The organism is Bradyrhizobium sp. NP1 (assembly GCF_030378205.1).
Lineage (GTDB): Bacteria > Pseudomonadota > Alphaproteobacteria > Rhizobiales > Xanthobacteraceae > Bradyrhizobium.
In genome coordinates, this window is record NZ_CP127385.1 from 5,163,801 (window position 1) to 5,275,211 (window position 111,411).

The window sequence follows — 111,411 nt, forward strand, 5'->3', positions numbered from 1 at the left end:
TTACGACTACGCCGCCTTGGCGAGCGCGCTGACGCGCTCCCAGGTCGTGGTCTGCAGGCTCGGGCGCGCCTGCATGCGCTTCAGCCATGTCACCAGATTGGCGTGCGGCGCGCCGAGCTCGGTCCATTCCGGCACCATCGAGAAGAACTCGACATGCGGGGCCAGCAGCAGATCCGCGAGCGACAGCGTATCTCCCGCAAAATAGTCCTGGCCGCCCAGCAAATGCGCGAGCTCGTTGAATACGGTGCGCGCCTTCGGCATCGCGGCCGCGATCGCGGCCTCGTCCGGCGCCAGCCCCATGACGCGCGGGCTGATCACGCGGTGGAAGATGATGACGTTGCCGACGCCGTGAAACAGGTACCAGTCGTTGACGTTCATCGCCTGGTCCATGCGCGCGGCGCGCTTCGGATCGGCCGGCGTCAGCGCAGGCGTCGGCAGCACGCGATCGAGATAGCGCAGGATCGCCTGGGTCTCGTAGAGGCGGAAATCGCCGTGATCGAGCACCGGCACGCGGCCGAACGGGTGCCGCGCCAGGTGCTCCGGCGAGCGCAGCATGCCCGGGGCGACCGGCGCCAAGGAATACGGCGCCCCCTTCTCCTCCAGCATCGCGAGCACGGCGCGGCCGAACGGGCTGCCGGGAATCGAATGGACTGTGAACGACATCGTGCTTCTCCTCGCTGCTTGATCGTCTGCGTCAGCGCCCGCCCTGCCCCGCTTCCTGGGCAAAGCGCTCCAGCAGGCCCGGCCAGCCGCCGTCGACGTCCTTGCGCATGGATTCGCCGCCCTCGCGGCCCATGGTCTCGAACTTGTGGTGCAGAAGGTCGACGCGCGTCGCCTCGGCGCCCTCGGCGGTGAAGCGCACCTCGACCTCGGATTTCATGGTGACGTCAGGCTGCCATTGCGCGTTGATCTGCCACAGCAGCACCAGCCGGTGCGGCGGCTCCCATACCGTGATGGTCCCGGCGCGGGTCTCGGTGCCGTCCTCGGCGATTTCCAGCCAGCGGCCGCCGACCCGCGGCTCGATCTTCACGGTCTTGGCCGGCTTCTTGCCGATGGTGTGATCGAGCGGCCACCAGCGCGCGAGCCCTGCGGTGAACACCTCGAAGGCGTGATCGATCGGCGCCTTCACATTGACTGACTTGCGCACCGGCGCAATGACGAAATGATCGCTCATCTGCTCCTCTTTGCCTTGTGGGATCGTTCGGCTTCCAGCCTGAAGGCGTCGAGCGCATCGGCCCAGAAGCTGTCGAGCCAGGCCCGCAGTTCCAGCAGCGCCTCACGCCTCACCGAATAGATCCGGCGCACGCCCTCGCTGCGCTCCTCGACGAGGCCCGCCTCTTTCAGCACCTTCAGATGTTGCGACACTGCGGGCCGCGAGACCGGCAGGCCCTCGGCGATCGCCTTCACCGGACGTGGACCGCCGCGAAGGCGTTCCAGCACCGCACGCCGCGTCGGATCAGCCAGCACTGCCAGGGCGCTTCCGTAAGTCATGACTTACGGTAAGCCAACGCTAACGGAGATGTCAAGCGGCCCGGCTATCCCGCCTCCGAGGCGTGCCTCGGGTGCCACCAGAGGCCGCCGATCACCACGCCCTCGGACGCGATCTTGCGGTCCCCCGTCATGTGCTCGCCGACCACGTCGACATAGTCGAACCGGCCTTCTTTGACGCTGATGAGCGTGGCGTCGCCGACGCTGCCCGGCTTCAGGCTGCCGAGCTCGGGACGGCGCAGCGCCATCGCCGCATTGACGGTCGATGCCGCCACCACGTCGCCAAGCGCCATGCCCATGCAGAGGAATTTCGACATCGTGGTCACCTGGTCGAACACCGGGCCGTCGATGCACAGCTTGTGAATGTCGGAGGAGATGGTGTCCGGAAGAAAGCCGTTGGCGAGCATCGCGCGCGCCGTCCTGAACGCGAACGAGCCCTTGCCGTGGCCGATGTCGAACAGCACGCCGCGCTCGCGCGCATCGAGCACGACCCGCTTCACCGTGCCCTGCGCGGTGACCGGCGTATTGGGGAACGGCCGGAAGGCGTGCGTCAGCACGTCGCCGGGCCGCAGGCGCGCCACCACCTCCTCGTAGCTCGGCGGCGGATGATCGATATGGCACATCAGGGGCATGCCGACCTGTTCGGCGACTTCAAGCGCGATCTCGAGCGGCACGATCCCCGACGTGCCCGAGGCGTGGAGGCCGACCCGCACCTTGATGCCGACGATGAGGTCGCGGTTGGCGTCCGCCACTTCGGCCGCCGTGATCGGGTCCATCAGCCGCAGCTGCTCGCTCTCGCCGACCATGACGCGATTGGAGAAGCCGAAGATGCCGGCATGCGAGACGTGGAGATAGGCGAGAATGCGCACCTCGCTCGGCTCGATCACATGCTTGCGGAAACCGGCGAAATTGCCCGGACCGGCGCTGCCGGTGTCGACCGCGGTGGTGACGCCGGAGGCGCGGCAGAATTCTTCCGCGTCGATGCCGAGCGAGGTGCCGCCCCAATAGACATGGGTGTGCAGGTCGATCAGCCCGGGCGTGACGATCAGGCCCGAGACGTCGCGCACCTCCGTTTCCGGACCGGCCTTCAGCTCGCGACCGACCGCGGCGACCTTGCCGCCAGCGAAGGCGACGTCGGTCGTGGCATCAAGCTTCTGCGACGGATCGATCACCCGCCCGCCGCGCAGGATCAGATCGAACGGCATTGTGATCTCCGAGAGAGAGGGCCGCAGCCGAGGGCCGGGGCCGTGGTGCCGGCCGTCCGCCTACTCGCTCTTGTCGATGTTCCAGAAGATCGGCGTCGCCGGACCGTCGAGCACGCCCGACAGCGACTTCCGCCACGCGCTCGGCGCCAGATACTGGCCGAGCGGGACATAGATCACCTGGTCGTAGGCTTCCTGCTGAAGCTCGGTCGCGATCTTCTTCTTGTCGTCGAGCGAGGCAGCGCGCGCGAACTGGTCGCGCAGCTTCTCGATCTTGGCATCCTCGGCCCAGCCGAACCAGCCGCCGTTCTTGCCCTGCCCGCCGATCGACAGGTTCGACACGGGATTGTCGACGTCGGCGCTGACCCAGTTGGTGAAGAACATGTTCCAGCCGCCCTCTTTCGGCGGCTTCTGGCTGGCGCGGCGGCTCACCACGGTCTGCCAGTCGGTGGCCTGCAGATCGACCTTGAAGCCGGCCTCACGCAATTGCTGCGCGACGACGATCGGCTGCGCCTTCAGCACCACGACGTCGCCGGGCGCCATGATCACGACCGGCGTGCCGTCATAGCCGGACTCGGCGAGCGCCTTCTTGGCCTGCGCCATGCCGTTGCCCTTGATCAGGGTTTCGGCTCCGACTTCGGTCTCGAGCGGCGTGCCGCAGACGAAGAAGGCGCCGCAGACCATGTAGTATTTCGGATTGCCGACCAGTGCGTCGAGCACGTCCTTCTGGCCGATCGCCAGCAACGCCGCCCGCCGCACCTTCACATTGTCGAAGGGCGGATACAGGAAGTTCATCCGCCCGAGCGTCTGGAAGCCGAACTTGTTCAGCGTCTGCACTTTCAGCTCGGGGTTGGCCTCCAGCACCGGCAGCAGATCGAAAGGCGGGTTCTCGATGAAATCGATGTCGCCGGACTGCAGCGCGTTCACGGCAGTCTGCGCATCCGCCATGGTAACCCACTCGACGCGATCGACCTTCACCACCTTGCCGCCGGAGGTCCAGCTCGCGGGCTCCTTGCGCGGCACATAGTCAGGGTTCTTCTCATAGACCGCCTTCACGCCCGGCTGGAACTCGCTCGCGACAAACTTGAACGGGCCGGAGCCGATCTGCTCGGGGATCTGCTTGTCCGGCGGCGTCTCGGCAAGCCGCTTCGGCATCATGAACGCCACGCGCGAGGACGGCTTGCCGATCGATTCCAGCACCAGGCCATATGGCTCCTTCAATTTCAGCGTGATGGTCCTGGCGTCGGTGGCCTCGAGGCTCGCGGTGAAATCCATCAGCTTCTGGCCCATGCCGTCGACCTTGGCCCATCGCTTCAGCGAGGCGACGCAATCCTCCGCCGTGACCGGCGTTCCGTCATGCCATTTCAGCCCGTCGCGCAGCGTGAAGGTATAGGTGAGCTTGTCGTCGGAAACCTTCCAGTCCGCCATCTGCGGCTGGATCTTGAAATTGGAATCGGTCGCGACCAGCGTGTCGTAGACCATGTAGCCGTGGTCGCGCGAGATATAGGCGGTGGTGAAGATCGGATCGATGATGCGCAGGTCGGAATGCATCACCGCGGTGATCGTCTTGCCGGCGGCAAGCACCGGCGAGGCAAGCGCAAGCGCCGCGGCCGACAGCGCCGATGCGACCGCAAGATGCTTCCAGCGCGCAATGGGGGACATTCGATCTCTCCTGACTGCAAACGGGGTTATCGCTTGGAACGGGGGTGGATCCGCTGACGGATTGTGCATTGAGCCTTTGCGTTGGGCGATTAGGCTTTAGGCGGTTGGCTGCTGCGATTGCGCGAACTAACGCGCTGTAAACTTTGGGTATTTGAGACTTGCATCAAGCGCCTTGCGCGTCAATCGCGATTTGGACGCCGGCTCAGGCCCACGCATCTTTCACTTTACAAATTACGCGCGGCTCTTTCACGTAAGGCGGGATGCGAACGCCGTCAAAAAAACATCGAGAAGCAAGATGAATCCAGCCAATCTTCCCTTCGATTCCGAAACCATGCTGCAGGGCCTGCGAACCTGGGTCGAATGTGAAAGCCCGACCTGGGATGCGAGCGCGGTCGAACGCATGCTCGACATCGCCGCGCGCGACATGGCGATCATGGGCGCGACCATCGAGCGTATCGCCGGCCGCCAGGGCTTCGCCGGCTGCGTCCGCGCCCGCTTCCCGCATCCGAAACAGGGCGAGCCGGGAATCCTGATCGCCGGCCATTTCGACACGGTGCATCCCCTCGGCACGCTGGAAAAACTCAAATGGCGGCGCGAAGGCGACAAATGCTACGGCCCCGGCATCTTCGACATGAAGGGCGGCAGCTATCTGGCGCTGGAAGCGATCCGGCAACTGGCGCGCGCCGCCTTCACCACGCCGCTGCCGATCACCGTGATGTTCACGCCCGACGAGGAGGTCGGCACCCCCTCGACACGAGACCTCATCGAGGCGGAAGCCGCGCGCAACAAATACGTGCTGGTGCCGGAGCCCGGCCGGCCCAACAACGGCGTCGTCACCGGCCGCTATGCCATCGCGCGCTTCAACCTCGAGGCAACGGGACGACCGAGCCATGCCGGCGCCACACTGTCCGCCGGGCGATCGGCGATCCGCGAGATGGCGCGGCAGATCATCGCCATCGACGCGATGACCACCGACGACTGCACCTTCTCGGTCGGCGTCGTGCGTGGCGGGCAATGGGTGAACTGCGTCGCCACCACCTGTACCGGCGAGGCGCTCAGCATGGCCAAGCGCCAGGCCGACCTCGATCGCGGCGTCGAGAGGATGCTCGCTCTGTCAGGCTCCTCCGACGACGTGACGTTCAAGGTGACCCGCGGCGTCACCCGCCCGGTGTGGGAGCCGAATGAGGGCACCATGGCGCTTTACGAGAAGGCGCGCGGCATCGCCCGGGATCTCGGCATGGAGCTGCCCCATGGCAGCGCGGGCGGCGGCTCCGACGGCAATTTCACCGGTGCGATGGGGGTCGCGACGCTCGACGGGCTCGGCGTCCGCGGCGCCGACGCGCATACCCTCAACGAGCACATCATCGTGGAAAGCCTCGCCGAGCGCGGCCGGCTGATGGCGGGGCTGCTCGCCACGCTGGAATAACAAGCGCCCAAGGCTGTTCGGCATAGCCGGAACTCCTCGGCCATTTCCCGCGCCGCGGAAAGTGCCGGCCGGGGCGCTGCCATTGGCGGCCCTCAGCCTTAACGACAATGGCACAGGTCTTGCTGCGTGTTATTCTGGCAGCGGGGAACAAAGAGCGGCGGCAACCGTCCTGGCGGGTTGCACTGGAGTGAGGGACGAGCGTGCTCCTATATCTGCTGCGCCGCATGCTGGCTGCCATTCCCGTGATGGGCGTGGTGGCGCTGGTCGTGTTCCTGCTGCTGCGGCTTACCCCCGGCGATCCCGCCGCGATCCTCGCCGGCGAGAACGCCACGCCCGAACAGCTCGAACGCATCCGCAGCTCGCTCGGCCTCAACGAGCCGCTCTATGCCCAGTTCTTCACCTGGATCGGCAAACTGCTGCATGGCGATCTCGGCGTCTCCCTGATCTCCAACGTGCCGGTCTTGAAGATGATCGGCCAGCGCGTCGAGCCCTCGCTCTCGATCGCGCTCTCCACCATCATCCTGTCGATCCTCATTGCGGTGCCACTCGGCGTGATCGCGGCCTGGCGGCACGGCACCTGGATCGATCGCTTCGTGATGGGGCTCTCCGTGCTCGGCTTCTCGGTGCCGGTGTTCGTGGTCGGCTATGTCCTGATCCAGATCTTCGCGATCGATCTGCGCTGGCTGCCGGTGCAGGGTTTTCGCAGCCTCGCCTCCGGCTTCGGCCCGTTCTTCGAGCGCATCGTCCTGCCCACCTTCACCCTGTCCTTCATCTATGTCGCGCTGATCGCCCGCATGACGCGGGCCTCGATGCTCGACGTGCTGGGCGAGGATTATGTGCGGACCGCGCGCGCCAAGGGCATCGGTGAGGCCGCCGTGCTGCTGCGGCACGGCCTGCGCAATGCCGCCGTGCCCGTCATCACCGTGATCGGCAACGGTTTTGCGCTGCTCATCTCCGGCGTCGTCGTCACCGAAAGCGTGTTCAACCTGCCGGGCATCGGCCGCCTCACCGTCGATGCGGTGCTGGCGCGCGACTATCCGGTGATCCAGGCGATGATCCTTCTGACCTCGCTGATCTATGTGGCCGTCAACCTGATAATCGACGTCGCCTATACGCTGCTCGATCCCAGGATCAGGTACTGAGGGCGCGAGCGATGGCGATCGAAACCCTCCCCGAACCGTCGATCCCGGTCACGACGCCGCTGCAGCCCCGGCTCGGCTTCCTGACGTCGTCGCCGATCATCGCGGTCGCCACCCTTTGCCTCGTGCTTATCATAGCCATGTCGATCGCCGCGCCCTGGCTCGCGCCGCACGATCCGGTGCTGCTCGCGCCCTCCCAGCGGCTGAAACCAGCCAGCGCTCAGTTCCTGCTCGGCACCGACGGTTATGGCCGCGACCTGTTGTCGCGCATCATTTATGGCGGCCGCGTCTCGCTGCTGATCGGGCTGGGCGCCGCGATCTTCTCCACGGCCATCGGGCTCGTGATCGGGCTCGTCTCCGGCTTCTTCCGCTGGGTCGACGCGGTCTTGATGCGGGTCATGGACGGCTTGATGGCGATCCCGAGCATCCTGCTGGCGATCGCGGTGGTGTCGCTGTCGGGCGCCAGCCCGTGGACCGTGATGGTCGCAATCACCATCCCCGAAATCCCGCGCGTGGCGCGGCTGGTGCGCGCAGTCGTGCTGTCGGCGCGCGAGGAGCCCTATGTGGAGGCTGCGATCTCGGTCGGCTCCGGCCTGCCGAAGATCATGGTGCGGCATCTGATGCCGAACACGATCGCGCCGCTGATCGTGCAAGGCACCTATGTCTGCGCTTCCGCGATCCTGACCGAGGCGATCCTGTCCTTCCTCGGCGCCGGCATCAGCCCGGAGACGCCGACCTGGGGCAACATCATGGCGGAGGGCCGCGCCTTCTTCCAGATCAAGCCGTCGCTGATCTTCTGGCCGGGACTGTTGCTGTCGATCGCGATCCTGAGCGTCAACCTGATCGGGGACGCCGCGCGCGACGCGCTCGATCCCCGCATGAAGCAGCGCGGGTCCGGCAAATGAGCGTCCTCTCAGTCGACAACCTCGTCGTCAACCTCGGCCGCGATCCGGAGGCGACGCGCATCATCGACGGCGTGTCGCTTCAAGTCGGTGCCGGCGAGACGCTGTGCGTCGTCGGCGAGAGCGGCTCAGGCAAATCGGTGACGTCTCTGACGATCATGGGCCTGCTGCAGAAGAACGCGCTGGTGCCGACCTCGGGCAGCATCACACTGGTCGGCGAGGAGCTGCTCAAGGCAAGCGACCGCCGCCTGCGGCAATTGCGCGCCACCACCATGGCGATGATCTTCCAGGAGCCGATGACGGCGCTCAATCCCGTCGTGCCGGTCGGCCGCCAGATCGACGAGGTGCTGCGCGCCCACACCACGCTCGACGCCCGCGCGCGGCGCCAGCGCATCCTCGCCATGATGGAGCAGGTGCGGCTGCCGGAAGTGGCGCGCATCTTCGCCGCCTACCCGCACCAGGTCTCGGGCGGCCAGCGCCAGCGCATCATGATCGCGATGGCGCTGGTGCTCGAACCGAAACTCCTGATCGCGGACGAGCCCACCACCGCGCTCGACGTCACCACGCAAAAGCAGATCCTCACCCTGATCCGTGACCTGCAGCGCGATCACGGCACCGCGGTGCTGTTCATCACCCACGACATGGGCGTGGTCGCCGAGATTGCCGACCGCGTCGCCGTGATGCGCGGCGGACGGCTGGTCGAGACCGGATCGCTCGATACGATCCTGCGCAATCCCGCGATGGAATATACCCGCAATCTGCTCTCGGCGGTGCCGAGCCTGGTGCCGCGCCCGCCGCGCGGCGAAACCAGCGAACCGATCGTGCTGGAGACGACCGAGCTCGGCAAGATCTATCGGGAACGCTCGATGTTCGGCCGGCAACGGGAGGTCGCCGCGGCGAAAGACGTCACCCTCACCTTGCGCAAGGGCCGCACGCTCGGCATCGTCGGCGAAAGCGGCTCGGGCAAGTCGACGGTGGCACGCTGCATCGTTCGCCTGATCGATCCGACCTCGGGCGGCATCCGGCTCGCGGGCCGCGAGATCTCCGACCTGTCGCGGCGGCTGTTGCAGCCGCACAGGAAGCGCATCCAGATCGTGTTCCAGGACCCCTATCGCTCGCTCAACCCGCGCGTCACGGTCGGCGAAAGCATCGCGGAAGGCCCGGTCAACTACGGCATGCCGCGCGCGCAGGCGCTCGATCGGGCGCGCGAGCTGCTCGAGCTGGTCGACCTGCCGCCGGATGCGGTGTCGCGCTATCCGCACCAGTTCTCCGGCGGCCAGCGCCAGCGCATCGCGATCGCGCGGGCGCTCGCGCTCGATCCCGACGTACTGGTTGCCGACGAAGCGGTCTCGGCGCTCGACGTGTCGGTGCAGGCGCAGGTCCTGGAACTGTTCGACGAAATCCAGACGCGGCTTGGCATCGCGCTCCTGTTCATCACCCATGACTTGAGGGTCGCAGCACAGATCTGCGATGACGTCGCGGTGATGCAGCATGGGCGTGTCGTCGAACAGGGGCCGGCCGCGGAAATCCTCACCCGACCGCGCGAGGCCTACACCCGCGCGCTGCTCGACGCCGCACCGGGGCGGGGCTGGGACTTCGCCAACTTTCGGCCGGTTTCCTCAGCGCAGATCGAGGCGTGATTGTCATTGCGGCGCGGAATAATCCCTACGCCCAAAGGCGTACGCCCATGTCTCATGCAAAACGGAATTGCTCCGATGCTTGCCTATCCCGCGCAAGCGCGCTTAACGTCGCGACAACATCGCGCGAGACCTGATTGATGACCCGCATCGCCGTCGGCGGATTTTTGCACGAGACCAACACCTTCGCACCGACGAAGGCGACCTATGACGACTTCGTGCATGGCGGCGGCTGGCCGTCGATGACGACCGGCGCCGACGTGCTCAAGGTGATGCGCGACATCAATGTGGGGCTGGCCGGCTTCGTCGGCGCGGCGGAAGACAACGGCTGGGAGCTGGTCCCGACCATCGCCTGCGGCGCCAGCCCCTGCGCCCATGTCACCCGCGACGCCTATGAACGCATCGTCAAGGTGATGATCGACGGCATCGCCGCGGCCGGTCCCCTCGACGCCGTCTACCTCGACCTGCACGGCGCCATGGTGACCGAGCATCTCGACGACGGCGAGGGCGAATTGCTCGCACGCGTGCGGAAAGCGATCGGCCGCGACCTGCCGCTGGTCGCAAGCCTCGACCTGCACGCCAATGTGACGCCCGAGATGGTCGCACATGCCGATGCGCTGATCGCCTACCGCACCTATCCCCATGTCGATATGGCCGACACCGGCCGCGCCGCCGCGCGGCACCTCGCGCTGCTCCTGAAGACCAAGCAGCGCTTCGCCCGGGCGTTCCGGCAACTGCCGTTCCTGATTCCGATCAGCTGGCAGTGCACCAACGACGAGCCGACCCGAGCCATCTACCGGAAGCTTGCCGCGCTGGAGAGCGCGGCGGTGCCGACGCTGTCCTTTGCGCCGGGTTTTCCGGCCGCCGATTTCGAGCATTGCGCGCCGAGCGTGTTCGCCTATGGCAGGACGCAGGCCGACGCCGACGCGGCAGCCGACGCGATCGCAGCCCTGGTCGAAAGCCACGAGGACGATTTCGACGGCCCGATCTATTCGCCGGACGACGGCGTGCGCCACGCGATGGAGCTTTCGAAGACCGCGACCAAGCCGATCGTGATCGCCGACACCCAGGACAATCCGGGCGCCGGCGGCGATTCCGACACCACCGGCATGCTGCGCGCGCTGGTGCGCAACAAAGCGAGTCGCGCCGCGCATGGCGTGATCTTCGATCCGGCGTCAGCCCGCGCCGCCCATGAAGCCGGCGAAGGCGCAGCCGTCACGCTTTCGCTCGGCGGCAAGTCGGGTATCCCGGGCGACGCGCCATATACGGAGAGCTTCGTCGTCGAAAAGCTGTCGGACGGAAAATTCGCCGCGCCCGGTCCCTACTATGGCGGCCGCGACATGGACATGGGGCCGTCGGCGTGCCTGCGGATCGACGACGTCAGGGTCGTCGTCTCCTCGCACAAGGCGCAGCTTGCGGACCAGGCGATGTATCGTTATGTCGGCATCGAACCGACCGAACAGGCCATCCTGGTCAACAAGAGCTCGGTGCATTTCCGCGCCGATTTCGAGCCGATCGCCGCAAAACTTTTGATCTGCGCCGCGCCCGGCGCGATGCCGGCCGACACCGCGGCGCTGCCGTGGACGCGGCTGCGCCCGGGCATCCGCATCAAGCCGAACGGACCCGCCTTCGCCCCGCCTGCCCGATCCCGCCCCTCCTCTTCTGCAACCGGATAACAACCATGCCAACGATCGAAAGCATCGAACGCTTCGCCGACGAGCTCACCGCGATTCGGCGCGACCTGCACGCCCATCCCGAGATCGGCTTCGAGGAGGTGCGCACCTCGGGGATCGTCGCCGAGAAGCTCACGCAATGGGGCATCGAGGTCCATCGCGGCCTGGGCGGCACCGGCGTGGTTGGCGTGCTCAAGGGCCAGGGCAATGGCGACAAGCGCATCGGGCTTCGCGCCGACATGGACGCGCTGCCGATCGAGGAGAACACCAACCTGAAATGGCGCTCCACCATTCCCGGCCGCTTCCACGGCTGCGGCCATGACGGCCACACCACGATGCTGCTGGGCACCGCGCGCTATCTGGCGGAGACGCGCAACTTCGACGGCACCGTGCATTTCATCTTCCAACCGGCGGAAGAAGGCCTTGGCGGCGCGCGCGCCATGATCAAGGACGGGCTGTTCGAGAAATTCCCCTGCGACGAGATCTACGGCCTGCACAACGCGCCCGACCTCAACCATGGCGAGATCGCGATCCTGCCGGGCCCGGCAATGGCGGGGGCCGATTTCTTCGATATCACCATCAACGGCTACGGCGCCCATGGCGCGATGCCCGAGCGCTCCAAGGACGCGGTGGTGATCGCGACCACGCTGGCGCAGGCGTTGCAGACCATCGTCAGCCGCAACGTCGATCCGCTGCAGGCCGCGGTGGTGTCGATCACCCAGATCCACGCCGGCTCGGCCTATAACGTGATTCCGGGCGAGGCGAAGCTGTGCGGCACGGTGCGCGCCTTCTCCGACGAGGTGCGCGCGCTGATCCGCCAGCGCATGCGCGCGATCTGCGCCGGCGTCGCCGCCGCGCACGAGGTCGAGATCATAGCCGACATCCGCGACACCTTCAGCGTGCTGGTCAACGAGGAGGAGCAGTCCCGCGTCGTCGCCGACGTCGCGCGCACCGTGGTCGATCCCGCCAAGGTGATGGTGCGGCCGCAGCCGAAGATGGGCAGCGAGGATTTCGCCGACATGACCCAGAAGGTGCCCGGCGCCTATTTCTGGATCGGCCATGACGGCTCGGTGCCACTGCATAACCCAGGTTACGTGCTCGACGACAAGATCCTGCCGATCGGCGCCAGCATGTTCGCCCGCATCATCGAAACCCGTATGCCGGCAAACTCCCATGCATAAGCCCACCGCTCACGACGCCGTCACCTCGCTTCACGATCTTTCCGCAGGCGACCTGATCGCGGGCTATCGCGCCAGGCAGTTTTCGCCGTCGGAAGTGCTGGAAGAAGTGCTCGCGCTGGTCGCGGCATGGGAGCCGCACATCAAGGCGCTCTATCTGTTCGATCCCGATGCCGCCCGCGCGGTGGCGAAGGCCTCGACCGAGCGCTGGCAGAAGGGCGAGCCGAGCGGCATGCTCGACGGCGTCCCCGCCACCATCAAGGACAATATCGCCACCAAGGGCCAGCCGGTGCCGCTCGGCACCGCGAGCCTGCCGCTGGTTCCCGCGGCGGTCGATGCGCCGCCGGCGGCGCGTCTGCGCGAAGCCGGCGCCGTGATCTTCAGCAAGACCACGATGCCCGATTACGGCATGCTGTCGTCGGGGCTTTCCAGCTTCCATCCGCTGACGCGCAATCCGTGGGATCTGGCCAAGAACCCCGGCGGGTCCAGCGCCGGCGCGGGTGCCGCCGGCGCGGCGGGCTACGGTCCGCTGCATCTCGGCACCGACATCGGCGGCTCGGTGCGGCTGCCGGCTACCTGGTGCGGCCTGGTTGCGCTGAAGCCGAGCCTCGGGCGCGTTCCGATCGATCCGCCCTATGTCGGCCGCGTCGCCGGACCGATGACCCGCACCGTCGACGACGCCGCGCTGATGATGAGCGTGCTGTCGAAGCCCGACCGGCGCGACGGCATGAGCCTGCCGCCCAACGACATCAACTGGAAGGTGGTGGAGAAATCGCCGCGCAAGCTCAGGCTGGGCCTCATGCTGAATGCCGGCGTCGGCCAGGCGCTGGAGAAGCCGGTGCGCGATACCGTGGTCAAGGCCGCCAAGGCCTTCGAGCAGGCCGGCGCCGTCATCACCGAGGTCGACGGCATCATGACCCGGGAAATCCTCGACGGGCTCGACAATTTCTGGCGCGCGCGGATGTGGGACGAGCTGTCGAAGCTCTCGCCCGAACAGCGCGCCAAGACACTGCCCTATATCTACAAATGGGGCGAGCGCGGCGCGAAGCTGTCGGGCGTCGACGTGATCAGGGGCTTCAACGCCACCATGGCGATCCGCGCAGCAGCCGCAAAGCTGTTCTCCGACCTCGACTACGTGATCTCGCCGGTGTCGCCGGTGGTGAATTTCCCGGCCGAGTTCGCCGCCCCGATCAACGATCCGGACAAGCCGTTCGAGCACATCTGCTACACCGTGCCGTGGAACATGGCGGAGAACCCGGCGCTGTCGATCAATGGCGGCTATGACGACAAGGGCTTTCCGATCGGCGTACAGATCATCGGCCGCCGCTTCGACGATCTCGGCGTGCTCGGCATGGCCAAGGCGTTCGAGGGCCTGCGCGGCGCGCAACGGCCTTGGCCGAAGCCGCCGAAGAAGTGACCTAGGTCATTCCGGGGCGGCACGAAGTGTCGAACCCCGGAATCTGGTGCCACGATCTGTTGATCGAGATTCCCCGGTGCGCAATTGCGCACCTGTGGTCTGCGCCTTGCGGCGCATCCCGCAATGACGGTCCAACTCAAACAGGAAACCACAGGGAGGGACCCATGGCCTATGAAACCATCACCTGCGAGCTCTCCGAGCAGATCCTCACCATCACGCTGAACCGCCCCGACAAGCTCAACGCCTTCAACGCCGCCATGCAGCGCGAGCTGATCGAGGCGTTCGATGCGGCCGACAAGGACGACAACGTCCGCGCCATCATCGTCACCGGCGCGGGCCGCGCCTTCTGCGCCGGCGCCGACCTCTCCTCCGGCGCCGACACCTTCGACCGCGACGCAAGGCGCGGGCCGGTCAAGCGGCTCGCGAGCGGCAAGGTCGACTACAGCGACCCCAACGTGCGCGACGGCGGCGGCCAAGTCACGCTGCGCATCTTCAAATGCCTAAAGCCGGTGATCGCGGCGGTGAACGGGCCTGCGGTCGGCATCGGCGTCACCATGCAGCTTGCCATGGATATCCGCATCGCCAGCGAAGCCGCGCGCTTCGGCTTCGTGTTCTCCCAGCGCGGCATCGTGCCGGAAGCGGCCTCGAGCTGGTTCCTGCCGCGCATCGTCGGCATCTCCCAGGCCCTGGAGTGGTGCTACACAGGGCGCGTGTTCCCGGCGCAGGAAGCGCTCGCGGGACGCCTCGTCAGCCGCGTGGTGCCGCCGGACCAATTGCTGCCGACCGCCCGCGCACTGGCAAAGGAGATCGCCGAGAAGACCGCACCGGTGTCGGTCGCGCTGATCCGGCAGATGATGTGGCGCATGCTCGGGGCCGACGACCCGATGGAAGCGCACAAGGTCGACAGCCGCGGCATCTACACCCGCGGCCGATCGGAAGACGTCAAGGAAGGCGTGATGGCATTCCTCGAGAAACGCCCCGCGGCGTTCAGGAACAAGGTCTCGTCGGACATGCCGGATTATTTCCCGTGGTGGGATGAACGCGGGTATCGGTGACCGCGAAGCGGTCATTCCGGGGCGATGCAAAGCATCGAACCCGGAATCTCGAGGTTCCGGGTCTGGTGCTTGCGCACCATCCCGGAACGACGACAGCTATCCCATCATCAGCGCCACGCGGCCGATCGCCTTGCGCTCGATCAGGAGCCGCATCGCGGCCGCGTAGTCTGCAAGCGGCAGGCGGTGCGAGATGTTGGGGCGCACCTTCCCTTCTTCCGCCCATGCGAGCAGCGCATTCAATCGCGCCTCTCCCAGCGCCGGGTCCCTGCGCGCGGCTTCGCCGGCGCGGACACCGAGGACGGCCGCGCCCTTGATCAGCAGCAGGTTGGTGCGCGCCACGCCGATGCCGCCGGTGAAGCCGATCACCAGCAGCCGCGCGCCCCAGGCGATGCAGCGCAGGCTGTTCTCGAAAATCTCCCCGCCCACGGGATCGAACACCACGTCGGCGCCGCGGCCCTCGGTGATGCGCTTGACCGCGTCGCGGAACGGCTCGCGCGCATAGAGCACGAGGTGGTCGGCGCCCTTGGCCTTGGCCACGCTAAGCTTTTCCTCGGACGAAGCGGCGGCGATCACGGTCGCGCCGAGGAGCTTGCCGATCTCGACCGCGGCCAAGCCCACGCCGCCGCCGGCGCCATGCACCAGCAGCACTTCGCTCGATTTGAGCTGGCCGCGATCGACAAGGGCATGATGGGCCGTGCCGTGCGCGGCGAGGAAGGTGGCCCCTTCCGCATAGTCGAAGGTCGACGGCAGCGGCGTGAGTTGCGCGGGCGCCACCACAACCTCGCTGGCGTAAGCGCCGTGGCGCATCTTGACCATGACGCGATCGCCAACAGCAACGCTCTGTACGCCTTCGCCGATCTCGATCACGTCGCCGGCAGCTTCCATCCCCGGCGTGAACGGCAGCTCGGGCTTGAGCTGGTATTCGCCCGCCGCCATCAGGATGTCAGGGAAATTGATGCCGGCGGCGCGCACCGCAATACGCACCTGCCCCGGCGCCGGCGGCGACGACGAAAACTCCTCCAGCCGCAGTGCTTCCGGCGGCCCAAGCGCGCGGCAGACGACCGCTCTCGGCATTAAGCGGCACGCTCCTTGCTGCGTGCCAACGCCCCGCGGATCAGCGGCAGGCGGTCATTGCCGAAGTACATGTCGGTCTTGTTCACGAAGATGGTCGGCGAGCCGAAGCCGCCGCGCGCCATCACTTCGTCGGTGTTGGCCTTGAGCTGGTCCTTGATCGCCTGCTGACCGATGCCGTCGAAGAATTTCTTGGGATCGACGCCGACCTTCTCGCAAATGCCGGCCAATACCGCGTCCTGCGAGATGTCCTTGTCGTCGCCCCAATAGGCCTCGAATACGGCGCGCGCGAATGGCACCATCTCCTTGCCCAAGAGGATGCAGCCACGCATCGCCTTGACGCTGTTCACGGGAAACACTGATGGCGGCATCTTGATGGCAAGCCCGGCCGAGCGCGCCCAGTCGCCGAGGTCCTTGAGCATATAGCGCTGCTTCAGCGGCACCGGCGTTTCGCGCGAAGCATAAACGCTGGGGTTGACGGTGTTGAAGATGCCGCCGACCAGGATCGGCCGCCACGAAATCTCTTCCCCGAATTCCTTCGCGAGCGGCTGGATGTTGTGGAACGCGAGATAGGTCCATGGGCTGGAGCAATCGAAGAAGAACTCGATCATGGGGGCTTTCCTTTGGTTGCCTCGTTGCACGCGTGTCTCGGCGCGCCGCTGTCTTGCTCCCTCTCCCCGCCTGCGGGGGAGAGGTTAGAAAAAGTCACTTCTTCTCCACGAGCTCCTTCGCCCGCTCGCCGAACATGTTGCGCCGTTCTTCCTCGGTGAACGGCTCCTTGACGAACTTGCCGATCGCGAGCCCCGCCTGCACCTGCGGCCGGGCGCGCACCGCGGCGTACCACCGCTTGACGTTGGGGTAGTCATCGAGCGTAAAGCCCTGCGCCTTGTGGGTCATGGTCCAGGGGAAACAGGCGATGTCGGCGATCGAATAGTCGGAGCCTGCGACGTAAGCGCCGGTCTTGCCGAGCTGGCGGTCGAGCACGCTATAGAGCCGCGCCGCTTCGCTGCGGTAGCGCTCGATCGCGTAAGGAATCTGCTCCGGCGCATAGAGCGCGAAATGGCCGTGCTGGCCGAGCATTGGCCCCAGGCCCCCCATCTGCCACATCACCCATTGGATGGCTTTCGAGCGGCCGCGCAGATCGGAAGCCAGGAAGCGACCGGTCTTTTCGGCGAGGTAGATCAGGATCGCCCCGGTCTCGAACACCGAAAACGGCGCGCCGCCATCCGACGGCGCGTGATCGACGATCGCAGGGATCCGGTTATTGGGGCTCACCGCCAGGAATTCGGGACGAAATTGCTCGCCGGCGCGGATATTGACGGGAATGACCTGATAGGGAATCCCGAGTTCCTCGAGCATGATCGAGATTTTCCAGCCGTTCGGCGTCGGCGCATAATGGAGGTCGATCATCATTTTTTCCTGCCAAAGGCCGCCCCGTGGCGGAATAGCGAGGGGCGACTTTTGTTGTTCTGTACGCTGACCATAAGACATGGCAGACAAGCGCTCAACGAGAACATCCCGGGAGGCCCGCATGCTGTTTCCGACCACGATCGCAGGCTCGCTGCCGAAGCCCGAATGGCTGGCCGAGCCGAACATGCTGTGGGCGCCCTGGAAGTCAAAGGGAGAGGAGCTCGCCCGCGCCAAGCGCGACGCCACGCTGCTGGCGCTGAAAACGCAGGAGGATGCCGGCATCGACATCGTGACGGAGGGCGAGCAGGCGCGCCAGCATTTCGTCCACGGCTTTCTCGAGAAGATCGACGGCATCGACTTCGCCCACAAGGTCGAGATGGGCATCCGGAAAGACCGCTACAAGGCGATGGTGCCGCAGGTGGTGGCGCCGCTCGCGCTCAAGGGCCGCGTCCATGCCGACGAGGCGCGCGCGGCGCGAGCCCACACCGCGCGCAGGCTGAAGTTCACCCTGCCCGGCCCGATGACCATCGTCGACACCATCGCGGATCGTTACTACGGCGACCGCATCAAGATGGCGTTCGCCTTCGCCGAGCTGCTGAACCAGGAGGCCAAGGCGCTCGAGGCCGACGGCGTCGACCTGATCCAGTTCGACGAACCCGCCTTCAACGTCTACATGGCCGAGGTCCGCGACTGGGGCGTCGCGGCGCTGGAGCGTGCCGCGCAAGGCCTCACCTGCGCCACGGCCGTGCATATCTGCTACGGCTACGGCATCAAGGCCAACACCGACTGGAAAGAGACGCTCGGCTCGGAATGGCGGCAATATGAAGAGACCTTCCCCGTCATCGACAGGAGCGCGATTGGGCAGGTTGCGATCGAGTGCCGCAATTCCAAGGTGCCGCTGGAATTGCTCGGGCTGCTGCCGGGCAAGGTCGTGCAGGCCGGCGTGATCGACGTCGCGAGCGACGTCGTCGAGACGCCCGAGGATGTGGCCGCGACCATCGAGGCGGTGCTAAAGTTCGTACCGAAGGAAAACGTCATCGCGACCACCAATTGCGGCATGGCGCCGATGCGGCGCGAGATCGCGGATGCCAAGCTGATGGCGCTCGGCGCGGGTGCAAAACTGGCGCGGCAGCGGTTCGGCTGATCTGTAGCGCCGCGACAATCTAGATCGTCGCACTCGGATGCAGCACGACCTCGTAGCCCGCAGCGATGGCGCGCAGGGTCGAGGGCGGCGTCAGCAGCAGGGCGTTATCGCCCACGGCTCGCGGATCGCCATAGCCCGCCGGCGACCAGCGCAGCGCCCGGCCCTTGCGCACGAGAAAACTGTCATCGCCCTGCCGCACCATGGCGCCGTCGGGCAGCGCGGCGATCGCGACCGGCAAGGGATGCAGCCGCTTCTTGCCGCCCTCGAGCCGCTCGCGATGCAGCACCGCGTCGATCTCGGGCGCAAGCATGGGGCCGGACCGGTTGCCCTTTTCCCAGGCCGCGCGAAAACGGTTGGCGTCGTCGCGCCGGCAGTAGAAGCAGGGCCGATGCCCGGCCGACAGCGCCGTCGCCTCGTCGAGAAAGAACAGCTCGGTCCAGCTTCGCCCGCCCATGACCTTGCGCCGTCGCCCGCGGAACTCGCAGACGCAAGTCAGCCAGGCCGGGCTCGACCAGCGCTTCCGCAGCAGCGTTTTGGTCGCGGGATCGTGGATGATGCCGCGGTTGCCGGTGAACAGGCCGCGATGCGCTGTCGCGATGATGTCGCCGGTTGGCGTGACGCGGTTTTGCAGGGGCATGGCTTTAGTTCTCCCTCTCCCCGCCTGCGGGGAGAGGGCCGGGGTGAGGGGCATTTCCAGCGCATTCGATGTTGCGGTTCGTCCCCCTCACCCGCATCGCTGACGCGATGCGACCTCTCCCCGCAAGCGGGGCGAGGTGAACGGAAGCCTCCCTCACGCCGCGCCGTCGCGGATCGGCGGCTGGAAGGTCAGCGCGGTATCCCACGGGAAGAATATCCAGGTGTCCTGCGACACTTCGGTGATGAAGGTGTCGACCAGCGGCCGGCCCTTCGGCTTGGCGTAGACGGTGGCGAAATGCGCATCCGGAATCATCTGCCGCACCAGCGCTGCGGTGCGGCCGGTATCGACGAGGTCGTCGACGATCAGCAGACCCTTGCCGGTGCCGCCGCCGAGTTTCGCCACGTCGGCGGCAATGCCTTTCAGCACCTTCAGATCGCCCTGCTTGGTGTGGTCGTAGCTTGCGATGCAGACGGTATCGATGACGCGCACGCCAAGCTCGCGCGCGACGATTGCCGCCGGCACGAGGCCGCCGCGGGTGATCGCGATCACCGCGTGGAACGGCCCGACCTCGTTGAGCCGCCAGGTCAGCGCGCGGCAGTCGCGATGGAACTGGTCCCACGAGACCGGAAAAGCCTTTCCGGCCCGCTCCGCCGCACTCAATTCAGGCATCACGTCCGCCATGTCGTCTCACCTTCTCGCTAGCGGGCGACGTTCAGCCCGGCCAGCATCTCCTTCACGGCGCCCATCGCCGCATTGAGCTTTTCCGGGTCGCGCGAACGCACCACGAGATTGGTGTTCGGCTTCTTGTCCTCGTCGAGGAAGGGATAGCTGCCGATGATGGTGTCGGGATGAGCTTTGGCGATCTCGCGCAAGGGGCCGCCGATGTCGCCTTCCCGGCAATTGGCGCGCACCGATTCCGACAGCATCTTGACGCCTGATTTCAGCTTCGGCGCCACGATGTCCATCATCGCCTGCATGATCGAGGGTACGCCGGCCATCACGATGACATTGCCGAGCTTGAAGCCGGGCGCCAGGATCGTCGCGCTCTGGATCAGCTCCGCGCCATCGGGAATGCGCGCCATGCGCAGCCGCGCCTCGTTGAGCTCGCCCGGATTCTGGAAGCGCTCCTTGAAGCGGGCGACCACTTCGGGATGATGGTCGATGCCGACGCCGAACGCTTTCGCCACGCTGTCGGCGGTGATGTCGTCGTGCGTCGGCCCGATGCCGCCGGTGGTGAACACATAGGTGTAGCGATGCCGCAACGCATCAAGGGCGGCGACGATGTCGGCCTCCTCGTCGGCGACCACGCGGACCTCTTTCAGGTCGATCCCGAGATTGGTCAAGTATTCTGCGATAAAGCCGATGTTCTTGTCCTTGGTCCGGCCGGACAGGATCTCGTCGCCGATCACCAGAAGTCCCGCCGTGACGATCTCGCTCATGACCTGTCCTTTTCTCACCCCGTTTCGCCCGCGGACAATGCGCAAGCAAAAGCTTGATGTCACGGGGATTTTGCTACCGAAATAAGCAGGCTCACGCCATTTTTTGAGGCAGCGCCGGCGCCCGGCCGCGCGAAATGCCGCGGAGCCCTGCATATCGCGCTGGCCCACCCCTTGCTACCACCCCTTCAAGTCATGCACTCTTAAGGTCGCATCCAAATTGGGGCTCCATGGCAGCTGCCTTCGATGAAATGAACGGCCCGGGCGGCGACACCCGTCCGGCCTATCGCGAACTCTCCCGCTGGCTCAAGGAGACGCCGCCGGACGCGCTGGAATATCGTCGCCAGGAAGCCGAGCTCCTGTTCCGCCGAATCGGCATCACCTTCGCGGTCTATGGCGATGCCGAGGCCCAGGAGCGGCTGATTCCGTTCGACGTGATTCCCCGCATCATGTCTTCAAGGGAATGGACCATCCTCGAGAAGGGCCTCAAGCAGCGGGTGCGCGCGCTCAACATGTTCCTGCGTGACATCTATCACGGCCGCGAGATCCTGCGCGCCAACATCGTGCCCGAGGACCTGATCTTCCAGAACCCGGTGTTCCGCCCCGAGATGAACGGGCAGCACGTGCCGCACGACGTCTATGTCCACATCGCCGGCATCGACATCGTCCGCGTCAACGCAGAGGAATTCATCGTGCTGGAGGACAATGCGCGCACGCCCTCCGGCGTCTCCTACATGCTGGAAAACCGCGAGATCATGATGCGGCTGTTTCCGGACCTGTTCGCGCGCCATCGTATCGCGCCGGTCGAGCGCTATCCGGACGAGTTGCTCTCCGCGCTGCGCTCGGTCGCGCCCTCAAGCGCCTCCGCCGAGCCGACCATCGCCCTGATGACGCCGGGCATCTACAATTCCGCCTATTACGAGCACTCCTTCCTCGCCGACAAGCTCGGCATCGAGCTGGTCGAGGGGCGCGACCTCATCGTCAAGAACGACGAGGTGTTCATGCGCACCACCGAAGGATTGAAGCGCGTCGACGTGATCTACCGCCGGGTCGACGACGATTTCCTCGATCCCCTCACCTTCCGCCCGGATTCGGCGCTCGGCGTGCCCGGCCTGATGTCGGCCTACGCGGCCGGCAACATCACGCTGGCGAACGCGGTGGGCACCGGGATCGCCGACGACAAGGCGATCTATTCCTACATGCCCGAGATCGTGCGCTTCTACCTGAGCGAGGAGCCGATCCTGAAGAACGTACAGACCTGGCGCTGCCGGGAGCCTGCCGACCTCGCCTATGTGCTCGACAACATCGCCGACCTCGTGGTGAAAGAGGTGCACGGCTCCGGCGGCTACGGCATGCTGATCGGGCCGGCCTCGACGAAAGCGACCATCGAGGCGTTCCGCGACAAGCTCAAGCGCGAGCCGGAGGGGTTCATCGCCCAGCCGACGCTGGCGCTCTCGACCTGCCCGACCTGCACCGAGAGTGGGCTTGCGCCGCGCCATGTCGACCTGCGGCCATTCGTGCTGACCGGGCGCAACCGCACCACCATCGTGCCGGGTGGGCTCACCCGCGTCGCGCTGAAGGAAGGCTCGCTGGTGGTGAATTCGAGCCAGGGCGGCGGCACCAAGGATACATGGATATTGGATGAGTGAGATGGATTTCGGACGCACACCGCCGCTGCGCCCCCTCCCCCTGAAAGGGGGAGGGTTGGGGTGGGGGTCTATTGCAAAGGCCGAAAGTGACCCCCTCCCGGCGCACCGCGCCGACCTTCCCCTTTCCGGGGGAGGTTTGCACCGTCAACGGGGATAAAGATCGCCGCATGCTGTCGCGCACCGCCGAAAACCTGTTCTGGCTCGCCCGCTATGTCGAGCGCGCCGAATATATCGCGCGCACCATCGACGCGACCTTGCGCGTCACCGCACTGCCCGCCGCCTACGTCGGCAAAACCAATGAATGGGAATCGGCGCTGTTCACCGCGGGGGTCAGCGAGAGCTTTTACGACAGCTACGACGAAGCCGACGAACGCAACGTCATCGACTACCTGTCGTTCTCGGCCGAAAACCCATCCTCGATCAGGAACTGCATCGAGGCGGCGCGGCTGAACTCGCGCTCGGTGCGCACAGCCCTGACCAGCGAGATGTGGGACACCATCAACGGCGCCTGGATCGAGCTGCAGGAAGTCTGGAGCAAGGGCACCTCGAGCCGCGAGGATCTCGCGAAATTCCTGCGCTTCGTGCAGGAAACCTCGCTGCGCTTCGACGGCTCGGCCTACCGGACCATGCTGCGCAACGACGCCTACTGGTTCTCCAGGCTCGGCTTGCATCTGGAACGCGCCGACAACACCGCGCGCATCCTCGACGTCAAGTACCACGTGCTGCTGCCCGAGGAGGAGCATGTCGGCGGTCCGCTCGATTTCTACCAGTGGAGCTCGATCCTGCGCTCGGTCTCGGCGTTGACGGCCTATCACTGGGTCTACCGCGAGACGCTGAAACCCTGGCTGATCGCCGACCTCCTGATCCTCAACGACACTCTGCCGCGGTCGCTCGCGAGCTGTTACGGCAATCTGGTCCGCAACCTCGACCAGATTGGCGTCGCCTACGGCCGGCAGGGTCCGGCGCAGCGCCATGCCCGCGGCATCCGCAACCGCCTCGAACACAGCCACATGGACGACATCTTCCAGCATGGCGTGCACGAATTCATCCAGGAATTCATCGCCGACAATGCCCGGCTCGGCGAAATCATCAGCAAGCAGTACCTGATGTAACAAGAGTTCCGCCTCCCCCTGCAAGGGGGAGCGTTGGGGGTCAATCACGATGTCGCAAGATGGACCCTCTGCCGACACTTCGTGTCGACCTCCCCCTTTCAGGGAGGGGTGAAAAGAGGCTACGCATCGACCAACACACCGACCATCGAATACCGCCATGCGCCTGCAAATTTCACACAGCACCACCTACCGCTACGAGCCGGCCGCGACCGGCGTGATCCAGATCCTGCGCATGACGCCGGGCAGCCATGACGGCCAGTATGTCGCGGAATGGCAGATCGACGTCTCCGCCGACACGCGGCTCGATCCCCACGAGGACGCGTTCGGCAACCTCACCCATGTCCTGACCCATGGCCCGATCGGGGAGCTGACCATCAATGTCAGCGGCCTGATCGAGACCCACGACACCTCTGGCGTGCTGCGCGGCACCGATGAACGGTTTCCACCGACTCTGTTCCTGCGCTCGACGCCGCTCACATCAGTCAATCCGGCGATGGCGAGTTTCGCGCAGGAGCTGCGCGCGGAAGCTGAGAGCGACGCGATCGGCTTCCTGCACACGCTGATGACGCAGATCAACGAGCACATGACCTTCGACGCCGACCCGACCAACAGCGGCACCTCGGCGGCCGAGGCCTTCGCGCTGAAGCGCGGGGTGTGCCAGGACTATGCGCACATCTTCATTGCCTGCGCGCGCACCGCCGGAGTGCCGGCGCGCTTCATCTCCGGCCATTTCCTGCGCGGCGACGGCGTCGTCGGCCAACAGGCCGGCCACGCCTGGGCGGAGGCGTTCGTGCCTAATCTGGGCTGGGTCGGCTTCGACCCCGCCAACAGCATCTCCACGACGGATGCGCATGCCCGCGTCGCGATCGGCCTCGACTATCTTGGCGCTGCTCCCGTGCGCGGCACCCGGTATGGCGGCGGCACCGAGACGCTCACCGTCGCCGTGCGGGTGGAGCAGGCCGGCCGCCCCGGTCAGTGGCAGTCGCAGTCCTAGAACTTGACAAACGGCGCAGGCCGAAGGCCTGCGACCGGGCCCAACTCGACATTCGCAAGTCCTGCCGGCATGGCGGCCAAGCTTAGCGTTGGACCGTTTGCCGGAAATTGGCTAGAAATTCGGCGCGGCCAGAACCGGGACAACTGGCGCATTCTGAGGGCCGGAATGACCTATTGCTGCGGAATATTGGTGCGAGACGGGCTGGTGATGATCGCGGACACGCGCACCAATGCCGGTCTCGACAATGTCTCGACCTTTCGCAAGCTGCACATCTTTGCAAAGCCCGGCGAGCGGATCATGGCGATCGCGAGCGCCGGCAACCTGGCGATCAGCCAGTCGGTGCTTTCGACCCTGACCGAGGGAATCGAGGACCCCGAGACCGGCGAGGTCGAGACGCTGATGAACGCACCGACCATGTTCCAGGCGGCGCAGCGCATCGGCCGGGCGATCCGGCTGATCCATACGACGGAGGGCCCGGCGCTGAAATCGGAGGACGTCAGTTTCGACGTCTCGTTCCTGTTCGGCGGCCAGATCAAGGGCTCGCGGATGCGGCTCTTCATGGTCTACACCGCCGGCAACTTCATCGAATGCACCACCGACACTCCCTATTTGCAGATCGGCGAGCACAAATACGGCAAGCCGGTGCTCGACCGCGCCATGCATTTCGACGTGGAACTGTATGACGCCTTGAAGACCGGGCTGATCTCGATGGATTCCACGATGCGGTCCAACCTCGGCGTGGGTCTGCCGATCGACGTGCTGGTCGTGCGCACCGACGCCTGCGAGGCCGACCTGAACCACCGGATCGAGGCCGGCGAGCCCTATTTCCACGATTTGCGCTCGCGCTGGTCGGCAGCGCTGCGCGCGGCGCATCAGAACATCCCGCGCCCACCCTACAAGACCGAAGCCGAAGCAAAGAAGCAACAAGAGCGAGGAAACAATGGCTGAAACCAAGAAGATTGCGCTGGTGACCGGCGCCGGCACGGGCGTCGGACGCGCGGCGTCGCTGGCGCTGATGAAGGCCGGGTTCACCGTGGTGCTCGCCGGGCGCCGCCTCGACAAGCTGGAGGAGACCGCGGGTCTCGGCGAGAAGGGCAAGAGCCTGCCCGTCACCGCCGACATGACCGATCCCGCCTCGATCGCCGCGCTGTTCGCCAAGGTGATGCAGGCTTACGGCCGGCTCGACGTGCTGTTCAACAATGCCGGCATGGGCGCGCCCGCGATTCCCTTCGAGGATCTGAGCCTCGCGCAATGGCAGTCGGTGGTCGCCACCAATCTGACCGCTCCGTTCCTCTGCACGCAGCACGCCTTCCGCATCATGAAGGACCAGACCCCGCGCGGAGGCCGCATCATCAATAACGGATCGATCTCGGCGCACGCGCCGCGCCCGTTCTCGTCGCCCTATACCTCGACCAAGCACGGCATCACGGGTCTCACCCGGGCCAGCAACCTCGACGGCCGCGCCTATGACATCGCGGTCGGCCAGATCGACATCGGCAACGCCGCAACCCCGATGACCGATCGCATGGTCGATGGCGTGCTGCAGCCCGACGGCCGCAAGATGCCGGAACCGCGCATGGATTCGAAGGCGGTCGGCGATGCGGTCGCCTACATGGCGACGCTGCCGCTCGACGCCAACGTGCTGTTCATGACGGTCATGGCCTCGAAGATGCCGTTCGTCGGAAGGGGCTAAGATCTCTCCTCTCCCTCTCCCCGCTTGCGGGGAGAGGTGAACAGAAACCGGCGCCGCCCCCTACTCCAGCTTCTCGACCGCGCGCAGCGTCGGGAACAGCTTCATCCACAATAGCGCGATCAGGACCGTGCCGACGCCGCCGAGGATCGCGGCCGGCACGGTGCCGAACAGCGCCGCCGTGATGCCGCTTTCGAACTGGCCGAGCTGGTTGGACGCGTTGATGAAGAGAAAATTGACCGCGCCGACGCGGCCGCGCATCGCGTCGGGGGTGGCCAGCTGCACCAGCGAAAACCGGATCACCACGCTGATGGTATCGGCGGCGCCGAGCACGGCCAATGAGGCGACCGACAGCCACATCCAGGGCGAGACCGCGAACGCCACGGTCGCCAGGCCGAACACGATCACCGACTGGAACATGCGTAGTCCCACGCGGCGGCTGATCGGATGGCGCGCGAGGAAAATGGTCATGAGAAGCGCGCCCACGGCGGGCGCGGCGCGCAGGATGCCCAGACCCAGGGGCCCGGTCCGCAGGATGTCGCGCGCATAGATCGGCAACAGCGCGGTGACGCCGCCGAGCAACACCGCGAACAGGTCGAGCGAGATGGTGCCGAGGATTGCCGGATTGCTGCGGATGAAGGCGATGCCGGCAAACAGTCCATCCGGCGTCGGCGCCTGCTTTGCCGATGGCGCGGGCTCGGTCGGCTGGATGCCGCCGGTGAACAACGTACCGGCGAGCCAGAACACGACGATGATGCCGTAGGCGAGGCTCGGCGCGACCGCATAGGCGAGCCCGCCGAGCGCAGGCCCGGTGATGGTCGCCACCTGCGTGGCGCCGCTCGACAGCGCGGTCGCCCGCTGCAGCGATCCGGTCGGCGTGATCAGCGGCAGCAGCGCCGAGGTCGCCGGGCTTTCGAACGCGCCCGCCGTACCGAACACGGCCGTCACCAGGAACAGGTGCGTCTGGTTGAGCCAGCCACCCCACGAGCCCCAGACCAGCAGCAACGCCGCCAGCGCCTGGGCAAGCTGGCAGAGCTGCATCACGCGCTTGCGCTCGTAGCGGTCGGCGACGCTGCCGGCGACGAAGACAAGCAGCGCGGTGGGGAGAAACTGCACCAGTCCGACCAGGCCGAGATCGAGCGCGCTTCCGGTGAGATCGTAGATCTGCCAGCCAATCGCGACCGCCGCGATCTGGCTGGAAAACCGCGAGAGGCTGCGCGACAGCAGGAAGTAGATGAGCGAGGGGTGCCTGAGCAGCGCACCGGCGCCTTCGGACATCGCGGTCATGGTCCGATCGGTGGCGGACATCGCCTGCGATGTCAACGGTGGCTAGGACGCCTACCCACAAACCTGGTTCTGTAATTTCGCCGCGCTGAAGGTCCGCTTTGATCTGAAAGCAACCGAATTGCTGCGTCGCCGCGGAATGACGCGATGGGCCAGAAGCGGACTCGCTCAATTCCTCGACGAGCAAAGGGCATCGGCCGGCACGGCGGCGAGCCCCGGGATCCATCGCTGCTGCGCTCCAACTGGGATTCGCCGTGAGCAAATCACCTACTGCTGAGCCGCCCGCGCAGCTTAGCTACGTCCTCAGGCTGAACTGCGGACGCAGCATTTCCCCACGTATTGCGGACGTATGTCAGGACGTCCGCGATCTCGGTATCATCGAGATTCCAACCGAAGGCGGGCATGGCGGGCGCGGTCGGCGCAGCTGAAGTGGCAACGGCGCGATTTCCGATCAGAACGACTCGGATCAGGGATGTGGGATCAGCGGACTGGACCAAGGGTGCGCTCGCCAGCCGCGGGAAGAGGTTCGGAACGCCCGCACCACTGTGACTGTGGCATGCCGCGCAACGGTCTTCGTATATTGCTTGGCCTGCAACCATGCGTGGATTGGCGGCGGCCAGCGCGGTGACTGCCCTTCCGCTCCGAGGCGCGCGGTCTTTCAGATAGGTCGCGATCGCCAGAAGATCGGCATCCGTCATTTTAGACGTCGAGTTCGAGACGGCTTCGGCCATCGGCCCCGATGCAATATCGTAAGAGTTGGCACCAGTCTTGAGATAGCGGACGATGTCTTCGATGGACCAACTGCCGATCCCGGTACGGGGATCTTCGGTCAGGTCGGGCGCGTACCAGTCCTGTAACAGCGCCCCTTGCAGGGCCTCGCTGCCCCGGTCGCCACCGGTGATGTTCTTCGGCGTATGACAGGTTCCGCAATGACCGAGACCTTCGACCAGATAGGCACCGCGGTTCCACACATCCGACTTTGCTGGATTGGGTTGAAACACACCGGGCTGGAAATTGATCAAATCCCAGGTGGACGTAGCCGGCCGGCGAACGTTGAACGGAAACCTCAACTGGTTTGGCTGAACCTCGTTGCGCACCGGATCCAGGGAGCGCAGATAGGCCCAGATCGCCGATACATCGTCGCGAGTGACCTTGGTGTAGGCGGGATAGGGCATTGCCGGATAGAGGCGCGCGCCGTCCCTGCCGATACCCTCATGCATGGCCCGACGGAAATCCTCCTCCGACCAGGCACCGACACCGGTCGCAACATCCGGGGTGATGTTTGGACCGATCAACGCTCCGAATGGCGTCTCCAGCGCAGCGCCGCCGGCAAAGGGCTTGCCGCCTGGCGCAGTGTGGCAGCCGACGCAATCACCCAGCACGGCGAGGTAACGGCCGCGCTCGATCTTCTCGAACGCTTGGCTGTCTTCCGCAGCCCACGCAGCGATTGCGCCGGTCGTGCAGGCCACAAGCGCCAGAGCCATCAGATTCCGCATTTTCATGCCGATACCTCGCCGGCATTGGCTGTCAGATATGTACGAGTGGGCCGGGATTCTTAAGGTACTGGCTTGTGATCGCGTCCGCCGTCCAATAAGCGAGTGCGCCGACAGTGTCAGTGGGGTTATATCCGGCGTTTTGCGGGAAGGCGGTGGCCCCCAACACAAAAAGGTTGGATACATCCCAGCTCTGCAGATAGCGATTCAACGCGCTGCTCTTGGGATCAGTGCCCATGATTGCACCGCCGCATGTATGCGTCGTCTGGTACACCGTACTGTCATAGGGGCCGCTGCGGGGCCTCTTCTCGAACTGCCGCGGCCCCATCTTTTGGACGACCTCTGCCAGGCGGTCCGTCAGATATTGCGACATCTTGAGTTCGTTCTCGTGGAAATCGAACGTGATCCGCATGAGCTTGCGGCCAAACCGGTCGGTGTAAGTCGGATCGAGGTCACAGTAGGCGTCACGATAACTGCAGCAGCCGCCATGGGTGACCGCCTCGTAGCTGGTCAAATAGTTCTTCGCCACCGCTTCCTTCCACTCAAGACCCCATTGCGGAGTTCCCTTCGGAGTCCTTGTGGTCTGGAGCGGTCGACCGTTGGTCTGCACCGCGCCCATGTAGCCGCCACCAACGAAGCCATGCGGCCCGTGATCGAAATTGTCGCCGTTGAACTCATCGATGCACATCCCGATAGCGCCCGAGGCGATAAACGGGTTGAAGATCTTGTTGTCGAAAAAGGCATCTACGCTGGATGTGACCTGATAGGAATAATTGCGCCCGATCATGCCCTCGTTGGCGCGCGGATCGTATGGCTTGCCGATTCCGGAAATCAGAAGCAGGTGCACGTTGAAGAGCTGGAAGGCGCAGAGGAGCACGAGGTCGGCCGGCTGCTCCCATTCGTTGCCGCTGGTATCGACATAGGTGACGCCGGTGGCGCGTTTTCCTGAGTTGTCGAGGTTGATCTTCAACACCTCGCACTGAGTGCGCGCCTCGAAGTTCGGTTGGCGGACGAGTGCTGGCAGGATCGTGGTCTGCGGGCTGGCCTTCGAGTAGTTGCCACAACCGAACCATTCGCAAAACCCGCAATACGTACAAGGCCCGAGAGTGACCCCGAGCGGGTTGGTGTAAGCCTGTGACAGATTTCCGGATGGCTGCGGGAATGGCTTATAGCCCATCTCTTTGGCTGCTTGCGCGAACAGCGTAGGTCCGTAGGGTTGCTTCTGCGGCGGTGTCGGATACTCCCGTGCGCGGGCCCCCTCGAAAGGATTGCCGCCCGCCTGTATCTGGCCCTTGATGTTGCCAGCCTTGCCCGATGTGCCGCAGAGATATTCGAACCTGTCGTAGCAGGGCTCGAGTTCGTCATAGGTGACGCCCCAATCCTGGATCGTCATGTCCGCGGGCAGAAATTTTTCGCCGTAGCGCTCGGTGAGGTGCGTTTTCATCTGGAAATCGCTTGGCAGAAAGCGCCAGGTCTCCGCGTTCCAGTGTACGCCCCCGCCCCCGACGCCGTTCGGCGGCATGAAGGATCCCCAGCTGCGCATCGGCAGGGCCGTCTCGTTGACGCCATTGCGGACAGTCATGGTGAGCTGCGCTGGTCGAAGGAACAGGTCGTGGCGGATGTGGTAGCGCAACTCGTCTTGGGCATACGCGGGCGGGAAATCGGTGGCCGTGTCGCGCCAGGGACCGCGCTCAATCGCCACTATATTCAGCCCGCTTCCAGCCAGTTCATGGGCCAGGATCGAACCGGTCCATCCCAGACCCACAATCACGACGTCGGTTGCTGGCAGCTTGCGTGCCATTGTCGGGCCCTTGTCGCGAAGTTCAATCTGCCTTCCGAACCCATTCCGGCCGGCCACTGATGCCAACCGGAGGCAGGGGATAGCGTTCGTTGTGCCGCTCAACCCAATCCCGGTAGTCGTAGCGCGCGCCGGGATATCCGATCATCTTCCAGCCGACCATGTTGCGGTTACCACCGTATACGGGGTCAGCGAAAAATCCTTCCCGCGTGTTCTGCAGCAGTAGCTCGAAGAATGCCCGGCCATTTGCGCCTTCCAGATGCACCTGGCCCTTCTCGAGTCCTGAGAGCAACTTGTCCTTCTCATTGTCGGGAATCTGCGTGAAGGACTTTCCCGCGTACGTTGCGCGGCAATACTTGTCGAGCGCAGCCAGCGCCTGCCGATACCGTGCCGCCGGACTCAATGGAGACTGATCGCCCTGTTGCGGCGTTCCTTCAGCGAAGGGGCCGCGCATGTACAGTCCTTCGGCGGTGCCGTACGATCCCGCAAGTTGTCGGTCTATGAAGACCGCGCAGCCCGCATCCTTGCCTCCCGGCGTCTGCGGGTCCGCTGGGATCAATCGGTCAACGAGCGCCTCGACAGCAGCGCCCTCTTCCGCAGTGAAGTACGTCCAGGGCCCGGGTCTCACTTCGGTAGGCGGAGCGCCCGCATTCTGCTCCCAGGGCAAGCTGCCTTGGACAATGCCTGCCAGGACGGAGTTCGTAGAGAACAACAATGTCGTAGCCGTGGTCAGCATCAGCTCACGGCGGCGAATGCCCGACTGGAATCGCGGCGGATGGGGCATACCGCTCCCGACATCATCGGGTGAACTGAGCGGTGGCTTATTGATAATCATTGGGCTCCTCGATTTCAAAGGAACACCTATGAAGTGTTGTCACCTTAGCACGCTTCGGATTTTGAGGATAGAGCATCGTCTCCGGTCGACATCGGCTGCGTGCTGATGGGTTCATGCTCAATCTGCCCTTGACGTCGAATCTGAATCGCCGATTGCCGCGCCCTTGCACCTCGTGCCTTCGCACGAGAACGGGCACCAGCAACTTGTTGATCTGGTGTGGCTTTGCCTCAGAACTCCGGATGACGAACGCGCCGGCGGAATGACGCGGACTTCGGGTCCAGGACACTGGCGCATGCGTGCCATTGCGCTTTGAACGACGCCGCTGTCATATCTGCATCTGCTTTGCGGGGTTGGGAGAGACATGCTGCAACTGCAATCGGCTGCTGGCGTCGTGGCCTTGCTCGCGATCGCGTGGATGCTCGGCGAAAACCGCCGCGCGGTCTCGCTGAGGCAGGCGGCCATCGGCCTTGCCGTGACGTTCGTCACTGCGCTTGCGCTGATCAAGCTGTCGTTTGTCGCCCACGCTTTCGGCGCCATCAACGACGCCGTCGGCGCCATCGCCGCGGCCTCGCGCGCCGGCACCTCCTTCGTGTTCGGCTATCTCGGCGGCGGCGCCCTGCCCTTCGACCTGAAGACCCCGGGCGCAGACTTCATCCTCGCCTTCCAAGCGTTGCCGATCGTACTGGTCATGAGCGTGCTGACCACGCTGTTGTTCTACTGGCGGGTGCTGCCGCCGGTCGTGCGCGGCATGGCCTTCGTGCTCGAGCGCACGCTCGGCGTCGGCGGTGCGGTGGGCCTGTCCACCGCCGCCAACATCTTTCTCGGCATGGTGGAGGCGCCGCTGTTCGTGCGGCCGTATCTGGCGCAGATGACGCGCAGCGAATTGTTCCTGGTCATGACCGGCGGCATGGCCGGGATCGCCGGCACCGTGCTCGTGCTCTATGCGACGCTGCTTGCTCCCCTGATTCCCGACGCGGCCGCGCATTTCGTGATCGCCTCCGTGCTGGGCGCGCCCGCCGCGATCCTGGTCAGCCTGATCATGGTGCCCGAGACATCGGACCGCCGCACCGGCGGTGCGTTGGGTGATCCCGACGCGCACGCGACCAGCACCATGGATGCCATCGTCAAGGGCACATCGAGCGGGCTTGAACTGCTGCTCAACATCGTCGCCATGCTGCTCGTGCTGGTTGCGCTGGTCCATCTCGCCAACGCCATCCTCGGCGTGCTGCCCGACATCGGCGGCGCAAAAATCTCACTGCAGCGGATGCTCGGGCTCGTGATGGCGCCGGTGTGCTGGCTGATGGGCCTGCCGTGGCCGGAAGCCGTCACGGCGGGCAGCCTGATGGGCACCAAGACGGTGCTCAACGAGCTGATCGCCTATGTCGAGCTGTCGAAACTGGGCACGGATGCGCTCGACCCGCGCTCGCGGCTGATCATGCTCTATGCGATGTGCGGCTTCGCCAATTTCGGCAGCCTCGGCATCATGATCGGCGGGCTCGGCACCATGGCGCCCGAGCGGCGCGACGATATCAACGCGCTCGGCGTGAAATCGATCGTGTCGGGCACCATCACGACCTGCCTGATGGGCGCGATCGTCGGCGTCCTGACATGACGCCCCTGCCGACCGCCCGCTTCAATCGCGTCCTGAAACGACCTTCGCCGTTTTGAGTCCGGCCTGCGGCGCGATCCGCGCCACCACATAGGCCGAGCCCTCGGGGGTGAGATGCGCATGATCCCAGGATACCGGGATGCCGTCTGCGATCGTGAGCGGACATTGCCGCGCCGGGCAGACTGCATCGACCACCGATATGTAGGCGAAGCCGTCGGCATTGGGCAGCGCCGCGGCCATCATGCGGTCGAGCGCGAAGATGTCGGCAAGCACCAAGTCGTCAGGCTTCGCGTCGATGCCGCGGCGCTCGGCCCGGGCCAGCATCGACGGCAGCCGCGCCCGATACTGCACGGCAGGCCCCAACAGCACGACGCGGATACCCATCGCGCGCAGCCGCGCGATGGTCGACCTGAGGTCGGCGATCATGGCGTCGAACCGCGGCGGGCGCGCATATTCGAGCCAGTCCGCGGACAGGATCACCAGATCCGGCCTGATGTCGCTGAAGAACGCCGCCATCCGCGCCGCGAACACACCGCAGGCGGCGATCGCCTGAGCGGCGGTGCTGAGCGTCGGCATGCAGGCCGGCTGCGTCGCCTGCAGGATCTGCAGCGCGTTCGGGTCGATCGCCTCGAACCCGTTGCGATAATGCGCGGCCAGGCTGTCGCCCCACAGGAGCAGGTTCAGCTTGCCGGCGGCAGGCACGAGGCAGTCACCATCAAAGCGGCTGTCGACTGATGCGAAGCATTGGCCGTAGCGGTAGAGCGCCTTGTAGTCGTAGGCGTTATAGGCATCGAGCCGCGCGGCGGCGCGGTCGCTGTCCGACGGCGTGCGGCTCAGCATGAATCCGCCAAGGCTTCCTGCGAGCAGCGCCATGCTGGCGAACAAGGCGGTGCTGAACGCGGCGCGCCGCGTCGGCGCCAAGGTTCGGTCGCGGAAGGGTTGCTCGACGAAGCGCCATGACAGGTAGGAAATCACGACCGTGAGCGCGAACAGCGCGGTCTTCTCGGTGATGTCGAGCGTCAGGCTCGGCTTGGCAAAGCGCGCGAAGGTGAACAGCGGCCAGTGCCAGAGATAGAGCGAATAGGAAATCTGGCCGCAGAAGCGCAGCAGGCTGAGGAACGACAGCGGATGACGGGTGCGGTTCGGAATGCCGTAGCCGCACCAGATAAACAGCGCCGCACCGAGGCACGGCCATAGCGCGCGGGCGCCGGGAAAATCCGGGCCCTGCTGGTAGGTGAAGACGGGAACGAGGATCATCATCACCGCAATGCCGCGGATCGCATGCTGCAGCGGCCGATTCTGCGGCACTTTCGGGAATCCCTCGACCGCGATCGCGCTGCCGACCAGGAATTCCCACGCCCGCGGCGGACTCAGGAAGAAGGCGTTCTCGGCGCGCCCGTTCGCGATCAGCCAGATGCTCAGCCCGAGCGAGGCGCCGCCGAGCACGGCGAGCGCCACCGGCAGCGCCAGGCGGCCGCCGCGCGCAAGCCGCATCACCGCCCACAGGATCGGCGGCAGCGCGAGATAGAACTGCTCCTCGACCGCGAGCGACCAGGTGTGCAGCAGCGGCTTTTCCACCGCGGCGTGGTCGAAATAGCCGGCCTGCAGGTAGAAGAAGATGTTCGAGGTGAAAGTCACCGCGGCCGCCGCGGAGCGGAAGAATTCCAGCCGCTCCGACAGCAGCAGGAAATGCATCGCCGGCAGCGCCGAGAACGCGATCATCACATAGAGCGCCGGCAACAGGCGGCGGATGCGGCGCTCGTAGAAGCGGGCAAAGGAGAAGCTGTCCTCGCGCATCTCGGCCTGGATGATGCCGGTGATCAGGAAGCCGGAAATGACGAAGAAGACGTCGACGCCGATGAAGCCGCCGAAAATCCGCGGCGCCTCGAAATGAAAACCGATCACGGAGAGCACGGCGAGCGCGCGCAACGCGTCGATGTCCTCGCGATAGGCCCTGGTCATGTCAAACAAAAAACCGACAAGCGAAATCCTGGCGACAGTCACTCACGCCTTAGCGTGCGGAATGCGGGAAGAAAAGGCCGCAAGACGCCGGTGCATGGCCCGGCCGGTTCAGCCGACGGGCCCCGTCACGCCGTCAGCTCCACCGTGTCGAAATCGGCCGGCAGGATGATTTCCAGGAGTTCGACGTTGTCGGAATAGTCGAGGATCATGTGCCGAATGCGCGGCGGCTGGGTCCAGGCGCTGCCCTCGCGCATCATGGTCTCGCCCTCGCCTTCCATGTAGGTCTTCACCCAGCCCTTCAACACGTAGACCATCTGGAAGTCGACGTCGTGGAAGTGCAGCTTGGAAACCTCCTGCGGATTGCACGGACCGAGCAGGCGGATCACATGGGCCTGCGCCAGCCCGCCCGTGGCACCCTTGATGCCGAGGTCGCGGTATTGCGCGTAGGCGCGCAGGCCGTCGGCCTTGAAATCCTCCTCGCGGTGATGGCTGATTGCGACGCGCTGTTTCTTCCGCGCGGGCCTGGCGGCCGGCACCGCCGCTCTGGCGCGGCGAACGATCTTCTTGCGCGCGGTTGACTTGGCCGCCGTGGATTTGGCCGCTGTGGATTTGGCTGCCGTCTTGCGTGCCGCCGATTTCCTTTGCGCCGGCCTTCGTGCCGCCGCGCGCGATACGGGCTTGCGCTTCTGCTTCCTGCTCGCCATCGGCGTTCTCCCTTTCGATACCTGCGAAAGGTTAGCACAGAGAGCGCTTCGTAGGGTGGGTTAGGCGAAGCCGTAACCCACCGCCACGTGGCGACGAAGATGGTGGGTTACGCTACGCTAACCCACCCTACAAATCTGGCCTGTCTCAGTGCAGGCGGAACACGCCGTCGACCGCGCGCAGCTCCGCCGGCTTGATCAGGCGCGAATGCGCCACCGTCACGGAGTAGAGCGGGCCATCGAGCTTTTTCTGCCAAAACGCGAGGAAATCCTGCAACGCCGGAAATTTCGGAAACAGGTCGTAGTTCTGCCAGACATAGGTTTGCAGCAACGACGGGTGATCCGGCATCCGATAAAGAATCTGCGCCGTCGTCAGCCCGTAACCCAGCACCTGCTTCCGAAAGTCGTCGGAAACAACCCTCGAGACCATGCCAACCTCCTTTGCAGGAGCGCATATTCAAGGGGAGGCCGTTGGCATGATGCGGAAAAGCAGAGACCGTTTTTCCGAACCCGCTTCATGCCGAGTTAGCCGAGCCACCCGGTTCGAGATGCGCTCACATGAGAGAAATGTGACGCACGCAACCAACGCATCTCAAGCCCAAAGGGTTAATGAATTGTTGAAAATTGTTGCTTTGGCAGCAGCTTACCGCAGCTGCTAATACGCCCTCCGCGCTCCCGGACCATCGTTAATGATCTCGGGCGAAATTGCCGGCCAGCCTCCGGGGCAGCGGCAAATTTTCTGCTAGAAGCCTCTTGCTCATCACAAAGCTGTGGCCTATTTCCAGCCAGTCAGGCTGGCACTCGCTGGCCATGACTGCTAGCATCCAAAAATCCACAATATTCGTAAGAGCTTAGGAGGACTGCATGAAATTCCGTCCGCTTCACGACCGCGTCGTGGTCAAGCGCATCGACGCCGAAGAGAAGACCGCAGGCGGCATCATCATTCCCGACACGGCCAAGGAAAAGCCCTCCCAGGGCGAAGTCGTCGCTGTCGGCCCCGGCGGCCGTGACGAGAGCGGGAAGCTGATCCCGATCGATCTTCAGGTGGGCGACCGCGTGCTGTTCGGCAAGTGGTCCGGCACCGAGGTCAAGATCGACGGCCAAGAGCTGCTGATCATGAAGGAGAGCGACATCATGGGCGTTCTCACCGACACCGCCGCCAAGAAGAAGGCCGCCTGATTCCACGCCGCACACGCTCAGCCCTTAAGGAGCGCCGCGTACCCGAGCAGGCCAAGCGGAAGCGAGGCCGTCGCGAACGGTGCAAAACAAAGGCGTCACCGACAGGGTGAGATCAGTTCAACTCAGGGAAACCCAATATGTCAGCTAAAGATGTGAAATTCGGCGTCGACGCCCGCGACCGCATGCTGCGCGGTGTCGACATTCTCAACAACGCCGTGAGGGTCACGCTCGGCCCGAAGGGCCGCAACGTGGTGCTCGACAAGTCGTTCGGCGCTCCCCGCATCACCAAGGACGGCGTCACCGTCGCCAAGGAAATCGAGCTCGAGGACAAGTTCGAGAACATGGGCGCGCAGATGGTGCGCGAAGTCGCCTCCAAGTCGGCTGACGCGGCCGGCGACGGCACCACCACCGCGACCGTGCTTGCGGCCGCGATCGTGCGCGAAGGCGCCAAGGCGGTTGCCGCCGGCATGAACCCGATGGACCTCAAGCGCGGCATCGACCTCGCGGTCGAGGCTGTGGTTGCGGACCTCGTCAAGAACTCCAAGAAGGTCACCTCCAACGAGGAGATCGCCCAGGTCGGCACCATTTCGGCCAACGGCGATGCCGAGATCGGCAAGTTCCTCGCCGACGCCATGAAGAAGGTCGGCAACGAGGGCGTCATCACGGTCGAGGAAGCCAAGTCGCTGGAGACCGAGCTCGACGTCGTCGAGGGCATGCAGTTCGACCGCGGCTACATCTCGCCCTACTTCGTCACCAACGCCGACAAGATGCGCGTTGAGATGGACGATCCCTACATCCTGATCAACGAGAAGAAGCTGTCCTCGCTGAATGAGCTGCTGCCGCTGCTGGAAGCCGTCGTGCAGACCGGCAAGCCGCTGCTCATCGTCGCCGAGGACGTCGAGGGCGAAGCGCTCGCCACCCTCGTCGTCAACCGCCTGCGCGGCGGGCTGAAGGTCGCGGCCGTCAAGGCTCCGGGCTTCGGCGATCGCCGCAAGGCCATGCTGCAGGACATCGCGATCCTGACCGGCGGCCAGGCGATCTCGGAAGATCTCGGCATCAAGCTCGAGAACGTCACGCTCAACATGCTGGGCCGCGCCAAGAAGGTGATGATCGACAAGGAGAACACCACCATCGTCAACGGCGGCGGCAAGAAGGCCGACATCGAGGCGCGCGTACAGCAGATCAAGGCGCAGATCGAGGAGACTACCTCGGACTACGACCGTGAGAAGCTGCAGGAGCGTCTGGCCAAGCTCGCCGGCGGCGTCGCGGTGATCCGCGTCGGCGGCGCGACCGAGGTCGAGGTGAAGGAGCGCAAGGATCGCGTTGATGACGCGATGCACGCGACCCGCGCCGCGGTCGAGGAAGGCATCCTGCCGGGCGGCGGCGTCGCCCTGCTGCGAGCCTCCGAGCACCTCAAGGGCCTGCGCCCGAAGAACGAGGACCAGAAGACCGGCATCGAGATCGTCCGCAAGGCGCTCTCCTGGCCGGCTCGCCAGATCGCGATCAACGCGGGCGAGGACGGCTCGGTCGTCGTCGGAAAGATCCTGGAGAAGGATCAGTACGGCTACGGCTTCGACAGCCAGACCGGCGACTACGTCAACCTGGTCTCCAAGGGCATCATCGACCCGACCAAGGTGGTGCGCACCGCGATCCAGAACGCCTCCTCCGTGGCCGGCCTTCTGATCACGACCGAAGCCATGGTCGCCGAGCTGCCGAAGAAGCAGTCGGCCGGCCCCGCGATGCCTCCGGGCGGCGGCATGGGCGGCATGGACTTCTAAGGTCCCGCGTCGTCCCGGACGCGATGCAGCGCTTGAGCGGTGCATCGCTGATCCGGGACCGCGATCCGCACGAAACGCGAAGGGCGCGGTGCAAGCCGCGCCCTTTTGCTTGTGGCCTGTGTTTGTGGCCTGTTTGGCGCGGGAATGCACGCGCTAGTGGTCCGATTCTAACATTCGCATCCCGTTGCAGCAGGCTCTTTTGCGAATGTTAGAATCAAAGGACCACTACCAAGTTATTGTTTCTAGTGGAGCTTTGGATTTGACGTTCGCGTAAGGGAATCGCGGCAAATGGGAAGCGAACGTCAAATCCGCTCCACTAGCCCGGCTACCTCTCAATCCGCCGTTATCTGAAACCGCAAGCCGTCGCTGTTGACAAAGAAAAGCGGATCCAATCGGTCGGAGCCGAACGCCGCGGCGGTCAGCGGTCCGCCAAAACAGGCTCCGGTGTCGAGATTGATGCGATTGGACCGCACCTCTGGCGCACGTGTTGCCGTCGGCGTGTGGCCATGCACCACCAAAGCCCCGTGCCAAAGCCCCGAAGACAGGAACGGCTCGCGTATCCACAGCATGTCGTGTTCGGATTGAGCCGCGAGCACAATGCCGGGCCTCACGCCGGCATGGACGAAGAATCGATCGTTCTCGTGCAAGCAATAAGGAAGCGATCTTATCCATGCGAGGTGGTCCGGCGGCAGGTCGGAAGGGTCATCTATGCCGTAGGCATCGAGCGTCGCCTCCCCGCCATTGGCCCACCACTGCATTAGCTCGGCGTCGGAACGCCCGGGGTTCGCGGCAATCGAAAGCATGCTGTCGTGATTTCCCAGCAAGCACCGAAACCGCGGCTTGCCGGCGGCCTGCGCACGCATCAGGTAGGCGATCACCTCATTGGATGCAGGCCCCCTGTCCACGTAGTCGCCCAGCAACACGAACTCGTGCTCGATGCGGCCGGCGTTTCCACTGCAGAGGTCGAGCAGCGATCTCAGCTCCTCGAAACAGCCATGGATATCCCCTATCGCGAAAACAAGACGCTTTGCCATGTCGTCCTTCCAGATCAAACTTCTAGCTGGCAATCGATTCGCCAATTCGCCAGGCAAAATAAATGTTTGAAAAATTCCATAACGTGTAAATTTCTCGGGCCCTCGTTTGAATATAGAAGATTGGGAATCGAGATATTGGTTGAACGATGCGATTGCGAATTCATCGGGGAACGCGGGAGATCGGCGGTACATGCGTCGAGGTCGAGAGCAGCGGGGCGCGAATATTGCTGGATCTGGGCTTGCCTCTGGATGCGCCGGACCTTGCGAGAGCCAGCCTCCCGGAGATTGACGGTCTCGAAGCGCCGTCGGCAAGCCTCCTCGCCATCATTGTCTCGCATGGGCACCGGGATCATTGGGGTCTCATTCCAAAGGTCCAGGCCACGATTCCGCTGGCCATGGGAGCGGCGACGGAAGCCATCATGGCCGCGGCGTCCCGTTTCGTGCCCGGCGGCGTAGCGCTGAACGCTGCCTATCACCTCGTATCCGGCAAGCCGATGTCGATCGGTCCATTCAAGATCATACCGCATCTCGTGGACCATTCGGGTTTTGACGCCTATGCGCTCGAAATCGAAGCCGGCGGGAAGCGGCTATTCTATTCCGGCGATCTTCGGGCGCACGGGAGAAAAGGCAGCCTGTTCGAACGGCTGGTGCGCAATCCCCCAGAAAACATCGACATCATGCTGATGGAGGGATCAAGTCTTGGAAGGCTTGCAAATGACCAGCGATTTCCCAGCGAGACCGATCTTGAGGAAGGGTTTCTCAGGCGGTTCGAGGAAACGAGCGGGATCGCCCTGGTCGCCTGTTCAGCGCAAAACATTGACAGGGTGGTGACGATCTATCGCGCCGCGAAACGCGCTGGCCGCACGTTGCTTGTGGACGCCTATGCAGCCGAGGTGCTGTCCGCGACGGGATACGCAACCATACCCAAGCCGGAACATGGCTGGCCCAACGTCGCGGTCTACATTCCGCAGTCGCAAAGGGTCCAGCTCGTCAAGAACGGCATCGCGCCGCTGGTCGACAAGTACCGGGATTTCCGCCTCTGGCCCGAACAACTAAGGGACAAGGCTGGCCGGCTAGTCATGCTGTTTCGCGGTTGGATGATGCAAGACCTCGATCGTGCTGACGCACTGGCGGGAGCGCGCGTGATCTGGTCGCAGTGGGATGGATATCTGGCTGATGGAGCCGGAGCAAGGCTGCGAGCGGATTGCGAAAGGCGCGGAATTCCCTTTGAAACCCTTCATACCTCGGGCCACGCAAGCGTTCCGGACTTGAAGCGCCTCGCATCGGCTATTCGACCCTGTCGCCTCATTCCGATCCATACCTTCGGAAGGAACCAATTTCCCTCGCTATTTGACAACGTGACGCTCGCCGAGGATGGCGAGTGGATTGACGTCTGAAAATGAAAGTGACCGATGACATCTCCGAACGATCAGCTCGAAAGACTCCTTGAGAACGCCAAGCGCATCCAGAGCAACGAATTCGCCGACGTCATGAAAGACCATGACGAGCTGGTCAGACACTACAGCTTTCGTCTCAGGCCGTCCGTCGGCTCCATAAGCCTCGTTAGTTGCGCCAACAGCACGCCCCAACTAGGCTTTTCCAACATCACGAGCGCGTCGACCTTGCGTAACAAGCTCGACGCGCTGAAGGACGGACGCAGCAAGCTGGAACCTCCCAGCCGGGACACACCTGAAAAATCCGTTCAATCGTGGCTGATCCTGCAGGCAATGGAAAACGACGGGCACGTCAAATCAATCGAGCATGCCCTGGACGACGATCATTCGTACCGGTTCGTGTCGGACGAGATCGCGCTTAGCGTACCAAATGCGATTGGGCTCAGCGAGAAACCCAAACGAGTAGTAGCCGACCTGCTGCTGGTTCGCGTGGATGGCAACGGTGAAAGCGAACTCGTCAACGTTGAATTGAAATCCGAGCGCACCAGCGAGACGCATGGGCAAATCAAGGAATTCTGGCCATTCATGGGGCCCGATCACCTTGCGCTCTGGCGCAAATTTGCGGAGACGATGCTCCGCGGCAAGGAGCTGCGCTGGAAGGAAGCGAGCCAACCGAGAGGCCTGGTGATATGGCCGGCCAGGCCGGAGGGAGCCGCGCCGCTGAAGAGCACCGTTCGCTTGATAAGCGAGCACAAAGATCTGGGCATCGACACGATCGGCTATTTTGGTCCCGAATACGGATTTCGGTCGGAGCATTCCTCCCCGTAAGGTTCGGCGCAGGCCCTCGACCGAAAGCCGCACCGCCATCCGCTACGCCGCCGCGCCGAGGCCGGCCGCGATCGGCAAGCGAACCGTCACGCGGAGCCCGGACCGGGCCGCGCCGCTCATGTTCTCCAGCGCGATCGAGCCGCCCAGCCGGTCCAGAACGCGCGTCACGATCGACAGGCCAAGACCGCTCCCCTCTGCTTCCGAACGGGAGCCGCGGAAAAACGGCTCGAAGACCTTGTCGATGTCGCCGGGTGCGATGCCGGGCCCGCTATCCTCGATCTGCACGATGGCCGCCTCGCCCTCGCGATAGACCCCGATATCGACGCTTGCGCCCGACGGCGTGAAGCGGAGCGCATTGTCGAGCAGGTTGCGGATCACCATCGCGAGCATCACGGGTTCAGCCCGCACCGTCAGCGGCTCGGCCAACTCGAATCCGAGATCGATGCCGCGATCGGTCGCCTGCGGCAACAGGTCGGCCACCACTTCCTTCACGGCGCGGTCGAGCGCCGTCGGCGGCATATCGGCGGTGTCGAGGGCGGTCGCCTCCTGCCGCGCCAGGACAAGGAGCTGCTCCAGCAGATGCTTGGCGCGCTGTATGCCTTTCTTGAGCGCCGCAAGACGTTCCCGGGCAGGCGCCGGAAGTTCGACCGGGTCGAGATTCTCCGCCTGCAGGCTGAGCGCGGTGATCGGCGTGCGCAGCTCATGCGCCGCGTCGGCGACGAAACGCCGCTGCTGGTCGATCATCGACCGCATGCGCGCGAGCAGCCCGTTGATGGAGGCGATGAACGGATGCAGCTCGCTCGGCATTTTCGCAAGCGGCAGCGGGGTCAGGTCATCGGCGCGCCTGGCGTCGAGATCGGAGGCCAGCCGCACGATCGGGCGCAGCGAATAGGCGATGACCAACGCGGTCACCAGCAGCAGACACGGAATCAGCGCCGCGATCGGCAGCAGCGTGCGAAAGGCCACGTCGCGTGCGGTCTCGTCGCGCGCGGCGGTCGGCTGCGCCACGGCGTAGCGGCTGCCGTCAGGGCGCGTCCGCACGAGCACGCGGATCGGCTGTCCCTTGCGGGTTGCGACCTGCAGGCCGTCTTGCAGGCCGAACAGGCGACGGTCGTCGGTGGAGCCGCGCGGCGTGCTTCCCAGTTCGATGACCCAGACCTCGGTGTCCTCCTCGACACCCTGAAGCGGCTGTCCGCCGGCGAAACCGCCATTCTGGGCGAGGCTCGCAAGCTGCATCAGGACGGAGTCCTGGAGCTCCATCGCCTCCTCGAAGGCCCACAGATAGGCGAACAGGCCGCCGATCGCGCCGGTCGCGATGATGATCGCGGTCAGCCCGGCGAACAGCCGCCCGCGCAAGGACTTGATCATGACGGGCGGTCCACCATCCAGCCGACGCCGCGAACGTTGCGGATCGCCGTGCCGCCAATCTTCTTGCGGATCGTGTGGATCAGAAATTCGACGGAGTTGCTCTCGACCTCTTCATTCCAGCCGTAGATCTGTCGTTCGAGCTCACTGCGCGAGAGGATCGTGCCTGGCCGCGCCAGCAGCGCCTGCAGCAGCGCGAACTCGCGCGCCGTGAGCCGCGACGTCTGGTCGAGGAACGATGCCTCGCGCGTCGCCGGATCGAGCGTGAGCTTTCCATTGGTCAGCAGCGTCGAGGAGCCGCTGCCCTCGCGGCGCAGCACGGCACGCATCCGTGCCAGCAGCTCGCGAATCTCGAATGGCTTGATCAGGTAGTCATCCGCACCGAGATCAAGGCCCTCGATGCGGTCATCGACGCCGTCGCGAGCGGTCACGATGATGACGGGCAGCCTGCGGCCGAGCGCACGCAGCCGGCGAAGCACGTCGCGGCCGTCGGCCTTCGGCAGGCCGAGATCGAGCAGGGCCAGCTCATAGGACTCGCTCGTCGCTGCGTCGACGGCGGTCTCGCCGTCCGTCACCCAGTCCACCGCATAGGCAGCATCCTTCAGCGCCTGTTCGACGGCGGCACCGATCATCGTGTCGTCCTCGATCAACAGAACGCGCATTTGTCTTCAAGCCTGTCCGACAGATGGAACCGGTGATGATGCAGTCTTGGCTAGCTGACTTAGCGCAGACTTAGGAAGCTGTCGCGCCCCCCTGCACGTCCCGTCGAAGCGCCATGCGCCACCTCCGGCACCGTTCTAAGGGCCGCCTAAGTCCGGATCGGCATGGTCGCTTCCGAAAGGCCATTCGTTGCAGGGAGACGCAGGTGTTCAGAAACTGGGAACTACGCTCGATGCTGAACAAGGTACCGGAAGTCACGCTGATCTTCTGGACCATCAAGATCCTCTCGACCACGGTCGGCGAAACCGGCGCCGACTATCTTGCCGTGCACGCCGGCCTCGGCGCAAACTGGACCATGGCGTGCATGGCCGCGCTGCTGGTCGTGGCGCTGATCCTGCAGCTTCGCTCCAGCCGCTACGTTCCCTGGATCTACTGGCTGACCGTCGTTCTCGTCAGCATCGTCGGCACCCAGATCACCGATTTCCTGACCGACAAGCTCGAGGTCAGCCTTTACGTAAGCACGGCCGCCTTCGCCTGCGCGCTCGCCGCCACTTTCGCGCTCTGGTACGCCGTCGAGCGAACGCTCTCGATCCGAACCATCGTGACCACGCGGCGCGAGCTGTTCTACTGGGCCGCGATCCTGTTCACTTTTGCGCTCGGCACGGCCGCCGGTGACCTCGCCACCGAGGCACTCGGTCTCGGCTTCCAGCTCGGGGTCGCCGTCTTTGCCGTGCTGATCGCCTTCATTGCCGTATTCTACCAGCTCGGCACCAACCCTGTTCTCTCCTTCTGGCTGGCCTACATCCTCACCCGGCCGCTCGGCGCCTCGCTCGGCGACCTCCTGTCGCAATCGCGGAACTACGGCGGGGTCGGGCTCGGCACGGTCCATACCAGCCTCGTCTTCCTCACCGTGATCATCGTCCTCGTCGTCTGGGTGACGTTCGAGGGCGAGCGCATGGACGAAGCCCGCCCCGCGGAGTGAATTCCCACTTTCACCTTTTTAACGAGAAGCCCGGGCGATCGCGCGCGGGCAGACAGCAAGGAGACTATGCCCATGAAACGAGTGATCTTCGCAGCCGCTCTGGGTGCGCTGACGATGACAAGCGGACCCGGCACGCAAGCGGACGGGGGCTTCCGGTTCCTGCCGCGCGCCGAAGCGGCGACATCGAAGCTCGGCGACCTCTCGCCGTTCCGCGCCATCGTCATCGACGTCTCCGGCCTGATCGACAAGGGCGATCTCACTAGTGCCAAGAACCGCATCAAGGACCTGGAAACCCAGTGGGACGACGCAGAAGCTGCCCTGAAGCCGCGCGCAGCCGCCGACTGGCACACCGTCGACAAGGCGATCGATCGCGCCCTCGACGCCTTGCGGGCGAGCACCCCGGATGCCGCGAAGTGCAAGCAGGCCGTCGCCGAGCTGCTCTCGATCATGGACTCGGTCGGAAAATCCTGAGCGCCAGCCGATCCGAACAAGACGGTCACGCTTTGCCAAGATGCGTGGCCGCATCCGCAGTGGAGAAAAGTGCAATGCATCAACTATACCAACCGCCGACCACCACCGAAGCCCTTCGCAAGGTGCCTGAAGTCACATTGGGATTCTGGATCATCAAGATCCTTGCAACGACGCTCGGCGAGACCGGCGGCGACGCCGTCACGATGTCGATGAACCTGGGTTACCTGGTTGGAACGGCAATCTTCGCGGTGATCTTCGCCGCCGCAGTGTCAGGGCAGATGGCGGCCAAGCGCTTCCATCCGCTCCTCTATTGGTCCGTGATCGTGGCGACCACCACGGTCGGCACCACGCTCGCCGATTTCGTCGATCGTTCGCTCGGGATCGGCTATCTCGGCGGCAGTTCCCTGCTCGCGGCGCTGCTGCTCGCCTCACTGGCGATCTGGTACTACGCCACGGGAACGATTTCAGTGGACTCGATCCAGTCGAAAAGAGCCGAGACGTTCTACTGGGTCACCATCATGTTTTCGCAGACGCTCGGCACCGCGCTTGGCGACTGGATGGCCGATTCCACCGGGCTCGGATATCGCGGCGGCGCGCTGGTGTTTGCTGCCGCGCTTGCGATCATCGCGGCCCTTTATCTCTGGACCAGCGTTTCCCGCACCGCGCTGTTCTGGGCGGCATTCGTCTTCACCCGGCCGCTCGGGGCAACAGTCGGCGATTTCCTGGACAAGCCGATCGACCATGGCGGCCTGGCGCTCAGCCGCTATACGGCTTCCGCAACGCTGGTTGTGATCATGGTGCTCTTGATCCTGCTGTTGCCGCAACGCGCGGAGCCGCAGCCGGCGTGATCGGACTGATCTCCCCGATAACGCAAATCCGAGACGCCCCGGCAGCGATGCCGGGGTTTTGGTCGCTTCATCTACGTGTTGGGCTCGAACAGCGTCACGTCTCCCGTCCAAGCCATCGCGCGATGGCCGCTTTCTGCTCCCTCGAGACCTCGCGCGCGGCTTCGGCGATCAGTGCCGCAAGCGTCGTCTTCTCGAGCTCGGCGAGCCACACCTTCTCCGCGGCCCACATCGCCCGCGCGATGCCGCAGGCGCGCCTGTAGCAGGCGCGCGGCTGGCCGCTCAGTCCGCGCTGGCGTATCTCCTGACAACGGAAGCTCGGCCGCGATCCCTCGATCGCAATCATCACGTCGCGCAGCGTGACCTCCGATGCCGGCCGCGCCAGCCGGTAACCGCCCGAACGCCCCCGCGTCGCCGCCAGAAGCCCCGCATTCGACAGCGCCTGCAGGTGCTTGGCGAGATAGTCCCGCGGAAGGTCGAAGAATTCCGCAAGCTGCGTCGTGGTCAGCGCCTGATCGGCGTCAAGGCCCGCAAGCATGGTGCAGCTATGCACCGCCCACTCGACCCCCTCCGATAGCTGCATGTTGACCATCTCCTATCTACGGATAAAATATATCCGTAATTGGATGGTCCTGCAACGGAGTTGGTCATGTCGTCGCGTCTCGAACTGAAGAAGGTCACCCCTAACGGCTACAAGGCTTTCGGCCCGCTTTACGAATATGTCGCGTCCTGCGGGCTCGACCGCGCATTGGTCGATCTGATGTTCCTGCGCGTGTCGCAGATCAATGGCTGCGCCTACTGTGTCGACCTGCACTGGCGCGACCTGTCCAAGGCCGGCGCCGACCCGCGCAAGCTCAACAGCCTGATCACCTGGCAGGAGGCGCCGTTCTTCAGCGCGCGCGAACGGGCCGCGCTGATCTGGGCCGAAAGCCTGACCCGGGTCGCCGACACCGGCGTTCCGGACGGCGATTATGCGGCAGTGAAGGCCGAATTTTCCGAAAAGGAGGTCGCCGATCTCACCATCGTCATTTCGCTGATGAACGCCATGAACCGGATCGGCGTCTCGACGCGGCTGGCGCCGGCGGCGACGGTAGCGGCGTGATAGCAGACACCGGAAGTGCAAAGTCTCGGCGGCGGTGCCGGGGTTTTAGAGAATGAAGGGCCGCCCGTGGGCGGCCCTTCGGTTGTCATCACCGAGCGCCTCAATCCTTGAACGGATCGAACTCGTTGGCGCCCGCCATCACCACGGCAAAGGGGCGCAGGCTGTGCACCACCTTGACCGAGCCGGCATGCGCGGCAAGCACCTCCGGCAGCCGGCGGTAGGCCATCGGGCTCTCGTCGAGATCGGCGCCGATGAGGCTGACGCCGCGCGACTGCAACCAGGCGTCCATCTCGGCGCGGGTGAACCTGCGCTTGGCCTCCTTGCGTCCGAACAGCCGCCCGGCGCCGTGGATTGTCGAGTAGAGCGACGCTTTCGCCTCCTCCGACTCGACGCCCTCGATGATCACGGCGTCGTCGCCCATCGAGCCGCCGACGAAACCACGCTGGCCCGGAAAGGCCGGCGTCGCGCCCTTGCGCACCACCCACAGGTCCCTGCCGCCGTGGGTCTCGCGCCAGGCGTAGTTGTGGTGGTTGTGCACCGTCTCGGTCACCGTACCGCCGATGATCTTGCGCACGCGCTCGATCACCCACTCGCGACCGGCATAGGCATAGCGACCGGCGAGCTGCATGGCGGCGATGTAGCGCCGCCCGATCTCGCTGTCCTCGTCGATGACGGCGGGCGGCACGTTCATGCCGTCCTTGCCACCAGCGGCCTTGAGGTAGCGGGTCGCGCTGGTGTGCCCGAGGCCGCGGCTGCCAAAATGCACGCCGATCCAGACGAAGCCGCTCTCGTCGCGCATCAGGTCGACATAGTGGTTACCGGAACCGACCGTGCCGAGCTGGGCGACCGCCTTACGCCGGTACGCGCCCATGTCGGACTCGCGCCAGGCATCGTCATCGTCGAACAGCTCGTGATCGACGCGCTCGTCGTTGACGCGCCCGATGCCGAACGAGATCACCCTGTGGATGTCGCGGATGATCGCCCCGATCCGGTTCTCCAGATCGCCGAACCGCGTATCAAGCCGCGCCGCCATGTTGCCGCAGCCGATGTCGAAGCCGACGCCGGAGATGCTGATCTGCTTCTCATAGGCGATCACGCCGCCGACCGGCTGCGCATAGCCGAGATGGCCATCGGCGCAGATCACGCCGCCCACGACGTTTCCGACCGCCATGCAGGTCTTCATCTGCGCGAGCGTCGCTTCCTCGTGCTGACCGAACACCTTCAGCAGGCTGTCCTTGTATTGCGGCGCCTGCGGCGCAATCGCGACATCGGCCGCGATGGCCTGCGCCTCGCGAGCGAGGTGCTCCTTGCGCGCCGCGTCGCGGAACGTGCACCACAGCGGCATCGGACGCTGGCCCGGCCGGTCGATTTTCGCATCGGGATCGAGACCGGCCTCAATTGCCAGCTCCCTCGCCCGCTCTCGATAGGGATCGGATCGCATCGGACCCTCCTCTCCTTCACTCATCAATATTGAGCATCCCCATGGACGCTCCGGAACTCGGCGCCGCTCAACGCAATTGAGCACGCCGAACAGGCATGCAGGCAGAGATGTGTGTCGGGATGCGATTAGCCGCTGACGGGCTGCTTCTCGGGTTTTCTCTCTGCCAGGCAGAGGGAAACCCGCTGCCCTGTCACGCTTGTAGGCTGAGCCCTATGGGCCGCGCGTTCGTTGCCGAGACCAGCAGCACGCGCGCGGAAATGCGACCATGCCGGTTCAGCGGCAAGGCTGCTTCCTTGTGCGGGCGTGAATACGAATACAGCATCGGTCTCTCGCAAGCGGATATCCGCAGGGCAGTGTCCATACACCACTTCCGCGCGTTTTAAAAGCGAAAGCTGCTGAACGACCTTGTTCGGCGCGGCGCCGTTGCAACGAACCGTCGCATGAAGGGCCGCCCACGGGCGGCCCTTCTGCGTGGGTCGGCGCAAAGTGCAGTCTGCAAACGGGGCTCAGCGGCGGCCATACATGACGTCCGTCCGCAAAACGTATTTCCGTCCCGCGGTGACGGGATCGCCGCGATGGATGATCGGATGCTGGAACAATAGCGCCATCCCCCGGCCGACCCTGCTGGAACGATCGAATCCCGACACACTTGTAACTCTCACCGGTCGATCCAGGCGACTAGCCTTCTCGCGAGCCCAAGCCGTGCGCGGTGCGACACAGGAGAGACACATGGACAGGAACAAGACGGAAGACACGCAGAACCACAAGGGACGTCCCGGAATGAACACGCCTCCGATCGTGTCGGCCAGCGCGTGGGAGGCTGCGCGCCAGCAGATGCTCGTAAAGGAGAAATCCTTTACGCGCGCGCGAGATGCGCTCGCCGCCGAGCGTCGGCGGATGCCGTGGATGGCGGTGGAAAAGACCTATGCGTTCGAGGGACCGCAGGGCAAGGCGAGCCTGCTCGACCTGTTCGAAGGCCGTCGCCAGCTCGTCATCTATCGCGCCTTCTTCGAGCCCGGCGTGTTCGGCTGGCCCGAGCACGCCTGCCGCGGCTGCTCGCTGGGCGCCGATCAGGTTGCCCACCTCTCCCATCTCAACGCGCGCGACACCACGCTGGCCTATGCCTCTCGGGCGCCGCAGGCGGACATCGCGCGCCTGAAGGCGCGGATGGGCTGGGATATGCCCTGGTACACCATCACCGACAGCTTCGATGCGGATTTCGGCGTGGACGAATGGCACGGCCACAACGCGTTCATCCGCGACGGCGACAAGGTGTTCCGCACCTACTTCATCAATAGCCGCGGCGACGAGGCGATGGGGACCACTTGGAGCTACCTCGACATGACGGCGCTCGGGCGCCAGGAGATCTGGGAGGACTCGCCGCAAGGCTACCCTCAGACTCCAACATACAAGTGGTGGAACTGGCACGACAATTACGGCGCCGAGACGTCGCCCAATCAGAAGTGGGTCGAGGTGTCAGATGCCGGAGAAGCCGCCTTCCGAAAGGACTCGAAGCCGCAGTAGCAAGGCAGAGACGAGACGGGCGCCGCCCCTCAAAGCGGCGCCCGCTGCGGCTGCGCGCAAAATCGAATTTTTCCAACGATCTCAAGCTGATTTGGGTCGTCCAGTCCTCGCGCAAAAAATATTGCGCTTGATGCGTCGGGCAAATCAGTGGCTTTCCTCGGCACATCCCGTGCCTGCCGAGAGGGGCGCTTCGCGATCGTCACGAGTGTTGGGCGCGGGACGCGATGGACGTAGCGCGCGCACGAGACGAATGCGCAGGCTGCGTACGGCGAAGTCGTGTGGTCCTGATGTCCCGACGCTGGCATCAAGCTCGCGAACATCTTGCGAGCGACGGTGGCAAGAAAGCCCGGTCACCGGGGAGAGCACGAAGGAAACCGTTCAAACCATCGCGCAGGGAATGCCGGATGTTTCGGTGTACCTGTGGTGACTAACTCGTGTGCTTTTGCTTTACGCACGCGAGGCTGCGGGTGCATCGCGCACCCGGCATTCCCTGCGCCCTCTTTTTCTGGGGGTATCGTGCATGACCCGGACGCATCCGCGCCGCGGGAATGCTGGTTTGTATCCTCTAGCTGGTCATGCCCCGCCAACGGGTCGGCGCACAGCGCCGCCCGATGACAGGCTCCAGCGGGGCATCCAGTATTCCGAAGCCGTCGCATGAACAACAACCGTCTCTGGAATACTGGATCGCCCGGTCGGGCCGGCGATGACGTCGAATGGCGGGCTGTTTGAAATTCGAATACGAATACGTCGGCGCCGCCGCCCTCGCCTCACATCAGGAGCCCGCGCCCGCCGGCCTGATACTGCCGCTTGGTGATCTCGAAGATCACGTGGCGCTGCTGGTCGCCGGTCAGCGCGCGCGTGAACAGGCCCGCGCGCTTGATGCCGCCGATCTTGGCCATCGCGCCCTGCGAGCGCAGGTTCTTCTCGCCGACCCAGAACACGACAGTATCGACGAAGGTGAAGGCGTGGTCGAGCATCAGCCGCTTGACCTCGCGATTGGCGCCGCCGCCCCAGTGGTCGCGCGCCAGGAACGTCCATCCGATCTCGATCTCGCTCAGCATCGGCTCGTAGCCATGGTAGCGGCTGGAGCCGATCAGCTGGCCGGTCGCGCGGTCGACGAACACAAAACCCATCTTCGAATGGACCGCGCCATCGAAAAACTTCCTGAATTCGGCTTCCTTGTAGCGATCGGAGGCCGGGTGCAACTCCCAGATTCCGGGATCGGAAGCGACGGCGAACAAATCCCGCCAGTCGTCGCGGGTGATCGGCCGGATGGTGATGGTGGGTCCGCTGAGTGTCGGCTGGAAATCGGGTTCTGCCATGGTGCCTACCCCTTGGAGAGCTCCTGGAAACAGTCACGCACCCAGTCGATCACGATCCGGGCGGCGACGTCGCGCTTCAGATGGTTTTGCACCAGAAGCCACACGTCGCGCCGGCGCGCCAGCGGCGTTGCCTCGAGCCTGCGGTCGGCGAGCAGATCGGTACAGTAATAGTCCGGCAGCACGCCGAGCGCCTGGTGGCTTCTGATCAGCGCCTTGATAACGCGGATGTTGTCGCTGATGAAGCGTGCGCGCTCAAAAAATCCACGCGCCTTGAGGAACTGGGTCTCCGGGATCGGGCCGAGTTCGTCCGGATAGGCGCAGACCACGGAATCCGCCTCGCTCCGCGCCTTCGGCTCGAACAAATAGAGGCTGAACTCGCCGAGCTTGGCGATGGTGAAATCGCCCTTGTCCGGCTTGCGCAGCCGGATCGCGAAATCGGCCTGCCAGCGCGAGAACTTCACGTTCTCGCTCGAGGTGAGGAATTGCAGGGTCAGCCCCGGATGGTCGGCCAGCAGCCGTCCTGCGCGCGGCGCCAGGATTTCCTCCGCGACGCCGTTGGTGGCGGCGATGCGGAACCGGCCCGACGGGCCGGCCACGCCCTGCCCGACCCGGCCGATCTCGGCGACGTGGTTCGACATCGCCTGCACATGGGCCAGCACCGCCTCGCATTGCCGCGTCGGCTTGCGCAGGCCATCGGCGGCCTCGAACAGGCGCAGGCCCAGCGCGCGCTCGATCCGCGCCAGCCTGCGGCCGACCGTGGTCTCGTCGATGCGCAGCCGAGCGCCGGCGCCGGCATAGGTGCCCTCGTCCCTGACCGCGGCGATGATGCGCAGATCGTCCCAGTTCATGATCTTGAGGCTAGCACGGCGCTGCGGCCGCCTGCAATATTGCAGCTCATGGCTGCAGTATTCCTGCATTTGGGCAGCCGGCCGATCCATTACCCTCGCCCGTGACAACGGAGAAAACCATGCTGCAGCTCTATTTCTTCCCGATGGCCTGCTCGCTCGCCAGCCGCATCGCGCTGATGGAGGCCGGCATCGAGGCGCGCTATCACCTGATGCATCTCTGGGAAAAGAAGGTGGTCGAGGACGGCAGTGATTTCTTCGCCATCTCGGCGAAGGGCGCGGTGCCTGTGCTGGTGCTGGAGAACGGCGAGCGGCTCACCGAGAGCGCCGCGGTGCTGCAATATATCGCCGACCGCAGGCCCGAGCTTGGGCTGGCGCCGCCGCCCGGCAGCGCGGAGCGCTACCGGTTGCAGGAGTGGCTCAGCTTCGTCGGCGCCGAGATCCACAAGGGGTTCCTCTATCCGGTATTCTGGTACAAGGACGAGGCGGCGGTCGCACCGGCGCGCGCACGTATCGGCAAGAGCGTGTCGGTCGTGGCCGACCACCTGGCGAGCCGGCCCTATCTCGTCGGCGACCGCTTCACGGTGGCGGACGCCTCCCTCACCTGGTCGCTCCTGCTGTTCCACCGCGCCGGCGTCGATCTCGCGCAATGGCCGGCGCTGACGAGCTACCTCGCGCGCATGAAGGAGCGGCCGCAGGTCAAGGCCGCGATCGAGACCGAGGCAAAGCTGCTCAAGGCGATGAAGGCGTGACGCGGAAAAGACGCGTCACTCGACGCGGGCGACGACGGCGAGCTTCCTGATGCCCTGGTTGCGATAGGCGTTCAGGAACGCATAGTAATCCTTGAACGAGACGCAGCCGTTGGAATCGCCGTTCGGCCCGAGCATGTAGGTGTGCGCCAGAAGCCCGGAACGGCCATAGATCGAGTCCTCGCCGCCGACCGGGGTAAGCCTGAGCGCCGGCACGCCGTGGAACAACGCCTCGCGCGGCTTCAGTTCGTAGATATGCGGCGGCGTCACGCCATGCATGCGGATTTTCGCCGAGCTCGGATCGTCGAGCTTAGAGCCGAGCCCGGAATGCGCTTCCAGCTTGGTGCCGTCAGGCAGATAGACGGTGCGCGCGGTGATGTCGTAGACCGCCGTGTCCCGATCATAGGGCGGCGATCCACCGAGCATCGGATTCTGGGCCGGCTTGATCGCGCTGGTGACGCTGGCATCCGCCGACGCATAGGCGAGCAGCGAGTTGGTATGATCGCGCTTGCCCCACAGCTTTTCGGTGATCGACGTCCGCTCGCCCGAGGCGATCGACATCACCGCAGCCTTGGCGCGCTGCGCCATGTCGCGCACGGAATCGCCGGCGCTCTTTTTCTCGGGCAAGGGCAGCGGCGCGTTCATCGCGACCTGCTGCGCCGGTGCCCCATCCTTCTTCGCCGCGCCGGCATTTTTCGGCGAGCTTGCAGTCTTGACCGCTTCCGCAAGCCTCGCACCGACCGTCTTCGGCGCTTCGGCAAGCTTCGGCGCGTCCGGCGCGGGAGCGGCTTCCGCGGCGCGCGACTCCACGCCCTGCGGGGCTGAAGCGGCAAAGCGCTCGTTGAATTGCATCGGCGTGATCGCAGCCATGGTCGCGGGCTTCTCGATCACGGCGGCCGGCGACGGCAGCGCGGCAAAGGTCTCGCTCACGGCCTGCGCGGCGCTGCGCGAGGCGATGCGCGGCGCTGGCTTGACGACGGGCTCGTCATAGCTCGCCGTGCCGAGCGTCGGATAGACGCTCGCGGAAAGGATGTAGGAATGCACCGTCCAGGCACAGCCCGCGACAAGGCATGCGACCGCAACGCCGCCGAACAGATTCTGGGAGATGGCTCTGCGGGAAGAACTCTTACGCTTCCGGGCCTTGCGGCCGGTACTCATACTCATACGCCTTGCGCCCAGGACGGTTCCACACTGTTCCCCTTCAAGTGCCGTGACCGGTCACACCCGATCCAGCGTCTCGCAGAGGCGCGGAGCGTCATTAAGGCGACTTTTCGTTAAATGCCGATTAAACGCGGGCAGATGTGAGGCAGGTCAGGAGGCAGTGCCATTTCGGTACAGCCTCTTGAATTTGCTCACCTATTCTTGCGGTGATTTTATGGCAGGATCAGTAGTTCAGCTTCGGATACCAGTCGGTGCCGCGGCCTTCCGGGGTGGTGTCGAGCACGGTCCAGAGCGGGTCGAAATCCGGCGCGCCGCGCGGATCCTGCCCGGGATCGGCGGTCGCCATGCCCATCTCGCCGCCCCAGAAATGGCGGATGGCGCCATCGCGTCGCGTGAACACGTTGTAGCCCGGGACATCCGCATCCTCGCGGCTCACATAGGCGCGGGTATAGTCGCCGGCGAAATCCGAATAGACCTTCATGCGCGTCCAGCCGCGCGCCTTCTTGGCCTCGACCAGCCGCGCGATCGGCGAGCGCGCGACAAAGACGAAGGCGATGCGCTGCGCGACGTCGGGCAGCTTCGCCTCCCACGTGCTCATGAACGAGGTGCACATCGGGCACGGCTTTTCGCGCTGCGGGCCAAACATGTAGCTGTAGATGACGAGCGTCGCCTTGTCCCCGAACAGGTCGGCAAAGGCGACCTTACCCTCCTCGCCCTCGAATACGTAGTTACCGGCAACAGCGCCGCCCGGCGGCAACGCGCGCCGCATCGCCGCCACGCGCTCGATGTGACGGCGCAGCTCGATCTCCTCGGCAAGCAGCGCCTGCCGCGCGCGGCGGTATTCGGTGCTCTCGTTGGGATAGCGGACAGTGCTCGCGCCCGCGAGCGCGATGGCGGGTTTCAGGTCGCTCTGGTTGCTCATCTCATCACCTCTCCCGGCTGATTGGGTACAAGACGAAGCGGCAGGCGCCCCTCCGACAGGGCGCTGGACTTTTTTACTGCAGTTCCGGCGGCGGAGAATGGTCGATGACCGCGCCCCTGGCCCCTTCCAGCAGCTCAAGGGCATAGGTTTCGATCACCAGCGGACCGCGCTTGCGCGACAGCTCGGCGACGCGTTCCACCCGGGTATAGGCGTCGCGCAGATAGGCCGGTGGCCCGAACGGCCTGACCTCGTCGACATAGAGCACGCGGCCGGCGAGCAGTTTCGGATCCGGCTCGCCCATCGCGATCCAGCGGATGCGCTGCGTCGGCTGCACCACGCAGGTGCCGCGCGGCATGTAGAAGGAAAGCCAGGCCGTGGTGCCGTAGTCGGGCGCGAGCAGGCAGGTGGCGCCAACACGCGCGCGCACCGCCTCGATCTGCCCCGCCAGTTCGCGCCAGCCGACGCCGATGCTGCGCACCGTCGCGTCGCGCTGGTAGAGCGAAAGCACGCCGGTATTGGCCTGAAGCACCAGCAGCACGAACATCAGGATGCCCGACGGCGCCGCCCAGCGCAGGCAGAATTCGGCCAGCCGCCGCGCGCGCGGCTCCCAGGTCACGAGATGAGCAGCCACCGCGGCCGCAACTACGAATGGCGGATAGACCGGCGCGAACCAGTTGGCTTCGACGCGGGCGTGCAGCGCGTGCCAGATGAAATAGGCGACGATGACCCAGAATGTCGCGTTGATCAGGATGCGCGCGGCGGGCTCTCCGGCTTTTCCGGTGCGCAGCGCATGCAGACCCATCGCGCCCAGGATGAAGACGAGCGGCGTTGCGAAGGCGATCTGGGTTGGAACCAGCTCGGCGATGAAAGCGGGGCGGAAATCCTCGATCCGGGCGCGGCCGATCTGCTTGATGAAGGAAACCCAGTGATGCTCGGCGTTCCAGATGATGACCGGGGAGAACACCGCGAGCGCGACCAGGCCGCCGGCATAGAGCCAGGGCGAGAGCAGCCAGCGCCGCAGCTTCGGAACCGCGGCGAGCCAGATCAGGATCGCCGGGCCGAAGAACAGCGCGGTGTATTTGGACGATAGCGCGCAGCCGGCGGCGGCGCCCACCGCCAGCCACCACGCGCCCCGCCCGGTTTCGTGCACCTTGGCAAGGAAGAACAGGATGAAGCTCGCGGCGACCAGAAGCGGCGCATCCGGCGTCACGATCATGGTGCCGACCGCCGCCATCAGCGTAACGTTGAGCAGGATGGTCGCGGTCGCCGCCGCCCGCGCGCCGCCGAACAGGATCTCGGTCGCGCGATAGACCGCAAAGCTCATCGGCAGCGCGAGCAGGATCGAGGCCAGCCGCACGCCGAGTTCGGTGTCGCCGGCAACCATGATGCCGAGCCGGATCACCAGCGCGACCATCGGCGGATGATCGTAGTAGCCGGGCGCGAGATGCTTCGCCCAGGTCCAGTAATAGGCTTCGTCGAAGGTAAGCGGGGTGAAGGCTGCCGCCACCAGGCGCAGGGCAACCAGCGCGACGACCGTCAGCACGGTGTTGCGGCGAAGCAGCGCGTCGTTCGCGCTCATCGGGCGGTTATCGCTTGCGCCAGACGAACAGTCCGGACATCGCGTAGTTCCACACCACGCCCATCAGCGCGCCGGCAGCTCCCGCGAGCCACCAGATCGGCTCCTGGTCGTAGACTGAGAAGGCGACGCCGACATTGGCGAACAGCCCGACGCTGCAGACCAGGTAGAACGCGATCAATCCGCGCAGGATCGCAAAGCCCTTCAGCCGCTGGTCGCGGTAGGTGAGGAAATTGTTCAGGATGAAGTTCGTGGTCATCGCGACGAAGGCGCCGGCGGCCTGCGCCTCCGCGAACGGCACCTTGAACATCTCGAGCGCGATGAACAGCGTGGTGAGATGCACGACGAGGCCGCTGCCGCCGACCATCGCGAACAGGAGGAAGCGCAGCGATATCGTGTCGTTGGTCAGCTTCGCCAGCACGAGCCCGAGGAAATCCAGCGCGACCATGGAATCGAGCTTGCTCTCGCCGTGCAGGCGGGTGCCGAAGCTGTAGGGGACTTCGACCGTGCGCAGCTTGCCATGGGCGGTCGCGACGATGTCGAGCAGGATCTTGAAGCCCTGCGTCGAGAGCTGCGGCGCGAGCTCCTCGAAGCGGTCACGCCGGATCATGAAGAAGCCGCTCATGGGATCGGCGACGCTCACGCCCAGCGTGCGCTTGGCGACCTCGGTGGCGAGCGCGCTGGCGCCGGCGCGCTGCCGGTCGAAACTGTCCGCGCTGCCGCCTTCGATGTAGCGGCTGCCGACCACGAGCTCGGCCTCGCCGCTGTCGAGCAGCGCCAGCATCTTCGGAAGCTGCGCCTCGTCATGCTGCAGGTCGGCGTCCATGACCGCGGCATAGGGCGCGCTGGAGGCGAGGATGCCCTCGATGCAGGCGCCCGACAGTCCGCGTCGGCCGATCCGGCGGATACAGCGGACGCGGGCGTCCTGGTGCGACAGCTCGCGCACCACCTGCCAGGTTCCATCAGGCGAATTGTCGTCGACGAAGACGACTTCCCACGCAATCCCGGACAACGCCGTCTCCAGCTTGCGGTAGAGCTTGGTGACGTTGTCGCGCTCGTTGAAGGTGGGGACAACGACCGATAGCTGGAGCAGGCCTCCGGCGTCTCGACCGGCGGCCTGTTGCTGAGGGCTTTGGGCGCCCGGTCTGACGGCTTCATGCATGAGCGCCAGCGTATATCCGCAGCCCCCCGCCCTGCCAAGCCAAGCCGGCTACGGATTTAAGCGTTTGCGGTGGGAAAGCGGCGGAAAAAGAGGACAAAAATGCCAACGACCACGAACAACGGACTGCGCGTACATCCGGCGGCAGCCCTGCTATTCCGTGGTCGTCCCAGCGCCGGAGCTGTTTCAGGCTCGACGTCGCCGTTAATAGGCTAGATGGGAACGACGGACGCCCTCCGCAAGGGGGCGAACCTTGCCGCTAGTGTGGTGGTTCGGAAGTTCTCCTCATTGTGCCGCGAGTCCGTCAAGAGAACTTCCGAACCAAAACCACACTAGAATCATAAATTTGCTAGTGTCCTTTCGGACCCGAAGTTCGCAAAAGAGCCCACCGCAAAATGACGCGAACTTCGGGTCCGGGACACTAGTTCGGCACGTCGCGAATCACCGGCCCGCGCGGCGCGGGCGCGGCGGGTGCGGCCGTCGCCGGCTGCTGCACCGCGGCGGGCTTGGCGGGCTTGCCGAATTGGCCGATCGGCCCGTAGGCGACCGCAGCCACCAGCACGATCGCGGCAACGATCGCGCCCAGAATACCCGCCACCGACTCCGAGGTCATCCGCGCTCCCTCAAGATTCATTCGTCAGCATTGATAACACGAAAATGACGATGGCAAAAATGCGCCGCGCTCGACCGCGGCGCGTGCCACTTTGTCGCCTTATGGCCAAGGCTTTGCGATTTGATTAGTCTTGCTCTCGCCCCTCCTGCCAAACGAGAAACCACCGTGACCAAAGCCCCGACGTCAGCCGCAACAAAATCCGGCAACATCTATATCGGCATCGGCGGCTGGACCTTCGAGCCGTGGCGCGGGGTGTTCTATCCGGACAAGCTCGCGCAATCGAAGGAGCTCGCCTATGCGGCGTCAAAGCTCACCTCGATCGAGATCAATGGCACCTATTACGGCTCGCAGAAGCCCGAAAGCTTCCGCAAATGGGCCAGCGAGGTGCCGGACGGTTTTGTGTTCTCGGTCAAGGGGCCGCGCTTCGCGACCAACCGCCGCGTTCTTGGCGAGGCCGGCGACTCCATCAAGCGCTTCTACGATTCCGGCGTGCTCGAACTGCGCGACCGGCTTGGACCCGTGCTCTGGCAGTTCGCGCCGACCAAGAAGTTCGACGCGGCCGATTTCGGCAAATTCCTCGAGCTGCTGCCGCGCAAGCTCGACGGATACGCGCTGCGCCACGTCGTCGAGGTGCGTCACGACAGTTTCTGCGTGCCCGAATTCGTCAGTCTGGTCCGCCAGTTCGAAACGCCGGTGGTGTTTGCCGAGCACGGCAAATATCCAGCGATTGCCGACGTGGCCGGCGACTTCGTCTACGCGCGGCTGCAAAAGGGCAATGACGGGATCAAGACCTGCTATCCACCGAAGCAGCTGGACGCGTGGGCGAAGCGGTTTGAGGCCTGGGCGGCCGGCGGCGAGCCGGACGACCTGCCGCGCGTCGACAAGGCCAAGCCGAAAACGCAACCGCGCGACGTGTTCGCCTACGTGATTCACGAGGGGAAGGTGCGAGCACCGGCCGGGGCGATGGAACTGATTGCACGCGTGAGCTGAATATCGAGCCAACATGGCCAAAGCCAAAAAATCTTCACCATCGGCTATGAGCAGACGCCGCCGAAAGCGGTGCTGGACGAACTTGAAAAGGCCGGCGTGAAGCTTTTGGTCGACGTGCGCGCCGTCACCTCGTCGCGCAGGCCGGGCTTTTCCAAGAACCAGCTCGCCGCGGGACTGGACGAGCGCGGCATCGCCTACCTGCATCTGGCCGGCCTCGGCACGCCCAAGGAAGGCCGTCTGGCCGCGCGCAGCGGCCAGTACAAGGAGCTGCACAAGATCTACGCCAGGCACCTGAAGACGCCGCAGGCGAAGGAGAATCTCGACGAACTCGCGGCGCTGGTGAAGCAGGCCGGCCCGGTCTGCCTGCTCTGCTATGAGCGCGACCACAGCCATTGTCATCGGCAATGGATCGCCGAGATCATCGAGGAACGCGATGGCGTCAAGGTCGAAAACCTGGCACCGCCGCAGGTCTGACTATCTCTCGCCTTCGATCTGAAGCGTGCCTTGCATCATGGGCGCGCAGCCGCCCCCGACATGAACGGAGACGATCTTGCCGCCTTGCTTGCGCACGCGCGTCAGCAACAGGCTCGGCCGGCCCATGTCGACGCCCTGTCCAATCGCAAGCTTCAGTTCGCTGTCGCGCGCCGGATCCAGATCGGCGAGCAGCGCGGCGCAGGCCGCGGTCGCACTGCCGGTCGCAGGGTCCTCGGAAAGCCCGCTCGCGCCGGGATGGAACATCCGCGCCTGCAGTTCGCAGGGCTTTTCGTCCGACGGCACATCGCGGGTGTAGAAATAGATCGCATCCGATTCGTCATGCGGAAATGTCTCCGCAAAGGCGGCCGCACTCGGCCGGGCGCGACGCAACGCTTCGCGCGAGGTCAGTTCAGCCACCAGGAACGGCAGGCCGACCGAGACGATCTGCGGCCGCTGCCGGTCGACCCTGACATCGGACGCCGACAGCGAGAGGCAGCGTGCGACCTGTTCGGCGGAAAATTCCGTCATCCGCTTCAGGGGCTGCGGTGCGGTGAGCTCGGCACCGGTCACCCTGCCCGCTTCCTGCAGGATTTCGACCGGCACGAGACCCGCCTTCTCCTCGAACAGAAGCCGCGGTGGAGGCGTCGTGGCGCGCATCGCCAGCACGAAAGCGGTGCCGACATTGGGATGGCCGGCGAAGGGGATTTCGCTCCTGACGGTGAAGATGCGGACCTCGGCATCGTGCCCGGCTTCGCGGGGCGGCAATACGAACGTCGTTTCCGAATAGTTGAACTCGGTCGCGATCGCCTGCATCTGCGCGGTCGATAGCCCGCCGGCGTCGAGCACGACCGCGAGTGGATTGCCGCCGAACGGCCGATCGGTGAAGACATCAACCGTCACATAGCGCCGCTGCATGGTTGCTTCCTTGCTATCCGAGCCGCCACACCGTTATCGGTTGCTCATAGCCGCGCACGGCGACTTCGCCAAGCGACACCGCATCGGCACAGGCATGCACGATTGCATCGTGGACCGCAGCCGAGATCAGGAGCTGGGAATTGAACTCCTTGTTCAGCGCCTCCAGGCGCGACGCGAAGTTCACGGTGTCGCCGATCACGGTATATTCCTTGCGCCGCGGCGAGCCGATATTGCCTGCGACCACCTCGCCGAAATGGATGCCGATCCCGATCCGCAAGGGCCAGCTGCTGCCGCGGTTGATCTCGTCCATCGCCGCCAGCATCTCGCGCGCCGCGGTGACGGCATGATACGGCGCCTCCTCCGCCTCGAACGGGGCGCCGAACAGCGCGAGGAAGCCATCGCCCAGGAACTTGTTGACGATGCCGCCATGGCGGTCGAGGATCTCGACCAGCACGGCGAAGGCGCCGTCGAGCCGGTCGACAACCTCCTCCGGGGTGCGGGCCCGTGCGCCGGCTGTGAAACTGCGAAAATCGACGAACATCACGGCCACGCGACGGATGTCGCTCGCCGTGCTTGCACCTTCCGCCATCAGTCGCTCCACCACCTGCGGCGAGACATGCTGGCCGAACAGGTTGGTGATCCGGTCGCGGGCGGTGGCGGCCCGGATGCTCGCCGCGAAGCCGCGGCGCAGCTGCACCCCGACCGCGCCGGCCAGCACGCCACAGATCAGCAGCATGGCGCTGCGCACGGCGTGATAGTAGATGTCGGGCGTGGCGTCCGATGCGATGGCGGGATGGTAGTACATCGCCATGATGAACAGCTCGACTGCTGCGACCGCACCGGTGAAGGTCGAGAGCCAGAAATCGAGCCGCAGCGTCGACAGGATGATGAAGATGAAATAGCTGAGCGGCCCGGCGAAGCCGAGCGCCTGCGCCGATCCCATGCTCTCCATGTGCAATCCGAGCACAATCGTCGGCATGGAGGTTTCGATGAAAGTCCCGATATACCGTCTGACGATGGAGATGTCGCGATCCCGCTTCAGATGGCTCGCGATGGCGGCATGGACCCAGAGCTCGAACAGGATGAACGGCACGAGGACGAACAAGAGCGCGGACGGATGCAGCCCGCCCCGCCACAGATGCGTCACAGCCACCGGATCGAACAGGTAAAGCACGCAGACGGACAGGCCGAGCAGTACAGCGGTCGCGATCAGCGCCTCGACCCGCACGAGCTCCGTGCGCATCACCTCGCGCATCAGCGCGTGATCGAAATCCTTCGATACCGCCTCCTGCGGTCCGATGCGCCGCAACCAATCCGCGAAGCGAGCCATCGCAGCCATCGCCAGCTCTCCACGACGATATTGTGCCTCAATCGAGCGTGCGGCGGAAGCGCGTCACGGCAATTGTCATGGCGAGCAGCATCAGGCCGACCAGCGCAATTGTGTCATATTGCAGGTTCGGCAGCGTCGCCCCCTTCAACATGATCGCACGCACGATCCGCAGATAGTGGGTCAGCGGCAGCCCCTCGCCGAAATATTGGGCCCAGACCGGCATGCCGGCAAACGGAAACATGAAGCCGGACAACAGGATACTCGGCAGGAAGAACATCATCGAGAGCTGCATCGCCTGGAGCTGGTTTTGCACGATGGTGGAGAAGGTGTAGCCGATCGCGAGGTTGGTGGTGATGAACAGCGTCGACAGGAGCGCCAGCAGCGTCACGCTGCCGAGGATCGGGACCCCGAACAGCAGCACGCCGATCCCGATGATCAGCACCGCCTGGATGAAGCCGACCAGCACGTAGGGAATGATTTTGCCGAACATCACTTCGACGGGCTTGATCGGCATCGACAGCAGGCTCTCCATGGTGCCGCGCTCGATCTCGCGCGTCACCGACAGCGCGGTGAAGATCAGCATGGTCATGGTCAGGATGGTGCCGACCAGGCCGGGCACGATGTTGAGCCGGGACGAACCCGCCGGGTTGTAGCGGGCGTGCGCCCGGATCTCGAACGGCAGCGCCGGCGGATCGCCGACGAACAGGTCGTGGGCGAGCGCGGTCTGCACCACGACACTGAGCGAAGACAAGGCCGCACTCGCCGCGATTGGATCGGTGGCGTCGGCGGCAACCAGCAGCGCCGGATGGTCGCCGCGCCTGACCGCGCGCTCGAAGCCGCGCGGGATCTCCACGCCGAACAGCACCTTTCCCGACAGCAGCAGATTGTCGAATTCGGTGACGTCATGGACCTCCCGGGTGAAGCGGAAATAGGCGGTGTTCTCCAGCGCCTTGAGGACCGAGCGCGCGAGGTCGCTGTCCTCCTGCAGCAGCACCGCGGCCGGCAGATTGTGCGGCGTGGTGTTGATCGCATAGCCGAACAGGAGAAGCTGCATGACCGGGATCATGACGATCATGGCGAACGACACGCGGTCGCGCTTGAGCTGGATGAACTCCTTGATCACCATGGCGAAGCTGCGGCGCCAGAAGCCGAAGCGCGGCTCGGCGGCCGCATTCGCCACGCCTGCGGTCTCGACGGCGCTCATTGAAAATTGTCCTTCGAGCGGCTCATCAATTCGATGAACACGTCCTCGAGCGAGGGATGGGATTTCTGCCAGTTCAGGTCGTCGCGGTGGCGCCAGGGCGCGATCGTCGCCTCGAGCGCCTCGGCGTCGCGGCCGGAAACGTGCAGGCTGGTGCCGAACGGCGCCACCATGTCGACGCCGGGCTGGCCGGGGAGCGCGGCCGCGAGCGCTCCCAGCTCGTCGCCCGTCACGGTGTAGGTCGTGAGCGCGGAATTGGCGATCACCGCCTCGACCGTGCCGTGCGCGAGCAGATGGCCATAGGCGATATAGGCGATCTCGTGACAGCGCTCGGCCTCGTCCATGTAGTGGGTGGAGACCAGCACCGTCAGCCCCTGCGCGGCGAGCGCATGGATCTCGTTCCAGAAGTCGCGCCGCGCCTTGGGGTCGACGCCGGCGGTGGGCTCGTCGAGCAGCAGCAATTGCGGATTGGGCAGCGTGCAGGCCCCGAGCGCGAGCCGCTGCTTCCAGCCGCCGGAAAGTTCGCCCGCGAGCTGCTCCTCGCGGCCGGAGAGACCGAGCCGCTTGATCATCTCGCGCGCGGCGCCGCGCGCGTCCCGCATGCCGTAGAGCCGCGCGACGAATTCGAGATTCTCGCGCACCGAGAGATCCTGGTACAGGCTGAAGCGCTGCGTCATGTAGCCGACCAGGCGCTTGATGCGGTCGGCATCGCGGCGGATGTCGTAGCCGAGGCAGGTGCCCTCGCCGCGGTCGGGCGTCAGCAGGCCGCAGAGCATGCGGATGGTTGTGGTCTTGCCGGAACCATTGGGGCCGAGGAAGCCGTAGATCGAGCCGCGTTTCACCTGCATCGAGAGATCGTGCACGACCTCGCGGCCGCCGAACGATTTCGACAGCCCGCGGACGTCGATGGCGACCGCGGATGTCATTGCCGGGCCGCGACGGGTGTCTTGGGGTTGAGGTAGACGCTGATCGGCTGGCCGACGCGCAGCGCATCAGGCCGCGATGGACGCGCCTGGATCAGATAGACGAGCTTGTTGCGCTCATCGAGGCTATAGATCACCGGCGGGGTATATTCGGCCTGCGTCGCGATGAAGTAGATCCGCGCGGTGAGATCGGCGGCGCAATTGTCGCAGGTCACCCTGACCTCGTCGCCGATCGAGAGTTTCGCAAGCTCGGCTTCCGGCACGAAGAAGCGCAGCTTCATGTTGCCGGGTGGCATGATCGACAGCACCGGCCGCTGCGCAGCCACCATCTCGCCTTCGCGAAAATAGATCTGCTGGATGGTGCCGGCGATCGGGGCATAGCCGTTGCGGCGCTCGAGCCGCGTCCGCGAGGTGTTGACGCGGGCTTCCGCCACCCGCAAGGCGGAGACGGCCGAATCCAGCGTCGCCTGGGTGCCGGACCCGGTCTTGCTCAGGGAGGCGGCGCGGTCATAGCTCTGCTGCGCATTGGCCAGCGTTGCGAGGTTCTGCTTGTGGTCGGCCTGCTGCAGATCGTCATCGACCGAATAGAGCGGCTGGCCCACCTTCACCTCGTCGCCCTCGCGCACGTCAAGCCTGGTGACGCGACCGGATTCATCGGGGCTGACGAAGATCATGTCGGCCTCGACCCAACCCTGGTAGCCGGGATCGCGCTTGCCGTCGCAGCCGGCAAGCGCCGCGGCGAGCAGGAGGCCGGCGAGCACGCGCAAAATCTGGCGCGGCGCGGTCATGTCACCCTCCGTTCGCCGAAAATCAGGTCGAGATGGGTGCGCAGCATCTCGACCGCGTCGAGCGGCGCGTGCCTGTCGAACAGGCTCTTCCAGATGATCGCGACGATCGCGGGCGCCACGACGATCTGCGGAAAATCCTTCAGCTTCGCTTCCCGAATCTCGCCGCGCGCGATCCCCGCCTCGATCAGCCCCCGCATCGCGGCAAGCCCGCGAGAGATCACCTCGCGATAGTAGAAATCGGCGATCGCCGGGAAGCGTGGTCCCTCGGCGACGATCAGACGGATGATGTCGGCGCGCCGCGTCGCCGCCACCTCCTGGATGAACGTGTTGGCAAAGGCTTCGAGCGCGTCCCGGATCGATCCGGTGGCCGGCGGCGGCGTGGTGATGCGTTCGAGGACGGGTACGATCGCGGTGCGAACCAGTTCCTCGAACAGCGCCTCCTTGTCCTTGAAGTGCAGATAGATCGTGCCCTTGGCGACGCCGGCGCGCCTGGCGACGTCGTCGAGCCTTGTCGCCGTGAAACCGCGGGCCACGAACTCGTCCAGCGCCGCCTCGACGATGGCCGCACGCCGCTCCGCTGCCCGCTCGCTGCGATTTGTCCGTCCGGCGGCCCTGCCCTCGGCAGAGGTCCGGGCGGCTTTGGCAGGCGGTGCCGTTTTTGTGGCGTTTGACATGGAGAACATTATGACTGACTGGTCAGTCATATTCAATAGCCCTCCGATCACCTCGCCGTGAGCGGGATTTCAGATGAACCGATGCTCCCGACAGCCGCCCGCGATTGAGCCCTCGGAGCATGGCCCCTCCCTCTGCTGAACCTTCGCTAATCTGCGGCAAGCCGCCCCCGCCCGCCCTGATGCGGATCAAGGCGGGGGCCGACGCGTGATGGCTGGAATAGTCAGATGTGGAATTTCAATCCGTCGACGATCTTGTCGATCACCTTGCGCTCGGCGCGAAAGGCCAATCCCACCAGATTGAGATCGGCACGGCTGACGGCCTTCACCACCTCGCGGTTGGCGGCGTCGTGCGTCGTCCTGAACATGTCCTCGGTATAGAGCGCGGGCGTGACATTGCGCGCCAGCGCCCGTTCGAGCGCACGCGACAGCGCCGCGCGATCGGCGCCATAGATCAGGATCGGCTAGTACCTGCTTTCCGAAGTTCGAGAGCCCTCGCGGCAGCTCCGTTGCGAACTTCGGAAAGCAAAGGGTACTAGCAAGCTTATGACTCTAGTACCGCTTTCGATCTGAAGTCCGCGTCGCCGATTCATGGAAGCCCGTGCGCGGACTTCAAATCGGCGGTACTAGCCGATCAGCGACAGATATTTGGTGCCCGAGCCGTCCTCGTAAGCGTCCCCGATGCACGCCGGAAACGCCGCCGCGATGCCGCCTGCAAGGAACGCGGCGACGTTGAGCTTCTGCCAGGCCTCGAGATCGGTCCGGATCAGAACCGCGATCTTGGTGTCGAACTGCATGGCCAGCAAGTTAGCGTGGATCTCGGCTGCCGGCTAACCCCTTGGCTAACCCTCGTCTAACCCTTGGCGTCGCAAGCCCAGGCGCGAATCACGCATTCCTTGCCGCCGAACTTGTAGCATTCACGCGTCGCGGCATTCAGCGAGCTCGAAATATGCGGCCGTACCGCATAGCCATGCGGGCCGCAGGGGTTCTTCATGTCGACCGACAGCGCCGCGCAGGCGCGCTTCATGCTGATGGCCGTGCAGTCGCCCTTGCATTGCTTGAGCGCGGCGGCGCGCGCGGCGGGCTCGGCCGCATAGTCATAGGCCTGGCCGTAGGCGCCGCATTTGCCGATGGCGAAAGCCCCCGCGCCCCAGGCTTCCGTCACGAAACGTGTCCCGGCGATCGCCAGGGTCAAAGCCAATGCCAAGAGCGCGCGGCGCTGCGCGACGGCAGTCGAAACGATCACGAAACCCCTCCCCCAAAACCCGGCGGGGAATCTAGGGGCGGGACGTTTCCACTTGGTGAACGCGAGGTTGAGAAAGACGGTTTATCCGCGCCGCGCGGCTTCCAGCGCCTGCGGCGTGTCGATGTCGAGAAAAGCGCTTTCGCCATCGACAGGCACTTCGGCGACGACCTCGCCGTGCTTGCCGATCAGATGGCGTGCGCCGATGTCGCCGTCGAGCGTCATCAGCTCCTTGAAGAAGCGGCGCGACCACAGCACCGGATTGCCGCGCCGGCCTTCCGAGACCGGCATCACGATCAGATTGCCGCGGTCGGGCGCGAAGGATTCGATCAGGCGGTCGATCAGGCCGGCGTCGATCAGCGGCATGTCGCCGAGGCAAATCAGCGCGCCATCGGCATTCTCGGCCACCGCCGAGATGCCGGCCTTGACCGAGCCGGCAAGGCCATCGGCGAAATCGGGATTGCGGACGAACTTGACCTTCAGGCCTTCCAGCGCCTTCTCGACCAGCTCGGCCTGGTGGCCGGTGACGACGATCACCTCGGATGCTCTCGATGCCAGCGCCTGCTCGGCCGCGATCCGCACCAGCTTCTTGCCGCTGAGTTCGGCGAGCAGCTTGTTGGGCCCGCCCATCCGCGTCGAGCGGCCGGCGGCGAGGATGATGGCGGCGACCGCGCGGCTGCCTTCGGTCTCGGGCTTGGTGCGCGGCTGCGGCCGCGTCACGATTTCCATCAACAGGCCGCCGACGCCCATCCCCATCAGCTCGCCGCGGGTGACCTTGAGCCCCGCGAGCAGCCGCATCAGCACCCAGTCAAAGCCGTTCTCCACCGGCGAGCGGGCGCAGCCCGGCGCGCCCAGCACGGGCACGCCCTTGGCGCTGCCGATCAGGAGCAGGTTGCCGGGATCGACCGGCATGCCAAAATGCTCGATCGCGCCGCCGATCCCGGTGATCGCGGATGGAATCACATCGCGCCGGTCCGCGATCGCGGATGCGCCGAACACGATCACGAGCTCGGCGCCGAGCTCCAGCAGCTCCTTGATCGCGGCCGAGAGTGCCGCTTCCTCATGTACCACGCGCCGCTCGGCGATAACGGAGGCGCCCGCCGGCGCCAGCCGCTCGGCGGTGACGCGCAGGGTCTTGTCGATCACCTTCGGCGAAAGGCCCGGCAGCAGGGTCGAGACCACGCCGACGCGCTTGATCACGTAAGGAGCGACCCGCAGCGTACCGCGGCCGGCGGCCTGCACCGCGACATCGCGCAGCTTCGCCTCGACGCCGAACGGGATGATCTTGACGGTCGCGACCATCTCGCCTTCGACCACGGGCTTGTAGGCGGACAGGGTCGCGAAGGTGATGGCCTCGTCGACGCCGTTGATGCGATCGACCGCGGCGCGATCGACCACCAGCACGCCGGCGCGCGCGGCAAACAGATTGGCGCGGCCGGTGAAGGCACGCTCGGCGGTAATGCCTCCGCCGGTGACGGCTTCCGCGATGCTGCCGGCCGCCGCATCCTCGGAGATGTCGCCCTGGTCGAGCCGCACCACGACGATCTCGGCAACGCCGGCCTTCTGCAGCGCCTCAACCTCGGCGGCGCCAATGGTCGTGCCCTTTTTCAGGACGAGGGAGCCCTGACGGAGCGTATGGACGGTCACCCCGCCAATCGCATCAGCCGGACTGGCAGGACCGAATTTCATGCCGCTACTTCTTTTTCCTTGGGCGGCAGCCGGAGCTGCGCCGTGATTTCCGCCATGATCGCGACCGCGATCTCGGACGGCGAAACCGCGCCGATCGGCAGGCCGATCGGTGCATGGATGCGCGCGATGTCACTCTCCTTGGCGCCCTGCCCGCGCAGCCGCTCGGCGCGCTTGGCGTGCGTCTTCCGCGAGCCGAGCGCGCCGATATAGAAGCAGTCGCGCTCGAAGGCGTGCAGCAGCGCCGGATCGTCAATCTTGGGATCGTGGGTCAGCGCCACGAAGGCGGTGTAGTGGTCGATGTTGAGCGGAGGCAGCGCGACATCGGGCCATTCCGCGATCAGCGGCACGTCGGGGAAACGCTCGGGGCTTGCGAACGCCGTGCGCGGATCGACCACCGTCACGTCGTAGTCGAGCGAGCGCGCCAGCGGCGCGAGGGCCTGGCTGATATGCACCGCGCCGACGATCACGAGCTTTGCGGTCGGCGCATACACGTTGAGGAACAGCTTCCGCCCTGCGGCTTCCACCATGCCGCTCTTGCCCATGCGAAGCTGCTTTGTCAGCTCGCCGCGCAGCGGATCGGCGGCGAAATCGCTGGCCTTCACCAGCCGCTGCGCGCCATTTTCGACGTCGGTGACCAGGATCACCGGGCGGCGCGCGGCCCGCTCGGCGTTGAGCTCTTTCAGGGTTTCCAGCTTCACGACCCGACCTTCTCGACAAACACGCGGATGGTGCCGCCGCAGGACAGGCCGACATTCCAGGCGGTCTCGTCGGCGACGCCGAATTCCAGCATTCTCGGCTGGCCGCTCGCGATCACGTCCATCGCCTCGGTGACGACGGCGCCCTCGACGCAGCCGCCGGACACCGACCCTAAGAACGTGCCGTCGTCGTTGATGACGAGGCTCGAGCCCGCGGGCCGCGGCGCCGAGCCCCAGGTCTCGACCACGGTGGCGAGCGCAACGCCGTGGCCCGCCTTCTGCCATTCCTCGGCGGCTTTCAGGATGTCTTCGTCGCGATTGAGCATGACGACCTCGTTCAGGCTACGGAGCGGATCAGGCTGCGGTGATGCGGCGGCAGCGGCGCCGAAAGCGCCCTGATCAGCCCCTCGATCGAACTCAAATTATGCACCGGGCGGAATTCGTCAACGTGCGGCAACATCATTTTGATGCCCTGCGCCTTGGGTTCGAAGCCGCCGAAACGGAGCAGCGGGTTGAGCCAGATCAGCCGCCGGCAGGAGCGGTGCAGCCGGTCCATCTCGAAGGCAAGGCGCGCATCCGCCTCCCGCTCCAGCCCGTCCGAGATCAGGAGCACGATGGCGCCCTGGCCGAGCACCCGCCGCGCCCACAATTTGTTGAAGCTGTGCAGCGAGGTCGCGATCCGCGTGCCGCCGGCCCAGTCCTCGACCGCCGAGGAGCAGCTTGCCAGCGCCTCGTCGGGGTCGCGGGCCCGGAGCGCCCGCGTCACATTGGTCAGCCTCGTGCCGAACAGGAACACCGAGACGCGCTTGCGGGCGTCGGTGATGGCATGCAGGAAGTGCAGGAACAGGCGGGTATATTCGCTCATCGAGCCCGAGATATCGAGCAGCGCCACGATCGGCGCCGGCTTTTCGATCCGCCCGAGCTTGCGGATATCGACGATCTCGCCGCCGGTGCGCAAGGAGGCGCGCAAGGTGCGGCGCATGTCGAGCTTCAGCCCGCGCGGATCGGGCCTGCGGCGGCGGGTCTCGAACTCCGCCTGCGGCAATTTCATCGCCGCGATTGCCCGGGTCGCCTGCGCGATCTCGGCGGCGCTCATCTGCGCGAAATCCTTCTTCTGCAGGATCTCCTTGTCGGAGACCGACAGCTTGAGGTCCTGCTCCTGGACCTCGTGCTCCTCCCGCATGGAGGGCTGCGACAGCGCCTCCTGCACGCGGCGCGAGGCCGGTGGCGGCTTCTTGCGGGCATGGTCCGGCAGCGGCACCGAATCCAGCATGTGCTTCCAGTCCTCGGCGGCACGGAAGAACAGGTCGAAAGCCTGTCTGAAGATCAGCGCATGCTCGTGGCGCTTGACGAAGATCGCCTGCAGCGTCTCGAACACGTCGGCGCGGTTGCCGATGTCGATCGCCTCGAGCGCGTTCATGGCGTCGATGACGGCGCCGGGCCCGACGGGAAGGCCGGCGGCGCGGAGCGCACGCGCAAAGCCGACGATGTTGTCGGCGATATTGCCGGTCGGCGGCGCAAGGTGGTTGATGGCCATCGCACTATCCGCTCCGTCATTCCGGGTCCGCGCAAAGCGCGGACCCGGAATGACAGGTCAATTCTCGCTGGTCGTTTCCTTCAAGACCTTCTGCAAGCCCTCGCCCTGCATCCGCGCGATGTCGTCCTGGTATTTCAGGAGGGCGCCGAGCGTATCGCCGACCACCTCAGCCGTGAGCGAGCGCGCATCGAGCTCGGTCAGTGCCGTGGCCCAGTCGATGGTTTCGGCAACGCCGGGCGACTTGTAGAAGTCCTGGTCGCGCAGCGCCTGCACGAAGCGCACGATCTGCTGCGACAGCTTTGCCGAGATGCCGGGCAAGCGTGTCTTGACGATCGCAAGCTCGCGTTCGGCCGTGGGGTAATCGACCCAGTGATAGAGGCAGCGCCGCTTCAGCGCGTCGTGGATCTCGCGGGTGCGGTTGGACGTGATGATCACGATCGGCGGCTTGGGCGCCTTCACGGTGCCGAATTCGGGGATGGTGACCTGGAAGTCGGAGAGGATCTCGAGCAGGTAGGCCTCGAACGCCTCGTCCGCGCGGTCGAGCTCGTCGATCAGAAGCACCGGCGGGCCCGCCACGTCGGGCTCCAGCGCCTGCAACAACGGCCGCTTGATCAGGAAGCGGTCGGCGAAGATGTCCGACGACAACTGCTCGCGATCGGTTTCGCCAGCGGCTTCCGACAGGCGGATCGCGATCATCTGCGCCGCGCTGTTCCACTCATACACCGCGGAGGCGACGTCGAGTCCCTCATAGCATTGCAGGCGAATCAGCTTGCGGCCGAGCGCGGCGGCCAGCACTTTCGCAATCTCGGTCTTGCCGACGCCAGCCTCGCCTTCGAGAAACAGCGGCCGACCCATCCGCAGCGACAGGTACGTCACGGTCGCGAGCGACCGCTCGGCGAGATAGCCGCGCGACGTCAGCAATTCGAGCATTGCATCGACTGATGCAGGCAGTGCCGCTGCACTCATGAGCGAGCCAGTCTTGTTGGGCCTGAAGCAGGCGATTGTTAGCCTTTGGCGGTCGCCGCCTCGACCGCGCGACGCGCCACCACCGCGATCAGATGCGCGCGATATTCGGCGCTGCCGTGCAGGTCGTTGTTCAGCCCGTCGGCCGAAACCACGAGCCCGTCGAGCACCTTGTGCGAGAAGCGCTTCTTCAGCGCCTCCTCGAATGCGGTGACGCGGAACACGCCGTTGGAGCCCGCGCCGGTGACGGCGACGCGCACGTCCGACGGACGCTTGGCGACGAACACCCCGACCAACGCATAGCGCGAGGCCTGGTTGCGGAATTTCACATAGGCAGCCTTCTTCGGCAGCGGGAACATCACCTTGGTGATGATCTCGTCAGGTTCGAGCGCGGTCGAGAACAGGCCCTGAAAGTATTCTTCCGCCTTCAGCCGCCGCTTGTTGGTGACGATGGTCGCGCCGAGCGCCAGCACGGCGGCCGGATAGTCGGCGGTCGGATCGTTGTTGGCGAGCGAGCCGCCGATGGTGCCGCGGTGGCGCACGGCGGGATCGCCGATCTGGCTCGCGAGATCGGCCAAGGCCGGGATCGCCTCGCCGACGATGGGGGAATTGGCCACCTCGGCGTGGGTCGCGGTGGCGCCGATGACGAGCGAGCGCCCCTTCATCTCGATGCCGTTGAGGCCCTCGATGTGCGAGAGGTCGACCAGGTGCGGCGGGCTCGCCAGCCGCTGCTTCATCACGGGGACCAGGGTATGGCCGCCCGCGATCAGCTTGGCGTCCTCGTTCTTGACCAGCAGGTTGGCCGCTTGGCGCACGGTCGCCGGACGATGATACTTGAATTCATACATGGGAATGTCCCGATCGCTGTCGCGAGATTGACGGTTTAAGCGAGGTCGGACTTCGCCATCGCCTTGGCGCCGGCTGCGATCGACAGAACGATGTTCTGGTAGCCGGTGCAGCGGCAGAGATTGCCTTCGAGCTCCTCGCGGATGACGTGGTCGGAGAGTTCGTGACCCTTGCGGTGGACGATGTCGATCGCGGTCATGATCATGCCCGGCGTGCAGAAGCCGCACTGCAGGCCGTGATGCTCGCGGAACGCCTCCTGCATCGGATGAAGCGGCGCGCCGTCGGCGGCCAGCCCCTCGATGGTCTTGACCTCGTGGCCGTCAGCCATCACGGCCAGCGTGGTGCAGGACTTCACCGCCTTGCCGTCGAGATGCACGACGCAGGCCCCGCATTGCGAGGTGTCGCAGCCGACATGGGTGCCGGTCAACCGCAGGTTTTCGCGAAGAAACTGAACAAGCAGGGTGCGGGGATCGACATTGGCGTTGACGGGGTTTCCGTTCACGATGATTGAAATCTTGGCCATCAGCACTCTCTTATCTGTCCGGCCGCATATCGGCAAAACAGGCGGGTTTTAGCAGTATTCGCAAGCCATAATATGGGCCATCCCGGCATTGAGCAACCTCGGCCGGGCCAACCTGATATGACCTGAAGCAACGATTCCGCCAATCAGCCCTGAACCGCCTTGGCGAAATTTGCAAAGAATTCGTCGGCCAGTTTCTTGGCCGTCCCGTTGATCAGGCGCTGGCCGAGCTGGGCGAGCTTGCCGCCGATCTGGGCCTCGACATTGTAGCTCAACAGCGTGCCGCCGTCCTTCTCGGCAAGCCCCACGACGGCGCCGCCCTTGGCAAAGCCGGCCACCCCGCCCTCGCCCTCGCCCGAGATCTTGTAGCCGTTGGGCGGGTCGAGATCACTCAAGGTCACCTTGCCCTTGAAGCGGGCCGACACGGGTCCGACCTTCATCTTCGCCACGGCGCGGAAGCCGTGCTCGTCGGTCTTCTCCAGCTCCTCGCAGCCGGGGATGCAGGCCTTGAGGACCTCGGGATCGTTGAGCTTGGCCCACACGGCCTCGCGCGGCGCAGCGAGCTGGACTTCGCCGGTCATAGTCATAGCCATGTGGTTTGTCTCCCCGTATCACGTTAAAGCTGCCCCCCAAGTAAGGCAGACGGGCCCCAAAAGGAAGGGGAACGTGGCGGGGGCGGCGATGCATATTCGCAGGTGCAAAAATCCGGCGTGGTGGTTCAGAAGCTCTCTTCATTGCTGTAGCGATTTGGTCGCGCGCACGCTTTGGCATTGGCAGCGGCCGGCCGGAGTGCTTAGGTCGCGCGCAGCATGAGCACGTCTCTCTCCCCGCTGCTTGCACCGATGCTCTCCAGTGCGCCGATGCGCGCGCTGTGCGACGATGCGTCCTATCTGCAGCGCATGCTGGATTTCGAGGCGGCGCTGGCGCGCGCCGAAGCCGCCGTCGGTGTCATCCCGCAGGCCGCAGCCGGGCCGATCGGCAAGGCCTGCATCGCGGCGTCATTCGATCTCGCGGAGCTCGCCGAGGCGGCGACGCGCTCGGGCAACCTCGCGATCCCCCTGGTCAAGGCGCTCACGGCCAACGTCGCCGCCATCGATCCCGAGGCCGCGCGCTACGTGCATTGGGGCGCGACCAGCCAGGACGTGATCGATACCGCGACCATGCTGACCCTGCGGCCGGCGATCGATGCGCTGGTCGGCGACCTCAACCGCGCCATTGCCGGCTTTGCACGACTGGCTCGCCAGCATCGCAACACGGCCGTGGTCGCGCGCACCTGGCTGCAGCACGCGCTGCCGATGCCGTTCGGGCTGAAGCTCGCCGAATATGCCGCGGCACTTGCCCGCTCGCGACGGCGGCTGGAGCGGCTGCGGGTTGAGGCGCTGGCGCTGCAGTTCGGCGGCGCCGCCGGCACGCTCGCCGCGCTCGGCGACAAGGGCCTCGCGGTTGCGGAAAAGCTCGCCGAGATCCTCAAGCTGCCGCTGCCTGAGGCGCCCTGGCACACCCATCGCGACCGCGTGGCCGACATGGCCTCGGTGCTCGCCATCGTCACCGGGAGCTGCGGCAAGATCGCGCGCGACGTCTCGCTGATGATGCAGACCGACGTTGCCGAAGCCTTCGAGCCGGCGGGCGAAGGCCGCGGCGGCTCGTCCACGATGCCGCACAAGCGCAACCCGGTCGCGGCCGCGAGCGCGCTGGCTGCCGCCACCATGGCGCCGAACCTCGCCGCCACGATCCTCGCCGCCCAGGTGCAGGAGCATGAGCGCAGCGCCGGGCCCTGGCATGCGGAATGGCCGACGCTGCCGACGCTGCTGCTGGTCACCTCGGGTGCGCTCGCAGCTATCGTCGACCTCGCCGAGGGGCTGGAAGTGGACGCGGCGCGGATGCGGACCAATCTGGACGCGACCGATGGGCTGATCATGGCGGAAGCGGTGACGATGGCGCTCGCCGAAAAAATCGGCAAGGGCGAGGCGCATCACCTCGTCGAGGCCGCCAGCAAGAAGGCGGTTGCGGAGAAGAAGCATTTGCGCGACGTATTGACCGCCGATCCGAAAGTTGCCGCAGAACTCAGCGCACAGGAGATCGCAAAACTGTTCGAACCGATGGCCTATCAGGGCGTCTCGCAGGCGCTGATCGACCGGCTGCTCGCTTCGCTCGACGACAAATGACCGGAGAAGACCCGCGATGCCCATGATCGATGCCGACGGCTGCCTCATCAACGTCGCGGTGGAAGGCCGCCAGAGCGGGCCGACACTGATGCTGTCGAACTCGCTCGGCTGCACGCTGAAGATGTGGGAGCCGCAGATGAAGGCGCTCGGCCAGGTCTTTCGCGTGATCCGCTACGACCGGCGCGGCCACGGCAAATCCGGCGTGCCGCCCGGCCCCTATTCGATGGAGCGTTTCGGCCGCGACGTGCTCGCGATCCTGGACGATCTCAACATCGACAAGGTGCACTGGTGCGGGCTGTCGATGGGCGGCATGGTCGGACAATGGCTCGCGGCCAACGCGCCGGAGCGGTTCGACCGCATCGTGCTCGCCAACACCGCCTGCTACTATCCCGACCCCACCAACTGGCTGAACCGCATCAAGGCGGTGAAGGAAGGCGGCCTCGCGGCTGTCGCCGACACCGTGATCGCCGGCTGGCTGACCGCCGATTTCCGCGAGCGCGAGCCGCAGATCACCGCCAACATGAAGGCGATGCTGCTCGCCTCTCCCGTTGCGGGCTACATCGCCTGCTGCGAGGCGCTATCGACGCTGGACCAGCGCGAGCTGCTGCCGAAGATCAAGAGCCCGACGCTGGTGATCGCCGGCCGGCATGACATGGCCACGCCAATTTCAGCCGGCGAGATGATCCGCAGCCGCATTCCCGGCGCGAGCCTCACCATCCTCGACGCCGCCCACATCTCCAACGTCGAGCAACCGCACGCCTTCACCGAGGCGCTGGTCGGTTTCCTGACGCAGAGGTAGTTTCAATCGTCATTCCGGGGCGATGCGAAGCATCGAACCCGGAATCTCGAGATTCCGGGTCTGGTCCTTCGGACCATCCCGGAATGACCGGAGGGTTCTCATGGACGACCAGCAGCGCCGCGACGGCGGCATGGGCCAGCGCCGCAAGGTGCTCGGCAACGCCTGGGTCGACAAGTCGATCGCTGGCCGCAACGCGTTCAACACCGATTTCCAGGACCTGATCACGCGCTACGCCTGGGGCGAGATCTGGACCCGGCCGCATTTCGACGAGCGCACCCGCCGCGTGCTCGTCATCGGCACCATGGTCGCGCTGGGGCAATGGGACGAATTCCGCCTGCATGTGCGCGCAGCGCTCGCCGAGGGTGGCTTCACGCCCGACGACATCAAGGAAATTCTCTTGCAGCAGGCGATCTATTGCGGCGTGCCGGCGGCCAACCACGCCGTCAAGGAAGCCTCAAGCGTTATGCAGGAGCTCGGGCTGTCGAAGTAGCGCGCCCGGTCGCGGCGCCGGCCGCTCGACCGCGAGCACGATGGCCGTGCCGAGCAGCAGCAGAAGCTCGGTCGCATGCAGCTTGAGCGCGGCCGGCTCTCCGGCCTGAGCCGCCAGCACCATTCCGGCAAAGCTGATCAGGCTGCCGATACCGAGCGCGATGCCTAGCGCCTCGTCGGAGCCGCCGTTCTCGCGCATGCGCGTGCGCGTCAGCAGCGCGACAAAGAGCGCGAAGAACGCGACGACGGTGAGGCGGCCGAGCGCAAGCAACCAGGCGGCGCGCATCGTGCTTAGGGCATTGAGCTGCAGGTGATCGCTGATGAAGAGCGCGAGCGAGATGTTGGGCCGCTCGTAAAGCCCGTGGACCGGCGAAACCATGATACGCAAGGCGTTCATGGTCCAGGTCGGGATGAAATAGGCCGCCAGCAGCACGCCGCTGATTGAACTGATCCGCCAGTGTTTCGTCATGTCGCTTCCCGCTGGCCCTGCGATTGTTCTGCGGCATCGCGGGCTCTGCGGACGACGTAAACAGCCTACACAGCCACCTTCAATTTAAACCTTTCGTTTACCTTAATCGGCCCCCGGTCCGGCAAGATCCGGAACAGAGCGGCACAAACAAAGGGCCCCGCCTCGCGGCGGAACCCTCTGCTCACTTCACTCGCTTGTTACGCCCGAACTAGCGATCCTGGCCGGGTTGCTGTTGCTGCTGGCCCGGCTTCTGCTGCCCGCCGCCTTGCTGCTGCTGGCCGGGCTTCTGGCCGGGCTTCTGGTTCTGCTGGCCAGGATTCGGATTCTGACTGCTCATTCGGGGATCTCCCTTGTTGCCCCTAGCTTCAACCAACCGGCCGCCCCGCGATTGGTTGCCGTGGAACAGGGGTTCCACCGCACTTTATTGCCATCGGCGGCGGACCAACGTCGGAACTCACAACAAAAACAACTCTGTGCAAGGCGTCCTTCCTGCATCGGTTGCAGTTGCCGGGGCCGGTTCCAAGCTGTTAGAAAACGAAGCGACACGCCGCTCAAGGCTGCTGCCCGGGAGCCCTTGCCGCGTCGACCAGTGTGGCGGTTCAGAAGTCCGCATCATGTGGCCCACGAGCCCGTCATGCGAACCTCCGATCCAAAGCCACACTGGATCAATAAGTTGCTAGTGTCCTTCGATTCCGAAGTTCGCAAACGAGGGGCCCGCAGAATGATGCGAACTTCGGAATCGGGACACTAGAAGCGGCAGCCATGGACTATTTCGCCCAGCAACTGATCAATGGTCTCGTACTCGGCTCGATCTACGGGCTGATCGCGATCGGCTACACCATGGTCTATGGCATCGTCGGCATGATCAATTTCGCCCATGGCGACATCTTCATGATCGGCGGCTTCATCGCGCTGATCTCGTTCCTGGTGCTGGTGTCGTTCGGGCTGACCGCGGTGCCTGTGATCCTGCTGCTCGTGCTTCTGGTGTCGATGGCAATCACCGCGCTCTACGGCTGGACGGTCGAGCGCATCGCCTACCGCCCGCTGCGGCATTCGTTCCGGCTCGCGCCGATGCTGTCGGCGATCGGCATGTCCTTCGTGCTGTCGAACTTCTCGCAGGTGGCGCAGGGCGCCCGGGTCAAGCCGGTGCCGCCGATCATCACCGGCGGCTACATGCTGCACGAGGGCGCCGGCGGCTTCGTGGTCCAGCTCTCCAATGTGCAGATCGTCGTCGTCCTCACCACCGTCGTGCTGCTCGCGATCTTCACCTGGCTCGTGGCGCGCACTCGGCTCGGGCGCGACATGCGCGCCTGCGAGCAGGACCAGACCATGGCGGCGCTGCTCGGCGTCGACGTCGATCGCACCATCTCCATGACCTTCGTGATCGGGGCGGCGCTCGCCGCCGTCGCCGGCATGATGTACCTGCTCTATTACGGCCTGGTCGATTTCTTCATGGGTTTCGTCGCCGGCATCAAGGCGTTCACCGCCGCAGTCCTCGGCGGCATCGGCTCGCTGCCCGGCGCGATGCTGGGCGGGCTTGCGATCGGGCTGATCGAGACGCTGTGGTCGGCCTATTTCTCGGTCGAATACAAGGACGTCGCGGCCTTCTCGATCCTGATCGTCGTGCTGATCTTCCTGCCGACCGGCCTGCTCGGCCGGCCCGAGGTTGAAAAAGTTTGACCGGCGGGGGCGTGACAGCAACGGCCCCGGAGCGGACCGCGGTGCGGTCCGCGGGCGGCACCCCGTTCATCCTGAAGAAGGCATTCCTGAGCGCCTTTGTCGCGCTGATACTGTTCTCGCTGATGGTCGGCATCCGTACCGAGGCCGGCCCCAGCGGGCAGCTGATCTACTGGACGCGGTTCGGCGAGCTCGCAAGCCTAGTCGCGGCGGTGTTCGGCGGCAGCATCGTGGTCGAGCTGCTGCGGCAATGGATCGGACCGGATGGCGCGGCGGCCCTGGTGCCGCAGCCGGTGCAGCGCATGACCGCCGCCGCCGGGCGGCTGGTCGCGCCGTTGCTGCTGATCTTCACGCTGCTGGTGCCGGTGATCTTCTACGACCAGCGCTACATCCTCGACCTTGCGATCCTCGTGCTCACCTATGTGATGCTGGGCTGGGGGTTGAACGTGGTGGTCGGGCTCGCCGGCCTGCTCGACCTCGGCTATGTCGCCTTCTACGCGGTCGGCGCCTATTCCTACGCGCTGCTCGCCACCAATTTCGGGCTGTCGTTCTGGGTCTGCCTGCCGCTCGCCGGCATCCTCGCCGCGTTCTGGGGCATGCTGCTCGGCTTTCCCGTGCTCCGGCTGCGCGGCGACTATCTCGCCATCGTCACGCTGGCCTTCGGCGAGATCATCCGCCTCGTCATCATCAACTGGCAGAGCCTGACCGGCGGGCCGAACGGCGTCTCCGGGATTCCGCGCCCGACCCTGTTCGGCATCCCGCTCACCCCCGGCGGCGATGGCCTCGCCGCCAAGCTCGGCATCGAGTTCTCGCCGACCCACCGCATCGTCTTCCTGTTTTACGTGATCCTGGCGATGGCGCTGCTCACCAATTGGGTGACGATCCGCCTGCGGCGCCTGCCGATCGGCCGCGCCTGGGAGGCGCTGCGCGAGGACGAGGTCGCCTGCCGCGCGCTCGGCATCAACACCACCACCACCAAGCTCACCGCATTCGCGACCGGCGCGATGTTCGGCGGGCTCGCTGGCGCCTTCTTCGCCACGAGGCAGGGCTTCATCTCGCCGGAATCCTTCACCTTCCAGGAATCCGCGCTGGTGCTCGCCATCGTCGTGCTCGGCGGCATGGGCTCACAGCTTGGCGTCGCGCTCGCGGCTCTCGCGATGATCGGGGGCTTCGAGCTGTTCCGCGGGCTGGAGCAATACCGCATGCTGGTGTTCGGCATGGCCATGGTGCTCCTGATGATCTGGCGGCCGCGCGGCCTGATCGGCCATCGCGCCCCGACCGTGTATCTCAAGCAGGCCCAGGCGATCTCCTCCGACCTCGTCAAGGAGGGGCACGGATGAGTGACGCCCCGATTCTTGCCGTCGACCACCTGACCATGCGCTTCGGCGGCATCGTCGCGGTCAACGATCTCTGCTTCGCCGCGGGCCGTCGCCAGGTCACCGCGCTGATCGGCCCGAACGGCGCCGGCAAGACCACTGTTTTCAACTGCGTCACCGGCTTCTACCGGCCGACCAGCGGCTGCATCCTCCTGACCCATGATGACGGCAAGGCGATCCGGCTCGACCGGCTGAACGATTTCCGCATCGCGCGGCAGGCGAAAGTGGCGCGCACCTTCCAGAACATCCGCCTGTTCCCGGGCATGACCGCGCTGGAGAACCTGATGGTGGCCCAGCACAACGCGCTGATGCTGGCCTCGGGGCTGACCTTTCTCGGGCTGATCGGCGCGCCGTCCTGGCGCAGCGCGGAAAAGCGCGCGATCGAGCAGGCGAAATTCTGGCTCGATCGTGTCGGCCTGATCGAGCGCGCCGACGATGCCGCCGGCAACCTGCCCTATGGCGACCAGCGGCGGCTCGAGATCGCGCGCGCGATGTGCACCGAGCCCGCGCTGCTCTGCCTCGACGAGCCGGCCGCCGGGCTGAACGCGCGCGAGAGCGCCGAACTGAGCACGCTTCTGCTCGCGATCCGCGCCGACCACGGCACCTCGATCCTGCTGATCGAGCACGACATGAGCGTGGTGATGGAAATCTCCGATCATGTCGTGGTGATGGATTACGGCGTCAAGATCGCCGAAGGCAAGCCGCAGGACGTGCGCGACGATCCGAAGGTGATCGCGGCCTATCTCGGCGCCGATGAGGAGGAAGCGATCGCCGTGATGGAGAGCGAGCCGTGACCCCGGCTCGCAGCAACACCCCCCCAACCTCCCCCTGCAAGGGGGAGGTCGACCGCGAAGCGGGCGGGAGGGGGTCACGTTTCTCACGCACGCAGGCGATGACGACGCGCACAAAGAAGTTGCGCAGCAACATGACAAATGCCGAATCTCGACTTTGGCAATCGCTCCGCCGCGATCAGCTCAACGGCCTTCATTTTAGAAGGCAGCACCCGATCGGGCCGTTCACGCTCGACTTCTACTGCCCCAGCCTTCGGCTCGCAGTCGAAGTCGATGGCGGGCAGCATGCTGAACAGCGGAGGTTCGCTGATGAGCGTCGCACGCGCTGGCTCGCGGAAAGGAACATTGCGGTCGTCCGCTATTGGAACAACGACATCCACGAAAATCTGCAGGGAGTGCTTGCCGATCTTGTCGCGCAGCTCAAGAGGCGTTCGCACGAGGTGACCCCCTCCCCACCCCTCCCCCTTTCAGGGGGAGGGAGAACCCATGGCGATGAGGAGAGCGAGCCGTGACCGCGCTGCTCGCGATCCGCGGCGTGCGCGCCGCCTACGGCAAGATCGAGGCGCTCAAGGGCGTCGATCTCGAGATCAATGCCGGCGAGATCGTCGCGCTGATCGGCGCCAACGGCGCCGGCAAGTCGACGTTGATGATGACGATCTTCGGACGTCCCCGCGCGCGCACCGGGCAGATCCTGTTCGACGGCGCTGACATCACCGGCGTGTCGACGCATCAGATCGCAAGGCTGCGCATCGCGCAGTCGCCGGAAGGGCGCCGGATCTTCCCGCGCATGAGCGTGGCGGAAAACCTGCAGATGGGCGCCGATGCCACCGACGCCAGCGAGCAGGATCGCATCGTCACGCTCGACCGCGTGCTGGCCCTGTTTCCGCGGCTCAGGGAACGCATGACCCAGCGCGGCGGCACGCTGTCCGGCGGCGAGCAGCAGATGCTGGCGATCGCGCGCGCGCTGATGAGCCGCCCTCGCCTTTTGCTCCTGGACGAGCCGTCGCTCGGCCTGGCGCCGCTGATCGCCCGGCAGATCTTCGACGCGATCCGGACCCTCAACCGCCAGGACGGACTGACCGTGCTGATCGTCGAGCAGAACGCCAACCATGCGCTCAAGCTCGCCCATCGCGGCTATGTCATGGTCAATGGCCTGATCACACTGTCCGGAACCGGGGCCGAACTGCTGCAGCGGCCGGAAATCCGCGCCGCCTATCTCGAAGGCGGCCGGCGGGGATAGAGCGGGCGCTGCGGCAAGATGCTGCGAATGGATAGCGCTCCTGCCCGAAAATTGCCGATGACTTGGCGCTAAAATCATCCGACAATGACCGGGAATTTCCACCCCGTTCGCCCGGTATTGACCCGAGTGACAGACCCTCTGAACACCTGCGAGGACCCCTCATGAAATCATTGAAGCTCATCGGCCTGGCGCTCGGCGCCTCGGTCGCGCTGTCGGCGAGTGCGTTCGCGCAGGACATCAGGATCGCGGTCGCCGGCCCCATGACGGGCAGCGAATCGGCATTCGGCCGGCAGATGAAGAACGGCGCCGAAATGGCCGTGGACGACCTCAATGCCGCGGGCGGTGTGCTCGGCAAGAAGCTCGCGCTCGAGGTCGGCGACGACGCCTGCGATCCCAAGCAGGCGCGTTCGATCGCCGAAAAGCTCTCCGGGATGAAGATTCCGTTCGTCGCCGGCCACTTCTGCTCGTCATCCTCGATCCCGGCGTCGGAGGCCTATGCCGACGGCAACACGCTGCAGATCACGCCAGCCTCGACCAACCCGTTGTTCACCGAGCGCAAGCTCTGGAACGTGGCGCGGGTCTGCGGCCGCGACGACCAGCAGGGCCTTGTCGCCGCCGACTACATCATGAAGAATTTCAAGGGCAAGAACGTCGCGATCCTCAACGACAAGACGACCTACGGCAAGGGCCTGGCCGACGAGACCAAGAAGGCGCTCAACAAGGCCGGCTTCACCGAAAAGATGTTCGAGTCCTACAACAAAGGCGACAAGGACTTTAACTCGATCGTGTCGCGCCTGAAGCGCGATAACATCGATCTGGTCTATGTCGGCGGCTATCACCAGGAGGCAGGGCTGATCCTGCGCCAGATGCGCGACCAGGGCCTGCAGACGATACTGATGGCGGGCGACGCCATGAACGACAAGGAGTTCGCTTCCATCACCGGCCCCGCCGCCGAAGGAACCCTGTTCACCTTCGGACCCGATCCGCGCAACAAGCCGACCGCCAAGGCGATCGTCGAGAAGTTCAAGGCCAAGGGCATCGATCCCGAGGGCTACACCCTCTACACCTACGCGGCGATGCAGATCTGGTCGCAGGCCGCCGCGAAGGCCGGCACGACCGACCCGAAGAAGGTGATGGATACCATCAAGGCCGGCGACTGGGACACCGTGCTCGGCAAGCTCGGCTTTGATGCCAAGGGCGACATCAAGGCGATCGACTACGTCGTGTACAAGTGGGACGCCAAGGGCAACTACGCCGAGATCAATCCGAAGGGATCATGACAACGCCGGCGATTTGATTGCGACGCCCCGGGCTCACCCGGGGCGTTCTGCTTTTTCAGACTACGGCGCCCTGCGCGAGCGCGCCGCCGGTCTCGCGACGGCTGTTGGCGCAGGCCTGCGTGATGGCATGGATCAGGTCGTTCGGACGAAACGGCTTTTGCAGGCAGATGACGTCGCCGAGATCGGGCGATTGCGACACGAAATCCAGCGCCGTCATCCCGGAAATGGCGACCACCGGCAGGCCCGGAACCCGTTCCCGCATCATCGTGATGAGATCGACGCCGCTCGTCCCCTGCAGGAAGATGTCGACGATTGCCACGTCGAAGGTCGCGCCCTCGAACGCCTGCAGCGCCGCCGCGGCGCTCGCCGCCTCGATGATCGCGAAACGATGGACCCGCAACACGATCGAGATCATGGTGCGGACGTCCGCCTGGTCGTCGACGACGAGGGCGCGAAGCATGAAGGTTTCTCCCGGACCGAGGCGGCTTTTGCGCCGAGCCTAGCGCGGAAATTCCGAAACCCGGCCCGGACGCGCCCAAATATTCCTCGCCTCAGTAAAGGGTCGGTTACCCGCGAACGCACTTTCGCGCGCGGCCGGTTCAGGTAATATCTAACCTTGGACTGCGCCGGCACCCCGAAAGCCATTGGCGGAACGCGTCAATTGCCCGATCCGCCCGCTATGGACGGGCGAGGAATACGGTACTCTACCGGGTGCGAATCTGTTGCGTGCAATGCCAAATGACGTTGCGTGCAATCCCAAATAACAGCGCATTCGAGGCCGGGGTGGCGACAGTACCGACGGGCAGCGACCGCAAGATCTTCCTCTCGACCATGCCGGCAACCCGGCGTGACCGCATGGCGGCGCTTGCCGTGGTCGGCGTTTCGGCGCTGCTCTTTGCATGTGTCGCGCCCTTTGCCGGGGTGCCGCTCACGCCGATTCCAGCCTTTGTGGCGAGCTATCAATCGGCGCTGGCCGTCAACGATCTGCTGACTGCGATCCTGTTGTTCGCGCAATTCTCGATTCTGCGCTCGCGCGCGCTGGCGCTGGTCGCGAGCGGATATCTGTTCACCGCCTTTGCGGCGCTGGCGCACGCGCTGACCTTCCCCGGTCTGTTCACCCCGACCGGATTGTTCGGGTCCGGCCCACAGACCACGGTCTGGCTCTACATGGCCTGGCACGGGGTATTTCCGCTGCTCGTGCTCGGCTATGCGCTGCTCAAGGACCGGCAGGAGGACATCGTCGCCGACGGCTCGGTCGGACGCGTCATCGCCGTCTTTGTCGCGCTGGTCGCCGCGCTGATCGCCGGCATTCTCTGGACGGTCACCGGCGGCCACCAATATTTGCCGGTGCTGCTGAGCGGCGGACGCTATACGACGACCATGATCGGCGTCGTGTCCTCGATATGGGCCCTGTGTCTGGCCACCGTCGCGGTGCTGTGGCTGCGCCGGCCGCATTCCGTGCTCGATATCTGGCTGATGGTCGTGCTGTGCGCCTGGCTGTTCGACGTCGCGCTGTCGGCGATCATCAACGTCGCCCGCTTCGACCTCGGCTTCTACGCCGGACGTATCTACGGGCTTTGCGCGGCAAGCTTCGTGCTCGCCGTCCTCCTGATCGAGAACGTCCTGCTGCAGGCGCAGATGTCGCGGCGGGTCGGCGCGCTGCGCCGCCAGGCCGCCTCCGACCGCGACTATTACGGCGAGCGCGAACGGCTGTTTGCCGCCGTCGTCGAATCCGCCAACGACGCCATCATCACCAAGACGCTCGATGGCCGGATCACCGGCTGGAACCGCGCCGCCGAAAAGCTGTTCGGCTATCCGGCGGCGGAGGCCGTCGGACAGTCGATCGACATGATCGTGCCGCCGGAGCGGCGCGCCGAATTGCGCGACATACTGTGCCGCATCGGTCAGGGCGAGATCATCGAGCATTACGAAACCTTGCGCCTGCACAAAAGCGGACGGGAGATCAACGTCTCGCTCAGTATCTCGCCCTTGCGCTCGGCCTCGGGCGAGATCATCGGCGCGTCAAAGGCCGCGCGCGACATCACCGAGGTCAAGCGCACGCAGATGGCGCTGAGCCGTGAGCTCGACGAGCGACAACGCATCTTCGAGACCTCCCAGGATCTCATTGTCGTCACCGACACGGCGGGAACCTACGTTCAGGTCAGCCCGAGCGCCGTGGCCATTCTCGGCTACCAGCCTGAGGAAATGGTCGGCCGCAGCGCTGTCGATTTCATTCATGCCGACGACCTCGAGCACACCCGGACGGAAATGCGCTCGGCGCGCCAGGGCCGGCAGATTCGCAATTTCGAGACCCGCTACATCCACAAGGATGGGCAGGCGGTGATGCTGAACTGGACCGGATCCTGGTCGGAGCCGGCGCGGCGCTACTTCTTCATCGGCCGCGACCTCACGGAAAAGCAGGCCGCCGAGGCGCAGTTCCGGCAGGCCCAGAAGATGGACGCAGTCGGGCAGCTGACCGGCGGCGTCGCGCACGACTTCAACAACATCCTGACCGTGATCACGGGGACGATCGGAATCCTGCAGGAGGCGGTCACGGACCGCCCGGAGCTGGTCTCGATCGCGAAGCTGATCGACGACGCGGCCGAGCGCGGCGCCCACCTCACCAAGCACCTGCTTGCCTTCGCCCGCAAGCAGCCGCTGCAACCGCGCGAGATCGACCTCAACGCGCTGGTCGTCGATGCCGCCAAGCTGCTGCGGCCGACGCTCGGCGAGCAGATCGAGATCTCGCCGCTGCTGGCCCAGGACGCGTGGGCCGCGCTGGTCGATCCGAACCAGCTCATCACCGCGATCCTCAACCTCGCACTCAACGCGCGCGACGCGATGCCCGACGGCGGCAAGCTCGTGATCGAGACACGCAACGTCTATCTCGACGAGGGCTATGCGAGCATGCACAGCGAGGTCACGCCGGGCAATTACGTGATGGTCGCGGTAAGCGATACCGGCAGCGGGATTCCGGCGGCGATGCTGGAGCGGGTATTCGATCCCTTCTTCACCACTAAGGAGGTCGGCAAGGGCACAGGCCTCGGCCTGTCCATGGTGTTCGGCTTCGTCAAGCAGTCGGGCGGCCACATCAAGATCTACAGCGAGGAAGGCCACGGCACGACCGTCCGCATCTATTTGCCGCGATCGAGCGGGCTGGAAATGACCGCCGCCGAGGTGGTCGCGTCGGCGGAGGCCAGGGGCGGCAACGAATGCGTGCTCGTGGTCGAGGACGACCGGCTGGTGCGCCAATATGTGCTGACCCAGATCCGGAGCCTCGGCTACGCGACGCTGGAGGCCGAAAACGCGACCGAGGCGCTGTCGATCATCGACGGTAATCCGGACATCGACCTGCTGTTCACCGACGTCATCATGCCGGGCCCGATGAACGGCCGCCAGCTCGTCGACGAAGCGCTGAGGCGCCGCCCCGCGCTGAAGACGCTGTTCACGTCGGGCTATACCGAGAACGCGATCGTCCACCACGGCCGGCTCGATTCCGGCGTCTTGCTGCTGGCAAAACCCTATCGTAAAGCCGAGCTGGCGCAGATGATCAGGACGGCGCTGGACAACTGACGGAAGACGGCTTGAACAATCTCATCACCGACATATCCGGCGTTCGCGTCGGCCATGCCGACGATGCGCGGCTCGCCTCCGGCGTCACCGCCATCGTATTCGACAGACCGGTCGTGGCCGCAGTCGACGTGCGCGGCGGCGGGCCGGGCACGCGCGAAAGCGCGGCGCTCGATCCCGCCAACACGGTCGAGGGAATCGATGCGATCGCGCTTGGCGGCGGCTCGGCCTTTGGGCTCGACGCCGCCGGCGGCATCCAGGCGCTGCTCGCCGAGCAGGGCCGCGGCTTCGCCGTGCGCGACGCGCGGATCCCGATCGTGCCGGGCGCGATCATCTTCGATCTCTTGAACGGCGGCGACAAGGCGTGGGGACGCTTCGCGCCGTACCGCGATCTCGGTTACGCCGCCGCCGGCGCGGCAGCCGCGGATTTCGCGCTCGGCAGCGTCGGCGCCGGGCTCGGCGCCACCACCGCGACCCTGAAGGGCGGCGTGGGCTCCGCATCGGCGGTGACGCAGGCGGGCGTCACGGTCGGTGCGCTAGCGGTCGTCAATGCGGTCGGCAGCGTCACCGTCGGCGACGGGCCGTGGTTCTGGGCGGCGCCGTTCGAGGTGAACGGCGAATTTGGCGGGCGTGGCCTGCCCGCCCGCTTCACGCCGGACATGCTGGCGCCGCGGCTGAAGGGCGGCCCCGCGGCGCAAGCGAGCGAGAACACCACCCTGGTCGTGGTGGCGACCGACGCCGCGCTGAACAAGCCGCAGGCCAAGCGCCTTGCCATGATTGCCCAGACCGGCATGGCGCGCGCGATCTATCCGGTGCATGCGCCGCTCGACGGCGACGTGGTGTTCGCCGCGGCAACGGGGCAGAAGCCCGTCGACCCGCTCTACGGCCTGACCGAGCTCGGCATGGTCGCGGCGAACGTCGTGGCGCGTGCCATCGCCCGCAGCGTGTTCACGGCGACCGCCTTGCCGTTCCCCGGCGCGCTGCCGTCCTGGCAGGATCGTTTCAGCTAGCCGGTGCGGCGATCAACGAGGCGGCGTCAGGCAGCGACTGACAGCGAGGCGCCGGCCGATGCCGACAGGCTCTGCGCCTCACGCTGGATCAACTGCTCGATGAAATTGTAGGACGAGGTCGCGGACGCCGAGGCCGATGATGATGCTGCCGGAGTCGTCAGCGTCACCTTCGAGCCGTCGGCATAGGTGATCGAGGTGGTGGTCGAGCCGTCGCTGTTGGCGACGACGTTGTTGGACGCGCCGGAGATCGCCTGCAGCAGTGGATCGGCATTGGCGTTGCCTGCGCCGTCGCCCGAGCCGCCGGCATGCCCGACGTGATGGCCGTGATTGTGACCGCCCGCGCCCTTCAGCGCCTTCGTCAGCTCGTCGAGGCTGACGCTGCCATCGCCGTTGGCGTCCAGCTTGTTGAAGACGTCGTCGGCCTGGGCGACGTTGGTGCCGCCGGCCCCGAGCGCGTTCTCGAATTCGGACTTGGTGATCTGACCGTCGCCATTGGCATCGATCTGCGAGAACAGGTCCTTGAGCGCGTCGGCCGGGCTCATCGGTGCGGCATCCGTCGAACCCGACTGGCTCTGCGCCGCGATCAGCGCGCTCATGGTCTGCGGCGAGATCTGGGAAAAGCCGCTGGTGGAAGTGGGCTGCGCTGCGGGGGCGCCGGAGGGGGCCGCACCGCCTGTGACGTCGAAGGGCGTCGTGCCGGCGGCGGACTGCCCGCCTGCCGGCTGGCCGGATGCGGATTTCGACGCGGTGAGCGATTGCAGGACATCGAGCGCCGAGGACAGCGCACCAAGGGCAGGCAACATGACCACTACTCCAACTGGCCCGGACAGGTGGGCCCCGCCCCAACCGAGCAAGCACCGTGCCAGAGGACGGAACCCAGCAAAATCGAGGGCTTCCCGCGACACCCCGTGGCCGCGGGCCGGGCAATTGATGCCGCGGGCGGCAGAATTTTCCCCCGAGGAACAAGTCGGCGCCCGCATTGCCGGCCGCGCCGACGCGTGTTAGGCGGGGCCATTGCGTCTTCTCCAACCTGGTCCGGGCAAGCCGATGTCCCAGCCCTTCACGCCACGCCCGCTCGTCATCGCGCCGTCGATCCTGGCGTCCGACTTCGCCAAGCTGGGCGAAGAGGTTCGCGCCGTGGACGAAGCCGGCGCCGACTGGATCCATCTCGACGTGATGGACGGCCATTTCGTGCCGAACATTTCCTATGGCCCCGACGTCATCAAGGCGCTGCGCCCGCACACAAGGAAGATCTTCGACGCGCATCTGATGATCGCGCCCTGCGACCCCTATCTGGAAGCCTTTGCCAAGGCGGGCTGCGACCACATCACGGTCCATGCCGAGGCCGGCCCGCATTTGCACCGCTCGTTGCAGGCGATCCGCGCGCTCGGCAAGAAGGCCGGCGTGTCGCTCAATCCGGCGACGCCGGCAAGCGCCATCGAATATGTGATCGACCTGATCGACCTCGTGCTGGTGATGTCGGTCAATCCGGGGTTCGGCGGCCAGGCCTTCATCCCCTCCGCGCTCGGCAAGATCAGCGACATTCGCGCCATGACCGCGGGCCGGCCGATCGACATCGAGGTCGATGGTGGCGTCGCGCCCGAGGTCGCCGGCGAGCTTGCCGCGGCCGGCGCCAACGCCTTCGTCGCGGGCTCGTCGGTATTCAAGGGCGGCACCAAAGAGGCCTACAAGGCCAACATCGCCGCGATCCGGGAACGGGCCCTGCTCGCCCGCGGCGAAGCGGTCTAGGTCCGTACTCTCGGCGCTAAAATCGCTCAGGCCGCAGCAAGGCGTAGATCAAGTAGAATAGTAGGCCTGCAGCGACGAGAGCTGCGAGTGAATAATCGAAAATCATTTTCGTTCTCCTCAGCCAGCCCAGTCCAAGAGACTTCATAACGACATCTGGGTTGAGGTGCTCCTTGTCGCGCTTGTTTTCCGGCCGGCGGTCCGGAAAAGAAGCTTGCGACGGATCGACAACAATAGCGCCTGGCCGAGCGTTGCATATATGTTTTCGAGATGGGAGTTACGGCAACGTCATAGGAAAGTAATAAGCGCCCGGCGCTCTGACGCGAGCTACGCACGAAGCGAGCCCAAAGCGAGGCGCTTGACGCCAGCTTGGATAACTCGCACATCCACGCGAACCGTCCAACGAGGGCCATGAATGCCCGGGATTTTGCATCGCAAATCGGTCGGATAATTATGGCCTCACGCCCGAGCACCCGCATCGCCCGAAAAGCCCGCTCCAAAGCAGAGTCGGATTTTGCCACATGGCTTATGATGGCCAAGCTCGGTAGCTTCGATGACTTGCCTCCAAACGCGCAAGGGTTCTTGATGAACTATCGAGCCAGGCTCGAGCGAATGAGCGAGGCCGAGTCGAAAGCGCTGGCAGTTCACGAGATCTACGCCTGCTATTTTAGCGAGATGGGAGGCGTTGGCGCGGCGCCAGAACTAGAAGCCCCTGCTACATCCGGGGATACTATCGTCGCGCGTTCTCAGGGACCGCGCAGACCTCCGCCGGCTCGACTGGCCGCAACCCCTTCCGACAGGTCAACCGCCCGAAAATCCGTGCCGGCCCTGCTGATTTTCGCAGCCATCGTGGCTCTGATCGCCGCCTACAGGTTTCTGACGAATTGAGCCAGTGTACCATCAGCCTCACAAAGAGATGATCCAATGGAGCTCTATGCAGACCTTTCGGCAATACTGAACCGCATCCTCGATACGGCCGCGGACAATTTCAGGGTCGCAAAGATTTTGATTCAACTGGGTCTCGATCCCAGCAACGTCACCTACGATGCCCTGTTGAATCGGCTGCTCGAAATTGTGCTGGCCAACATAACGCTTGCCAACATGTTCGCATTGATTGGCGCCATCTTCTTTGTCGCTACCTTGCTGATGCAGACGATGGTGCCGCTGCGCGTGGCCAATATGGCAGGCTGCACATTCTTCGCGACTTTTGGCGCGCTTTCCGGAAACATCACCACTTTTCTGCTGTATCTGCTGTTGCTGCCGATCAATGCCGTTCGCCTCCGTCAAATGCTCAGGCTCGTTAGGAAGGCGCGTAACGCGGCGCAGGGTGACATGTCGATGGAATGGCTCAAACCGTTCATGACCGAACGCAGATATCGGCGGGGCGACAGATTATTCAGGAAGGGTGATGCGGCTACCGAAATGTTTCTCACCGTCACGGGGAGATTCCTGGTCAAGGAAATCGGCGTCGAGCTTCCACCAGGGCGTCTCATGGGAGAACTTGGCTTCCTCACCCCCAACAACCAACGAACCGGGACGGTCGAATGCATCGATGACGGACAAGTTCTCACCATAACCTATGATAGGCTGCTTGAACTCTACTTTCAAAATCCGCAATTCGGCTATTACTTTCTCGTCCTGACCAGCCAGCGCCTGCTGGAAAACATCGCGCGGCTCGAAAGAGTCATAGCGCAACAAAATGCCGGACCGCAGACTACGGCTGCCGGTGATGCGCCTTGAGATCGATGTTTTTCCGCACTTCGCAAGAACAGGCGTCCGAAGGCAGTGCGCGGCTCCCAAAAGGCCGCTAAAGCGCGATGGGATTAAATTGAATCGCCTTCGCGCTTTAGATTTTTGATTGAGCATGATCTCCGCGCAAACGCGTTTTCGCGTTTGTCGCGACGGAAAACCGCTGCACACTTTTCCGGATCATGCTCTAGGGGGTCGGAGGCATATCCCGCTGCTCCGCCGGCTCCTCCTGCGCCCCCTCCCCGGCGAGGCGCGGCGGCCGCACCACCGTCACCGTGCAGGCGGCCTCGGAGGCGACCTTGGAGGCGACGCTGCCGAGCAGCGTACGCATCATCGAATTCTGCCGCGCCCCGATGATGATGTGGTCGACCTGGTTGGCATTGGCGAATTCGACGATCGCCGACGCCGGATCGATCGCCTCCAGCACGTGGGCCGTAAGCCGGCTGTCGTCGAGCTTGAGGGGCTGCGCCCAGTGATGCAGCGCGACCAGCCGTCCGACATGCTTGTTGTTGCCGGATTCGTCGAGCGTGCGGTCGATGGTGATGCGGCCGAGCTTCAGCACATTGACGCAGGCGAGCCGCGCCGCCGGCAGCGTCGCCAGGATCTGCTGGGTCGTGACTCGCAGCGCCTCGTTCAGCGGCACCGAGCCTTCCTCGGTGTCGAGCGCGACCACCACGATCGGGCTGGAGGCGAGCTGGGCCGCGACGTCGGATTTCGGCCTTGGCAGTTGCAGGCCGCGGTTGAAGCGGCGCCGCCAGACGGTCGAGAGCGGATCGCGCTTCAGCCGTTCCGACCGCGCGGTCAGCTTGATCTGCCCGGGATGGGCGAGATCGAAGGCGAGCTGCGAGGCCGTGGGATAGCGCCAGACCGGCTCGATCTCCAGGCACCGCAGCACGACCTCCTGCAGCCAGGGCGGATAATCGGCCTTGAGAGCGCGCGGCGGGTATGGATCGCGCCACAACCGCCGGCGCATGCCGCGCAGCGTCTCGGTCTCGCCGAACGGCCGTACCCCGGTGGTGAAGAAATAGAGCAGCACGCCGAGCGAGAACAGGTCGCTGCGCGGATCGTCGCGCACGCCCAGCAGGCGCTCCGGCGCCATGTAGGGCGCGGTCCCGTAAGGCAGGCGAAATTCCTCCTGCAACAGGTCCGGCAGGTGATTGTGATGCGACAGGCCGAAATCGATCAGCACTGCCTCGCCCGAGGGACGAAACATGATGCTCGACGGCTTGATGTCGTGATGGATGACGTTCTGCCGGTGCAGGTCGGCGAGCGCGGTCGCGATTTTCGCGACCATCTCCCTCGCCTCTTCATAGGCCAACGGCAGGTCGGGCAGCCGGCGGTACAGCGTTTGCCCGGCAATCTGCTCCATCACGACATAGGCCTGGCGCGCGAAATCGCCGGTGCCGAAACAGGCCGGCACGTGCGGGCCGGAGAGCCGCGGCAGGATCATCTGCTCCATCTCGAAACTGACGATCGCGGCCGGATCTTCCCCTTCCGCGACCCGCGGGATCTTCATCAGCAGCGGCACCTCGACGCCGGGATGGGTGACGCTCCACAGCGTCGCCATGCCGCCGGAATGGACGCATTCGCCGACGGTAAAGCCGTCGATGACTGCGCCTGGCTCGATCCTCGGCCTCGCCATCGCGCTTAGCGCCCGATCGCCAGACGATCGGCCAGCCAGGACGGCAGGCCGTTTTCGCGGATGCGCCGGGCCGCCAGCTCGATGTCGTATGGCACGCGGCAATAGGTGATCTCGCCCGATGTCGTGTCGAACAGGACAAAACAGGCGGCCGGATTGCGGTCGCGCGGCTGCCCGACCGAGCCGAGCACGGCAAGCCACTGCCGGCCCTTCAGGAGCTGCACCGGCACGCCGGCCACCGGCACAAAGCTCGTCATCTTGGCCGCCGCCGACATCGAGTAGAGCGCGGGCACATGGATATGGCCACAGAACGTCACATGCGCCGACGTCGCCACCATGCTGCGGACTGCGTCCGCCGGGTCCTGCACATAGCGCCAACGCTGGGGATTCGAGGCCTCGGCATGGACGTAGAGGCGATCCTCCTCGGCAGCCGTCAGCGGCAGATCGGCAAGGAAACGGCGCTGGGCCGCGCCGAGCCGGCCCCGCGTCCATTCGATCGCGGCCTGGGCCTCGGCGTTCATGGTCGCGCTGAATTCCGAGATCGCGCTGTCGTGATTCCCCCTGATGGCGACGGCGCCGGCCTCGCAAAGCCCCATCACGGTGTCCACCGTCCATTCCGGATCGGCGCCATAGCCGACATAGTCGCCGAGCAGGATCATCCGCTCCGCGCCCCGCGCCCGCGCGGCCTCCAGACAGGCGGCGAAAGCCTGCCGGTTGGCGTGAATGTCGGCGAAGATGGCGAGCAGCACGGCTTCCTCCACGGCCCACAAACACCGGCCGCCCGCCGGCCGGTTTGACCGGGGTCAAAGACCATGCGCCAACCGCATCGGGTTTTCCACCCATCCCGCTCCCGCCGGGTGGTTTCCGCCATCGCGATCTGCTAAAGCGCGGCGTAAAAACTCACATCCGAGAGCTGCCCATGATCCCCCGCTACACCCGCCCGGAAATGGCCTCCATCTGGGAGGCGCAGACGCGTTTCAAGATCTGGTTCGAGATCGAGGCGCATGCGGCGGATGCGCTGGCAGAACTCGGCGTCATCCCCAAGGAAGCCGCCAAGACGATCTGGGCCAAGGCCAGGGACGCCACCTTCGACGTTGCGCGGATCGACGAGATCGAGCGGGAGACCAGGCACGACGTCATCGCTTTCCTGACCCATCTCGCCGAGATCGTCGGGCCGGAAGCGCGCTTCGTGCACCAGGGCATGACCTCCTCCGACGTGCTGGACACCTGCCTCAACGTGCAGCTCGTGCGCGCCGCCGATCTCTTGATCGCCGATGTCGACAAGGTGCTCGCCGCGCTGAAGAAGCGCGCCTTCGAGCACAAGATGACGCCTTCGATCGGTCGCTCCCACGGCATCCATGCCGAGCCCGTCACTTTCGGATTGAAGCTTGCCTACGCCTATGCGGAATTCTCCCGCGCCCGCGAGCGGCTGGTATCGGCCCGCAAGGAAGTCGCGACCTGCGCCATTTCCGGCGCGGTCGGCACCTTCGCCCAGATCGACCCGCGCGTCGAAGCCCATGTCGCCAAAGCCATGGGCCTCATCGTCGAGCCGATCTCGACCCAGGTGATCCCGCGCGACCGCCATGCGATGTATTTTGCCACCCTTGGCGTGGTTGCGTCCTCGATCGAGCGGCTGGCGACCGAGATCCGTCACATGCAGCGCACCGAGGTGCTGGAGGCGGAGGAGTTCTTCTCCGAGGGCCAGAAGGGCTCGTCGGCGATGCCGCACAAGCGCAACCCGGTGCTCTCGGAAAACCTCACCGGCCTGGCGCGCATGGTGCGCGCCTATGTGACGCCGGCGCTGGAAAACGTCGTGCTCTGGCACGAGCGCGACATCTCGCATTCTTCCGTCGAGCGGATGATCGGCCCCGATGCAACGGTGACGCTGGATTTCGCGCTCAACCGGCTGGCCGGCCTGATCGACAAGCTCCTGGTCTATCCGGCCAACATGCAGAAGAACCTCGACCGCCTCGGCGGGCTCGTGCATTCGCAGCGTGTCCTGATCGCGCTGACGCAGAAGGGCGCGAGCCGCGAGGATGCCTACCGCTTCGTGCAGCGCAACGCGATGCCGGTGTGGCGCGGTGAAGGCGACTTCAAGACGCTGCTGAAGAACGACGCCGACGTGAAGAAATATTTGAGCGACGCCGAGATCGAGGAGCAGTTCGACCTCGGCTATCACCTCAAGCACGTCGACACGATCTTCCGCCGCGTGTTCGGCAAGGCGTGAGGCGGCCTATAGTTTTTTCAGCGTAACGGTCGCCGATCCCAGGTTGTTGTCGTAGAAGGCCGTGAACAACCACGGGAAGAAGATCGAGGTGTCGTTGACGTAGACGAACACCTCGCCGTCGCTGCGGGCAGTGAAATTCGCAACCCAGCGGCGGCCATCCGCGGGGTCCTGCCTGAACGCAGGCAGATGTTCCTCGAATCCCGTGCTGCCGACGCGCAGGATCGGCGCGAACCAGTTCGACCAGATCAGCCGCTTGAACGGCACACCCGGTAATTGCGTCCAGCGCGAGCGGGCAAATCCGGTCGGATCGGTCGGGATGTCCCGATCGATCCAGGGATCGTCGGCAGGCACCGTCAGCGCGACCTGGTACTGCTCGCCGTGTTTGACCTTGAGGCCCGTGGGATAGCACAGTTTTTTTGTGCGGAAGACGTTGTCGTAGTTGGCCGACGCCTGAGCCTGGATTTCGGTTTCTCTCACCTCGAGCCCGCCGCCAGTGCTCTTGCAGATCAGGCCGAGCGTGTTCGCGGTGCCGAACGCAAGCCACCAGAACAGCCACCACATGATGGCGGCCGGCAGGATCCAGTGCGTCAGCAGATAGAACGCTGCGCGGTACTCGCTGCGCCGGCGCAAGCGATAGACGAATGCCCGCCAGCCGGTCAGTTCGCGATAGCCCCGCGGCGAATACCAGGCGATGCGGGCGACGTCGCGCACCGTCTGTCGCAGCACCGTCCCGGCGTACAGGAACAGGGCGGCAGCGACGCCGCCGATCAGCACGAAGCCGGGCGCGTTGCGAAAGGCGACGAACCAGGGATCGAGCATGCCCGGCAGGAACGAGGCGGCCGCATTGACGACCGGATTGACGAAGGAGCCGACCAGGTCGAGCCCGAAGCCCGGCGCATAGATCACGAAGAACGGAATGGCGGCGACGAACAGCGTGGCGAACACGGTGAGGAAATAGGCGACGCGGCGCAGCCAGATCCAGTCCCAGACGTCATCCTGGACATGGGAGCGCAGCTCACCCTGGTCCGGCGCATGCGTCCCTTCGACCGCCGTTGCGGCCTCGTCGAGATATCTGTAGTGCGCGGGAATGACGACGGGCGCGTAGCGGTCGGTGCCCGCAAGCATGCGCTGGAACACTGCCCCGTGGATCGTCGGATTCGGCGGGGCCGGCACCCTGCCCGCGACCCTGTCGCGCAGGCTCGGATGCAGGTCCGCCAGGATCTCGCGTTGTGGATCTTTCCGGTGGAACAGCATGCGCCAGATCCGCCGTGCATCGTCGCGCAGCGACAGCTTGTAGGGCGGCTCGCTGTAGATCTCGAGCAGGTTGCGCGGCTTGTAGCGATAGTAGCCCGCCAGACCCTTGCGGGAATCGTTGAGCTTGTCGTACGGATCGATCCGGGGATCGAGCACGGCGTCGCGCTGATCGTCGAGATAGAGCAGCCCATAGGGCCTGGCGCGATCCATCATCCAGTCCAGCGCAACGTAGGACAGCCCGTTCTGCGGATAGCCGCCGCCGATATCCGAATGCACGCCGGTGAACCAGACCTGGCTGATGCGCTCGCGATCGCAAGCCGGCAGGTCGGTCCGCAAATGCGGCGGCGGATCGGCGCGCCTTGCCGCCGCGCCGCGCGGATCGTAGTTGATGTCGAACAGCCAGGTCTTCTTCGCACTCCCCTCGACCTCGGCCGCGCCGCGAACATAGCGCTCGTCCCAGATCACCGGGCTGAAGGCGTCGCGCTCCTCCTCCAAGGCGAGCGCATGGCAGGCGCGATGGACCTTCGCGTTCATGAACTGGTCCGGCATCGACAATGGCCAGATCCAGTAGTCGATGGCGCGCGTCATCTCCTGGATCGGCCCGCCATAGGCGGCGACCGTGTCCCAGACTCCCACGAAGCGGATGCTCTCGACATCGATCATCGCTTCGACGCGCACGGCCTTGCCCGTGATGCGGCGCCAGAGGCGGATCAGGACGTCACGAAAGCCGCGCAGGTCGATGCCGAAATGGCCGAGAAACTTCAGGATGCCGCCGTTGAAGCGGCGGCGATAGGCGCGGTAGGCGTCGGCGGCAAAGCGCGCCAGATCCGCCTCGTTGTTGTCGTAGGGAACGAGCCCCTGCGTAGCGATCAGTCCCGCCACGATGCGGATGGTGAAGGCGCCGCGGCTGAAACCGAAGCAGTAGATGCTGTCGCCGGGCCGGTAGTTGCGGCAACAGAAGCTGTAGATCGCAAGCACGTTGCGCTTCAGTCCGAAGCCGAAAACGCCCCCCAGAATCGCGAACAGCTTGAACGATGAGGTGCCGACGCCGTCGTCATAGAAGGCGATCTGGCGTTCGACATCGCGCAGGTCGAGAACCTGAAACAGGCGCCAGACATTGGTCTTGAGGAGCGCGGCCGCGCTGTTGCCGGTGCCGTCCGACAACAGGACGATGTTCCTCGCCATGGCCTCCCCCGCCCCGGATCTGTCGTCCTTCAGGCTGAAGCCAAATTGCGGGGAAAGCAAGCTGCCATCAAAAGCGGGAACGCGACAAGCCGCGAGCAGCGTGCTCGCCTCAGCTCGACGTGCCCCTGATCATCCGCAGCGCCACCTGGTCACGCTTGACGAAATGATGCCAGATTGCCGCGGCGACGTGCAGCACGACCAGCGCCAGCAGCACATAGGCGAACAGGATGTGGCGATCCTCGTAGGCGTTCGCCGCCGCCTTGTCGGGCGAGGTGAACTGCGGCACGTTGAACAGGCCGAAAAAGCTCGCATAGCTCGGCGTGTGCGCGCCCGAATGCGCCCAGCCGAGCATCGCGACAAGGATGGTGCAGCCATAGAGCAGCCAGTGATTGACCTGAGCCACCAAGCTCTGCCAGCGCGGCATATCCTTTGGCATCGCCGGGGTCGGATTGACGCCGCGCCAGAGCAGGCGGATCACCGTCAGCAACAGCACGAGATAGCCGATGTCGGCGTGGATCGAGCGATAGAACAGGCGGTCGGCGCGCGCTGGAATGTGATTCATCCACCAGCCATAGGCGATCATGCCGATGATCGCGATGCCCAGAATCCAGTGAAAGGCGCGCGAGATTGTGCCCCAGTTCGACCGCGAATTACGTATCATTGGCTGCGAAATCCCCCGACCCTGCCCCACGACGCGCCCTGATAGCCTCCCGCGGCAGCCAAGGCGACTTGAATCGTTCCAAAATCGGCCGGATGCGGCCGATCCCGGGCCGCGCCTTGGAGTTGCCAAAAACAACTGAATGGTAACCGCGGATCGGCTAAAATCGTACCGTGGCAGGCTTTCCAACCATTCTGGTATTCGATTCCGGTCTCGGCGGCCTCACCGTGCTGCGCGAGATCGTCGCAGCGCGCCCGGACGCGCATTACGTCTACGTCGCCGACGATGCGTTCTTCCCCTATGGCCATCACGGCGAGGACGCGATCGTCGCGCGCGTGGTGCCGCTGATCGGCGACCTGATCGCAGCCCATCGTCCAGACCTCGTGGTGATCGCCTGCAACACCGCCTCCACCCTCGTGATGTCCTATCTGCGCGAGGCCTACAAAATTCCCTTTGTCGGCACCGTGCCGGCCATCAAGCCGGCCTGCGCGCAGTCGAGGACCAAGCGCGTCTCCGTGCTCGGCACCAAGGGCACCGTGAAGCGCGAATATACCAGGGCCCTGATCCGCGACTTCGCGCAGGGTTGCGAGGTGACGCTGGTGGGCTCGCCCGAGCTTGCTTCACTGGCGGAAGCCGCGCTCAGCGGCCACGAGGTCGGCGACGGGGAGATCCTCGCCGAGCTCGAACCGTGCTTCGTCGGCGCGGCCGACGACGAAACCGCGCGCACCGACACCATCGTGCTCGCCTGCACGCATTATCCGCTCTTGCTCGAGCGCCTGACCCGCCTTGCACCCTGGCCAGTCGACTGGATCGATCCGGCGCCTGCGATCGCGCGCCGCGTGGTCGATCTGATCGGCAAGCCCGGCCGCCAGAGCGACAAGGCCGGTGCCGAGATGATCTTCACCTCGAACCGGCCGCACACGCTGAGCCGCGCCCTGATGCCGTTCTTCGGCGGCCGCGTGCCCGCCTGATCCAGTTCTTGCCGGAGGCGTCATGTCTGCGACACCGATCCCGCTCAACCGTCTGCGGCAGGAATGGCGCGAGGGCCGTCCCACCTTCGGGGCGATCGCGACGATCCCGAGCATCCAGACCGTGCAGATCATGGCGCGCTCCGGGCTCGACTGGATCATCGTCGATCTCGAGCATGGTCCGATCGACCTCTCCGCTGCGCATGGGATGATCACGGCGACATCGGGCACGCCCTGCGTGCCGTTCGCGCGGATCGCCGCCAACGAGCCATGGCTCGCCAAGGCGCCGATGGATATCGGCGCGCTCGGCATCAATTTTCCGATGATCTGCAGCCGCGAAGAAGCCGAGAAGGCGGTGCGTGCCGTGCGCTATCCGCCCAGGGGCGAGCGGCTCTGGGGGCCGTTCCACACCCCGTTCCGCTGGGGCGTCTCGATGGCCGACTACATGGCGACCGCCGACGACGACATGATCTGCATGATCACGATCGAGCATGTCGAGGCGGTGAACCGCATCGACGAGATCATGGCAACGCCCGGCATCGACGTTGCCGTGATCGGGCCCGGCGATCTCGCGACCTCGATCAACAAGCGCGGCCAGATGGACGATCCCGAGCTGCTCGAGCTGATGGCCCGTGCGGAAGCCGGCATCCTCAAAAGCGGCGTCGTGATCGGCGGTGTGGCCCGCACCGCGGAGCAGGCCAACCGCATGATCGACCGCGGCTACCTTGCGCTCGCGCTGGGCTTCGATTGGTCGCTGTTCCAGCGCGGCATCGCCGCAAGCCTCGAGGGCATCCGGCGCTAGCCGTCCCACCGGTCAGCTGCTTCACCCCGCTTCCTGCAGGCGCGGCGCTGCTAGTGGAGCGGATTTGACGTTCGCTTCCCGTTTGCCGCGATTCCCTTATGCGAACGTCAAATCCAAAGCTCCACTAGAAACAATAACTTGCCAGCGGCCCTTTGATTCCAACATTCGCAAAAGAGCCTGCTACAACGGGATGCGAATGTTAGAATCGGACCACCAGGCTCCCCGGTCTTCAGGAGGAAGTTCATGCTCAAGAAGTTTGTTTTAGCATTTTCCATCACGGCGCTCGCATTCGCCGGCGCCGCCATCGCCCAGCAAGGCGGCATCAAGCGCACCCCACTGCAGAAGGTCGAATTCCCCGACGGGTATGTCACAGTGACCGGCATCGCCGAGATTCCGGCCGGCGGCGCCGCGGGGCGTCACACCCATCCCGGAATCGAGACCGGCTACGTGCTGGAGGGCGAAGCCGATCTCTTGATCGAGGGGCAGCCGCCGCTGCACCTGAAGGCCGGCGATTCCTACCAGATTCCGGCGGGCGCCATTCACGATGCCAAGGTGTCGGGCGACAAGTCGACGAAAGTGCTGGGAGTCTATGTGGTGGACAAGACCAGGCCGCTGGCCTCGCCCGCGCCTTGATCCACGCTGGCGCAAGCCCCGTCGTATCGTGCTAGACAGAGAGCGTGAGCGCCAGCGCTCGCGCCTTCCCCGTTCCTAGCTGCGATAGATCAAAGACCAATGAAAACCTTGCGCGGACGCACAGCCTTTGTCACAGGCGCGGCCTCCGGCATCGGGCGCGCCATCGCGCTCGCGCTGGCCGCCGAAGGCGTCAACCTGATTCTGTCCGATCGAAATACAGAGGGGCTCGCGGCCACCGAACGGGACGCTGCGGCGCTAGGGGTCGACGTCATGTCGGCGCTGTGCGACCTGACGCGCCCGGACGACATTACCGCAATGCTCGACCGGCTGTTTTCGGACCGGCCGCTGCATATCCTCGTCAACTGCGCCGGGATCGCTCTGTTCGGCCAGCAGCGCGTGATGCGCGAGGCGGATTGGCGCGCCCTGATGGCGGTCAACCTGCTGGCGCCGATCCAGATCACGACGCAGCTGATGGACGTCCTGGCGCGCAGCGAGGAGGCCCATATCGTCAACATCGCGAGCATTCTGGGGCTGGTGCCGTGGCGGCAGCTTGCGGCCTATCAGGCCAGCAAGTTCGGCCTGGTCGGTTTCACGCTCGGCATGCGCAACGACTATCACCGGCACAATTTCGGCGTCAGCGCCGTCTGTCCGGGCCTGGTGCAGACGCCGATGACCGATCTCGAGGGCGCCCAGACCCACGGCCGCCCGCCCAGGCTGCCGGCCTGGGTCTTCACGACCCCCGAGAACATCGCCCAGGCTACGATCCGGGCCATCCGGTACGACAAGGGACTGGTGGTCGTCCCTGCGCTGGCCCGCGTCGTCTGGCGCCTCAACCGGCTGTTCCCGGGGCTCATCCGGCTTGTGGGCCGCGAGGGCTGGCGGTCGCGCGGGCCTATCCTGCCCCCGGACAATGGCTCACGAGGCTAAAGGGCGGTTCCAGCGGCATTTACCCGTCAAATAAGGCCAAAACGGTTTGACAGCGCGGCCATTTCTGCCTAGAAACCGCCCTGCTCGCGGGCCGGTTTCGGCCCGCGTTGCGTTTCGCGACCCGTGGTCCGTCCCCTCACGCTTTGGGGGCCGGATCTGTCGGCTTTCAGGGAATTTCCCTGTGAGGCACAGGAGGGCGCGTTTCCTCAAAACCCGTCAGAACTAGAGAAAGAGGACGCGATGACCAAGCGCAGTGAGGCGAAATACAAGATCGATCGCCGCATGGGCCAGAACATCTGGGGCCGCCCGAAGAGCCCCGTGAACCGCAGGGAATACGGCCCGGGCCAGCACGGCCAGCGCCGCAAGGGAAAGCTCTCCGACTTCGGCGTGCAGCTCCGCGCCAAGCAGAAGCTCAAGGGCTATTACGCCAACATCAGCGAGCGCCAGTTCCACGGCGTCTATGTCGAGGCCAGCCGCCTGAAGGGCGACACCGGCGAGAACCTGGTCGGGCTTCTGGAGCGCCGGCTCGATTCGGTGGTCTATCGCGCCAAGTTCGTGTCCACGATGTTCGCTGCTCGCCAGTTCATCAACCACGGCCACGTCAAGGTGAACGGCCGCAAGGTCAATATCAGCAGCTATCAGGTCAAGGTCGGCGACGTCGTCGAGGTCAAGGATGCCTCCAGGCAGCTCGCCCATGTGCTGGAAGCGACCCAGCTTCCAGAGCGCGACGTGCCTGACTATCTCGAGGTCGATCACTCCAAGATGACGGCAAAGTTCGGCCGCGTTCCCGGCCTCTCCGACGTGCCTTATCCGGTGCAGATGGAGCCGCATCTGATCGTCGAATTCTATTCGCGCTGATCAATCGCAATTGACGCAATCAAGGGCCCCGGTTTTGCCGGGGCCTTTTTGTTTGAGTAAGATCGCGGGCAAAACAACGAGACCTCGCCATGCTCTATACCCCTCCCCCGCGCGATCCGAACGCCCCGCCCGTCCGCGTCAACCTGCTATCGGACACGCAGACCCGCCCGACGGCGGCGATGCGCGAGGCAATGGCGCGCGCCGACGTCGGTGACGAGCAGATCGGCGACGATCCGACCGTCAACCTCTTGTGCGAGCGCGTCGCCGATCTCCTCGGCAAGGAAGCCGCGGTGTTCATGCCCTCGGGCACCATGTGCAACGTCGCGGCGACGCTGGTGCATTGCCGGCCCGGCGACGAGATCCTGGCGCACGAGACGGCGCATGTCATTGCACGCGAGGGCGGCGCCCATGCGGCGCTGGGCGGCTTCCAGATCACGCCGCTGAAGGGACCCGGCGGCCAGTTCGCGCCGGAGACGTTCCGCGCGGCGCTGCATCCGCGCACCCGCTACCAGCCGCCGCAGACGGTGGTCAGCGTCGAGCAGACCGCCAATATCGGCGGTGGCACGATCTGGAAAAAGGCTGCGCTCGACGAGATCGTGAAAATCGCCAGACAGCACGGCCTGTCCACCCACATGGACGGCGCACGGCTGCTCAACGCCTGCGTCGCGACGGGCATCGCCGCACGCGACATGGCCGCGGGCTGGGATTCCGCCTGGATCGACTTCTCCAAGGGCCTGGGTGCGCCGATCGGCGGCGTGATCGCGGGCTCCAGTGAATTCATCGACGGGGTGTGGCAGTGGAAGCAGCGGCTCGGCGGCTCGATGCGCCAGGCCGGCGTCTGCGCGGCCGCCTGCATTTTCGCGCTCGACCACCACGTCGATCGGCTGGCCGACGATCACGCCAATGCGCGGGCGCTGGCGCGCGGGCTGTCGCAGATCAGCGGCGTCGAGGTGCAGGAGCCCGAGACCAACCTCGTCTTCTTCAAGCCCGACGGGTCGGGCGTCGGCGGCGACAGGATGGTTTCCGAGCTGCGCAAGCGCGGCGTGCTGCTCGCGATGATGGACGGCCGCATCCGCGCCTGCACCCACCTCGATGTGACAGCCGCCATGATCGAGGAAACGCTCGGCCATGTGCGCGAGATCGCGCGCGGCGCGTAAGCTTATCCCTACCGCCCCATCGCCTGATAGATCAGCGTCTTCAGCGCAAGCTGGATCCTCCCGCGCTGCGAGGGCGTCTGCACCATGAAGACCACGAACATGTCGTCCTCGGGGTCGATGAAGAAGAAGGTGCCCCCGACGCCGTCCCAGCGGTATTCGCCAAGCGGCCATTGCGTGTTCGGCGGCACCGAGGTGCGCACCGCAAAGCCGAGACCAAAGCCGGAATTCGCTCCGGGGTAATAGGCCCAGTCATGCGCGACGCCGGTTTCCGGGCCGATATGGTCCGAGGTCATCAGCGCGATGGTTTCGCGCTTCAGATAGCGCCGGCCTTCATAGCTGCCGCCATCGAGCAGCATCTGGCAGAAGCGCGCGTAATCGCCGACCGTGCCGACCATTCCCGCGCCGCCGGACTCGGCCTTTCGCGCCTGCAAGGGATCGCGGAGCTGCGTGACCGGACTGATCGCGCGGTCGTCGGGCATCGGCTCCGCGATGCGCGGCCGCTTCGCGCTGTCGGCGACATAGAAGGCAGTCTCGTTCATGCCGAGCGGATCGAGCAGCCGCTCCTTCTCGAACTGGTACAGCGATCTTGCCGAGATCACCTCGATCACGCGGCCGAGCACGTCGGTCGAATGGCCATAGTCCCAGAGCGTGCCCGGCTGCTCGGCGAGCGGCAGGGTTGTGATCCGCGCCGCAAACTCGGCGTTGGTGAGGTCGGCGTTGAAGAGGTCGGCCTCGGCATAGCGCTTGCGCACGAGGTTCTCGCCCGCGAAGCCGTAAGTCAGCCCCGAGGTGTGGCGCAGCAGATCCAGGATCGTGATCGGGCGCTTCAGCGGCTCCGCTGTCAGCGCCAGCTTGCCGTCCTCGCCGCGCTTCTCGACCCCGACCTTCATGTCGGCAAAGGCCGGGATGTATTTCGAGACGGGATCGCCGAGCCCGAGCTTGCCCTCCTCGACCAGCATCATCGCCGCGACCGAGGTGATCGGCTTCGACATCGAATAGAGGCGGAAGATGGTGTCGACGCTCATCGACAGGTCGGTCGCAATGTCGCGGACGCCGAAATTCTCGTAATAGACCGGCTTGCCGTGCTGCTGGATCAAGAGGATCGCGCCGGGGATCTTGCCGGTCGCAACCTCGTTCCTGATGTAGGCGGAGACGCGGTCGAGCCCCTCGTGCGAAAAGCTGCGCGCCCCGGGCGCGGCCACCTCTGCCGCGGCGCTGCCCGCGCCGATCAGCAGCGCCAGCGCCGCGATGGCGCTGCCGCTAATTCTCCAGGGCTTCATAGATCAGCTGCTTGACCGTGCGCTGAATGCGCTGGCGTTCCGACGGCGTCTGCTCCAGCAGCACGAAGAACAGGTCCTGCTTGCGGTCGACCACAAAGTAACAGCCGCTGGCACCGTCCCATTTCAATTCGCCGAGCGAGCCCGGCGGTGGCGGGTTGGCGTTGCCGGCGTTGGTGCGGATGGCAAGCCCAAGCCCGAAGCCAAAACCGTCGCCGGGGAAATAGAAGAAGTCGCGCCCGACACCAGCACCAGGACCGACCTGGTCCGTCGTCATCAATTGGAACGCCTTCGGGTTCAGATAAGTCTTGCCCTCGAAGGTGCCGCCGTTGAGCAGCATCTGGGTGAACCGCGAAAAATCCGCCATGGTCGAGACCATGCCGCCGCTCGCTGACTGCCACTTCTTCACCACGGTCGGGTCGTTGACGCGGCCGACCCGGAAGTCGCTGTCGTTGGGCATCGGCTGCGCCAGCCGCGACTTGCTTTCGGGATCGGTCACGAAGAAGCCGGTATCCTTCATCCCGAGGGGACCAAGCAGCTTCTCGCGCTCGATCTCGATCAGCGATTTGCCGGAGACGATTTCCATCACCCGCGCCAGCACGTCGGTGGAATGGCCGTATTGCCAGAGCGTCCCGGGCTGGTCGTGCAGCGGCAGCTTTGCGATCCGCTCGGCGAATTCGGCAAGGTCGAAATCGCCGCCATAGAGATTGGACGCGGCATACGCCTTGCGCACCAGGCTGTCGCCATAGAAGCCGTAGGTGATCCCCGAAGTGTGGCGCATCAGGTCGAGCACCGTCGGCGGCCGGTTCGGCGGCACGAGATCGAGGGTCTTGCTGCCGTCGGCGCCTGTCTTCTCCCAGCCGACCTTCACATTGGCAAAGGACGGGATGTATTTCGAGACGGGGTCGTCGAGCCTGAACTTGCCCTCGTCGAGCAGCATCACTGCGACCACGCTGGTGAGGGCCTTGGTCATCGAGAACAGGCGGAAGATGGTACGGTCGGTCATCGGCTGCTTGGAGACGACGTCCTGCACGCCGATGAACTCGTGAAAGACCGGCTTGCCATGCTGCTGGATCAAGAGGGCCGCGCCGGGAATTTTTCCGGTCGCAACCTCATTGCGGAGGAAATCGCCGACCTTGGCGAGCTTCTCGGGGTTGAAATGCGCGCCCGCGGGGATGTCGAAGGTGCCCTCCGCCCGCAGCGACAACGGCGCGGCCGGCACGAGCAATACGCCGGCCAGAAGCGAAAACAGGAAATGCCGCAAATTCATCTGCCTACCCTCTGAAATTGGGGGCAGTGTAGCGGCCGCGTCATGCCGCACAAGGGCTGCTAGAGCCTAGAGCCGTGTGATCGCCTGATCATGCAGCCGCGCGCTTTCCTGCGAGAAGCAGCAGAAAATGACCTGTTCAAGCGACGGCGCGCGAGACAGCGCCTCCACCGTCGTTGCGATCGCAATGCCGGCGGCACGCTCCGCCGGGAAACGATAGACGCCGGTGGAAATGGCGGGAAAGGCAATCGAGGCCAGGCCGTGGGCCGCGCCCAATTCGATGGCGCGGCGGTAGCAGGAGGCGAGCAATTCGTCCTCGCGATGGCTCCCGCCATGCCACACGGGACCGACAGCATGGATGACGTGGCGGGCCGGCAGGCGATATCCAGCCGTGATTTTCGCATCGCCCGTGGCGCAGCCGTCGAGCGTGCGGCACTCCGCCAGCAGGTCAGGACCGGCAGCGCGATGAATGGCGCCATCGACGCCGCCTCCGCCCAGAAGCGACGTGTTGGCCGCGTTGACGATGGCGTCAACGCGCAACGTGGTGATGTCGGCAACGATGGTTTGAAGCTGCGTCTGTCCGACCTGACGCGCGATCAAGGCTTACGCCGCGGCGTCGACCGGAACGCCCTTGTCGGCAAAGAGCTGCTGCAATTCGCCGGACTGGAACATCTCGCGGATGATGTCGCAGCCGCCGACGAACTCACCCTTGACGTAGAGCTGGGGGATGGTCGGCCAGTTCGAATAGACCTTGATGCCGTTGCGCAGCTCGGCCGACTCCAGGACGTTCAGGCCCTTATAACCGACACCGATATGGTCGAGGATCTGCACCACCTGCCCGGAGAAACCGCACTGCGGAAATTGCGGTGTGCCCTTCATGAACAGCACGACGTCGTTGGACTTCACTTCATTGTCGATGAATTGCTCGATGCTCATTTTCGCTTCCTCTTTGGGCGCGCAGGCCCCGGTCGGTCAGGGCACGCCTGTCACAATCGGCGCGGGCCGGCTCACCCTGTCTAACCCGACATTACCCATATATGTAGCCCAAACCGTTGTGCATCCAAAGCAAAATGGCGCGATGCCGGCATCCGGAAAGGCCACCCTGAAGCCCTCCCGCCGGCCCCCACCCATAGTCTGACGGTACTAATATCAAGGCCGGGGGAGGCTTTTTTCCTGAAACGGAGTTCCTATCTAGGACGGGCTGCGCGTTCGGAACCAGTTCACCGAAGCAACGTTCTCCCCCCTTGAACGGAGACCACCGTGACGACACCATCCGCTGCGGCCACGCTCGCCTCCCCCAGTCAGTCACTTTTTTCTGATTCCGGCACCCTCGCCCAGGATCTGGTCGAAGCCTTCCTCGCCGTCCGCGGCGAGACCGAGCGTCGCGCCGCTTCGCTTTCGGCCGAGGACCAGCTCATCCAGTCGATGCCGGACGCGAGCCCAGCGAAGTGGCACCGCGCCCATACCACCTGGTTCTTCGAGCAATTCCTGCTCGGCGAGCACAGCGCGGGCTACACGCCTTTCCATCCCGACTACGCTTTCCTGTTCAACTCCTACTACGTCAGTGCGGGCCCGCGACATGCACGACATCGGCGCGGCGACCTCACGCGCCCTGGCGCTGACGCGATCACCGCCTATCGCCGCCATGTCGATGCGGCGGTGGTGAAGTTCTTCCACGAGGCGTCTGAGGAAAAGCTGCGCACCATCCGGCCGCTGGTCGAGGTCGGGCTCAACCACGAGCAGCAGCACCAGGAATTGATGCTGACCGACATCCTGCATGCCTTCGCGCAGAACCCGATCCTGCCGGCCTACGATCCTGCCTGGCGTTTCCCGGCGGCGACCCGTGCCGGCGGCGAATGGGTCGCGTTGCAGGAAGGCATTCACTCGATCGGTCACGGCGACGACAGTTTCCATTTCGACAATGAGAAGCCGGCGCACCGCGCCCTCGTCGGCCCGGTGAGGCTCAGCCGCAACCTCGTCACCAATGCCGACTGGCTCGACTTCATCAAGGATGGCGGCTACCGCACGGCGACTCTTTGGCTGATGGACGGCTTTGCCGCCGCAAGCAACGAAGGCTGGCAGGCGCCCGGCCACTGGCGCGAGATCGACGGCCGATGGCACGTGATGACGCTCGGCGGCCTGCGCCCGGTCGATCCGGCGGCTGCGGTTTGCCATGTCAGCTACTACGAGGCGGACGCGTTTGCCCGCTGGGCGGGAAAGCACCTTCCGACCGAGATGGAATGGGAGGTCGCCGCGCGGGCCGGCCAGCTCAACGACGCATTCGGCATCGTGTGGCAATGGACCCGCAGTGCGTACACGCCCTATCCCGGCTATCGCGCCGCCGACGGCGCGCTCGGCGAATACAACGGCAAGTTCATGGTCAACCAGCTCGTGCTGCGCGGCTCATCGCTTGCAACCCCCGACGGCCACAGCCGTATCACATATCGCAACTTCTTCTATCCGCACCATCGCTGGCAATTCACCGGATTGCGCCTCGCCGATTACGACTGATCGTTCTCAGCTATTTTCGCGCCGGAAAGCGCGTTCAGGAGAGTATCATGAATGTGCATGCCACAGCATTGGCCCACGCGCATCTTCCCGACGCACAGACGTCCGCCTTCGCGCGCGACGCCGTCGAGGACCTGTCGCAGAGCCCGAAACGGCTGTCGCCAAAGTATTTTTACGATGCCGCGGGCTCCGAGCTGTTCGAGGCGATCACGCGGCTGCCCGAATATTATCCGACCCGCACCGAGCTCTCGATCCTGACGCAGCGCGGTGGCGAGATCGCGAAAATCCTTCCCGAGGGCGCGGCACTGATCGAATTCGGCGCAGGCGCAACCACCAAGGCGCGGCTATTGCTGAAGCGCTGCCGCTTCGGCGCCTATGTGCCGGTCGACATCTCCGGCGACTTCATCACGGCACAGGCGAATGGCTTGCGGAAGGATTTTCCCGATCTCGCCGTCCATCACGTCGTCGCCGACTTCACCACGCCGTTTGCACTGCCCGCCGATATCGCGGGCATGCCGAAGGTCGGCTTCTTCCCGGGCTCGACGCTCGGCAATTTCGAGCCGCACGAAGCCTGCGCCTTCCTGCGCAGCGCCCGCGCGATTCTCGGCGAGGGCGCACAAATGATCATCGGCGTCGACCTGGAGAAGGACGAACGCGTGCTCTACAACGCCTATAACGACGCGGCGGGCGTCACCGCGCGCTTCAACCTCAATGTGCTGGTGCGCATCAACCGCGAGCTCGGCGGCAATTTCGATCTCTCCTCCTTCACCCATCGCGCGATCTACAACCGCGAGCGGCACCGTATCGAGATGCATCTGATCAGCAAGAAGCAGCAGACCGTGCGCATGCTCGGCACCAGCTTCGCTTTCCGTTCCGGCGAAAGCATCCATACCGAGAACAGCTACAAATACAGCATCGAGCGCTTCGCGGCGCTGGCGCGCGGCGCGGGCTGGACGGTCAGGAAATCATGGACCGACGAAGCGAAGATGTTCTCGGTTCATGCGCTCTCGGCTTCCGATTGAGCCTCGGCGCTACCGGACCCGAGCGACACCGCTTCCCACACCGCGACCACGATCAGCAGCGCCGTGGTCAGAACCGACAGGGCGAGCGGCGACAGCTCCGCCGCAAACCAGGCCAGCACGATGAAGGCGACGATGCCGACGATGTGAGATAGCTGCAGGAAGCCGCGGACGCTGTGCTTGAACAGGATGGTGCCGACCAGGAACAGCAACGGGCCGCCGATCGCGCTGACGATCGTCCGGAGATCGGAATGGCCGGACGGGTGCTTCAATACCAGCTCGTCGGCGACCGCGGTCAGGATGATGCCGCCGACGATCGGCATGTGCAGATAGGTATAGGCAAGCCGCGCGAGCCGGCCCGTGTCGGACGATTTCGAGATCAGCTCCGTGCCGGCTTCCGCGCCTTTGTGGAAATAGATCCACCACATCGCGATCGAGCCGACCAGGGCCGCGAGGAACGCGGTAACGGTCTCGGCGGTCCACGGCAGCTCCGAGAAGGTCGCGGCGTTGACGACGACGGCCTCGCCGAGCGCGATGATGATGAAGCCGGCGCAGCGCTCGGCCATGTGGCCGCCCTCGACCGCCCAGGCCGCGATCGATGAGCCGCCATAGCGGGGGACCCAGAACCGCGCGGCGGGCGCGACATATTCGATCGCGAGCGCAATGCTCCAGAGCACGAGCCGTGCCCGCCCCTCGGCGAGCCCGCCCCACAGCCAGAACACCGCAGACCCCGACAGCCAGATCAGGATGCGGATCGCATTCCAGCGCACGGCCGTCAGGTGCGCCGGCGTCGAGATCAGCCAGAACGCGGTGCGGCCGATCTGCATCGCGGCATAGGCCGAAGCAAACCAGACGCCGCGCGTCTCGAAGGCCGACGGGATCGAGGTCGACAGCACGAGGCCGCCGAGCATCATGAAGAACAGGAGCAGCCGGACGGGCATGAGCTCGGGATTGAGCCAATTGGTCACCCAGGCGGTGAAGACCCAAACCCACCAGACCGCGAGGAAGAGGATCGTGACCTCGATCCCGCCGATGACCGTGAAGCGGCCGAGCAGCGTGTGCGAAATCTGGGTGACCGCGTAGACGAAGACGAGGTCGAAGAACAGCTCGGCGTAGGTGACCCGGTTATGCTGGTTCGGCAACACCGGGCGGAACATCGCACCGCGTGATTCGTTCGCGCTCATCGGCAAGCCCCCGATCCGGAGCCCGCGCTAGCGCTCGGGCACCCCGGTTTGCAGCGCGAGCGCGTGCAGTACCCCGCCCATCTGGCCGCGCAGCGACTGGTAGACGATCTGGTGCTGCTGGACGCGCGTCTTGCCGCGGAACGATTCC

General features: G+C 65.1%; 110 protein-coding genes and 2 pseudogenes (1 of these 112 cut by a window edge). 50 read left to right on the forward strand and 62 right to left on the reverse strand.

Annotated elements, in window-relative coordinates; all coding sequences use genetic code 11:
• Positions 1-6: 6 nt before the first annotated feature.
• The 5 genes from QOU61_RS25060 to QOU61_RS25080 are packed head-to-tail and all read right to left on the reverse strand — an operon-like array spanning position 7 to position 4,352.
• Positions 7-663, reverse strand: coding sequence for a glutathione S-transferase family protein (locus QOU61_RS25060; RefSeq protein WP_289653870.1), 657 nt, complete (start codon positions 661-663; stop codon positions 7-9).
• A gap of 31 nt (positions 664-694) precedes the next feature.
• Positions 695-1,174: an SRPBCC family protein gene (locus QOU61_RS25065; RefSeq protein ID WP_289653871.1), complete on the reverse strand. Its 480-nt coding sequence runs from the start codon at positions 1,172-1,174 to the stop codon at positions 695-697.
• Positions 1,171-1,491, reverse strand: coding sequence for an ArsR/SmtB family transcription factor (locus QOU61_RS25070; RefSeq protein ID WP_289653872.1), 321 nt, complete (start codon positions 1,489-1,491; stop codon positions 1,171-1,173). The genes QOU61_RS25065 and QOU61_RS25070 overlap by 4 nt, the downstream gene beginning before the upstream one ends.
• A 44-nt stretch (positions 1,492-1,535) precedes the next feature.
• Positions 1,536-2,693 (reverse strand): amidohydrolase/deacetylase family metallohydrolase, encoded by a 1,158-nt coding sequence (locus tag QOU61_RS25075; RefSeq protein WP_289653873.1) that lies wholly within the window; start codon positions 2,691-2,693, stop codon positions 1,536-1,538.
• 60 nt (positions 2,694-2,753) lie between these two features.
• Positions 2,754-4,352, reverse strand: a complete 1,599-nt coding sequence (locus QOU61_RS25080) for an ABC transporter substrate-binding protein (RefSeq protein WP_289653874.1) — start codon at positions 4,350-4,352, stop codon at positions 2,754-2,756.
• A 295-nt stretch (positions 4,353-4,647) separates the two neighbouring features.
• On the opposite strand from QOU61_RS25080, the gene QOU61_RS25085 reads away from it, so the two are divergent.
• The 8 genes from QOU61_RS25085 to QOU61_RS25120 all read left to right on the forward strand — a co-directional run bounded on the left by QOU61_RS25085 (position 4,648) and on the right by QOU61_RS25120 (position 14,779).
• Positions 4,648-5,778 carry a M20/M25/M40 family metallo-hydrolase gene (locus QOU61_RS25085; protein WP_289653875.1) on the forward strand — a complete coding sequence of 377 codons (1,131 nt, stop codon included), beginning with the start codon at positions 4,648-4,650 and terminating at the stop codon, positions 5,776-5,778.
• 200 nt (positions 5,779-5,978) lie between these two features.
• Positions 5,979-6,920, forward strand: a complete 942-nt coding sequence (locus QOU61_RS25090; protein WP_289653876.1) for an ABC transporter permease — start codon at positions 5,979-5,981, stop codon at positions 6,918-6,920.
• Positions 6,921-6,931: 11 nt separating this feature from the next.
• Entirely contained in the window at positions 6,932-7,822 is an 891-nt protein-coding gene (locus QOU61_RS25095) for an ABC transporter permease (RefSeq protein WP_289653877.1), read from the forward strand.
• Positions 7,819-9,459 carry an ABC transporter ATP-binding protein gene (locus QOU61_RS25100; RefSeq protein ID WP_289653878.1) on the forward strand — a complete coding sequence of 547 codons (1,641 nt, stop codon included), beginning with the start codon at positions 7,819-7,821 and terminating at the stop codon, positions 9,457-9,459. The genes QOU61_RS25095 and QOU61_RS25100 overlap by 4 nt, the downstream gene beginning before the upstream one ends.
• A 137-nt stretch (positions 9,460-9,596) precedes the next feature.
• On the forward strand, positions 9,597-11,132 hold the full coding sequence (locus tag QOU61_RS25105; protein ID WP_289653879.1) for a M81 family metallopeptidase: 1,536 nt from the start codon (positions 9,597-9,599) through the stop codon (positions 11,130-11,132).
• A 5-nt stretch (positions 11,133-11,137) separates the two neighbouring features.
• A complete protein-coding gene (locus QOU61_RS25110; protein ID WP_289653880.1) occupies positions 11,138-12,310 on the forward strand; it encodes a M20 aminoacylase family protein in 1,173 nt (390 codons plus the stop codon).
• Positions 12,303-13,724 (forward strand): amidase, encoded by a 1,422-nt coding sequence (locus QOU61_RS25115; RefSeq protein WP_289653881.1) that lies wholly within the window; start codon positions 12,303-12,305, stop codon positions 13,722-13,724. The genes QOU61_RS25110 and QOU61_RS25115 overlap by 8 nt, the downstream gene beginning before the upstream one ends.
• A 164-nt stretch (positions 13,725-13,888) precedes the next feature.
• On the forward strand, positions 13,889-14,779 hold the full coding sequence (locus tag QOU61_RS25120; RefSeq protein ID WP_289653882.1) for a crotonase/enoyl-CoA hydratase family protein: 891 nt from the start codon (positions 13,889-13,891) through the stop codon (positions 14,777-14,779).
• Between the two features lie 96 nt (positions 14,780-14,875).
• Here QOU61_RS25120 and QOU61_RS25125 read toward each other — a convergent pair whose 3' ends face one another.
• The 3 genes from QOU61_RS25125 to QOU61_RS25135 form a co-directional block, all read right to left on the reverse strand.
• Positions 14,876-15,853 carry an NADPH:quinone oxidoreductase family protein gene (locus tag QOU61_RS25125; RefSeq protein ID WP_289653883.1) on the reverse strand — a complete coding sequence of 326 codons (978 nt, stop codon included), beginning with the start codon at positions 15,851-15,853 and terminating at the stop codon, positions 14,876-14,878.
• Positions 15,853-16,461, reverse strand: a complete 609-nt coding sequence (locus tag QOU61_RS25130; protein WP_289653884.1) for a 2-hydroxychromene-2-carboxylate isomerase — start codon at positions 16,459-16,461, stop codon at positions 15,853-15,855. Before QOU61_RS25130 ends, QOU61_RS25125 begins: the two co-directional genes overlap by 1 nt.
• A gap of 94 nt (positions 16,462-16,555) precedes the next feature.
• The gene (locus tag QOU61_RS25135) at positions 16,556-17,260 is read right to left on the reverse strand and encodes a glutathione binding-like protein (protein ID WP_289653885.1); all 705 of its coding nucleotides are present in this window, start codon (positions 17,258-17,260) and stop codon (positions 16,556-16,558) included.
• A 121-nt stretch (positions 17,261-17,381) separates the two neighbouring features.
• Between QOU61_RS25135 and QOU61_RS25140 the strand changes: the two genes are divergently transcribed.
• A complete protein-coding gene (locus tag QOU61_RS25140) occupies positions 17,382-18,404 on the forward strand; it encodes a methionine synthase (protein ID WP_289653886.1) in 1,023 nt (340 codons plus the stop codon).
• Between the two features lie 19 nt (positions 18,405-18,423).
• Here QOU61_RS25140 and QOU61_RS25145 read toward each other — a convergent pair whose 3' ends face one another.
• The 3 genes from QOU61_RS25145 to QOU61_RS25155 form a co-directional block, all read right to left on the reverse strand.
• Positions 18,424-19,041, reverse strand: coding sequence for a hypothetical protein (locus QOU61_RS25145; RefSeq protein ID WP_289653887.1), 618 nt, complete (start codon positions 19,039-19,041; stop codon positions 18,424-18,426).
• A gap of 153 nt (positions 19,042-19,194) precedes the next feature.
• Positions 19,195-19,722 (reverse strand): xanthine phosphoribosyltransferase, encoded by a 528-nt coding sequence (gene gpt, locus QOU61_RS25150; RefSeq protein WP_289653888.1) that lies wholly within the window; start codon positions 19,720-19,722, stop codon positions 19,195-19,197.
• 17 nt (positions 19,723-19,739) lie between these two features.
• Positions 19,740-20,480: a competence/damage-inducible protein A gene (locus tag QOU61_RS25155; RefSeq protein WP_289653889.1), complete on the reverse strand. Its 741-nt coding sequence runs from the start codon at positions 20,478-20,480 to the stop codon at positions 19,740-19,742.
• Between the two features lie 227 nt (positions 20,481-20,707).
• On the opposite strand from QOU61_RS25155, the gene QOU61_RS25160 reads away from it, so the two are divergent.
• From QOU61_RS25160 to QOU61_RS25180, 5 genes are all read left to right on the forward strand, one after another.
• Positions 20,708-22,126 carry a circularly permuted type 2 ATP-grasp protein gene (locus tag QOU61_RS25160; RefSeq protein ID WP_289653890.1) on the forward strand — a complete coding sequence of 473 codons (1,419 nt, stop codon included), beginning with the start codon at positions 20,708-20,710 and terminating at the stop codon, positions 22,124-22,126.
• 167 nt (positions 22,127-22,293) lie between these two features.
• Positions 22,294-23,238, forward strand: a complete 945-nt coding sequence (locus QOU61_RS25165) for an alpha-E domain-containing protein (protein WP_289653891.1) — start codon at positions 22,294-22,296, stop codon at positions 23,236-23,238.
• Between the two features lie 157 nt (positions 23,239-23,395).
• Positions 23,396-24,232, forward strand: a complete 837-nt coding sequence (locus QOU61_RS25170) for a transglutaminase family protein (RefSeq protein WP_289653892.1) — start codon at positions 23,396-23,398, stop codon at positions 24,230-24,232.
• Between the two features lie 165 nt (positions 24,233-24,397).
• The gene (locus QOU61_RS25175) at positions 24,398-25,180 is read left to right on the forward strand and encodes a proteasome-type protease (protein ID WP_289653893.1); all 783 of its coding nucleotides are present in this window, start codon (positions 24,398-24,400) and stop codon (positions 25,178-25,180) included.
• A complete protein-coding gene (locus QOU61_RS25180) occupies positions 25,173-25,925 on the forward strand; it encodes an SDR family oxidoreductase (protein ID WP_289653894.1) in 753 nt (250 codons plus the stop codon). Before QOU61_RS25175 ends, QOU61_RS25180 begins: the two co-directional genes overlap by 8 nt.
• Positions 25,926-25,985: 60 nt before the next feature.
• Here the strand turns inward: QOU61_RS25180 and QOU61_RS25185 are convergent, their stop codons facing one another.
• The 4 genes from QOU61_RS25185 to QOU61_RS25200 all read right to left on the reverse strand — a co-directional run bounded on the left by QOU61_RS25185 (position 25,986) and on the right by QOU61_RS25200 (position 31,332).
• Complete coding sequence (locus QOU61_RS25185) at positions 25,986-27,209, reverse strand: MFS transporter (RefSeq protein ID WP_289653896.1); 1,224 nt, start codon at positions 27,207-27,209, stop codon at positions 25,986-25,988.
• Positions 27,210-27,469: 260 nt separating this feature from the next.
• Positions 27,470-28,708: a c-type cytochrome gene (locus QOU61_RS25190; protein WP_289653897.1), complete on the reverse strand. Its 1,239-nt coding sequence runs from the start codon at positions 28,706-28,708 to the stop codon at positions 27,470-27,472.
• 25 nt (positions 28,709-28,733) lie between these two features.
• A complete protein-coding gene (locus tag QOU61_RS25195; protein WP_289653898.1) occupies positions 28,734-30,500 on the reverse strand; it encodes a GMC family oxidoreductase in 1,767 nt (588 codons plus the stop codon).
• A 22-nt stretch (positions 30,501-30,522) separates the two neighbouring features.
• Positions 30,523-31,332: a gluconate 2-dehydrogenase subunit 3 family protein gene (locus tag QOU61_RS25200; protein ID WP_289653899.1), complete on the reverse strand. Its 810-nt coding sequence runs from the start codon at positions 31,330-31,332 to the stop codon at positions 30,523-30,525.
• Positions 31,333-31,693: 361 nt separating this feature from the next.
• Between QOU61_RS25200 and QOU61_RS25205 the strand changes: the two genes are divergently transcribed.
• Complete coding sequence (locus QOU61_RS25205; protein WP_289653900.1) at positions 31,694-32,944, forward strand: NupC/NupG family nucleoside CNT transporter; 1,251 nt, start codon at positions 31,694-31,696, stop codon at positions 32,942-32,944.
• A 21-nt stretch (positions 32,945-32,965) separates the two neighbouring features.
• Here the strand turns inward: QOU61_RS25205 and QOU61_RS25210 are convergent, their stop codons facing one another.
• The 3 genes from QOU61_RS25210 to QOU61_RS25220 all read right to left on the reverse strand — a co-directional run bounded on the left by QOU61_RS25210 (position 32,966) and on the right by QOU61_RS25220 (position 36,034).
• Positions 32,966-34,903 carry an acyltransferase family protein gene (locus QOU61_RS25210; RefSeq protein WP_289653901.1) on the reverse strand — a complete coding sequence of 646 codons (1,938 nt, stop codon included), beginning with the start codon at positions 34,901-34,903 and terminating at the stop codon, positions 32,966-32,968.
• A gap of 125 nt (positions 34,904-35,028) precedes the next feature.
• A complete protein-coding gene (locus QOU61_RS25215; RefSeq protein ID WP_289653902.1) occupies positions 35,029-35,607 on the reverse strand; it encodes a cupin domain-containing protein in 579 nt (192 codons plus the stop codon).
• Positions 35,608-35,752: 145 nt separating this feature from the next.
• Complete coding sequence (locus QOU61_RS25220) at positions 35,753-36,034, reverse strand: usg protein (RefSeq protein WP_289653903.1); 282 nt, start codon at positions 36,032-36,034, stop codon at positions 35,753-35,755.
• A gap of 434 nt (positions 36,035-36,468) precedes the next feature.
• Between QOU61_RS25220 and QOU61_RS25225 the strand changes: the two genes are divergently transcribed.
• Both QOU61_RS25225 and groL read left to right on the forward strand, forming a co-directional pair.
• Positions 36,469-36,783 (forward strand): co-chaperone GroES, encoded by a 315-nt coding sequence (locus tag QOU61_RS25225; protein WP_289653904.1) that lies wholly within the window; start codon positions 36,469-36,471, stop codon positions 36,781-36,783.
• A gap of 137 nt (positions 36,784-36,920) precedes the next feature.
• A complete protein-coding gene (gene groL, locus QOU61_RS25230) occupies positions 36,921-38,561 on the forward strand; it encodes a chaperonin GroEL (protein WP_289653905.1) in 1,641 nt (546 codons plus the stop codon).
• A gap of 332 nt (positions 38,562-38,893) precedes the next feature.
• Here groL and QOU61_RS25235 read toward each other — a convergent pair whose 3' ends face one another.
• On the reverse strand, positions 38,894-39,595 hold the full coding sequence (locus QOU61_RS25235) for a metallophosphoesterase family protein (RefSeq protein WP_289653906.1): 702 nt from the start codon (positions 39,593-39,595) through the stop codon (positions 38,894-38,896).
• Positions 39,596-39,819: 224 nt separating this feature from the next.
• Here QOU61_RS25235 and QOU61_RS25240 point away from each other — a divergent pair, with 224 nt between their 5' ends.
• Both QOU61_RS25240 and QOU61_RS25245 read left to right on the forward strand, forming a co-directional pair.
• A complete protein-coding gene (locus QOU61_RS25240; RefSeq protein WP_354142469.1) occupies positions 39,820-40,992 on the forward strand; it encodes an MBL fold metallo-hydrolase in 1,173 nt (390 codons plus the stop codon).
• 15 nt (positions 40,993-41,007) lie between these two features.
• Entirely contained in the window at positions 41,008-41,817 is an 810-nt protein-coding gene (locus tag QOU61_RS25245; RefSeq protein ID WP_289653908.1) for a hypothetical protein, read from the forward strand.
• A gap of 42 nt (positions 41,818-41,859) precedes the next feature.
• On the opposite strand, the gene QOU61_RS25250 is transcribed toward QOU61_RS25245, so the two are convergent.
• Both QOU61_RS25250 and QOU61_RS25255 read right to left on the reverse strand, forming a co-directional pair.
• Entirely contained in the window at positions 41,860-43,185 is a 1,326-nt protein-coding gene (locus QOU61_RS25250) for an ATP-binding protein (protein ID WP_289653909.1), read from the reverse strand.
• The gene (locus QOU61_RS25255) at positions 43,182-43,844 is read right to left on the reverse strand and encodes a response regulator (RefSeq protein ID WP_289653910.1); all 663 of its coding nucleotides are present in this window, start codon (positions 43,842-43,844) and stop codon (positions 43,182-43,184) included. Before QOU61_RS25255 ends, QOU61_RS25250 begins: the two co-directional genes overlap by 4 nt.
• A 230-nt stretch (positions 43,845-44,074) precedes the next feature.
• Between QOU61_RS25255 and QOU61_RS25260 the strand changes: the two genes are divergently transcribed.
• The 3 genes from QOU61_RS25260 (at position 44,075) to QOU61_RS25270 (ending at position 46,143) form a co-directional block, all read left to right on the forward strand.
• Positions 44,075-44,824 carry a COG4705 family protein gene (locus QOU61_RS25260; protein WP_289653911.1) on the forward strand — a complete coding sequence of 250 codons (750 nt, stop codon included), beginning with the start codon at positions 44,075-44,077 and terminating at the stop codon, positions 44,822-44,824.
• Positions 44,825-44,896: 72 nt separating this feature from the next.
• Positions 44,897-45,295, forward strand: coding sequence for a hypothetical protein (locus QOU61_RS25265; RefSeq protein WP_502876820.1), 399 nt, complete (start codon positions 44,897-44,899; stop codon positions 45,293-45,295).
• 74 nt (positions 45,296-45,369) lie between these two features.
• Entirely contained in the window at positions 45,370-46,143 is a 774-nt protein-coding gene (locus tag QOU61_RS25270; RefSeq protein ID WP_289653912.1) for a COG4705 family protein, read from the forward strand.
• 94 nt (positions 46,144-46,237) lie between these two features.
• Here QOU61_RS25270 and QOU61_RS25275 read toward each other — a convergent pair whose 3' ends face one another.
• Positions 46,238-46,723, reverse strand: a complete 486-nt coding sequence (locus QOU61_RS25275; protein WP_289653913.1) for an RrF2 family transcriptional regulator — start codon at positions 46,721-46,723, stop codon at positions 46,238-46,240.
• Positions 46,724-46,789: 66 nt separating this feature from the next.
• Here QOU61_RS25275 and QOU61_RS25280 point away from each other — a divergent pair, with 66 nt between their 5' ends.
• Positions 46,790-47,242 (forward strand): carboxymuconolactone decarboxylase family protein, encoded by a 453-nt coding sequence (locus tag QOU61_RS25280; RefSeq protein ID WP_289653914.1) that lies wholly within the window; start codon positions 46,790-46,792, stop codon positions 47,240-47,242.
• 100 nt (positions 47,243-47,342) lie between these two features.
• Here the strand turns inward: QOU61_RS25280 and QOU61_RS25285 are convergent, their stop codons facing one another.
• Positions 47,343-48,683 (reverse strand): RtcB family protein, encoded by a 1,341-nt coding sequence (locus tag QOU61_RS25285; RefSeq protein WP_289653916.1) that lies wholly within the window; start codon positions 48,681-48,683, stop codon positions 47,343-47,345.
• Between the two features lie 729 nt (positions 48,684-49,412).
• On the opposite strand from QOU61_RS25285, the gene QOU61_RS25290 reads away from it, so the two are divergent.
• On the forward strand, positions 49,413-50,207 hold the full coding sequence (locus tag QOU61_RS25290; RefSeq protein WP_289653917.1) for a DUF899 domain-containing protein: 795 nt from the start codon (positions 49,413-49,415) through the stop codon (positions 50,205-50,207).
• 767 nt (positions 50,208-50,974) lie between these two features.
• Here the strand turns inward: QOU61_RS25290 and QOU61_RS25295 are convergent.
• Complete coding sequence (locus QOU61_RS25295; protein WP_289653918.1) at positions 50,975-51,529, reverse strand: GNAT family N-acetyltransferase; 555 nt, start codon at positions 51,527-51,529, stop codon at positions 50,975-50,977.
• 5 nt (positions 51,530-51,534) lie between these two features.
• Positions 51,535-52,377: a LysR family transcriptional regulator gene (locus tag QOU61_RS25300; RefSeq protein ID WP_289661740.1), complete on the reverse strand. Its 843-nt coding sequence runs from the start codon at positions 52,375-52,377 to the stop codon at positions 51,535-51,537.
• Between the two features lie 119 nt (positions 52,378-52,496).
• On the opposite strand from QOU61_RS25300, the gene QOU61_RS25305 reads away from it, so the two are divergent.
• Complete coding sequence (locus tag QOU61_RS25305; protein WP_289653919.1) at positions 52,497-53,126, forward strand: glutathione binding-like protein; 630 nt, start codon at positions 52,497-52,499, stop codon at positions 53,124-53,126.
• Between the two features lie 15 nt (positions 53,127-53,141).
• On the opposite strand, the gene QOU61_RS25310 is transcribed toward QOU61_RS25305, so the two are convergent.
• The 5 genes from QOU61_RS25310 to QOU61_RS25330 all read right to left on the reverse strand — a co-directional run bounded on the left by QOU61_RS25310 (position 53,142) and on the right by QOU61_RS25330 (position 58,554).
• Positions 53,142-54,281 carry a DUF2778 domain-containing protein gene (locus tag QOU61_RS25310; RefSeq protein WP_502876977.1) on the reverse strand — a complete coding sequence of 380 codons (1,140 nt, stop codon included), beginning with the start codon at positions 54,279-54,281 and terminating at the stop codon, positions 53,142-53,144.
• Positions 54,282-54,507: 226 nt separating this feature from the next.
• On the reverse strand, positions 54,508-55,206 hold the full coding sequence (locus QOU61_RS25315) for a DUF899 family protein (RefSeq protein WP_289653921.1): 699 nt from the start codon (positions 55,204-55,206) through the stop codon (positions 54,508-54,510).
• Positions 55,207-55,279: 73 nt separating this feature from the next.
• Positions 55,280-56,785: a glycosyltransferase family 39 protein gene (locus QOU61_RS25320; protein ID WP_289653922.1), complete on the reverse strand. Its 1,506-nt coding sequence runs from the start codon at positions 56,783-56,785 to the stop codon at positions 55,280-55,282.
• A gap of 7 nt (positions 56,786-56,792) precedes the next feature.
• Positions 56,793-57,944: a glycosyltransferase gene (locus QOU61_RS25325; RefSeq protein WP_289653923.1), complete on the reverse strand. Its 1,152-nt coding sequence runs from the start codon at positions 57,942-57,944 to the stop codon at positions 56,793-56,795.
• Between the two features lie 418 nt (positions 57,945-58,362).
• Entirely contained in the window at positions 58,363-58,554 is a 192-nt protein-coding gene (locus QOU61_RS25330; RefSeq protein WP_289653924.1) for a hypothetical protein, read from the reverse strand.
• A 165-nt stretch (positions 58,555-58,719) separates the two neighbouring features.
• Between QOU61_RS25330 and QOU61_RS25335 the strand changes: the two genes are divergently transcribed.
• Together QOU61_RS25335 and QOU61_RS25340 are read left to right on the forward strand one after the other, a co-directional pair.
• Positions 58,720-59,544 carry a DUF72 domain-containing protein gene (locus tag QOU61_RS25335; RefSeq protein ID WP_289653925.1) on the forward strand — a complete coding sequence of 275 codons (825 nt, stop codon included), beginning with the start codon at positions 58,720-58,722 and terminating at the stop codon, positions 59,542-59,544.
• Positions 59,545-60,018 carry a DUF488 domain-containing protein gene (locus QOU61_RS25340; protein ID WP_289661742.1) on the forward strand — a complete coding sequence of 158 codons (474 nt, stop codon included), beginning with the start codon at positions 59,545-59,547 and terminating at the stop codon, positions 60,016-60,018.
• On the opposite strand, the gene QOU61_RS25345 is transcribed toward QOU61_RS25340, so the two are convergent.
• The 17 genes and pseudogenes from QOU61_RS25345 to QOU61_RS25425 form a co-directional block, all read right to left on the reverse strand.
• Positions 60,019-60,933 carry a PhzF family phenazine biosynthesis protein gene (locus tag QOU61_RS25345; protein WP_289653926.1) on the reverse strand — a complete coding sequence of 305 codons (915 nt, stop codon included), beginning with the start codon at positions 60,931-60,933 and terminating at the stop codon, positions 60,019-60,021.
• Between the two features lie 13 nt (positions 60,934-60,946).
• Complete coding sequence (locus QOU61_RS25350; RefSeq protein WP_289661744.1) at positions 60,947-62,263, reverse strand: adenylate/guanylate cyclase domain-containing protein; 1,317 nt, start codon at positions 62,261-62,263, stop codon at positions 60,947-60,949.
• Positions 62,264-62,300: 37 nt separating this feature from the next.
• On the reverse strand, positions 62,301-63,467 hold the full coding sequence (locus QOU61_RS25355) for an ABC transporter permease (protein WP_289653927.1): 1,167 nt from the start codon (positions 63,465-63,467) through the stop codon (positions 62,301-62,303).
• Positions 63,464-64,390, reverse strand: coding sequence for an ABC transporter ATP-binding protein (locus tag QOU61_RS25360; protein ID WP_289653928.1), 927 nt, complete (start codon positions 64,388-64,390; stop codon positions 63,464-63,466). Before QOU61_RS25360 ends, QOU61_RS25355 begins: the two co-directional genes overlap by 4 nt.
• The gene (locus tag QOU61_RS25365; RefSeq protein WP_289653929.1) at positions 64,387-65,175 is read right to left on the reverse strand and encodes an HlyD family secretion protein; all 789 of its coding nucleotides are present in this window, start codon (positions 65,173-65,175) and stop codon (positions 64,387-64,389) included. Before QOU61_RS25365 ends, QOU61_RS25360 begins: the two co-directional genes overlap by 4 nt.
• A complete protein-coding gene (locus tag QOU61_RS25370; RefSeq protein ID WP_289653930.1) occupies positions 65,172-65,849 on the reverse strand; it encodes a TetR/AcrR family transcriptional regulator in 678 nt (225 codons plus the stop codon). Before QOU61_RS25370 ends, QOU61_RS25365 begins: the two co-directional genes overlap by 4 nt.
• 227 nt (positions 65,850-66,076) lie before the next feature.
• A pseudogene (locus QOU61_RS25375) lies at positions 66,077-66,310 on the reverse strand (DUF2000 family protein); the annotation flags it as partial.
• 165 nt (positions 66,311-66,475) lie between these two features.
• Positions 66,476-66,643: pseudogene (locus QOU61_RS25380) on the reverse strand (DUF2000 family protein); the annotation flags it as partial.
• 56 nt (positions 66,644-66,699) lie between these two features.
• On the reverse strand, positions 66,700-67,089 hold the full coding sequence (locus QOU61_RS25385) for a DUF4189 domain-containing protein (protein ID WP_289661746.1): 390 nt from the start codon (positions 67,087-67,089) through the stop codon (positions 66,700-66,702).
• An 84-nt stretch (positions 67,090-67,173) separates the two neighbouring features.
• Positions 67,174-68,778 (reverse strand): NTP transferase domain-containing protein, encoded by a 1,605-nt coding sequence (locus QOU61_RS25390; protein ID WP_289653931.1) that lies wholly within the window; start codon positions 68,776-68,778, stop codon positions 67,174-67,176.
• Complete coding sequence (locus QOU61_RS25395; RefSeq protein WP_289653932.1) at positions 68,775-69,476, reverse strand: XdhC family protein; 702 nt, start codon at positions 69,474-69,476, stop codon at positions 68,775-68,777. The genes QOU61_RS25390 and QOU61_RS25395 overlap by 4 nt, the downstream gene beginning before the upstream one ends.
• On the reverse strand, positions 69,473-69,799 hold the full coding sequence (locus tag QOU61_RS25400) for an XdhC family protein (protein WP_289653933.1): 327 nt from the start codon (positions 69,797-69,799) through the stop codon (positions 69,473-69,475). The genes QOU61_RS25395 and QOU61_RS25400 overlap by 4 nt, the downstream gene beginning before the upstream one ends.
• Before the next feature lie 11 nt (positions 69,800-69,810).
• Positions 69,811-71,010, reverse strand: a complete 1,200-nt coding sequence (locus tag QOU61_RS25405; protein ID WP_289653934.1) for a vWA domain-containing protein — start codon at positions 71,008-71,010, stop codon at positions 69,811-69,813.
• A gap of 57 nt (positions 71,011-71,067) precedes the next feature.
• Positions 71,068-71,976, reverse strand: a complete 909-nt coding sequence (locus QOU61_RS25410; RefSeq protein WP_289653935.1) for an AAA family ATPase — start codon at positions 71,974-71,976, stop codon at positions 71,068-71,070.
• Between the two features lie 38 nt (positions 71,977-72,014).
• Positions 72,015-72,821, reverse strand: a complete 807-nt coding sequence (locus QOU61_RS25415) for an FAD binding domain-containing protein (RefSeq protein ID WP_289653937.1) — start codon at positions 72,819-72,821, stop codon at positions 72,015-72,017.
• A gap of 35 nt (positions 72,822-72,856) precedes the next feature.
• Positions 72,857-73,342 (reverse strand): (2Fe-2S)-binding protein, encoded by a 486-nt coding sequence (locus QOU61_RS25420; RefSeq protein WP_289653938.1) that lies wholly within the window; start codon positions 73,340-73,342, stop codon positions 72,857-72,859.
• A 143-nt stretch (positions 73,343-73,485) separates the two neighbouring features.
• Positions 73,486-73,932: an SRPBCC family protein gene (locus QOU61_RS25425; protein ID WP_289653939.1), complete on the reverse strand. Its 447-nt coding sequence runs from the start codon at positions 73,930-73,932 to the stop codon at positions 73,486-73,488.
• 216 nt (positions 73,933-74,148) lie between these two features.
• Here QOU61_RS25425 and QOU61_RS25430 point away from each other — a divergent pair, with 216 nt between their 5' ends.
• The 3 genes from QOU61_RS25430 to QOU61_RS25440 all read left to right on the forward strand — a co-directional run bounded on the left by QOU61_RS25430 (position 74,149) and on the right by QOU61_RS25440 (position 76,793).
• Positions 74,149-75,504 carry a 3-carboxy-cis,cis-muconate cycloisomerase gene (locus tag QOU61_RS25430; protein ID WP_289653940.1) on the forward strand — a complete coding sequence of 452 codons (1,356 nt, stop codon included), beginning with the start codon at positions 74,149-74,151 and terminating at the stop codon, positions 75,502-75,504.
• 16 nt (positions 75,505-75,520) lie between these two features.
• Positions 75,521-76,303, forward strand: coding sequence for a 3-oxoadipate enol-lactonase (gene pcaD / locus QOU61_RS25435; RefSeq protein WP_289653941.1), 783 nt, complete (start codon positions 75,521-75,523; stop codon positions 76,301-76,303).
• Between the two features lie 100 nt (positions 76,304-76,403).
• Complete coding sequence (locus tag QOU61_RS25440; protein WP_289653942.1) at positions 76,404-76,793, forward strand: carboxymuconolactone decarboxylase family protein; 390 nt, start codon at positions 76,404-76,406, stop codon at positions 76,791-76,793.
• On the opposite strand, the gene QOU61_RS25445 is transcribed toward QOU61_RS25440, so the two are convergent.
• Entirely contained in the window at positions 76,758-77,261 is a 504-nt protein-coding gene (locus tag QOU61_RS25445; RefSeq protein WP_289653943.1) for a hypothetical protein, read from the reverse strand. The genes QOU61_RS25440 and QOU61_RS25445 overlap by 36 nt on opposite strands.
• 208 nt (positions 77,262-77,469) lie before the next feature.
• Entirely contained in the window at positions 77,470-77,598 is a 129-nt protein-coding gene (locus tag QOU61_RS25450; protein WP_289653944.1) for a hypothetical protein, read from the reverse strand.
• 425 nt (positions 77,599-78,023) lie between these two features.
• Here QOU61_RS25450 and QOU61_RS25455 point away from each other — a divergent pair, with 425 nt between their 5' ends.
• From QOU61_RS25455 to QOU61_RS25480, 6 genes are all read left to right on the forward strand, one after another.
• Entirely contained in the window at positions 78,024-78,941 is a 918-nt protein-coding gene (locus QOU61_RS25455; RefSeq protein WP_289653946.1) for an ABC transporter permease subunit, read from the forward strand.
• Positions 78,942-78,952: 11 nt separating this feature from the next.
• Positions 78,953-80,278 carry a high-affinity branched-chain amino acid ABC transporter permease LivM gene (gene livM / locus QOU61_RS25460; protein ID WP_289653947.1) on the forward strand — a complete coding sequence of 442 codons (1,326 nt, stop codon included), beginning with the start codon at positions 78,953-78,955 and terminating at the stop codon, positions 80,276-80,278.
• On the forward strand, positions 80,275-81,108 hold the full coding sequence (locus tag QOU61_RS25465) for an ABC transporter ATP-binding protein (protein ID WP_289653948.1): 834 nt from the start codon (positions 80,275-80,277) through the stop codon (positions 81,106-81,108). The genes livM and QOU61_RS25465 overlap by 4 nt, the downstream gene beginning before the upstream one ends.
• Positions 81,109-81,239: 131 nt before the next feature.
• Positions 81,240-81,617: an endonuclease domain-containing protein gene (locus QOU61_RS25470; protein WP_289661748.1), complete on the forward strand. Its 378-nt coding sequence runs from the start codon at positions 81,240-81,242 to the stop codon at positions 81,615-81,617.
• Positions 81,614-82,345: an ABC transporter ATP-binding protein gene (locus QOU61_RS25475; protein WP_289653949.1), complete on the forward strand. Its 732-nt coding sequence runs from the start codon at positions 81,614-81,616 to the stop codon at positions 82,343-82,345. Before QOU61_RS25470 ends, QOU61_RS25475 begins: the two co-directional genes overlap by 4 nt.
• A 161-nt stretch (positions 82,346-82,506) precedes the next feature.
• Positions 82,507-83,625, forward strand: coding sequence for a branched-chain amino acid ABC transporter substrate-binding protein (locus QOU61_RS25480; protein ID WP_289653950.1), 1,119 nt, complete (start codon positions 82,507-82,509; stop codon positions 83,623-83,625).
• A 55-nt stretch (positions 83,626-83,680) separates the two neighbouring features.
• Here QOU61_RS25480 and QOU61_RS25485 read toward each other — a convergent pair whose 3' ends face one another.
• Positions 83,681-84,085: a response regulator gene (locus tag QOU61_RS25485; protein WP_289653951.1), complete on the reverse strand. Its 405-nt coding sequence runs from the start codon at positions 84,083-84,085 to the stop codon at positions 83,681-83,683.
• Positions 84,086-84,456: 371 nt separating this feature from the next.
• Between QOU61_RS25485 and QOU61_RS25490 the strand changes: the two genes are divergently transcribed.
• On the forward strand, positions 84,457-87,198 hold the full coding sequence (locus QOU61_RS25490) for a PAS domain S-box protein (RefSeq protein WP_289661749.1): 2,742 nt from the start codon (positions 84,457-84,459) through the stop codon (positions 87,196-87,198).
• Positions 87,199-87,209: 11 nt separating this feature from the next.
• A complete protein-coding gene (locus tag QOU61_RS25495) occupies positions 87,210-88,205 on the forward strand; it encodes a P1 family peptidase (RefSeq protein ID WP_289653952.1) in 996 nt (331 codons plus the stop codon).
• Positions 88,206-88,231: 26 nt separating this feature from the next.
• Here the strand turns inward: QOU61_RS25495 and QOU61_RS25500 are convergent, their stop codons facing one another.
• Positions 88,232-89,008 (reverse strand): EF-hand domain-containing protein, encoded by a 777-nt coding sequence (locus tag QOU61_RS25500; protein ID WP_289653953.1) that lies wholly within the window; start codon positions 89,006-89,008, stop codon positions 88,232-88,234.
• Between the two features lie 244 nt (positions 89,009-89,252).
• Here QOU61_RS25500 and rpe point away from each other — a divergent pair, with 244 nt between their 5' ends.
• Entirely contained in the window at positions 89,253-89,954 is a 702-nt protein-coding gene (rpe, locus tag QOU61_RS25505; RefSeq protein WP_289653954.1) for a ribulose-phosphate 3-epimerase, read from the forward strand.
• 16 nt (positions 89,955-89,970) lie between these two features.
• Here the strand turns inward: rpe and QOU61_RS37260 are convergent, their stop codons facing one another.
• The gene (locus tag QOU61_RS37260; RefSeq protein WP_354142470.1) at positions 89,971-90,099 is read right to left on the reverse strand and encodes a K(+)-transporting ATPase subunit F; all 129 of its coding nucleotides are present in this window, start codon (positions 90,097-90,099) and stop codon (positions 89,971-89,973) included.
• A 305-nt stretch (positions 90,100-90,404) separates the two neighbouring features.
• Between QOU61_RS37260 and QOU61_RS37390 the strand changes: the two genes are divergently transcribed.
• Together QOU61_RS37390 and QOU61_RS25515 are read left to right on the forward strand one after the other, a co-directional pair.
• Entirely contained in the window at positions 90,405-90,839 is a 435-nt protein-coding gene (locus QOU61_RS37390; RefSeq protein WP_289661750.1) for a hypothetical protein, read from the forward strand.
• A gap of 36 nt (positions 90,840-90,875) precedes the next feature.
• A complete protein-coding gene (locus QOU61_RS25515; protein WP_289653955.1) occupies positions 90,876-91,691 on the forward strand; it encodes a Crp/Fnr family transcriptional regulator in 816 nt (271 codons plus the stop codon).
• A 196-nt stretch (positions 91,692-91,887) separates the two neighbouring features.
• On the opposite strand, the gene QOU61_RS25520 is transcribed toward QOU61_RS25515, so the two are convergent.
• Positions 91,888-93,342, reverse strand: coding sequence for a serine/threonine protein kinase (locus QOU61_RS25520; RefSeq protein ID WP_289653956.1), 1,455 nt, complete (start codon positions 93,340-93,342; stop codon positions 91,888-91,890).
• Between the two features lie 5 nt (positions 93,343-93,347).
• Positions 93,348-94,088, reverse strand: a complete 741-nt coding sequence (locus QOU61_RS25525) for a metallophosphoesterase family protein (protein ID WP_289653957.1) — start codon at positions 94,086-94,088, stop codon at positions 93,348-93,350.
• A 170-nt stretch (positions 94,089-94,258) separates the two neighbouring features.
• On the opposite strand from QOU61_RS25525, the gene purB reads away from it, so the two are divergent.
• A complete protein-coding gene (purB, locus tag QOU61_RS25530; RefSeq protein ID WP_289653958.1) occupies positions 94,259-95,566 on the forward strand; it encodes an adenylosuccinate lyase in 1,308 nt (435 codons plus the stop codon).
• Positions 95,567-95,572: 6 nt separating this feature from the next.
• On the opposite strand, the gene QOU61_RS25535 is transcribed toward purB, so the two are convergent.
• The gene (locus QOU61_RS25535) at positions 95,573-98,005 is read right to left on the reverse strand and encodes a T6SS phospholipase effector Tle1-like catalytic domain-containing protein (RefSeq protein ID WP_289653959.1); all 2,433 of its coding nucleotides are present in this window, start codon (positions 98,003-98,005) and stop codon (positions 95,573-95,575) included.
• Between the two features lie 109 nt (positions 98,006-98,114).
• Positions 98,115-98,666, reverse strand: coding sequence for a cytochrome b (locus QOU61_RS25540; RefSeq protein ID WP_289653960.1), 552 nt, complete (start codon positions 98,664-98,666; stop codon positions 98,115-98,117).
• Positions 98,667-98,836: 170 nt separating this feature from the next.
• On the opposite strand from QOU61_RS25540, the gene murI reads away from it, so the two are divergent.
• The 6 genes from murI (at position 98,837) to QOU61_RS25570 (ending at position 104,008) form a co-directional block, all read left to right on the forward strand.
• On the forward strand, positions 98,837-99,634 hold the full coding sequence (gene murI, locus QOU61_RS25545) for a glutamate racemase (RefSeq protein WP_289653961.1): 798 nt from the start codon (positions 98,837-98,839) through the stop codon (positions 99,632-99,634).
• A gap of 22 nt (positions 99,635-99,656) precedes the next feature.
• Positions 99,657-100,433 (forward strand): HpcH/HpaI aldolase family protein, encoded by a 777-nt coding sequence (locus QOU61_RS25550; protein WP_289653963.1) that lies wholly within the window; start codon positions 99,657-99,659, stop codon positions 100,431-100,433.
• A 243-nt stretch (positions 100,434-100,676) separates the two neighbouring features.
• Positions 100,677-101,066, forward strand: coding sequence for a cupin domain-containing protein (locus QOU61_RS25555; RefSeq protein ID WP_289653964.1), 390 nt, complete (start codon positions 100,677-100,679; stop codon positions 101,064-101,066).
• Positions 101,067-101,165: 99 nt separating this feature from the next.
• Entirely contained in the window at positions 101,166-101,993 is an 828-nt protein-coding gene (locus QOU61_RS25560) for an SDR family NAD(P)-dependent oxidoreductase (protein ID WP_289653965.1), read from the forward strand.
• A 240-nt stretch (positions 101,994-102,233) separates the two neighbouring features.
• Positions 102,234-102,851, forward strand: coding sequence for a 30S ribosomal protein S4 (rpsD, locus tag QOU61_RS25565; protein ID WP_289653966.1), 618 nt, complete (start codon positions 102,234-102,236; stop codon positions 102,849-102,851).
• An 89-nt stretch (positions 102,852-102,940) separates the two neighbouring features.
• Positions 102,941-104,008 carry a threonine aldolase family protein gene (locus QOU61_RS25570; protein WP_289653967.1) on the forward strand — a complete coding sequence of 356 codons (1,068 nt, stop codon included), beginning with the start codon at positions 102,941-102,943 and terminating at the stop codon, positions 104,006-104,008.
• Between the two features lie 8 nt (positions 104,009-104,016).
• On the opposite strand, the gene QOU61_RS25575 is transcribed toward QOU61_RS25570, so the two are convergent.
• The 4 genes from QOU61_RS25575 to grxD form a co-directional block, all read right to left on the reverse strand.
• Positions 104,017-105,288 carry a serine hydrolase domain-containing protein gene (locus tag QOU61_RS25575; protein ID WP_289653968.1) on the reverse strand — a complete coding sequence of 424 codons (1,272 nt, stop codon included), beginning with the start codon at positions 105,286-105,288 and terminating at the stop codon, positions 104,017-104,019.
• Complete coding sequence (locus tag QOU61_RS25580; protein ID WP_289653969.1) at positions 105,269-106,555, reverse strand: serine hydrolase domain-containing protein; 1,287 nt, start codon at positions 106,553-106,555, stop codon at positions 105,269-105,271. The genes QOU61_RS25575 and QOU61_RS25580 overlap by 20 nt, the downstream gene beginning before the upstream one ends.
• 66 nt (positions 106,556-106,621) lie before the next feature.
• On the reverse strand, positions 106,622-107,149 hold the full coding sequence (locus tag QOU61_RS25585) for an O-acetyl-ADP-ribose deacetylase (protein WP_502876978.1): 528 nt from the start codon (positions 107,147-107,149) through the stop codon (positions 106,622-106,624).
• 6 nt (positions 107,150-107,155) lie between these two features.
• Positions 107,156-107,488 carry a Grx4 family monothiol glutaredoxin gene (gene grxD / locus QOU61_RS25590; protein WP_289653971.1) on the reverse strand — a complete coding sequence of 111 codons (333 nt, stop codon included), beginning with the start codon at positions 107,486-107,488 and terminating at the stop codon, positions 107,156-107,158.
• Positions 107,489-107,812: 324 nt separating this feature from the next.
• Here grxD and egtB point away from each other — a divergent pair, with 324 nt between their 5' ends.
• The gene (gene egtB, locus QOU61_RS25595; RefSeq protein ID WP_289653972.1) at positions 107,813-109,063 is read left to right on the forward strand and encodes an ergothioneine biosynthesis protein EgtB; all 1,251 of its coding nucleotides are present in this window, start codon (positions 107,813-107,815) and stop codon (positions 109,061-109,063) included.
• 47 nt (positions 109,064-109,110) lie between these two features.
• Positions 109,111-110,082: an L-histidine N(alpha)-methyltransferase gene (egtD, locus tag QOU61_RS25600; RefSeq protein WP_289653973.1), complete on the forward strand. Its 972-nt coding sequence runs from the start codon at positions 109,111-109,113 to the stop codon at positions 110,080-110,082.
• On the opposite strand, the gene QOU61_RS25605 is transcribed toward egtD, so the two are convergent.
• Both QOU61_RS25605 and QOU61_RS25610 read right to left on the reverse strand, forming a co-directional pair.
• Complete coding sequence (locus QOU61_RS25605) at positions 110,058-111,263, reverse strand: low temperature requirement protein A (RefSeq protein WP_289653974.1); 1,206 nt, start codon at positions 111,261-111,263, stop codon at positions 110,058-110,060. The genes egtD and QOU61_RS25605 overlap by 25 nt on opposite strands.
• A gap of 27 nt (positions 111,264-111,290) precedes the next feature.
• On the reverse strand, positions 111,291-111,411 hold the 3' portion of the coding sequence (locus QOU61_RS25610) for a BolA family protein (protein ID WP_289653975.1). Its footprint extends 116 nt past the window's final position; the window shows 121 of its 237 coding nt (coding positions 117-237); its start codon lies beyond the right edge, outside the window — the gene reads right to left on this strand; it ends in the stop codon at positions 111,291-111,293.

What these genes read in the sequence shown, in the direction of transcription:
- QOU61_RS25060 (WP_289653870.1), bottom strand. Translation starts at nt 663, where the DNA reads ATGTCGTTCACAGTCCATTCGATTCCCGGCAGCCCGTTCGGCCGCGCC.
- QOU61_RS25065 (WP_289653871.1), bottom strand. Translation starts at nt 1,174, where the DNA reads ATGAGCGATCATTTCGTCATTGCGCCGGTGCGCAAGTCAGTCAATGTG.
- QOU61_RS25070 (WP_289653872.1), bottom strand. Translation starts at nt 1,491, where the DNA reads ATGACTTACGGAAGCGCCCTGGCAGTGCTGGCTGATCCGACGCGGCGT.
- QOU61_RS25075 (WP_289653873.1), bottom strand. Translation starts at nt 2,693, where the DNA reads ATGCCGTTCGATCTGATCCTGCGCGGCGGGCGGGTGATCGATCCGTCG.
- QOU61_RS25080 (WP_289653874.1), bottom strand. Translation starts at nt 4,352, where the DNA reads ATGTCCCCCATTGCGCGCTGGAAGCATCTTGCGGTCGCATCGGCGCTG.
- QOU61_RS25085 (WP_289653875.1), top strand. Translation starts at nt 4,648, where the DNA reads ATGAATCCAGCCAATCTTCCCTTCGATTCCGAAACCATGCTGCAGGGC.
- QOU61_RS25095 (WP_289653877.1), top strand. Translation starts at nt 6,932, where the DNA reads ATGGCGATCGAAACCCTCCCCGAACCGTCGATCCCGGTCACGACGCCG.
- QOU61_RS25100 (WP_289653878.1), top strand. Translation starts at nt 7,819, where the DNA reads ATGAGCGTCCTCTCAGTCGACAACCTCGTCGTCAACCTCGGCCGCGAT.
- QOU61_RS25105 (WP_289653879.1), top strand. Translation starts at nt 9,597, where the DNA reads ATGACCCGCATCGCCGTCGGCGGATTTTTGCACGAGACCAACACCTTC.
- QOU61_RS25110 (WP_289653880.1), top strand. Translation starts at nt 11,138, where the DNA reads ATGCCAACGATCGAAAGCATCGAACGCTTCGCCGACGAGCTCACCGCG.
- QOU61_RS25115 (WP_289653881.1), top strand. Translation starts at nt 12,303, where the DNA reads ATGCATAAGCCCACCGCTCACGACGCCGTCACCTCGCTTCACGATCTT.
- QOU61_RS25120 (WP_289653882.1), top strand. Translation starts at nt 13,889, where the DNA reads ATGGCCTATGAAACCATCACCTGCGAGCTCTCCGAGCAGATCCTCACC.
- QOU61_RS25125 (WP_289653883.1), bottom strand. Translation starts at nt 15,853, where the DNA reads ATGCCGAGAGCGGTCGTCTGCCGCGCGCTTGGGCCGCCGGAAGCACTG.
- QOU61_RS25130 (WP_289653884.1), bottom strand. Translation starts at nt 16,461, where the DNA reads ATGATCGAGTTCTTCTTCGATTGCTCCAGCCCATGGACCTATCTCGCG.
- QOU61_RS25135 (WP_289653885.1), bottom strand. Translation starts at nt 17,260, where the DNA reads ATGATCGACCTCCATTATGCGCCGACGCCGAACGGCTGGAAAATCTCG.
- QOU61_RS25140 (WP_289653886.1), top strand. Translation starts at nt 17,382, where the DNA reads ATGCTGTTTCCGACCACGATCGCAGGCTCGCTGCCGAAGCCCGAATGG.
- QOU61_RS25145 (WP_289653887.1), bottom strand. Translation starts at nt 19,041, where the DNA reads ATGCCCCTGCAAAACCGCGTCACGCCAACCGGCGACATCATCGCGACA.
- gpt (WP_289653888.1), bottom strand. Translation starts at nt 19,722, where the DNA reads ATGGCGGACGTGATGCCTGAATTGAGTGCGGCGGAGCGGGCCGGAAAG.
- QOU61_RS25155 (WP_289653889.1), bottom strand. Translation starts at nt 20,480, where the DNA reads ATGAGCGAGATCGTCACGGCGGGACTTCTGGTGATCGGCGACGAGATC.
- QOU61_RS25160 (WP_289653890.1), top strand. Translation starts at nt 20,708, where the DNA reads ATGGCAGCTGCCTTCGATGAAATGAACGGCCCGGGCGGCGACACCCGT.
- QOU61_RS25165 (WP_289653891.1), top strand. Translation starts at nt 22,294, where the DNA reads ATGCTGTCGCGCACCGCCGAAAACCTGTTCTGGCTCGCCCGCTATGTC.
- QOU61_RS25170 (WP_289653892.1), top strand. Translation starts at nt 23,396, where the DNA reads ATGCGCCTGCAAATTTCACACAGCACCACCTACCGCTACGAGCCGGCC.
- QOU61_RS25175 (WP_289653893.1), top strand. Translation starts at nt 24,398, where the DNA reads ATGACCTATTGCTGCGGAATATTGGTGCGAGACGGGCTGGTGATGATC.
- QOU61_RS25180 (WP_289653894.1), top strand. Translation starts at nt 25,173, where the DNA reads ATGGCTGAAACCAAGAAGATTGCGCTGGTGACCGGCGCCGGCACGGGC.
- QOU61_RS25185 (WP_289653896.1), bottom strand. Translation starts at nt 27,209, where the DNA reads ATGACCGCGATGTCCGAAGGCGCCGGTGCGCTGCTCAGGCACCCCTCG.
- QOU61_RS25190 (WP_289653897.1), bottom strand. Translation starts at nt 28,708, where the DNA reads ATGAAAATGCGGAATCTGATGGCTCTGGCGCTTGTGGCCTGCACGACC.
- QOU61_RS25195 (WP_289653898.1), bottom strand. Translation starts at nt 30,500, where the DNA reads ATGGCACGCAAGCTGCCAGCAACCGACGTCGTGATTGTGGGTCTGGGA.
- QOU61_RS25200 (WP_289653899.1), bottom strand. Translation starts at nt 31,332, where the DNA reads ATGATTATCAATAAGCCACCGCTCAGTTCACCCGATGATGTCGGGAGC.
- QOU61_RS25205 (WP_289653900.1), top strand. Translation starts at nt 31,694, where the DNA reads ATGCTGCAACTGCAATCGGCTGCTGGCGTCGTGGCCTTGCTCGCGATC.
- QOU61_RS25210 (WP_289653901.1), bottom strand. Translation starts at nt 34,903, where the DNA reads ATGACCAGGGCCTATCGCGAGGACATCGACGCGTTGCGCGCGCTCGCC.
- QOU61_RS25215 (WP_289653902.1), bottom strand. Translation starts at nt 35,607, where the DNA reads ATGGCGAGCAGGAAGCAGAAGCGCAAGCCCGTATCGCGCGCGGCGGCA.
- QOU61_RS25220 (WP_289653903.1), bottom strand. Translation starts at nt 36,034, where the DNA reads ATGGTCTCGAGGGTTGTTTCCGACGACTTTCGGAAGCAGGTGCTGGGT.
- QOU61_RS25225 (WP_289653904.1), top strand. Translation starts at nt 36,469, where the DNA reads ATGAAATTCCGTCCGCTTCACGACCGCGTCGTGGTCAAGCGCATCGAC.
- groL (WP_289653905.1), top strand. Translation starts at nt 36,921, where the DNA reads ATGTCAGCTAAAGATGTGAAATTCGGCGTCGACGCCCGCGACCGCATG.
- QOU61_RS25235 (WP_289653906.1), bottom strand. Translation starts at nt 39,595, where the DNA reads ATGGCAAAGCGTCTTGTTTTCGCGATAGGGGATATCCATGGCTGTTTC.
- QOU61_RS25245 (WP_289653908.1), top strand. Translation starts at nt 41,008, where the DNA reads ATGACATCTCCGAACGATCAGCTCGAAAGACTCCTTGAGAACGCCAAG.
- QOU61_RS25250 (WP_289653909.1), bottom strand. Translation starts at nt 43,185, where the DNA reads ATGATCAAGTCCTTGCGCGGGCGGCTGTTCGCCGGGCTGACCGCGATC.
- QOU61_RS25255 (WP_289653910.1), bottom strand. Translation starts at nt 43,844, where the DNA reads ATGCGCGTTCTGTTGATCGAGGACGACACGATGATCGGTGCCGCCGTC.
- QOU61_RS25260 (WP_289653911.1), top strand. Translation starts at nt 44,075, where the DNA reads ATGCTGAACAAGGTACCGGAAGTCACGCTGATCTTCTGGACCATCAAG.
- QOU61_RS25265 (WP_502876820.1), top strand. Translation starts at nt 44,897, where the DNA reads ATGAAACGAGTGATCTTCGCAGCCGCTCTGGGTGCGCTGACGATGACA.
- QOU61_RS25270 (WP_289653912.1), top strand. Translation starts at nt 45,370, where the DNA reads ATGCATCAACTATACCAACCGCCGACCACCACCGAAGCCCTTCGCAAG.
- QOU61_RS25275 (WP_289653913.1), bottom strand. Translation starts at nt 46,723, where the DNA reads ATGCAGCTATCGGAGGGGGTCGAGTGGGCGGTGCATAGCTGCACCATG.
- QOU61_RS25280 (WP_289653914.1), top strand. Translation starts at nt 46,790, where the DNA reads ATGTCGTCGCGTCTCGAACTGAAGAAGGTCACCCCTAACGGCTACAAG.
- QOU61_RS25285 (WP_289653916.1), bottom strand. Translation starts at nt 48,683, where the DNA reads ATGCGATCCGATCCCTATCGAGAGCGGGCGAGGGAGCTGGCAATTGAG.
- QOU61_RS25290 (WP_289653917.1), top strand. Translation starts at nt 49,413, where the DNA reads ATGGACAGGAACAAGACGGAAGACACGCAGAACCACAAGGGACGTCCC.
- QOU61_RS25295 (WP_289653918.1), bottom strand. Translation starts at nt 51,529, where the DNA reads ATGGCAGAACCCGATTTCCAGCCGACACTCAGCGGACCCACCATCACC.
- QOU61_RS25300 (WP_289661740.1), bottom strand. Translation starts at nt 52,377, where the DNA reads ATGAACTGGGACGATCTGCGCATCATCGCCGCGGTCAGGGACGAGGGC.
- QOU61_RS25305 (WP_289653919.1), top strand. Translation starts at nt 52,497, where the DNA reads ATGCTGCAGCTCTATTTCTTCCCGATGGCCTGCTCGCTCGCCAGCCGC.
- QOU61_RS25310 (WP_502876977.1), bottom strand. Translation starts at nt 54,281, where the DNA reads ATGAGTACCGGCCGCAAGGCCCGGAAGCGTAAGAGTTCTTCCCGCAGA.
- QOU61_RS25315 (WP_289653921.1), bottom strand. Translation starts at nt 55,206, where the DNA reads ATGAGCAACCAGAGCGACCTGAAACCCGCCATCGCGCTCGCGGGCGCG.
- QOU61_RS25320 (WP_289653922.1), bottom strand. Translation starts at nt 56,785, where the DNA reads ATGAGCGCGAACGACGCGCTGCTTCGCCGCAACACCGTGCTGACGGTC.
- QOU61_RS25325 (WP_289653923.1), bottom strand. Translation starts at nt 57,944, where the DNA reads ATGCATGAAGCCGTCAGACCGGGCGCCCAAAGCCCTCAGCAACAGGCC.
- QOU61_RS25330 (WP_289653924.1), bottom strand. Translation starts at nt 58,554, where the DNA reads ATGACCTCGGAGTCGGTGGCGGGTATTCTGGGCGCGATCGTTGCCGCG.
- QOU61_RS25345 (WP_289653926.1), bottom strand. Translation starts at nt 60,933, where the DNA reads ATGCAGCGGCGCTATGTGACGGTTGATGTCTTCACCGATCGGCCGTTC.
- QOU61_RS25350 (WP_289661744.1), bottom strand. Translation starts at nt 62,263, where the DNA reads ATGGCTCGCTTCGCGGATTGGTTGCGGCGCATCGGACCGCAGGAGGCG.
- QOU61_RS25355 (WP_289653927.1), bottom strand. Translation starts at nt 63,467, where the DNA reads ATGAGCGCCGTCGAGACCGCAGGCGTGGCGAATGCGGCCGCCGAGCCG.
- QOU61_RS25360 (WP_289653928.1), bottom strand. Translation starts at nt 64,390, where the DNA reads ATGACATCCGCGGTCGCCATCGACGTCCGCGGGCTGTCGAAATCGTTC.
- QOU61_RS25365 (WP_289653929.1), bottom strand. Translation starts at nt 65,175, where the DNA reads ATGACCGCGCCGCGCCAGATTTTGCGCGTGCTCGCCGGCCTCCTGCTC.
- QOU61_RS25370 (WP_289653930.1), bottom strand. Translation starts at nt 65,849, where the DNA reads ATGTCAAACGCCACAAAAACGGCACCGCCTGCCAAAGCCGCCCGGACC.
- QOU61_RS25390 (WP_289653931.1), bottom strand. Translation starts at nt 68,778, where the DNA reads ATGAAATTCGGTCCTGCCAGTCCGGCTGATGCGATTGGCGGGGTGACC.
- QOU61_RS25400 (WP_289653933.1), bottom strand. Translation starts at nt 69,799, where the DNA reads ATGCTCAATCGCGACGAAGACATCCTGAAAGCCGCCGAGGAATGGCAG.
- QOU61_RS25405 (WP_289653934.1), bottom strand. Translation starts at nt 71,010, where the DNA reads ATGGCCATCAACCACCTTGCGCCGCCGACCGGCAATATCGCCGACAAC.
- QOU61_RS25410 (WP_289653935.1), bottom strand. Translation starts at nt 71,976, where the DNA reads ATGAGTGCAGCGGCACTGCCTGCATCAGTCGATGCAATGCTCGAATTG.
- QOU61_RS25415 (WP_289653937.1), bottom strand. Translation starts at nt 72,821, where the DNA reads ATGTATGAATTCAAGTATCATCGTCCGGCGACCGTGCGCCAAGCGGCC.
- QOU61_RS25420 (WP_289653938.1), bottom strand. Translation starts at nt 73,342, where the DNA reads ATGGCCAAGATTTCAATCATCGTGAACGGAAACCCCGTCAACGCCAAT.
- QOU61_RS25425 (WP_289653939.1), bottom strand. Translation starts at nt 73,932, where the DNA reads ATGGCTATGACTATGACCGGCGAAGTCCAGCTCGCTGCGCCGCGCGAG.
- QOU61_RS25430 (WP_289653940.1), top strand. Translation starts at nt 74,149, where the DNA reads ATGAGCACGTCTCTCTCCCCGCTGCTTGCACCGATGCTCTCCAGTGCG.
- pcaD (WP_289653941.1), top strand. Translation starts at nt 75,521, where the DNA reads ATGCCCATGATCGATGCCGACGGCTGCCTCATCAACGTCGCGGTGGAA.
- QOU61_RS25440 (WP_289653942.1), top strand. Translation starts at nt 76,404, where the DNA reads ATGGACGACCAGCAGCGCCGCGACGGCGGCATGGGCCAGCGCCGCAAG.
- QOU61_RS25445 (WP_289653943.1), bottom strand. Translation starts at nt 77,261, where the DNA reads ATGACGAAACACTGGCGGATCAGTTCAATCAGCGGCGTGCTGCTGGCG.
- QOU61_RS25450 (WP_289653944.1), bottom strand. Translation starts at nt 77,598, where the DNA reads ATGAGCAGTCAGAATCCGAATCCTGGCCAGCAGAACCAGAAGCCCGGC.
- QOU61_RS25455 (WP_289653946.1), top strand. Translation starts at nt 78,024, where the DNA reads ATGGACTATTTCGCCCAGCAACTGATCAATGGTCTCGTACTCGGCTCG.
- QOU61_RS25465 (WP_289653948.1), top strand. Translation starts at nt 80,275, where the DNA reads ATGAGTGACGCCCCGATTCTTGCCGTCGACCACCTGACCATGCGCTTC.
- QOU61_RS25470 (WP_289661748.1), top strand. Translation starts at nt 81,240, where the DNA reads ATGACAAATGCCGAATCTCGACTTTGGCAATCGCTCCGCCGCGATCAG.
- QOU61_RS25480 (WP_289653950.1), top strand. Translation starts at nt 82,507, where the DNA reads ATGAAATCATTGAAGCTCATCGGCCTGGCGCTCGGCGCCTCGGTCGCG.
- QOU61_RS25485 (WP_289653951.1), bottom strand. Translation starts at nt 84,085, where the DNA reads ATGCTTCGCGCCCTCGTCGTCGACGACCAGGCGGACGTCCGCACCATG.
- QOU61_RS25490 (WP_289661749.1), top strand. Translation starts at nt 84,457, where the DNA reads ATGCCGGCAACCCGGCGTGACCGCATGGCGGCGCTTGCCGTGGTCGGC.
- QOU61_RS25500 (WP_289653953.1), bottom strand. Translation starts at nt 89,008, where the DNA reads ATGTTGCCTGCCCTTGGTGCGCTGTCCTCGGCGCTCGATGTCCTGCAA.
- rpe (WP_289653954.1), top strand. Translation starts at nt 89,253, where the DNA reads ATGTCCCAGCCCTTCACGCCACGCCCGCTCGTCATCGCGCCGTCGATC.
- QOU61_RS37260 (WP_354142470.1), bottom strand. Translation starts at nt 90,099, where the DNA reads ATGAAGTCTCTTGGACTGGGCTGGCTGAGGAGAACGAAAATGATTTTC.
- QOU61_RS37390 (WP_289661750.1), top strand. Translation starts at nt 90,405, where the DNA reads ATGGCCTCACGCCCGAGCACCCGCATCGCCCGAAAAGCCCGCTCCAAA.
- QOU61_RS25515 (WP_289653955.1), top strand. Translation starts at nt 90,876, where the DNA reads ATGGAGCTCTATGCAGACCTTTCGGCAATACTGAACCGCATCCTCGAT.
- QOU61_RS25520 (WP_289653956.1), bottom strand. Translation starts at nt 93,342, where the DNA reads ATGGCGAGGCCGAGGATCGAGCCAGGCGCAGTCATCGACGGCTTTACC.
- purB (WP_289653958.1), top strand. Translation starts at nt 94,259, where the DNA reads ATGATCCCCCGCTACACCCGCCCGGAAATGGCCTCCATCTGGGAGGCG.
- QOU61_RS25535 (WP_289653959.1), bottom strand. Translation starts at nt 98,005, where the DNA reads ATGGCGAGGAACATCGTCCTGTTGTCGGACGGCACCGGCAACAGCGCG.
- QOU61_RS25540 (WP_289653960.1), bottom strand. Translation starts at nt 98,666, where the DNA reads ATGATACGTAATTCGCGGTCGAACTGGGGCACAATCTCGCGCGCCTTT.
- QOU61_RS25550 (WP_289653963.1), top strand. Translation starts at nt 99,657, where the DNA reads ATGTCTGCGACACCGATCCCGCTCAACCGTCTGCGGCAGGAATGGCGC.
- QOU61_RS25555 (WP_289653964.1), top strand. Translation starts at nt 100,677, where the DNA reads ATGCTCAAGAAGTTTGTTTTAGCATTTTCCATCACGGCGCTCGCATTC.
- QOU61_RS25560 (WP_289653965.1), top strand. Translation starts at nt 101,166, where the DNA reads ATGAAAACCTTGCGCGGACGCACAGCCTTTGTCACAGGCGCGGCCTCC.
- rpsD (WP_289653966.1), top strand. Translation starts at nt 102,234, where the DNA reads ATGACCAAGCGCAGTGAGGCGAAATACAAGATCGATCGCCGCATGGGC.
- QOU61_RS25570 (WP_289653967.1), top strand. Translation starts at nt 102,941, where the DNA reads ATGCTCTATACCCCTCCCCCGCGCGATCCGAACGCCCCGCCCGTCCGC.
- QOU61_RS25575 (WP_289653968.1), bottom strand. Translation starts at nt 105,288, where the DNA reads ATGAAGCCCTGGAGAATTAGCGGCAGCGCCATCGCGGCGCTGGCGCTG.
- QOU61_RS25580 (WP_289653969.1), bottom strand. Translation starts at nt 106,555, where the DNA reads ATGAATTTGCGGCATTTCCTGTTTTCGCTTCTGGCCGGCGTATTGCTC.
- grxD (WP_289653971.1), bottom strand. Translation starts at nt 107,488, where the DNA reads ATGAGCATCGAGCAATTCATCGACAATGAAGTGAAGTCCAACGACGTC.
- egtD (WP_289653973.1), top strand. Translation starts at nt 109,111, where the DNA reads ATGAATGTGCATGCCACAGCATTGGCCCACGCGCATCTTCCCGACGCA.
- QOU61_RS25605 (WP_289653974.1), bottom strand. Translation starts at nt 111,263, where the DNA reads ATGAGCGCGAACGAATCACGCGGTGCGATGTTCCGCCCGGTGTTGCCG.